Raw genomic sequence first — 115,343 nt, 5'->3', positions numbered from 1 at the left:
CAGGTTGCTGCCGGCGCCGACGGTGATGGCAGCGGTATCGGCGCGGACTGACACGCCGTAGAAGGCGCTCGAGTTCTCGGCCAGGGTGGCGTTGCCGATCACGGACGCCGTGGGCGCGACGAAGGCGGAGTCATGGACGGCCGGAGTGGTACCGGCGAATGCGTAGAGGGGAGCCATGCCTCCAGCCTAGGACACGCCCCACGCCCCGTTGAGCTATCAGTTCTGGTTGCCATGGGCGCGGTTTAACCACCACAAGTGATAGCTCAACGGGAAAAGGAGGGTCAGGCGGGGGAGCGGAGCACCGTGAAGCCCTCGCCGCCCCACTCGCTCTCGCCACGCCACTCGCCCTCGCCGCGCGGGTCGGCCGAGGTGTGCGGGTCGCCTGAGCTGCGCGGTTCGGGTGCGGGGAGTACGACGGCGATCGGCGCGCCCGGTTCCGCCACCCGCCCGAGTTCGCGGACGACGTCGTCCCACTGTTCCGCAGGCAGGCCCGCCAGGGCGTCCACCGCCCACACTGAGGCAAACGCGGCATCGGCGAACGGCAGGGAGACCGGTCCGGCCACGGAGGCTTCCAGCCCGTGGGATCGGGCGATGTGGATGTTCTCCTCGGACTGGTCGACACCGGTGAAATGGATGCCGGACTGCACAAAGTGCAGCCCGTCGGCGCCCGGGCCGCAATCCAGGCCCAGCACGCCGTGCCGGCCCTCGTTCTTCAACAGCGCCACAAACGATTCGAGCCGGTCCCTGCGGGAGGATTCCATAGCTCCAGTTAATGACCGCTTCTAGTTAAAGACAACCGTCCGGTTGCCGTCGAGCAGGACGCGGTGCTCGGCATGCCACTGCACGGCCTGGGCGAGGGTCCGGCCCTCCACGTCGCGGCCCATCTGGACGAACTGCTCCGCGGTGCGCCGGTGGTCCACGCGGATGACTTCCTGCTCGATGATGGGCCCCTCATCCAGGGCCGCCGTGACGTAGTGCGCCGTGGCGCCGATGAGCTTCACGCCGCGGGCATGCGCCTGGTGGTAGGGCTTGGCACCCTTGAAGGAGGGCAGGAACGAGTGGTGGATGTTGATGGCCTTGCCCGTCAGTTCGGTGCAGAGCTCGTCCGAGATGATCTGCATGTACCGGGCCAGGACTGTGAGCTCGATGTCGTGTTCCTTCATCAGGACCCGGAGGGCGTCCTCGGCCTGGATCTTGGTGTCCGGGGTGACCGGGATGTGGTGGAACGGGATGCCGTAGAACTCCGCCAAACCCTCGAGGTCGCGGTGGTTGGACACGATGGCCGGAATGTCGATCGGCAGGGTTCCGGAGCGCTGCAGGAACAGCAAGTCGTTGAGGCAGTGGGCGGACGTGCTGGCCATCAGCAGGGTGCGGACCCTCCGCCCGGCCGGGTTGAGGCTCCACTGCATCCCGAAGGCCTGCGCCACAGGTTCCAGCGCCGCCTGCAGCTCCGCCTGGGCCGCCGCCGTCGTCGCCTCGACCCGCATGAAAAAGGTGCCCGTGCCCTGGCTCCCGTACTGCTGGGAATCTGTAATATTGCAGCCCGCCACCAGGAGGGCCCCGGCGACGGCGTGCACGATGCCAGGCCGGTCAGGGCAGGAAAGAGTCAGGATGTAGGAGGCAGTCAGGTTCTCATCAGTCACGAGGAACAGCCTACCTGCGCTTCAAGGGCAGTTTTGAAAGGGTTTTGGTAGTGTTAACCCGTCGCAACTGGCGTTGGATGGCTAACCATCAGGGAGCGGCACTCACGAAGACCACGGATCGTACGCCTGGGCCGAGGGTCATGTCTTACCGGTCGGCAGCATCACCGCTGCCGCACCGTTGCTGGTGCCCGCACGGGGTGCCGGCCGCCGCTGTCGCGGCCCGCTGTTAAGGGGCCCGTAATCAAGGGGCGGCGCAACGGGCCAGCCGGTAGCCTGACCAATAGCCGTACCCGTTGCCAACCAGGAGTTCCTCGTGACTACTACCACCGCCACCTCAGCCGCCGTGAGCAACCAGCCGCTGGCCGAACTCGACCCTGAAATCGCCGCCGTCCTTGCCCAGGAACTTGGCCGCCAGCGCGGCACCCTGGAAATGATCGCTTCCGAGAACTTCGCCCCGCGCGCCGTGATGGAAGCCCAGGGCTCCGTCCTGACCAACAAGTACGCCGAGGGCTACCCGGGACGCCGCTACTACGGCGGGTGTGAATACGTCGACGTCGCGGAGCAGCTCGCGATCGACCGCGTCAAGGACCTCTTCGGCGCCGAATACGCCAACGTGCAGCCGCACTCCGGTGCGCAGGCCAACGCCGCCGCGCTCGCCGCCATGATCACTCCCGGCGACAAAATCCTGGGCCTGTCCCTGGCCCACGGCGGGCACCTCACCCACGGCATGAAGCTGAACTTCTCCGGGAAGCTCTACAACGTCGCCGCCTACCAGGTCGAGGAAGATGACTTCCGCATCGACATGGACAAGCTGCGTGAGCAGGCCATCGCCGAAAAGCCCCAGGTCATCATCGCCGGCTGGTCCGCCTACCCGCGGCACCTCGATTTCGCGGCCTTCCGTTCGATCGCCGACGAGGTCGGCGCCCTGCTCTGGACCGACATGGCGCACTTTGCCGGCCTCGTCGCCGCCGGACTGCACCCGAGCCCGGTGCCGTACTCCGACGTCGTGACCTCCACCGTGCACAAGACGCTGTCCGGTCCGCGCTCCGGCGTGATCCTGGCGAAGCAGGAGTGGGCCAAGAAGCTTAACTCCGCCGTGTTCCCCGGCCAGCAGGGCGGCCCGCTCATGCACGTGATCGCGGCGAAGGCCGTGGCCTTCAAGATCGCCGGCACCGAGGAATTCAAGGAGCGCCAGGAAAGCGTGCTCGAAGGCGCCAAGATCATCGCCGAGCGCCTCGGCCAGGCCGACGTCGCCGGCGCGGGCGTCTCGGTCCTGACCGGCGGCACCGACGTGCACCTGGTCCTGGTGGACTTGCGCAACTCCCAGCTGGACGGCCAGCAGGCCGAGGACCTCCTGCACTCGATCGGCATCACCGTCAACCGCAACGCGGTGCCGTTCGACCCCCGCCCGCCGATGGTCACCTCCGGCCTGCGCATCGGCACACCTGCCCTGGCCACCCGCGGCTTCGGCGCCGAGGAATTCACCGAGGTGGCGGACATCATCGCCACGGCGCTGAAGTCCGGAGCTGCCACGGAGATCGAACCCCTGCAGGCCCGCGTGGACAAGCTCGCCGCCGATTTCCCGCTGTACCCGCAGCACGAGCAGTGGTAGGCCATGACTTCTTCGCACACCGCAAAAACGGCTGAAACTGCACGGATCCTTGACGGCAAGGCCACCGCCGCCGCCATCAAGGCCGAGCTGACCGAGCGCGTGGCCGTGCTCAAGGCCCAGGGCATCACGCCCGGGCTGGGCACCATCCTGGTGGGCTCCGATCCCGGGAGCACCTGGTACGTCGGCGGCAAACACAAGGACTGCGCCGAGGTGGGCATTACCTCCATCCGCCGCGACCTGCCGGAAGAGACCAGCCAGGACGAACTCCTGGCCGTGGTCCGCGAGCTCAACGAGAACCCGGAATGCACCGGCTACATCGTCCAGCTGCCCCTGCCCAAACACATCGACCAGGACGTCATCCTGGAGGCCATGGATCCCGAGAAGGACGCCGATGGCCTGCACCCGATGAACCTGGGCCGGCTCGTGGCCAACGTCAGCGGACCCATGAAATCCCCGCTGCCGTGCACGCCCAAGGGCTGCGTGGAGCTGCTGACCCGGCACGGGATCGACCTGAACGGCAAACGCGTCCTCGTGGTGGGCCGCGGCGTCACCATCGGCCGTCCCGTGGGTCTGCTGCTGACCCGCAAGGACGTCAATGCCACGGTCATCCTGGCCCACACCGGAACGGTGGACCTGCCGGCAGAACTGCGGCAGGCTGACGTCGTGATTGCCGCCGCCGGGCAGCCGCACATGATCAAGGCCGCGGACCTCAAGCCCGGGGCGATCGTGCTCGACGTCGGTGTCAGCCGGGTCGATGACGGCAGCGGCAAGGCAGTGGTCACCGGCGACGTGGACCCCGCTGCGGCCGACGTCGCCGCCTGGCTCTCGCCGAACCCCGGGGGAGTGGGGCCCATGACCCGCGCCATGCTGCTCGCCAACGTGGTGGAAACCGCGGAACGCCAATGGGCAGAGAAAAACCGCTGAGCAGAGGAACGCCGCCCGGGCCCGCCTAAGGCTCCTGCGGTGGTTGGGCCGGCTTTCGGCGGGCCCAACCACCGCAGGATTCCGCACGTTCTAACGCCAGCCGGCATAACGGAACGGATACGTCAGGAGTTTTTACGAAAAGACTCTTTCATAGTTTGCGGGGATCCACTACCGTAGTGCGGGTGTCCGAACTTGCCTCTAAAGAATCACGCGCGAGCAGCCCCTCCGACGCCGCTCTCCCATACGTCATCACCGCCGAGAACCTGACCAAACGTTACGGCGACGTCACCGCCGTCGACGGCATCTCCTTCCGCGTTCCCGCCGGGGAAGCGTTCGGCCTGCTGGGCCCCAACGGCGCCGGCAAGTCCACCACGATGAAGATGATCGGCGGGGTCTCGCAACGCACCTCCGGCAGCCTGAATATCATGGGCCTGGACCCCGAACAGCACGGGCCGGAGGTCCGCGCCCACCTGGGCGTCGTGCCGCAGCAGGACAACCTGGACGAGGAACTGAAAGTCCGGGACAACCTGCTGGTCTACGGCCGCTATTTCGGCCTGCCCATGAGCTACCTCAAGCCCAAGGCCGATGAGCTGCTGGAATTCGCCCAGCTCACCGACAAGGCCAACTCCAAGGTCGATGCCCTCTCCGGCGGCATGAAGCGGCGCCTGACAATCGCCCGCTCGCTCATCAACGAGCCCCGGATCCTGCTGCTGGACGAGCCGACGACCGGCCTTGACCCGCAGGCCCGGCACATCCTCTGGGACCGGCTGTTCCGGCTCAAGGAACAGGGCGTCACCCTGATCCTCACCACGCACTACATGGACGAGGCCGAGCAGCTGTGCGACCGGCTGATTGTGGTGGACAAGGGCAGGATCATGGCCGAGGGATCGCCGGCCAGCCTGATCCGCGAATACTCCACCCGCGAGGTCCTGGAACTGCGCTTCGGCTCGGAACGCAACGCGAGCGTCGGCGCGGAGCTCGGCGGCATCGGCGAACGCGTGGAAACCCTGCCGGACCGGGTGCTCATCTACGCCCACGACGGCGAGGCCGCCCTGGAGCAGGTCACCGCCCGCGGCCTGCGTCCGGTCACCTCACTGGTCCGCCGCTCCTCACTCGAAGACGTCTTCCTGCGCCTGACCGGCAGGAGCCTCGTTGACTAAGAAAGAGCAGCTGACTAAGCCAATTCAGGCAGCGGGAACGACGGCGGGCGCCGCGGCGGCGGGGACGGCCCTGCGCGCGCACTCGCCGGAAGTCTCGGCCGCCCGTGCCCGCCGCTGGGGCGCGTTCTACTACGCCGAACAGGTCCTGCGGGTCATGAAGGGCTACGGCTGGACCATCGTGATGTACGGGGTGGGACAGCCGGTGGCCTACCTGTTCGCGATGGGCGTTGGCCTGGCCACCCTGGTCGAGGCCAACGGCGCCGGCGTCTTCGGCGGGGTCAGCTATCTGACGTTCATCGCGCCGGCCCTGCTGATCTCGGCCGCCGTCATGACGGCTGCCAACGAGTTCACCTTCCCCGTGATGGACGGCTTCAAGTGGCGGCGCGTCTACTACGGCCCGCACGCCTCGCCGCTGACTCCCGAGCAGATCGCCGGCGGCCAGATCATCGCCGTGACGGTGCGCTTCCTGCTGCAGTCGGCCATCTACTTCGCCGTCGTCGCGCTCTTCGGCGCCTCGCCCGGCGCCTGGGGCTGGGTGTCGATCCTCATCGCCACCCTCGCCGGCCTGTCCTTCGGCCTGCCGCTCATGGCCTACGCGGCCACCATCCAGCACGACAAGGGCCAGTTCGCCATGGTCATGCGGTTCATCGTCATGCCGTTGTTCCTGTTCTCCGGCACGTTCTTCCCGCTGGACACGCTCCCGCTCGCAGTCCGCTGGATCGGCTGGATCTCACCGATCTGGCACGGAACCGAGCTTGGCCGCGTGGTCAGCTACGGGTACGAGGAAGAGCCGTGGCTCACCGTCGTCCACGTCCTCTTCCTGCTGGGCCTGGCGGCTGCCGGCTGGATCCTGACCAAACGCCAGTTCGCCAAAAGGATGGCCTCATGAGCGTCCTGACCGGAAGTTTCAACACAGGGGACCACAGCGTCACCGAAGCCGCGCGCCGCCGCCGCTTCGGGCCCATCTACTCCCGCAACGTCCGCGCCGTCGTTGCCCGCGGGCTCATGGCCACCAAGAGCAGCAACTGGATGGTCATGGTCTCCGGGTTCTTCGAACCCGTGTTGTACCTGATCTCCATGGGCGTGGGCCTGGGCGCCATTGTCGGGTCGGTCCAGGGCCCGGGCGGGCAGGAAATCAGCTACGCCGCGTACATCGCGCCGGCGCTGCTGGCCGTGTCCGCCATGAACGGCGCCGTCTACGACTCCACGTGGAACGTCTTTTTCAAGATGAACTTCGCCAAGCTGTACCAGGGCATGCTCTACACCTCGCTGGGGCCGCTGGATGTCGCCATGGGCGAAATCTTCCTCGCCCTGCTGCGCGGGGCCATGTACGCGACCGGCTTCACGGCCGTCATGGGCCTGATGGGCCTCATCACCACGCCGTGGGCCATCCTGATGATCCCGGCCTCGGTACTGATCGCCTTCGGCTTCGCGAGCTTCGGCATGGGGATCACGAGCTACATGAAGACGTTCCAGCAAATGGACTGGATCAACTTCGTCATGCTGCCCATGTTCCTCTTCAGTGCCACGTTCTACCCGCTCAGCGTCTACCCGCAGTCCATCCAGTGGCTGATCCAGGCCATGCCGCTGTGGCACGGCGTGGAACTGCTGCGCCAGATCAGCGTGGGGGTGTTCACCCCGGCCACCGCCGTGCACATCGGCTACTACCTCGTCATGATTGCTCTCGGCGTCCTGCTCACCACGAGCCGGCTGCGCAAACTGTTCCTCAAGTAGCCGTCCTTCCAAAAAGGAGACCCCATGATCGGAAAATGGCAGGCCCTCGTCATCGACTGCGAGGACCCGGACAAGCTCGCCGGCTTTTACGAGGAGCTGCTGGGGATGATCCGGGTGCAGGAGGACGAGGAATGGATTTCGATCGGCGACGCCGCCGACCGTCCCGCCGTCGCCTTCCAGCGGGTGGAACGGCTGGTCCGCCCGCGGTGGCCCGACGCCGAGCACCCGCAGCAGATGCACGTGGACGTGCTCGTCGGGGACCTCGACGCCGCCGAAGCCGAGGTGCTCAGGCTCGGCGCTACCAGCCTCGACGCCGGTACGGAAACCTTCCGGGTCTACACGGACCCCAGCGGCCACCCGTTCTGCCTGGTCCTGACCTAAACGCCGGTCCTGACCTAAACGCTGGTCCTGACCTAAACGCTGGTCCTGACCCAGGCCGGGCGCGGGGGCGGCGTTCGCCCGGGGTGGAAGCGGAACGGGCGGCCGGCCCCGTTTGCGATAATGGGCTCATGCAATCTCTGGGTAGCTCCTCGTCCACGTCCAACGACACAACGGCCCGCGGCCGGTTTTCCATGTTCCGCATCAGCGGGCCGGGGCTGCTGGTCTTCATCATCGCGTTCGTGGTGGCCGTGATCTTCGCGGCCAACCAGAACGACGTCGTGGGCTGGATCGTGGCGATCATCGCCGGCTTCTGGCTGGCGCTGGCCTCCTTCGTCGTGTTCAGCATCCAGAAGGCCGCCAAGAAGGCCGGGGCCAGGCTGACCGAGGCCCAGAACGCGTTCAACGCCGCAGCGGGCCGGCCGCCGGCTGCGGGCAGCGCGGACCACGGCGGAACCCGCGTGGTGAGCGAAAGCCGCGCAGCGGACAGCGTCCGCGACATGAAGCTGGACCACTCCTTCAAGATCGTCCAGGTCCAGGTCCGGGTGGTCGAGCAGGAGCGGGCGAAGGGCGAGGCGGCGGACCGCGACACGATCAGCCGCGCCCTGGAGACCATCGAGATCACCGCCACCAACGCGCGGGACATGATCAAATCCCCGGGCGGCGATGACGCTCCCGTCAGCGGAACCATCATCGACTAGAGTGGATCGGGTGAGCTCGGCATTGAAGAAGGACCACCTTCGCATCGCGTCAGTCAACGTCAACGGCCTCCGTGCCGCCTACAAGAAGGGCATGGCGGAGTGGCTTGAGCCGCGCGAGGTGGACATCCTGTGCCTCCAGGAGGTCCGCGCGCCGGACGCGATCGTCGAGGAACTGCTCGGCGAGGGCTGGTACATTCTCCACGCCGAGGCCGAGGCCAAGGGCCGGGCCGGCGTTGCCATTGCCTCCCGGGAAGAGCCCCTGGCCACCCGGGTGGGGATCGGCGATGACTTCTTCGCCACGGCCGGACGCTGGGTCGAGGCGGACTACATCGTGCGGGACGCGGACGGGCAGGCTTCACAGCTGACCGTCGTGAGCGCCTACGTGCACTCGGGCGAGGCCGGCACACCCAAGCAGGACGACAAATTCCGTTTCCTCGACGTCATGATCCAGCGGCTGCCCGAACTCGCCAAGCACAGTGACCACGCGCTGGTGGTGGGCGACCTCAACGTCGGCCACACGGAGCTGGACATCAGGAACTGGAAGGGCAACGTCAAACGTGCCGGTTTCCTGCCGGAAGAGCGGGCCTATTTTGACCGCTTCTTCGGCGAGGAAATCGGCTGGAAGGATGTTCACAGGGGCCTGGCGGGTAACGTCGACGGCCCCTACACTTGGTGGTCGCAACGGGGCCAGGCCTTCGACAACGACACCGGCTGGCGCATCGATTACCACATGGCCACGCCCGCTCTCGCTGCTGCCGCAGTGTCAGCCGTTGTTGACCGGGCAGCGTCCTGGGACACACGCTTCTCCGACCACGCCCCGCTGGTAGTGGACTACCGGCTCTAGTCTTAAGGCTTCCACGAATGACCACCACTTCAACTGCGACCACTGTGGCCCAGGCCGGCGTCGCCCCCGACGCTCAGACTGCCACCGCGAAGGACGCCTCTGCGGCCACCGCGGCCCGGCACCGCATCCTCTCCGGCATGCAGCCCTCCGCCGACTCCCTGCACCTTGGCAACTACCTCGGCGCCCTCGTGAACTGGGTCCGGATGCAGGACGAGTACGACGCCGTCTTCTTCATCCCGGACCTGCACGCGATCACCGTTCCGCAGGATCCTGCCGAGCTGGCGCACCGCACCCGGGTCACCGCCGCGCAGTACATTGCCGGCGGCGTCGACGTCGACAAGTGCACGCTCTTCGTCCAGTCCCAGGTGCCCGAGCACGCCCAGCTGGCGTGGGTCCTGAACTGCATCACTGGCTTCGGCGAGGCGTCCCGGATGACCCAGTTCAAGGACAAGGCGCACAAACAGGGTTCCGACCACGCCAGCGTCGGGCTGTTCACCTACCCCATCCTGCAGGCAGCCGACATCCTGCTGTACCAGCCGCACGGTGTCCCCGTCGGCGAGGACCAGCGCCAGCACGTGGAACTCAGCCGTGACCTGGCCCAGCGGTTCAACTCCCGCTTCGGCGACACGTTCACAGTGCCGCAGCCCTTCATCCAGAAGGAATCCGCGAAGATCTACGATCTGCAGCACCCCACCGCCAAGATGTCCAAGTCTGCGGAGTCGCCGGCAGGGCTGATCAACCTGCTGGACGAGCCCAAGGTCACGGCCAAGCGGATCAAGTCCGCCGTGACCGACACGGAGACCGAGATCCGGTTCGACCGGGAGGCGAAGCCGGGCGTGTCCAACCTGCTGACCATCTACTCCTCGATCACCGGGCAAAGCGTCGACGCCCTCGTCACCGCCTATGAGGGAAAGATGTACGGCCACCTGAAGGCGGACCTCGCCGAGGTGGTCACGGAGCACCTGACCCCGATCCGGAACCGGGCCAAGGAGCTGCTGGACGATCCCGCGGAGCTGGACCGGCTGCTGGGCCTCGGCGCGGACAAGGCCCGGGAGATTGCCTCGGTGACCCTGCGCGACGTCTACGCCAAGGTGGGTTTCCTGCCCTATGCCGGCGCCCAGGGAGTCCGCTAGGTCAATGTCCTCCGTCAGCAAAGTCACCGCGAAAGCCGCCACGTCGAACGGACAGCGCAGCGAAGGCATCAGCATCGGTGTGATCCTGAGATTCCCGGCGGACATCGCTGAGGAGCTCCAGCGCTGGCGGGCATCCTTCGGGGACCCCATGGCCGCCGTCGTCCCGGCCCACATCACGCTGGTCACCACCACCATGACGAAGGACTGGGCCGCGACCCAGCGCCATGTCCGGGACGTGGCACGGCGGCAGCAGCCCTTCACTGTGACCATCGCAGGGACCGGGTCTTTCCGGCCGGTGTCCCCGGTGGTCTTCCTGAACGTAGAGGACGGCTTCGGGGACTGCGTGAACCTGCACCGCCAGCTGCAGTCCGGCCCCCTGGAGCGGGAACTGCCGTTCGGCTACCACCCGCACGTCACCGTGGCCCACGATGTCGCCCCGGAAAGCCTCGACGAGGCCGAAACGGTCCTGAAGGATTACAGGGCCACGTTTCCTGTGGCTAGCATGGGACTTTACGAGCACGATGACAACGGCATCTGGCAGCTACGGGAAGAGCTTGATTTTGGGACCAAACCTGACCACGACAGAGGCCCGGACGGCACCGCAGGCGCCCGATAAGCCGCCGCTCCCCACCGATCTGGCCGGGCTGAAACTGGAAGTCATCCGCAAGAGGGTCGAATGGGGCCGGACCCGGCGCTCCGGCGGCGGCATGGTCGCGTCCCTGATCGCGATGATGAACTGGCTCTTGGCCCGGCTGAACATGCTGCTGCCCCTGCGCGCATACTCGCACTACCTGCGTCAGCGTGGCCCGCTGTTGAGTGCCGGCATCGGCTTCCGGATGTTTTTCTCCATCACGGGCCTGTTGGCCACTGGCTTGTCCTTGGCCGGCCTCGTGCTCAGCGACCACCCGGCCCTGCTGGACCAGGTCATCAGGAGTGTTGCCGCCGCCGCGCCGGGCCTGTTGCAGGTCGACGGCAGCGAGGGGCTGGTTGACCCCTATGCGCTGCTGAACCCCACCAGCCTGGGTTGGGCCGCCGGGATCGCCGCCGTGGTGACGGTGTTCACGTCCCTGGGCTGGATCAGCGGCATCCGCGACGGTATGCGGAGCATGATGCAGCTCGGCCCTTTGGTCATGAATCCGATCCTGCAGATACTCAAGGACGTCGGCACGCTGCTGCTGATGGGGCTGGCCCTGATAGTCAGCTCCGCCGCCTCGCTGATCTTCGGCACGGCCGCCGGATGGGTTACCGGGCAGCTGGGCCTCGAACCGATAGTTGCCGGGCCGCTGACGACCTCCGTCACGATCCTCGTCCCGCTGCTGCTCGGCTGGGGCACCGCCGTGATCATGTACCGGGTGGCCGCCGGGCTGAAGCCGGCCCGGCGCTCCCTGCTGGAAGGGACCACTCTCGCCGCGGTGGGCACCACCATCCTGCAGATCTTCAGCACCCAGCTGCTGGCCAGCGCGGGCAAGAACCCCATTCTGGCGCCCTTCGCCATCATCATCGGCCTGCTGATCTGGTTCAACCTGGTCAGCCAGGTCTACGTGATCTGCGCCGCGTGGGTGGCGATCCGGGAAGAGGACCTCAAGGCCGGGCCCGCCGCCGCGACCACCGGCTGGGGTGCCCGGCGCGTCCAGCCGGGTAAAACCCCGGTAGAGCCGCGGGTCCGCCGCAGGCCGCTGGCCGCCGCGTTCAGGCGTCGAGGTACTGGGCGGCCCACGCCGAAATAATCTTCGCCGCACGGGCCGCCTGGCCTTTGCCGGTCAGGAGATGGTCGCTGCCCTCCAGCGAGACGAAGCTGCGCGGGTGGCGTGCCGTCTGGAAGATGGTGCTGGCGTTTTCGATCCCGACCGTATTGTCGGTGGGGGAGTGCAGCACCATGAGCGGCTTGTGCAGCTGCCGGATGCAGTCCGTCAGGTCCGCGTTCTCGAGGTCCTCGACGAAGTGCCGGCGGATCTCCACCCGCTTGCCGCCGAGGTCCACCTCGGCGCTTCCCTCGCTCAGGATCCGGTCCAGGGCCGCGTCAAAGACGTGGGCCACGTGCTTGGGGGAGAAGGGGGCACCCACGGTGGCCACGGCCCTAAGCTCCGGGATCTGCCGCGCGGCGGACAGGACGGCCGCGCCGCCAAACGAGTGGCCCACCAGCAGGGAAACCCGGCGGTCTGAGTCCCGCATGAATTCGGCGGCCTTGACGGTGTCGGCCACCTTGTGGCTGAAGGACCCCTCCGACCACATTCCCGCCGACTCTCCGAGCCCCACGTTGTCGAACCGGAGCATGCCCACGCCGTTGTCCGCCAGGGCCTTGCACATCCGCGACGCCGAGGGGCTGTCCTTGCCCAGGGTGAAGCCGTGCGAGAACACACCCCAGCCCTTGACAGGGCCCTCCGGCAGGTCCAGCACGCCGGAGAGCCGCTCGCCGGTGGAACCCAGGAACGAGACTTTTTCTGAGTGGGACAAAGTGTCCCCTTTCGTGTGAGGGCGAATCATTGAGGGCGGAAACGACGGCGGCGCCCCCACCCGGAAGGTGAGAGGCGCCGTCGTCGGTAACTACTGAAGGTGAAGCCGGTAATGCGGGCCGGTGGAACCGGTCCTTAGACCTTGCGGGACAGGATGGCCTGCTTGACCTCAGCGATTGCCTGCGTGACCTGGATGCCGCGGGGGCATGCTTCGGTGCAGTTGAAGGTGGTGCGGCAGCGCCACACGCCTTCCTTGTCGTTGAGGATCTCCAGGCGCATGTCGCCGGCGTCATCACGGGAATCGAAGATGAAGCGGTGCGCGTTGACGATCGCCGCCGGGCCGAAGTACTGCCCGTCGGTCCAGAACACCGGGCAGGACGAGGTGCACGCGGCGCACAGGATGCACTTGGTGGTGTCGTCGAACCGTTCGCGGTCCTCGGCCGACTGCAGGCGTTCCTTGGTGGGCTCGTGGCCACGGTTGATCAGGAACGGCATGACTTCGCGGAAGGACTGGAAGAACGGCTCCATGTCCACGATCAGGTCCTTCTCCACCGGCAGGCCCTTGATGGGCTCGACCGTGATGGGTTTGGACGTGTCCAGGTCCTTCAGCAGGGTCTTGCAGGCGAGGCGGTTGCGGCCGTTGATGCGCATGGCATCGGAGCCGCAGACGCCGTGGGCGCAGGACCGGCGGAAGGAGACGCTGCCGTCCATCTCCCACTTGATCTTGTGCAGGGCGTCCAGGACACGGTCGGTGCCGTACATGGTGACCTTGAAGTCATCCCACGTGGCGTCCTCGGAGACCTCGGGGTTGTAGCGGCGCACGCGCAGCGTGACGTCGAAGGACGGGATTTCCCCGCCCCCGCCGACGCCGGCGGGCAGTTCGATCTTGGATGCTGGCTCAGCGAGTTCAGCGCTCATCTTAGTACTTCCTCACCATCGGCTCGTAGCGCGTAAAGACCACCGGTTTGGTGGCAAGCCGGATGCCGGCAATCGACTCGGCGGAACCGTCCGCCGGGGCGTGGTCATCCTTGTACGCCATGGAGTGCTTCATGAATTTTTCGTCGTCGCGCTCGGGGAAGTCCTCGCGGAAGTGGCCGCCGCGGGATTCCTCGCGGTGCAGGGCCGCCACGGTCATGACCTTGGCGAGCTCGAGCAGGAAGCCCAGCTCCACGGCCTCGAGCAGGTCCAGGTTGAAGCGCTTGCCCTTGTCCTGGACGCTGATGCGCTGGTACCGCTCCTCGAAGGAGGCAATGTCCTTCAGGACCTGGTTCAGCGTGTCGGCGGTGCGGAACACCTGCATGTTGGCGTCCATGGTGTCCTGCAGTTCCTTGCGGATCGCAGCGACCTTCTCGGTGCCGTCAGAGGTGCGGACGTGCTCCAGCAGGTTCAGCGTGTAGGCCTCCGGGTCAACGGGGAGCTCCACGAAGTCGGCGGTTTTGGCATACTCGGCGGCGGCGATACCGGCGCGCTTGCCGAACACGTTGATGTCCAGCAGCGAGTTGGTGCCCAGACGGTTGGAGCCGTGGACGGAGACGCAGGCGACCTCGCCGGCGGCGTAGAGGCCCGGGACCACCGTGTCGTTGTCCTGGAGGACCTCGGCGCTGATGTTCGTGGGGATGCCGCCCATGGCGTAGTGGGCCGTCGGGAACACCGGAACCGGCTCCGTGTACGGCTCCACACCCAGGTAGGTGCGGGCGAACTCGGTGATGTCCGGCAGCTTGGCATCGATGTGTGCAGGCTCAAGGTGCGTCAGGTCCAGGAGGACGTAGTCCTTGTTCGGGCCGCAGCCTCGTCCCTCACGGACTTCGTTGGCCATGGAGCGGGCCACGATGTCGCGCGGGGCGAGGTCCTTGATGGTGGGCGCGTAGCGCTCCATGAAGCGTTCACCCTCGGAGTTGCGCAGGATCGCGCCTTCGCCGCGGGCGGCCTCGGAGAGCAGGATGCCCAGGCCGGCCAGACCTGTCGGGTGGAACTGGAAGAATTCCATGTCCTCCAGGGGGATGCCCCGGCGGAACGCGATGCCCATGCCGTCACCGGTCAGGGTGTGGGCGTTGGAGGTGGTCTTGAAGACCTTGCCGGCGCCGCCGGAGGCGAACACCACGGACTTGGCCTGGAAGACGTGCAGCTCGCCGGAGGCGAGGTCGTAGGACACGACGCCGGCCACGCGCTTCTGCTTGTACGGCGTGCCGTCCTCGCGGACAGCGTCCTCTTCGACGGTCAGCAGGTCCAGGACGTAGTACTCGTTGTAGAACTCGACGTTGTGCTTGACGCAGTTCTGGTACAGGGTCTGCAGGATCATGTGGCCGGTGCGGTCGGCGGCGTAGCAGGCGCGGCGGACCGGTGCCTTGCCGTGATCGCGGGTGTGGCCACCGAAGCGGCGCTGGTCAATGCGGCCCTCGGGCGTGCGGTTGAACGGCAGGCCCATCTTTTCCAGGTCCAGGACGGCGTCGATCGCTTCCTTCGCCATGACCTCGGCGGCGTCCTGGTCAACCAGGTAGTCGCCGCCCTTGATGGTGTCGAAGGTGTGCCACTCCCAGTTGTCTTCCTCGACGTTGGCCAGGGCTGCACACATGCCGCCCTGCGCCGCGCCGGTGTGGGACCGCGTGGGGTAGAGCTTGGTCAGTACTGCTGTTCGGGCGCGCTGACCTGATTCGATCGCCGCGCGCATTCCGGCGCCACCGGCACCGACGATCACGACGTCGTACTTATGGACCTGCATACCAGACGCTCTTTCTCTCAAAATTCGCTATAAACCACCGGCAGGCCGCGCCTGCCCGGTGAAGTCTCGTGCAATCTGCGCCTGCGTTCGGCAGGCAAGATCAGTTGCCGTGACGGACCGCGGATTCCTGCCCGGACGGGCTGCTGTCCGCGGCGGTTCCGCCGCTACGGCTGAGTCGTATCGGCTGCGCCCTAAGGCGCGGGGCAGAAACCGCCGGGAAGCTGGACGCCGTTGGCCACGGGGCACGGATTGAACGTGAAGATGACCAGGGTGCCCAGGATGATGATGACCGTGGTGGCCGCATAGAGCACAATCTTCAGCCAAAGGCGCGTTGCGTCCTTCTCGGCGTAGTCATTGATGATCGTGCGGACGCCGTTGGTGCCGTGCAGCATGGCGAGCCACAGCATGGCCAGGTCCCAGAACTGCCAGAACGGGTCGGCCCACTTGCCGGCCACAAAGCCGAAGTCGATCGCGTGGATGCCCTCGCCGACCAGCAGGTTCACCGTCAGGTGGCCGAAGATCAGCACCACCAGCACGACGCCGGAGAGGCGCATGAAGAGCCAGGCGAGCATCTCGAAGTTGCCCTTGGAACCGCCAGTGCGGCGGTACTTGGGCTGGATCTTTCCACTGCGTGGACTCTGAATGGTTGCAGTCATGGCTTAGTGACCTCCAAGGGCGAGGGACAGGTGGCGGATGGAGAAGCCGACCATGACGACGACCCAGAGGCCCAGGACCGTCCAGAGCATCTGACGCTGGTACTTGGCACCCTTCTTCCAGAAGTCGACGGCGATGATCCGCAGGCCGTTGAAGGCGTGGAACACGATCGCCGCGACAAGGCCCGTTTCACCCAGGGCCATGAGGGGGTTCTTGTAGGCACCAATCACTGCGGTGTAGGCCTCGGGGGACACACGCACCAATGAGGTGTCCAGCACGTGGACCAACAAGAAGAAGAAAATCACTACACCGGTAATGCGGTGTCCAACCCAGGACCACATGCCTTCACGGCCGCGGTACAAGGTGCCAGCTGGTTTTGTCGGCACTGAATAAACCTCCCTGCAACACAGCGGCGCTGGCATGGGATCCACGCGGGGGGAACGCCTGCTGCGAGAGCACTCGTAAGCTCAAGCCTAAATCTAGGCTTCGCTCACAGCTTATTCAATTTGGGAACTCCTTGTTGACAGGCCCCGGCGCGGTTTTGCGTTTGTTTTGAGACGAACGCCACATTTGGCCGTGGTCGCAGGCGCCGGCAGGGCCTGATCCCGGCCCAATTCGGACCGAATTGGCCGCCGTCGGCTAAAGTAGCCGTGATGACTACAGACAAAGTGACAAGCCAGGATTCACCGCTGGACCGTTTTATTGCGGTTATTCCGGCGGGCGGGGTGGGGACCCGCCTCTGGCCCCTGTCACGGGCAGCGGCCCCGAAATTCCTTCACGACCTCACCGGTTCGGGCAGTACTCTGCTGCGCGCGACCTATGACCGCCTCCAGCCCGTCGCCGGCAAGCACGTGCTGGTGGTGACCGGCTCCGCCCACAGGGCAGCCGTCTGCCGCCAGCTGCCTGAGGTCCTGGAAGCCGACTTGGTCCTGGAGAGCGAACCCAAGGACTCCGGTGCTGCGATCGGCCTCGCCGCGGCCATCCTGCACGAGCGGGACCCGGACATCATCATGGGCTCGTTCGCCGCGGACCAGGTCATCAGCCCGGACGACCTCTTCCAGGACGCCGTCCGTGAAGCCGTCTACACCGCGGCCGCGGGGAAGATCGTCACCATCGGCATCAAGCCGACCCATCCCTCCACCGGATTCGGCTATATCCGTTCCGGCGCGAACCTCCACATCCCGGACGCGCCCAGTGCGCAGTCCGTGGTGGAGTTCGTGGAGAAGCCCAGCGAGGAAGTGGCCCAGGAGTACGTCGACAGCGGCGAATATGTCTGGAACGCGGGCATGTTCGTGGCCCCGGTCTCGCTGATGCTCAAGCACCTCGAAGCCAACCAGCCCGAGCTCTTCGCCGGACTCCAGGAGATCGCCAAGGCCTGGGACACTCCGGAGCGCGACGCCGTCACTGCCCGGGTGTGGCCCACGCTGCCCAAGATCGCCATTGACTACGCCGTCGCCGAGCCCGCCGCCGCCGCCGGCGACGTCGCCGTGGTGCCCGGAACGTTCCTCTGGGACGACGTCGGGGACTTCGCCTCCGTGGGCCGGCTCAACAGCGCCAAGGAAGTCGACGAGGTCACGGTCCTGGGCGAGGGCGCACGCGTCTTCACCGAGAACGCGAGCGGCGTGGTGGTCTCCGATACCAAGCGGGTGATCGCCCTGATCGGCATCAAGGACGTCGTGATCGTTGACACCCCGGACGCCCTGCTGGTCACCACCAAGGAACACTCGCAGCGGGTCAAGCAGGCCGTGGATGCCATCAAGGCCAAGGGCGACACCGACGTCCTGTAGGCGGAGGGGAGCGGATCACGGCCTGTGCAATGTTCAGCAATCCGTAACGCGCCGTACCCGATGCCGCTATTCTTTGGCCGCTCGATAGAGTTATTCCGTGCGCAACTATTCGACTGAAGCTGAGCCCACGACTCTCGTGGGGCCGTGGCTGGAGCCCCTCCTGCCGGAGCTGATCGCTTTCCGCCGCGACCTCCATGCGCATCCGGAACTTTCGTTCAAGGAGTTCCGCACCACCGATAAGCTGGCGAAACGGCTCGAGGAAGCCGGGCTCAAGCCGCGCCGCCTCGAGGGCACTGGCCTGACGGTCGACGTCGGGCAGGGTCCCATCGCCACCGCACTGCGCGGGGATATCGATGCCCTGCCGATCATCGAGGAAACTGGCCTTGAGTTCGCCTCGAAGAACCACGGCGTGACCCATGCCTGCGGCCACGACGTCCACACTGCCACCATGCTTGGGATCGCGCTGGTCCTGCAGCGCATGCACGAGGCGTCCCCGCTGAGCGGGACCGTCCGGATCATCTTCCAGCCGGCCGAGGAAACCATGCCCGGCGGCGCCACCTCGTGCATCGAACAGGGTGTCCTGGAAGGCGTGCCGCGCATCCTGGCGCTGCACTGCGACCCCCGGATCGAGATCGGCAAGATCGGCACCCGGATCGGGGCGATCACCTCCGCCTCGGACACCATCAAGATTGAACTCTCCGGCCGCGGCGGCCACACCTCGCGCCCGCACCTGACCGAGGAGCTGGTTTTCGCCTTGGCGCAGATCGCGGTCAACGTTCCCGCAGTGCTCTCGCGCCGCGTCGATGTCCGCAGCGGCGTGTCCGTGGTCTGGGGGCAGATTTCCGCGGGCTCGGCCCCGAACGCCATCCCGGGCAGCGGCTACATGGCCGGCACCATGCGCTGCCTGGACCGCGACGCCTGGCACGACGCCGGCGAGCTGCTCGACGACATCATCCGGCAGGTCGCCGAGCCGTACGGCGTCGATGTCCACCTGGAACACACCCGCGGCGTGCCGCCGGTGGTCAACTCCGAGCACGAGACCGCGCTGATCGAGGCCGCGGCCCGCGCCGAAATCGGCGAGGGCGCCGTGGTCCTGACCCCGCAGTCCATGGGCGGGGAAGACTTTGCCTGGTTCCTGGCCGACACCCCCGGCGCCATGATGCGCCTCGGCACGAAGACGCCAGGCGGGGAAGAATACGACCTTCACCGCGGCGACTACATCGTCGATGAGCGGGCGCTGGGCCTGGGCATCCAGGTGCTCACGGCGGCGGCCCTGCGCACCATCCGCGACCTGTAAGCCGTTCCGCCCGGGCTTCTACACCGGGCCCGCCCTGCTGCACCCGGCCAGGACCGCCGCACGGAGTTTCCCCACCTATTCCGGCACGACGCCGGGACACGCCGGCGGTGCGGGCCGACACGCCGTCGGCACCCGTCAAACGTGGGGAAACTCGGCGGCAGCGACGGGGAATCGTGCCGCGGCGGCCCCTTCTACGTCGATGCCGGTTCCTGCTCCGCAATTCAGTTGTGCACAACTGAATTGCACGCAACTAAATTGTGCGGTACGGTGGAGTCATGACCACGTCAGAAGAGGCCCGCACGGACGGCCCGGAAGCGCTCCGCCTGAACCGGCAGGTGTGTTTTGCGATGTACTCTGCCTCACGTGCCGCCACGGCCGCCTACCGGCCCATGCTCGAGGAGCTCGGCCTGACCTACCCGCAGTACCTCGCCATGCTGGTGCTCTGGGAAGCGGAGCCGCGCAGCGTGCGTGAACTGGGGGAGGAGCTGGGCCTGGACTCCGGCACGCTCTCGCCGCTGCTCAAGCGGCTCGAAGCGCTCGGACTCGTCCAGCGCCGCCGCTCCGCCGAGGACGAGCGCCGCGTGGAGATCTTCCTGACCGGCGCCGGCGCCGCCCTGAGCGCCAAGGCCAGCGGCATCCCGCAGCGCCTGGCGGACGCCGCCGGGCTCACCGCCGCGGAACTGGACCAGCTCCGCGACACCCTGGGCCGGCTGACGAACGCGCTCCACGCCTCCCACTAAGCCCTTCCCTTAAGCCCTTCCCCCTCCACCACCCTTCCCAGGCCCCCACGGCCGACGTCGAAATCGCGGGAGGCGTGCCAGCTCGCCGGAAGTTTACGGCGACTCCGCAGGCTTCCGGCGAGTTCCCCGCTGAACCCCTTCTTCCCGCCGACAGAACGGAATCACCATGAAGACCCTTTACACAGCAGAGGCCCTGGCCTCAGGCGAAGGCCGCGACGGCACCGCCATCAGCAAGGACGGCAAGCTGAGCGTCACCCTTGCCAGCCCGGTCGAACTCGGCGGTGACGGCGCGGGCACCAACCCCGAACAGCTCTTTGCCGCCGGTTACGCCGCGTGCTTCCACTCCGCCCTGCGCCTGGTGGGACGCAAGGAGCGCGCCGACCTGACGGACTCCGCCGTCGCCGCCAAGATCCACTTCGGCGCTCTCGAGGACGGTGCCGGCTACGGTCTGGCCGCCGAACTTGAGATCGCCCTGCCCGCCGTGGACCGGGACACGGCCGAGGCCCTCGTGGCCAAGGCCCACCAGATCTGCCCGTACTCCAACGCCACCCGCGGCAACATCACTGTCGACATCACCATCCTGGAGGTAGCCGCATGAGCAACAACACCGAAACTCTCACCCTTCCCGCCACCACCCGCGAGATCCAGCTGGCGTCCCGCCCCCACGGCCGCCCCGTCCCGGCGAACTTCCGCCTCGCCGAGTCGGCGCTGCCCGAACTGCAGGACGGCCAGGTCCTGGTCCGCAACCTGTTCATCTCGGTGGACCCGTACATGCGCGGACGCATGAACGACGTCAAGTCCTACTCCGCGCCGTTTGCGCTGGATACCGCCCTCGACGGCGGCGCCGTCGGCGAAGTGATCGCGTCCCGGGCCGAAGGCCGCGCTGTGGGCGACACGGTGGTGCACGGCCTCGGCTGGCGCGAATACGCCGTCGTCGATGCCGCGGCCACCACGGTGGCGCGCACCGATCTGGCCCCCGCGTCAGCATTCCTCGGCGCCCTCGGCATGACCGGGCTGACCGCCTACGCGGGACTGCTGAAGGTCGCGGAATTCAAGCCCGGCGACGCCGTGTTCGTCTCCGGCGCCGCCGGCGCGGTCGGCTCGCTCGTCGGGCAGATCGCCAAGGCCATGGGCGCGTCCCGGGTGATCGGCAGCGCCGGCTCGCCGGAAAAGGTGGCACGCCTGCTCGAACTCGGCTTCGATGCCGCGTTCAACTACCACGACGGCCCCGTGGCGGAACAGCTCGCCGCGGCCGCGGGTGAGCGCGGGATCGACGTCTACTTCGACAACGTCGGCGGCGAGCACCTCGAAGCCGCGCTGTCCGCCCTCACGGTCGGTGGCCGGGTGGCCATGTGCGGGGCCATCGCCCAGTACAACGCGACCGAACCGACGCCGGCACCGCGGAACCTCATGCTGGCGATCGGCAAACAACTGACGCTCAAGGGCTTCCTGGTGGGCGGCTACTGGCAGCACATGGCCGAGTTCGTCGAGACCATGTCCGGCTGGCTGGCCGACGGAACGGTCCGTTACGACGAGACGGTGGTGGACGGGCTGGAGAACGCCCCGCAGGCCTTCATGGACCTGCTCGACGGCGCCAATACCGGCAAGATGCTCGTGCGGCTGTAGCCGGACACCCGGCAATCGCCGTGCCGCCACATACGCCTCCGGCGCCGGTTCCTGCGGGGACCGGCGCCGGAGGCGTCTGTGGTCGCGGCGGGCACCGGCTACCTCTAGGTAACAAGTTCTCAACAATCTGGGCATTCGCCGGGACGTGTGTTATCGGGACGTGGCGCAGGCCACTACAGTAGCTTGCATAAGTGCGCCTCGGCGCAGTGCTGCGAAATCCATCAGTGACAACAGAGATCAGCGGAACACCGCAGACAGACACTCATTGAACTTCCGTCGTAGCGCCTACTCTTTCTTCCTGGAGGAAAATTGAAGAACTCTCTGCGTGCCACCTTTAAGCGCGGATCAATGGCCGGCGTTGCCACCGCGGGCGCGGCTGCACTCCTGCTGACCGGCTGCGGAGCTGCCCCGGAGGCCAGCACCGCCACCAACACCGCCAGCAACTACACGGGCTGCATCGTGTCCGACTCGGGTGGATTCGATGACCAGTCGTTCAACCAGTCGTCCTACGAGGGACTGCAGAAGGCCAAGAAGGATCTCGGCATCGAGATGAACCAGGCCGAGTCCAAGACCAACAACGACTTCGAACCGAACCTGCGCGCCATGGTCTCCGCCGGCTGCAACCTGACCATCACGGTCGGCTTCCTGCTCGGCGACGCCACCAAGTCCCAGGCCACCGCGAACCCGGACAAGCACTTCGCCATCATCGACTTCGGCTATGACACCCCGGTCGCCAACGTCAAGCCGATCATCTACGACACCGCCCAGGCAGCATTCCTGGCCGGCTACCTCGCAGCCGGCACCACCAAGACCGGGACGGTCGCCACGTTCGGCGGCATCAAGATCCCCACGGTCACCATCTTCATGGACGGTTTCGCCGACGGTGTGAAGTACTACAACGAGAAGAAGGGCAAGGACGTCAAGCTTCTCGGCTGGGACAAGGCCAAGCAGGACGGCTCCTTCACCGGTGACTTCGAAAAGCAGGACAAGGGCAAGCAGTTCACCCAGAACTTCCTGGACCAGGGCGCAGACATCGTCATGCCCGTCGCCGGTCCGGTCGGCAAGGGTGCCGGCGCGGCCCTGCAGGAAGCCAAGGCAGCAGGCAAGGACGTCAAGCTCATCTGGGTTGACTCCGACGGCTACCTCACGGCACCGGATTACAAGGACATCATGCTCTCCTCCGTCATGAAGCAGATGGGCGAGGCCGTCGAGACGGTCGTCAAGCAGGACAAGGACGGCCAGTTCACCAACAAGCCGTACGTTGGCACCCTCGCGAACGACGGCGTCCAGCTTGCCCCGTTCCACGACATGGATTCCCAGGTTTCGGCCGAACTGAAGTCCGACCTGGACCAGATCAAGAAGGACATCGCCGACGGCAAGCTGAAGGTTGAATCCGCAGCCAGCCCGAAAGCCTAACTTCCTCCGCTAAGCGCCACGGCCCGTCCGGTCACCACCGCACGGGCTGTGGCGCTTTTCGTTGCGGCCCTTAGTGCCTCAGATCCCAGGCACTAAGCTGGTGCTGCAGCGCCCCTACGCGTCCGGACCAAGCCGTCCGGACACCTCGAGATTGGTCAGAGTTTTGAAACTTGAACTCAAGGGCATTACCAAACGCTTCGGCTCCCTGGTAGCGAACGATCACATCGATGTGGTTGTTGAACCCGGGCAGATCCACTGTCTGCTCGGTGAGAACGGCGCTGGCAAGTCCACGCTGATGAACGTCCTCTACGGACTGTACGAGCCCACAGAGGGCGAAATCCTAATCGACGACAAACCGGTCACGTTCCGCGGCCCCGGCGACGCCATGGCGGCCGGCATCGGCATGGTGCACCAGCACTTCATGCTGGTCCCCGTCTTCACCGTCGCGGAGAACGTTGCCCTGGGAGCGGAGACCACCAAGACCGGCGGATTCCTGGACCTGGATGACACCCGCCGGAAAATCCGGGAGATCTCGGACCGGTACGGTTTCGACGTCGACCCCGACGCGCTGATCGAAGACCTCCCCGTGGGCGTGCAGCAGCGCGTGGAGATCATCAAGGCACTCGTCCGCGACGCCAAGGTGCTCATCCTCGATGAGCCCACGGCCGTGCTGACCCCGCAGGACACCGATGAACTGCTGGACATCATGCGCCAGCTCAAGAGCCACGGCACCTCGATCGTCTTCATTTCCCACAAGCTGCGTGAGGTGAAGGCCGTTTCGGACACCATCACCGTCATCCGGCGCGGCAAGGTAGTGGGCTCGGCCGATCCCGGCGCCTCGACCACCGAGCTGGCTTCCATGATGGTGGGCCGGGCCGTGAGCCTGACCCTGGACAAGGCTCCCGCGAATCCGCAGGAGACCACCTTCGAGGTCAAGGACCTCACGGTCATCGCCCCCAACGGCCAGCACGTGGTGGACGGGATCAGCTTCGGAATCGCCCGCGGCGAGATCCTCGCCGTCGCCGGCGTCCAGGGCAACGGCCAAACCGAGCTGACCGAAGCCATCCTCGGCCTGCACGAGCGGGTCCACGGCTCGATCACCCTCGACGGCGAAGAACTCGTGGGCCGCAGCGTCAAGGAGGTCCTCAACGCCGGCGTCGGGTTCGTCCCGGAGGACCGCTCCCTCGACGGGCTGATTGGCACGTTCTCCATCGCCGAGAACCTGATCCTGGACCGCTACGACCAGGCGCCGTTCGCCAAGGGCATCAGCATGAGCCCGGCCAAGGTCCTGGAGAACGCCAAGACCCGGATCGAGGAATTCGACGTCCGCACCCCGTCCGGCTCACTGGCAGCCGGCACCCTGTCCGGCGGCAACCAGCAGAAGGTCGTCATGGCCCGGGAGCTCTCCCGGCCGCTGCGGCTCTTCATCGCCTCCCAGCCCACCCGCGGCGTGGACGTGGGCTCCATCGAGTTCCTGCACAAGCGGATCGTCGCGGAGCGGGACCACGGCACGCCCGTCATGATCGTCTCCACCGAACTGGACGAGGTGATTGAACTCGCCGACCGGATCGCCGTGCTGTACAAGGGCCGGCTGGTCGGGATCGTCCCGGCCGGCACCGGTCGTGACGTCCTGGGCCTGATGATGGCCGGCGTTTCCCCGGACGAGGCCCAGACCGACGCAGCAGGCAGGCACTCGGCCCGATCCCTTTCTGAAAACCCGGCCGCGAACGCAGCAGAAAACCCGGCCGGCACCCCGGCCGAAAACCCCGCAACGAAGCCGGCCATGAACCCGGCCCCCGCCGCCCCGTCCGTGCAGGAGCCCGGCTCCGGCGCCGTAGGAGACCCCCATGAGTGAGAACACCGAGCCGCGGTCCGCGGCCGCACCGGACCCGGACCGGCTTCCGGCATCGCAGGCCACCGACGTGGAGCCTGAACCGCTCGAGGACGATGCAGACTTCGTCACCTCGCTGGACACCGCGGGCGGCGCCCACCAGCCATCGGCCGTTCCGGTCTCGACCCAGAGCGGAGCTCTTCCGGGTGCCCCGGAAGAGGAGTCGCTGCTGCGCAAGATCTTCACCGGCAACGGCATCGTGACCATCCTGGCGGTGCTGCTCGCACTGATCCTCGGCGGCCTGCTCATCGCCATGACGGACAAGGTTGTCGGCACCACGGCGGGCTATCTCTTTGCCCGGCCCAGTGACTTCCTCATCGCCGTCTGGTCCGCCGCCACCGATTCGTACGTCGCCCTCTTCCAGGGCGCGGTCTTCAACCCCCGCGGGAACGGCGTGGCCGGACAGTTCGCCCCCCTCATGGAGACGCTGACCATCGCCACCCCGCTGATCACCGCCGGCCTCGGCGTCGCCCTGGCCTTCCGCGCGGGCCTGTTCAACATCGGTGCGCAGGGCCAGATCATCATGGCCGGCATCCTCGCCTCATGGGTCGGCTTCGCGCTGCACCTGCCGCTGGGGATACACCTGCTGCTGGTCCTGGTGGCCGGCGTCATCGGCGGCGCCGTCTGGGGCGGCATCGTCGGCGTGCTCAAAGCCCGGACCGGCGCCCACGAGGTCATCGTGACCATCATGTTCAACTACATCGCACTCTATTTCCTGCGCTACCTGCTCGACACTGACTTGTTCCAGCGTCCGGGGGCGGACACGCCGATATCGCCCATCGTGGACCCCAGCGCCGCGTACCCGCTGATCTTCGGCAGCCAGTACCGGCTGCACCTGGGATTCCTGCTGGCCATCGCGGCCACCGTGTTTGTTTCGTGGCTGCTGAACCGCTCCACGCTCGGTTTCGAATTCCGTGCCGTCGGGGCCAACCCCAAGGCAGCCCTGACCGCCGGCATCAACGTCTCCCGGGCCACCATCCTGGTGATGACCATTGCCGGTGGCCTGGCCGGCCTGGCCGGCGTGGCACAGGTGGCGGGCACCGAAAAGGTCCTGACCGACGGTGTCGCGGCAACCTACGGCTTTGACGCGATCACGGTCGCGCTGCTGGGACGGTCCTCGCCATGGGGCACCTTCGCCGCCGGCCTGCTGTTCGGGGCCTTCCGCGCAGGCGCTGTCCAGATGCAGATCCAGACCGGAACTCCGATCGACATCGTGCTCGTGGTCCAGTCACTCATCGTCCTGTTCATCGCGGCGCCGCCGCTGGTCCGGGCGATCTTCGGACTCAACCCGCGCAAGAAGAAGGCCGCGACCGCCGGCAAAACCAAGCAGGCCGCAACCACCGGAGGTGCCGCATGAGCACAACAGCAACCTCGCCCGTTGAAGGAAAACCCCAGCCGGAGAAGAACCACAGGCCGACGGTGTCCGCCAAGCCCGTGACTTGGAAGTTGCCGGTCACGCTTGCGGTGCTGGCCACCGTAGCGTTCATCTTCTTCGGACTGCTGGGCCCGCAGGCGAACGCCAAGTTCGGCGTTTCATCCAGCGGAGACTTCTTCCAGCTCCCGGCGATCGAAGTACCCGCATTCCTGTCCGGCATGGTGCTCTCCCTGATCCTGCTGGGCCTCGCGGGCTACGCCCTGGTCCTGAAGGCGAGAGCGAACCGGCGGCCCCCGCGCTGGGTGCCGGCCGTGTTCACCGTCGTGTTCGTGGTCGCCTTCCTGATCTGGGTGGTGGGCGGCGCCCGGACCCCCAGTATTTCGCTGGCCGGCCTCATCGCCGGATCCGTGACCCTCGCCGTGCCGATCGTCTTCGGCTCCCTCTCAGGTGTGCTGTGCGAACGCGCCGGCGTCGTCAACATCGCCATCGAAGGCCAGCTCCTGGGCGGTGCCTTCACGGCCGCGCTCGTCGCCAGCCTGACGCACAACCCCTACCTGGGCCTGCTTGCGGCGGCCGTGGCGGGCGCCCTTGTGTCGGTGGTGCTGGCAGTGTTCAGCATCAAGTACGTGGTCAACCAGATCATCGTCGGCGTCGTGCTCAACGTCCTGGTCTCCGGGCTCACCGGCTTCCTGTTCACCACCGTGATGCAGTCCGATCCGGAGAAGTACAACTCGCCCGCCGAGCTGCCCATCATCGATATCCCGGTCCTGTCCAGCATCCCCGTGATCGGGCCCATCCTCTTCAAGCAGTCCGTGGTGGGCTACCTGATGTACGTGGCAGTCATCGTGATCTGGGTCGCACTGTTCAAGACGAAGTGGGGCCTGCGCGTCCGTGCCGTGGGCGAGCACCCGCAGGCGGCCGACACCCTGGGCATCAAGGTCAACGCGACCCGCTTCTGGAACGTCACGCTCGGCGGCGCCGTCGCCGGGATCGGCGGATCGTTCTTCACCCTCGTGGCGATCGACAGCTTCACCAAGGAAATCTCCGGCGGGCGCGGCTTCATTGCCCTCGCCGCCATGATCCTGGGCCGCTGGAACCCGATCGGGGCGTTCTTCGCCGCGCTGCTGTTCGGCTTCGCCGACAACCTGCAGAGCATCGTGACGATCATCGGCACCCCGGTGCCGAGCCAGTTCATGGCCATGCTGCCGTACGTGGTGACCGTGTTTGCCGTGGCCGGGCTCGTCGGCCGCTCCCGGCCGCCGGCCGCTGACGGCATACCGTACATCAAGGGCTGAGAATGGACAGCATCGACGTCGACTGGGCTGCACTCGAAGCCGCGGCAGTGTCCGCCATGAAGAACGCCTATGCGCCGTATTCGAAGTTTCCGGTGGGGGCCGCGGCCCTCACCGGAGACGGGCGGATCGTCAGCGGCTGCAATGTCGAAAACGCCAGCTACGGGCTGACCCTGTGCGCCGAGTGCGCCCTGGTGGGCAACCTGCAGATGACCGGCGGGGGATTGCTGCGCGCCTTCTACTGCGTCGATTCCGGCGGGAATGTCCTCATGCCGTGCGGGCGCTGCCGCCAGCTGCTCTACGAATTCCGGGCTCCGGACATGGAGCTCATGACCACGCAGGGAATCAAGACCATGGACCAGGTCCTTCCCGATGCCTTTGGCCCCCAACACCTGGAGGAACCCCGGTGACACAAACGACACAGAACCCCAACAACAGTGAAGCGTTCGACGCCGTCGACATCATCCGCATCAAGCGGGACAAGGGTGTGCTCAGCCCGGCCCAGATCGACTGGACAATCGACGCGTACACCCGCGGCGCCATCGCCGACGAACAGATGGCCGCCCTGAACATGGCCATCCTGCTCAACGGCATGGACCGGGCCGAGATCTCCCGCTGGACGGCGGCCATGATCGCCTCCGGCGAGCGGATGGACTTCTCCAGCCTGCGGCGGCCCGACGGCGGCGTGAAGGCGACGTCGGACAAGCACTCCACCGGCGGCGTCGGGGACAAGATCACCCTGCCGCTGGCTCCGCTTGTAGCGGTGTTTGGCGTGGCAGTGCCGCAGCTCTCGGGCCGCGGCCTCGGCCACACCGGCGGCACCCTGGACAAGCTCGAGGCCATCCCGGGCTGGCGTGCGGCCCTCAGCAATGAGGAAATGATGGCCCAGCTCCAGGACGTCGGCGCGGTCATTTGCGCGGCCGGCGCCGGGCTGGCCCCGGCGGACAAGAAGCTCTACGCGCTCCGCGATGTCACCGGGACAGTGGAGGCCATCCCGCTGATCGCCTCCTCGATCATGAGCAAGAAGATCGCCGAAGGCACCGGCTCGCTGGTGCTCGACGTCAAGGTGGGCAGCGGCGCGTTCATGAAGGACGAGGCCCGCGCCCGCGAACTGGCCGAAACCATGGTGGCCCTGGGCAAGGACGCCGGCGTCAACACGGTGGCCCTGCTCACCAACATGAACACGCCGCTGGGCCTGACCGCGGGCAACGCGATCGAGGTCGAGGAATCCGTGGAGGTCCTCGCCGGCGGAGGCCCGGACGACGTCGTCGAACTCACCGTCCGGCTCGCGGAGGAAATGCTGGCGTGCGCCGGCATCCGCGACGCCGATCCCCGGGCAGCACTCCGGGACGGCCGGGCCATGGACGTCTGGAACCGGATGATCGAGGCCCAGGGCGGAGACCCGCGCGCCAAGCTCCCGGTCGCCAAGGAATCCGAGGTCATCTACGCCCCGGCCGACGGTGTCCTGGTGGAGCTCGACGCGATGGCCGTCGGCGTCGCTGCCTGGCGGCTCGGTGCCGGGCGCGCCCGCAAGGAGGACCAGGTCCAGGCCGGTGCCGGGGTGCGGATGCACGCCAAGCCCGGCGCCACAGTCAAGGCAGGCGAACCGCTCATGACCCTGCTCACGGACACACCGGAGAAGTTCGAGCGTGCCAAGGAAGCGCTCGAACACGCCGCAGTGATCGCCCCCGAGGGCTCCCGGCCCGCCCAGAAGCTCATCATCGACCGCATCGCCTAAGCCCGTTGCCCTATCCCTTACGGTGCCCAAACCCTGGGGATAACAGCCGTACGGGAGAGGGCAGCGGCGGCCGGAGCCGGCGTTACACTGACTCCACAGCAGTACCCGTCAAGCGCAGGCCCGGCCCCGGCCGAGCCTGCGCTTGGATAGATCTGGCCCCGCCGCGCGTTAGGAAGCTGTGCAGGCAATCAATGACTTCATCCTCGCCGCCGCAGGGCAACCCTGGGTCCTCGTCCTGGTTTTCGCCTGCTGCGTGATCGACGGGTTCTTCCCCCCGATTCCGAGCGAATCGGTGGTGGTGGGCCTGGCTGCAGTCGCCGCCACTGCGGGCGTCCCCAACCCTCTGCTCCTGGTCGCAACGGCTGCCGCAGGGGCCCTGGTGGGCGACAACATGGCTTACCTGATCGGCCGCGGGACCGGAATCCGGCGCTGGGCGTGGCAGCGCGGCCCGCGCATGCAGGCGGCCTTCCGCTGGGCCGGCCGGGAACTGCGGAAACGGCCTGCCTCACTGATCCTTGTGGCGCGCTTCGTCCCGATCGGGCGGGTGGCCGTAAACCTGACCGCCGGCGCCACGCACTACCCGTGGCGCAGATTCGTCAGTCTGACGGTGCTCTCGGCGCTGCTGTGGGCCAGCTACTCGGTGGGGATCGGACTGACTGTTGGTCCGTGGTTTGAGGAAAACCACGTGCTGGGCGCGGCCATTGCCATCGTCTGCGCGATCGTCCTGGGCGTCGTCCTGGACCGTGTGATCAGCAGGGTGCGCGGCCGCGCACCGGAGGAACCGACGCATTCCGTGCCGCCCGCCGAGTCCTAGGCGGATTGGGCCCGCCCATGGGACACTTAGGAGCGATTTGGGTCACGTTTGTTGGCCGCACGTCGTGCAAAGTTTCGTCCATGGTTCTACCCACTGTCATCGCGAGTACGATACGGCTTAGTTGTCCGTTCCCAGTCATCAAGGAGCACCACCTGCATGGAGTTCATTAACGAGGCCGTGCTCCATGCCGCTGGCCAGTGGTGGATCTACCCCCTCCTGCTGGTTTTCTTCTTCGTGGACGGCTTCGCGATGGTGGTCCCCAGCGAGACCCTGATCGTTGCCCTGGCGGCGTACTCCGTGCACAGCGGCCAGCCCAACCTGTGGATCCTGGGCCTCACCGCCCTCGTGGGAGCCATGGCCGGCGACAACATGGCCTACATGCTGGGCCGCAAGATTGGCCTCGAGCGGTTCCGCTGGATGCGCAAACCGAAGGTCCAAAAGGTGTTCGGCTGGGCCCACTACGAACTTGAAAAGCGCGGCGCCGTCCTGATCTTCACCGCCCGGTACATTCCGTGGGGCCGTGTCGCCGTCAACTACGTGGCAGGCACGACGGCGTTTCCGCACCGCCGGTTCTTCTTCCTTGACGGCTTTGCCTGCCTGACGTGGGTGGCCTACTCAATCGGCATCGGCGTCCTGGCCAGTTCCTTCCCGTGGCTGCACCACAACCCGTTGCTCAGCGCGGGCATCGCGGTGGTATTCGCCATTGTGCTCGGTGTCCTCATCGACCATCTCCTGCGCTGGTGGCACAAGCGCCTGGGCCGCCACGACACCAGTCCGGTCCCGTCCGAGACCGAATACGTCAACGAACCCGCCTCCGGTGAGCGTGCTTCCGAGCTGCACGGCACGATGCTGGCCGGTCCGTCCGCTGAGTCCGGAGCGTCCGGAAAGTAGCTTCCGGCGCCCGGCGACCCTATGGTTGGAACGTGACTGAGACTATTCCTGACGCTGCCCCTGACCTCGACTTCGACCTGAAGGGCCTTCCCAAGGTTTCCCTTCACGACCACCTGGACGGCGGACTCCGGCCGGCCACCATCATTGAACTTGCTGAGGCCGTCGGCCACACGCTGCCGTCCACGGACCCCGTTGCACTGGGGGAGTGGTTCCGGGAATCCGCCGACTCCGGCTCCCTGGTCCGCTACCTGGAGACTTTCGACCACACCATCGCCGTGATGCAGACCAAGGAGGGCCTGTTCCGCGTCGCGAAGGAATTCGTCGAAGACCTGGCCGACGACGGCGTCGTGTACGGCGAGGTGCGCTGGGCGCCCGAACAGCACCTGCAGAAGGGCCTGAGCCTGGACGACGTGGTCGAAGCCGTGCAGGCCGGCCTCGAAGCTGGAGTGGACGCCGTGGCAGAGACCGGCCGCGATATCCAGGTGGGCCAGCTCATCACCGCCATGCGCCACGCCGACCGCGGCCAGGAGATCGCCGAACTGGCCGTCCGCCACCGCAACAACGGTGCCGTCGGCTTCGACATCGCCGGCGCCGAGGACGGCTTCCTGCCGTCCCGCTTCAAGGACGCCTTCACCTACCTGGCCCAGCACAACTTCCCGGCCACCGTCCACGCCGGCGAAGCCGCCGGCCTGGAAAGCATCCAGTCGGCCCTCGTCGACGGCCGGGCCCTGCGCCTGGGCCACGGCGTCCGGATCGCCGAGGACGTCACGATCGAATTCGAAGAGGACGAAGAGGCCGCCGACGCCGAAGGCTTCGACGACTCCGTCAACGACACCATCGGCATGGTGACCCTGGGCGAGCTCGCCAGCTGGGTGCGGGACCGTGGCATCGCCCTGGAGATCTGCCCCTCCTCCAACCTGCAGACCGGCGCCATTGCCGGCTTCGGTGAGGGCATCGAAAGCCACCCGCTGGACATGCTCTACCAGCTCGGCTTCAACGTCACCATCAACACCGACAACCGGCTCATGAGCGGCGTGACGCTGACCGACGAGTTCGAACTCCTGGTTGAGACGTTCGACTACGACCTCGATGACCTGCTGGAGCTGACGCTGAACGCGGCCGAGGCCGCCTTCCTGCCGCTCGAGGAGAAGGAAGCCCTGGTCGAATACATCAACGAGGCCTACTCCGATCTTGGCTAACGAGGACACATCACCCGTCCAGGGGCTCGCTGGGCCCACAGCGGCAGGGGTCCCCGGCCGAGCTTGCGAGGTCGGGGAGCTGCTGGGGATGATAGCGGCCCTGCGCGAGCATTGCCCCTGGATGGGTGCCCTCACCCACGAGTCCCTCGTGGAGTACCTCCTGGAGGAGGCCTATGAAGTGGCCGAGACCATCGAGACCGGCGCCGGCGACGCGGAACTGCAGTCTGAACTGGGGGACGTCCTGTTGCAGGTGGTGCTCCACGCCCGGCTCGCCGAGGAACGCGGCGCCTTTGACCTGGGCGATGTCGCCCGGGGCCTGAAGGCCAAGATGATCCGGCGCAACCCGCACGTGTTCCGGCCCGACGGCTCGCTGCAGGATTCCTTCCCGGCAACGGTGGAGGAGATCGTCCTGAAATGGGACGCCGTCAAGAAGGCCGAGAGGCCCGAACGCGGCCACATCTTCGACGGGGTTCCCGCCGCGCTGCCGGCCCTCGCGCGGGCCCAAAAGCTCCTGGACCGCGCCGAACGCGCGGGTATGGCAGCGGCCACCGGCCAAACCGCCGGCCAAACCGCCGGCGAAACCGCCGTCGGAACCGCCGTCGACCTCCCGGCCGCCGAGGAGGAACTCGGCGACCTGCTGTTCGGGATCGTGGCCGCTGCCCGGGCCGGCGGGCTCGACGCCGAACGCGCCCTCCGCGGCGCCCTGCGCCGGTTCCAGGACAGCACCGGCTCCCGGCCATCGGCACAATAGCGCTGGCAGACTAGAGTCGGCACGGTAGCGGCACCATCATGACGTCCGGGGTTTGGATAGGTTTCCGTAACTTATCCCGCTCTCGACTACGCTAGTAGCGACGACGACGTCGGCTTTTCCGCTTGATGTACAGCCAGAGTCCAAGCAGTCAGATTCCCTGCAGATCGCTTCACCCAAAGGAGCATATCCATGGCGCTTATCGATGCCATCCACGCCCGCGAAATCCTCGATTCCCGTGGCAACCCGACCGTAGAAGTTGAAGTCCTGCTCTCGGACGGCCAGATCGGCCGCGCAGCAGTTCCCTCCGGCGCTTCCACCGGCGAGCACGAGGCCGTTGAACTTCGCGACGGCGACAAGGGCCGCTACCTCGGCAAGGGCGTCCAGAAGGCCGTCGACGCGGTCATCGACCAGATCGCCCCGGCCCTGACCGGCTTCGACGCGACCGACCAGCGCAGCATCGACCAGGCCATGATCGACCTGGACGGCACCCCCAACAAGGGCAAGCTCGGCGCCAACGCCATCCTGGGCGTGTCCCTGGCCGTGGCCAACGCCGCCGCCGCCTCCGCTGACCTGCCGCTGTACAAGTACCTGGGCGGGCCCAACGCGCACGTCCTGCCCGTGCCCCTGATGAACATCCTCAACGGCGGCTCACACGCCGACTCCGACGTGGACATCCAGGAATTCATGATCGTCCCGATCGGCGCCGAGACCTTCTCCGAAGGCCTGCGCTGGGGCGTCGAGGTCTACCACAACCTCAAGTCCGTCCTGCAGGCCAAGGGCCTGTCCACCGGCCTGGGTGACGAGGGCGGCTTCGCGCCGAACCTGCCGTCCAACCGTGCCGCCCTGGACCTGATCCAGGAAGCCATCAAGAACGCCGGCTACACCCCGGGCAAGGACATCGCCCTGGCCCTGGACGTCGCCTCCTCCGAGTTCTTCAAGGACGGCGCGTACCAGTTCGAGGGCAAGGCACTTTCCGCCACCGAGATGAGCGCCTACTACGCCGAGCTCGTGGCCGACTACCCGCTCGTGTCCATCGAGGACCCGCTGGATGAGAACGACTGGGAAGGCTGGAAGACCCTCACCGACACCATCGGCGACAAGGTCCAGCTCGTGGGCGATGACCTCTTCGTCACGAACCCGGCCATCCTGCAGCGCGGCATTGACACCAAGACCGCGAACTCGCTGCTCGTCAAGGTCAACCAGATCGGTTCCCTGACCGAGACCCTGGACGCCGTTTCCCTGGCCCAGCGTGCCGGCTACACCACCATCACCTCACACCGCTCCGGCGAAACCGAGGACACCACCATTGCTGACATCTCCGTTGCCACCAACGCGGGACAGATCAAGACCGGTGCCCCGGCACGCTCCGAGCGCGTGGCCAAGTACAACCAGCTGCTGCGCATCGAAGAGGAACTCGACGACGCCGCACGGTACGCCGGCCGCAGCGCGTTCCCGCGTTTCAAGGGCTAGTTAGCCGCGAAAACCGGTAACCGGTGGCTATGGTTGAAAGACCATGGCCACCGGTTCTTTTTTGGTCCGTTTTTGAAGGAGTGACATGGCAACCCGACGCCCCAATGTTCCCCGGGCTACGCCTGCCGCCAAGGCTGCTGCAGCCAAGCCTGCGGCCACGGGTCTGGGGGCAGCAGCCGACGGCGGCGAGGTGATCCAGGCGGACTTTGGCGGCGCCCGCAGCGGCGCGGCGGCGCCGGCCGGCGCTGCGCCTGCCCCGCCACGGGTGTCAGCTCACACAGGCAAGCCGGCCCCGGGCAGCACCGGCGCCGGATCTGCGGCCAGAGCCCGTCCCGCCACAGCCCCGGCAGGAGCACCGGCAAAGCCCGAGACCCGCCCGGCGGCCGGGAAGGCCGGCGCCAAGTCCGGCGGCAAGTCCGGCGCCAAGGCCGGCGGCAAGGCCGGCGGCAAGACCCAGAACCGGACCGCCGCAGGGGGTCCGGACGAATCCCTGGACCCCGTGCCCGCCAAGGCGTTCTCGGGCCGGCTGCTGGCCCTGGGCGTCGTCATGATTGCCATCACCATCCTGCTGGCCCCCACGGTCAAGATCTTCCTGGACAAACGCGCCGAAATCGCGGCGCTGCAGGCCGATATTGCGGCCAAGCAGACGAAGCAGGAGGACCTCAAACGCCAGGTGTCGCGGTGGCAGGATCCCAACTATGTGAAACAGCAGGCCCGCGACCGCATTAACATGGTTATGCCCGGAGAGACGGGCTACTGGGTATTCGGCAGCGATCTTCCTGCCGCGCAGTCCGGTGGCGCGGCGGGTGCAGCATCAGCACAAGACCCGGCCAACCTGCCCTGGGTGGACGCCCTCTGGGAGTCCATCAGGCGATCGGCAACAGACTAGAAGCGGCGCCCGCCGCCGGGATTGTCCCGCGGACAATCCGGAACAGGGCAGGAAGGTGCCACTCCCGTGGACGAGAACCGAGTGGACCAGAACCGAGCAGCCGAGAACAACGACGGGGCCAAGGCCCCGGCACCACGGCACAGGGCAGACGCCCCGGAGGGCTCCCGCCAGCCGTCGCCGCACGATCTCGAGGTCCTCAGCCGCCAGTTGGGCCGGCCCGTGCGCGACGTCGTCGAAATCCCGGCACGCTGCGTCTGCGGAAACCCGCTCGTTGCCGCCACTTCGCCGCGGCTCAGCAACGGTACGCCGTTCCCCACCACGTTTTACCTCACCCACCCGGTGATCACGTCGGCGGTATCGCGGCTGGAGGCCGCCGGGCTGATGAACGAAATGAACGACCGGCTCGCTGCCGACGCCGGCCTCGCGGCCCGGTACCGGTCCGCCCACGAGGCATATCTGGCCTCCCGTGCCGAGATCGGCGCGCGCTCCGGCATCGGGGCCGTTCCCGAAATTGACGGCGTCTCCGCCGGCGGAATGCCGACCCGCGTCAAATGCCTGCACGTCCTCGTGGGGCATTCGCTGGCGGCCGGCCCGGGCGTGAACCCGCTGGGCGATGAATCGATCGCGGCCATCGCCGAATGGTGGACCGTGGAGCGCTGTTACTGCGAAGGCGCCTGGGACACCGGCGGGGAGGCCCCGTCCCGGGACCTCAGCCGCCATGGCCCCCAAGGCCTGCCGGAGATCGTGGGCCGGCCCGCACCGGTCCGCAAGTCCCGCGTCGACGCCGCCGCCGCCGGTGCTGCTGAGACGGCCGGTACCACCGGCACGGGGGAGTCCAAGTGACCCGGGTCGCGGCCGTAGACTGCGGCACCAACTCCATCCGCCTGCTGATCGCAGATGTGAGCGCAGGCGGCGCAACAGGGCCGGCCACGCCGCGGCTGACCGACATCGTGCGGGAAATGCGCGTGGTCCGGCTGGGCCAGGGCGTGGACTCCACAGGTGAACTGGCCCAGGAAGCGCTTGAGCGGACCTTCGCCGCGACCCGGGACTACGCTGCCCTCATCCGCGAGCACGGCGCCGAAAAAGTGCGCTTCGTGGCCACCTCCGCCACCCGCGATGCCCGCAACCGCCAGGTTTTCGTCGACGGCATCCGCGACATCCTCGGCGTCGAACCCGAGGTGATCACCGGCGACGAGGAAGCCGCGCTGTCCTTCGCCGGCGCCAGCAGTGTCCTGCCCTCCCGCGGGCAGGACCCCGTGCTGGTGGTGGACCTCGGCGGCGGCAGCACGGAGTTCGTGCTGGGCAACGCCGACGGCGTCATCGCGGCCCGCTCGGTCGACGTCGGCTGCGTCCGGATGACCGAACGGCACCTGCGCAGCGATCCGCCCACAGCGGATCAGATCGCAGCGGCAGAGGCCGACGTCGACGCCGCCATCAGCGAGGCGGCACAAACCGTTCCGCTGGAACGCGCCACCGCCGTCGTCGGCGTGGCCGGCTCCGTCACCACCATCACGGCGCACGCGCTGCGCCTGCCGGAGTACTCACCGGCCGCGATCCACGGCACCGAACTGGACCTGGACGCGGTCCGGAAAGCCTGCACCGAGCTGCTCGAAATGACCCGGGAGGAGCGGGCCGCGCTGCCTTACATGCACCCCGGGCGGGTGGACGTGATCGGCGCCGGTGGACTGGTCTGGCGGCGGGTCCTGCAGCGCCTGGCCGAGGTCACCGGCGGGCGCATCACCACGGCCGTGAGCAGCGAACACGATATTCTTGACGGAATTGCCCTCAGCATCCGATGATCCCGCCCCAGCAGCCGTGCCCCAGCGCGCGCCCGTGCCGCTGGTGCATCCGCCGATAGGACCTGAATGACCAGAGCAACAGCCCGGCGCCGCCGGACCGCCTCCGCGTTGATGGCCTTGGCCCTCGCCGGCGGAGCGTCCACGGCGGCGCTGACCCTGGCCGCACCCGCCCACGCCGACTCCTGGCGGGACAAGGAATACTGGCTCGCCGAGTCCGGCATCATCAAAGCCTGGGACGTTTCCAAGGGAGCCGGGGTCAAGGTCGCCGTGATTGACAGCGGCGTGGACGGCCGGCATCCGGATTTGGGCGGCGTGCTCGCTGGCGGCGCGGACATTTCCGGCGCCGGCAAGGCCAACGGCCAGGAGAGTATCGGCGCCAAACCCGAACACGGCACGCTCGTGGCCACCATGCTGGCCGGACGGGGGCACCAAGCGCCCGAAGCGACCGCCAAACCGAGCGCCAGCGCAACTGGCCCTGCCGCCGGCCCGGCCGCTGGACCTGACGGGGTTGTCGGCGTCGCCCCGGAAGCGCAGCTGCTGTCCGTCTCCACCTGGCTCGGTTCCGCCAACCCGGGCGGCAAGAGCGACCAGGACCAGATCCCGGAGGCAGTGCGCTGGGCCGTGGACAACGGCGCCCGCGTCATCAACATCTCCCTCGGCAGCACGTCGCCGGAATGGCCGCAGAGCTGGGACGCGGCATTCCTCTACGCCGAACAGAAGGACGTCGTGATCGTCGCCGCCGCGGGCAACCGGGTGGGCGGCAACGTCCAGGTCGGCGCCCCGGCCACCATCCCCGGCGTCCTGACGGTTGCAGGCCTGGACCGCACGGGCGCGGCCAGCATCGACTCCTCCTCCCAAGGCATCAGCATCGGCGTCGCAGCTCCCGCCGAGGACCTGGTTGGCGGCCTGCCCGGCGGCGGCTACGCCGACTGGGCCGGCACCTCCGGAGCCACGCCCATCGTGTCCGGCGTCGCGGCCCTGATTCGCTCCAAATGGCCCGAAATGTCCGCCAGCCAGGTCATCAACCGGATCGTCACCACGGCCAAGGACGCCGGGGCGCCAGGGAAGGATCCGCTCTACGGCTTCGGCGTGCTGAACGCCGAGGCCGCACTCAAGGCCGATGTCCCGGAAACCAAAGTCAATCCGCTGGGGTCCATTTCGGACTGGATCCGGGTCCACCGGCGCGGAAACCTCGCCACGACTGCCTCTGCCGCGGAGCCCGCGCCCTCCAGCGCTGCCCCCACCCTGCCCGAAGCGACCGTGCCCGTCGCGGAGAAGCCGTCCCAGCTGGACAGTGCCGTGCCGGCCGCGGTGGTCCTGGGCTTCGGAGCCCTGCTCGTGGGAATCGTTGTGGCCGCCGCGTTCCAGCTGCGGGCCGCCATGCGCACGCCGCCGAAGGACGGCCCGGACGGGCCGGGCGGGACCGGCAAGGCCGAACCCGAGGCCGTCAATCCGGTGGACTCCAGCAAGCCGTCATAGTTAGTGAAGGTTTTCACAAACTACTGTATTCTTGAGATATGGCATCCTCCCTTCAGCTCCAGGACCGTCCCCGGGTACTCGTCGTCGGCGGCGGGTACGTCGGCCTGTATGTAGCCCTCAAACTTCAGAAAAAGATCGCGAATGCCGGTGGCATCGTCACCCTCGTGGATCCGCTGCCCTATATGACCTACCAGCCCTTCCTGCCGGAAGTTGCCGGCGGCAACATCGAGGCGCGCCACGCAGTCGTCTCGCACCGCCAGCACCTGAAGCAGACGGAACTCATCCAGGGCCGCGTCACCTCGATCGACCACGCCAACCGCACGGCAGTGGTCGCACCCTCCGACGGTGGACACACCTTCGAGATTCCGTACTTCGACGTCGTGCTTGCCGCCGGCGCCATCACCCGCACGTTCCCGATCAAGGGCCTCGCGGACAAGGGCATCGGCCTGAAGACCATCGAAGAGGCCGTCGCCCTGCGCAACAAGGTTCTCGAGCGGATCGAGACCGGTTCCCTCATGACGGACCCCGTTGAGCGCGCCCGCGCCCTGACGTTCGTCGTCGTCGGCGGCGGCTTCGCCGGCATCGAGTGCATCACCGAAATGGAAGACCTGGCCCGCGCCGCGGTCAAGAACAACCCGCGCATCAAGCAGGAGGAAGTCCGCTTCGTCCTGGTCGAGGCGATGGGCCGCATCATGCCCGAGGTCACGGCATCGCAGGCCGAATGGGTCGTCGAGCACCTCCGCAGCCGCGGCATCGAGGTCCTGCTGAACACCTCCCTCGACAACGCCGAGGGTTCCCTGAAGCTCATCAACCTCCCGGACAAGAGCCCGGCCCAGGAATTCGAGACCGACACCCTGGTCTGGACTGCCGGTGTGCAGGCCAACCCGATGGTCCGCTCCACCGACTTCCCGCTCGAGCCGCGCGGCCGCGTCCGCGTCCTGGCCGATCTGCGCATCGCAGGCGACGAGGGCATCATCGAGAACGCCTGGGCCGCCGGCGACGTCGCTGCCGTCCCCGACCTCACGGGCAGCGGCCTGCCGGACGGCACGTGCGTGCCGAACGCGCAGCACGCGCTGCGCCAGGCCAAGCGCCTCGCCAAGAACCTGTGGGCCTCCCGCTGGGACAAGCCGCTCAAGGATTACAAGCACAAGAACCTGGGCGCCGTCGCTGGCTTCGGCGAATGGAAGGGCGTGGCGAACATCAACCTGCTTGGCCGCATCGGCCTCAAGGGCCCGCTGGCCTGGCTGGCACACCGTGGCTACCACGGCATGGCCATCCCCACCGTGGAGCGCAAGATCCGCGTGATCTCCGGCTGGATCTGGGCCTTCTTCCTGGGCCGCGACACCACGCAGCTGATGGATCTGGACAACCCGCGCGGCGCCTTCGTGGCCGCAGCGACGCCGGCCCCGAAGCCTGCCGCTGCTCCCGTTGCCGGCACGCCTGCGGATGCTGCCAAGAACGACGCCGCGAAGAGTGGCACTGCCAAGAACGACACTGCCAAGAACGACACCAAGGAAGCTGTTCCGGCCGACTCCAAGTAGCCTGATCCGAGCCTTCGACGGCGGCTGTTCCCCCCCAGGGGGAGCGGCCGCCGTTTTCGTGGCGGGCAGCCGCCCCAGGACGCCGGGAGCGGGCAGGAGCGCGGGACCCCCGCCTAGACTGGCTCCATGACAGCTGAAAAGGACCTGCACGCCCTCCTGGCCACCATGCACCCCGAACTGCGCGAGGGCGAATACGTCTACGCCCTGTGGCCGCACGGCAAGCCCCTGGCCGGGGCCATTGCGGCCGCCGTCCGTGAGGCGGAAGGGCTGACCGTCGTGCTGCCGCGGAACGAAGCGGACAGCCTGGGGCTCTCCTACGACTTCGTCGCGGCCTGGATCACGCTCCAGGTGCACTCTTCGCTTGAGGCGATCGGCCTCACGGCAGCCGTCAGCGCGGCCCTGACCGAGGCGAAGATCAGCTGCAACGTCCTTGCCGGCTTCCACCATGACCATCTGCTGGTGCCGGTGGCGGACACCGAACGGGCGCTGGAGGTACTGCACGAGCTCGTCGCGGCCAACGGGGTGCACAAACCGGCACCGGAACTCGTGCTGCGCAGCGAGGAACCGGCGGACCGTCCAGCCATCCTCGCCCTCACCGCCGCCGCGTTTGCCATCTCGCCCGCCACCGGAGAGCACGTCGACGGCGAACCCGAGGAAGTGAAGCTGCTGGCGCGGTTGTTCGAGTGCCAGGAATACCTGCCGGCGTTCAGCATCGTGGCCGAACTCGACGGTGAAATCGTGGGGCATGTGATCAGCACCCGCGGGTGGGTGGACGGTCTGGAGCTGCTCGGCCTCGGGCCGATCGGGGTGGTGCCGCGGCTGCAGCGCCACGGCATCGGCACCGCGCTCATGAACGAGACCGTGGCGCGGGCCAACACCGCGGGGGAGCGGGGGATAGCCCTGCTGGGCAGCCCCGAGTACTACTCCCGCTTCGGCTTTGTTCCGTCCACCTCGCTCGGGGTGGCGCCGCCGGAGGCAGGCTGGGCCGCGCACTTCCAGTTGCTGCCGCTCGCCGTCTGGCCCGGCGGCGTGAGCGGCACCTTCCGCTACGCGGGGCCATTCGCGGACTGATCCGCCCGGCGACGGGATACCATTGACCGGGCGCCCCAGTAGCCCAATTGGCAGAGGCAGCGGACTTAAAATCCGCGTGTTGTGGGTTCGAGTCCCACCTGGGGCACTGAGTTGCGCGCCGCCCTGCGGCGCCCGACAGCCGGGCCCTGACCCCCGGCGTTCCCAGGCCCCTCGCACGGGCTTGTCCCACGCACGTGCTTGCCCTCGGGGTCGCCTGACCCGGGCAGCCGTTCCGGGCCGTCGCCCCCGACAAAACAGCCGCCGCAAACCGTCCAGATTTCCTCTATGCAACGAGTGTTATAAGGATGTGACCGTAGTCACTTATTTTCACGTCGAAATTGCACTAGCTTGAAGTGGAATCAGGAACACCTGATCTTTCGCGTCAAAGGCCGTTCGCACCTTTAGATCGAGGAGCTTGTACATGACTTCACTCCCCCGGGTTGCGCCCCGCGTCGCTAAGCTCACCGTGCTTAGCCTCGGCGTCGCCCTTTTGGCTACGGCTTGTGGCGGTTCACCCGCCCCGAGTTCGTCGGGATCCAGCTCAGCCGCGGCCGCGGGAATCGCGTGCCCGGCACCCAGCGCCACCGGTGGCGGTACCAGCGCCGCCGGCGAAACGGGCACTGTGCCCGCCTCGGCCACCACCACCCCCACGCCCCTGAAGATCGGCTCGCTCCTGCCGACGACGGGTTCGCTGGCCTTCCTCGGCCCGCCCGAAATTGCAGGTGTCAACCTCGGCATCAAGGAGGTCAACGATGCCGGCGGCGTCCTGGGCAAGCCGGTGGAGGTCATCCACCGTGACTCCGGCGACACCAAGACCGACATCGCCACCCAGTCCACCACGGCACTGCTCGGACAGGGCGTCAGCGCAATCGTCGGCGCCGCCTCCTCGGGTGTCTCCAAGACCGTGATCAACCAGATCACCGGTGCCGGCGTCGTCCAGTTCTCCCCGGCCAACACCTCCCCGGACTTCACGGCGTGGGATGACAAGGGCCTCTACTGGCGCACCGCGCCCTCGGACGTGCTCCAGGGCAAGGTCCTCGGCAACTACATGGCCACCTGTGGCGCCCAGACGGTCGGCATGATCGTCCTGAACGACGCCTACGGAACCGGCCTTGCTAAGAACGTTCAGGCAGCTTTCGAGGCGGCCGGCGGCAAGGTTGTGGCCCAGGAGCTGTTCAATGAAGGCGATTCCCAGTTCAGCAGCCAGGTGGACAAGGTTCTGGCCGCCAAGCCGGATGCCATTGCCCTGATCACCTTCGACCAGGCCAAGAGCATCGTTCCGCTGATGACGGGCAAGGGCGTCAAGCCGACCCAGATCTTCATGGTGGACGGCAACATGTCCGATTACAGCAAGGACTTCCAGGCAGGAACCCTGAAGGGCGCCCAGGGCACCATCCCGGGCACCTTCGCCAAGGAGGACTTCAAGAAGAAGCTCCTGGCGATTGACCCGGCGCTGAAGGACTACAGCTACTCCGGCGAGTCCTACGACGCAGTGAACCTGATCGCACTGGCGGCTGAGGAAGCCAAGAGCACCAAGGGCACTGATATCGCGGCGCACCTGAAGGACGTCTCTGAGGGTGGGGAGAAGTGCAACACCTTCCCGAGCTGCGTCACCCTGCTTCGCAACGGTAAGGACATCGACTACGACGGCCAGTCCGGCCCCGTAACGTTCTCCGACGCCGGCGACCCGACGGAAGCCTACATTGGCATCTACGAGTACCAGGATGACAACACCTACAAGCCGGTCAAGGAAGAATTCGGCAAGCTGTAAGCCGCTTCCCCTCGACTAACAAAAGACCCCCGTCCAGTCCGGACGGGGGTCTTTTGTGTGCGGGGGAGCGGGGGCGGAGCGTCAGGACCGCGGAACCGGACGCGGTTGCGGAACCGGATTTGCGCTGCGGATTCGGACAGGGGCGGCGCGGATCCGAGGTGCGCCGGTCCGGAGCCGGTGCGGAAACAAGACATGAGGACGCCGGGAGGGGCCGGCGTCGTGGTGTCGACATCCGAGGTGCCTTGGCAGCCAGGAGGTGCGGGGAAGGGCTGCCGTGGCCGTGCGGCGGCTGCGGAACCGGATTTGCGCTGCGGATTCGGACGAGGGCGGCGCGGATCCGAGGTGCGCCGGTCCGAAACCGCCGCGAAAACGTGGCTCAACCGAAGGGCGACGGAGGCCGAGCAAGTGGCTGCGGGGGCGGCCGGAGGCGACTGGAGATGCCGTCGGCCCACGGAATGTTGTAGCCCGCCGCCGGGCGCGCAGAAGGGCCGCCACCGGCTGGTGACGGCCCCTGTGGGGATACTGCCCGAAGCGCTATTCGACAGTGTCTGCGAGCGTCCCCAGGTAGAGCTGGATGACCTTGGGATCCTTCATGAGCTCCCGGCCAGTACCGGTGTACGCGTCCTTGCCCTGGTCCAGCACGTAGGCGCGGTCGCAGATCTGCAGGCAGCGGCGCGCGTTTTGTTCCACCATGATGACGGAGACGCCGGCCCGGTTGATCTCGTGGACCCGGAGGAAGGTCTCATCCTGCTTGACAGGGGAGAGGCCCGCGGAGGGCTCATCGAGCAGCAGAACGGCCGGGTCCATCATGAGGGCCCGTCCCATGGCGACCATCTGGCGTTCGCCGCCGGAGAGCGAGCCGGCACGCTGGGCGCGCCGTTTGGCGAGCTCCGGGAACAGTTCGGAGACAAAGTCGAACCGTTTGGCGAAGTCCTTGGGCCGCTGGAACATGCCCATCTGCATGTTTTCCTCGATGGTCAGGGCGGCGAACACGTTGTTGTTCTGCGGAACGAAGCCGACGCCCTTGCTGACCAGCTTGTTGGCCTTGAGCCCGGTGATGTCCTGCCCGCGGACCACCACCGAGCCGGAGTGGACCTTGACCAGGCCAAACATGGCCTTCAGCAGCGTGGACTTGCCGGCGCCGTTGGGGCCGATGATGCCGATCAGCTCACCCTTGCGGGCTTCGATGCTGCAGCCGTTGAGGATATTGACGCCTGGGATGTAACCAGCCACCAGATCGGTGACCTTCACGACCGAGTCGCCATCGAAGGCGGGCTGGGCGGCCGGTGCCGCGCTGGTGGCGCTCATTCTTTGTCCTTCTCTGTGCGGTTTGGCTCTTCGGCGCGGTTCGGCTCTCCGGCGCTGCGGCGGCCGCGCGTCGTCCCGTTCGCCGCCTCCTCCGCCTCGGTGGCGAGGACGTCGGCGGAGATGATGCCGGCGTTTTCAGTGCCGACAATCGATTCCTCGTCGGCGACCAGCTCCGCGGCCAGTTCCTTGATGCCCTCGGCGTCGCCGAGATCCACGTCGTGGTGGGCGCCGAGATAGGCGTCGATCACAGCGGGGTTCTTCATGACTTCGGCGGGAGGCCCTTCGGCCACGATCTTGCCCTCTGCCATCACCACCACCCAGTCGGCGATGTGGCGGACCATGTTCATGTCGTGCTCGACGAACAAAACCGTCATGCCTTCGGCCTTGAGGTTCTTGATGTGGTCCAGCAGCGACTGCGTCAGCGCCGGGTTGACGCCGGCCATCGGCTCGTCGAGCATGACCAGCTTGGGCCGCACCATGAGGGAGCGGGCCATTTCCAGCAGCTTCCGCTGCCCGCCGGACAGCGACGCCGCGTAGTCGTCCCTCTTGGCGTCCAGTTTGAACTTCTCCAGCAGCACGTTGGCTTCCTGGGTGATCTTCTTTTCCTGGCCGCCCCAGATGCCCTTGAACAAAGCCTTGGACAGCCGTTCCCCGGACTGGCTGGAGGCGCCGAGGCGCATGTTCTCCATGACGGTGAGCTTGCCCATGACCTTGGTGAGCTGGAACGTGCGCACCATCCCCATCCGGGCAACCTTGTACGAGGAGACGCCGGCGATGTTGTTGCCCTCGAACTGCCAGGTACCCGAGTTCGGGGTATCGAATCCCGTCAGCAGGTTGAACAAGGTGGTCTTGCCGGCGCCGTTGGGGCCGATCAGCGCGGTGATCTTGTGCCGCGGGATCTCGAGGTACTGGACGTCGACGGCGTTGATGCCGCCGAAGGTGCGGGTGACGTTTTCTGCCACCACGATCGGATCACGCTTCTTGCAACCGGGCGCGATCTCGCCGGCGGCGATCGGACGGTTGTCCGTCATATAGTCGATCTCTTCCGACGTGCGGGGTTCGTCCCGTGACTCTTCGCTTGGAATGCTCATGCGAATGCCAGCTCCTTCTTATTGCCGAGAACGCCCTGGGGCCTGAAGATCATCAGCAGCATGAGCGCCACGCCGACCAGGATGTAACGCAGCTGCCCGGCCTGGACCGTGTTCAGCCACGTGATGGTGCCGGACTCGATCAGGCCGTAGAGGATGCCCTGGGTGAGCGAGAGCACCACCCAGAAGATCATCGCGCCGACCACCGGGCCGAGCACAGTGCCGAGCCCGCCGAGCAGCAGGCAGGTGTAGAGGAAGAACGTCAATTCCGTGCCGTAGTTGGCCGGCTGCACCGCGCCGCGGGGAATCGTGAAGATCATGCCTGCCAGGGCACCGAGCGCGCCGCCGATGATCAGGGACTGCATCTTGTAGGCGTACACGTTCTTGCCGAGCGAGCGGACGGCGTTCTCGTCCTCGCGGATGCCCTTGAGTACCCGGCCCCAGGGGCTGCGCATCAGCAGCCAGACCAGGGTGCAGAAGAGGGCCACGACTGCCCAGGCGACCACCCGGATAAAGAAGTCGCGGTTGTTCATGCCAACGTAGGTCCCCGGCGGGAAAGGGTTCATGGCGTAGAAATCGCCCTCAAAGGCGGCCAGGCCGTTGGCCGAGCCGGTGACGGCGGTCAGCTGGTTGGTCGTGACGATGTAGCGCACGATTTCGGCCGCCGCGATGGTCACGATGGCCAGGTAGTCCGCCCGCAGCCGCAGCGTCGGGATGCCCAGCAGCAGGGCGAAGATGGCGGAGGCGACGACGGCGATGAGCAGCCCGACGAAGAACGGCACATGGAACGTCAGGGTGGAGATGGCGAAGCCGTAGGCCCCCACTGCCATGAAGCCTGCCTGGCCGAAGTTGAGCAGGCCGGTGTAGCCGAAGTGAACCGCGAGGCCGAGGGTGGCCAGGGCGTAGGCAGCTGTCGTCGGGCTGAAAAGTTCGCCGGCGGCGCTGGAAAATATGAATCCGAAGTCCATGGCTGTCTCCTAACCCACGCGCTCTTTGCGGCCCAGAATGCCCTGAGGGCGGAACAAGAGGACAACAATCATGATGAACAACGCTCCCACGTATTTGAGGTCGGCTGCGAGGCCGAACACGGTGGTCAGCTCAACGAAGATGCCGACGATGATGGAACCGACCAGGGCGCCCCAGACTGTGCCGAGGCCGCCGAGGGTGACGCTGGCGAAGATGAGCAGCAGGATCTGCGAGCCCATGTCGAAGGTGACGCCGGGACGGTAGTAGGCCCAGAGGATGCCGCCGAGGGCGGCGAGCATGCCGCCGACCACCCAGACGATCCGGATGACGGAGTCGACGTCGATGCCGGAGGCCGCGGCCAGCGCCGGGTTGTCGGCCACAGCACGGGTGGCCTTGCCGAGGCGGGTCTTGAGCAGGACGATCCCGAGGGCGGCGATCACGACGGCGCTGACGAGGAGGGACAAGAGGTTGTTGGGGGAGATGGAGATCGGGCCGATCAGGATTTCCACGCTCTGGGCGAACGGCAGTTGCTGGGTGGCGCCGCCGAAGTAGAACTGGATGATGTAGCGCACGGACAGGGCGAGGCCGATGCTGACGATCATCATCGGAACAAGTCCGGTTCCGCGGCGCCGCAGGGGTTTCCACAGGCCCGCGTCCTGGACGTAGCCGAACAATCCGCCGCCGATGACGGCCAGGATGACGGCCAGCCAGAACGGCAGGTGCATCTGGTTGAAGGCGAACACCAGCACCGCGCCGAGGGTGACCATTTCACCGTGGGCGAAGTTGGTCAGGCCGGTGGTGCCGAAGATCAGGGACAGGCCCACGGACGCGAGGGCGAGCAACAGGCCGAAGCTCAGGCCTGCCACCAGCCGGTTGAGCAGGTTTTGCATGAAATTCTGCTGCTCCACGACAATGCCCTTGCCAAACGTGAAGATCACCGAGAGGTTTGAGGTCTGGCTGAAGGTGACGTTGCGGGGGTTCTCCTGGCCCTCGGCCAGTTTGATGCCCTGCGGAAGCGTGGACTCATCGAGTTTGACCTCGTAGGTTCCCTGGGTGGGGACGCCGATGGTCCAGGCGCCGTTGGCTCCCGATTTGGTGGTTCCCGTGAAATCGCCGCTCGTGGCGGTGATGGTCACCCCGGGGATCGGTGCGCGGTCGTCGCCGCGCAGGAAGCCGCTGATGCTGTTCGTGAACTGGGTGGCCGACGGGGATGGTGTCGGCGAGGGGGTCGTGGCGCTGGACGCCGGGGCCACGATGAGCAGTAGCGCAGCCGTGGCTGCAAATACTGACCCCACAGCCCTCAATAGTCTGCCGCGCCGTCTCTGCGACAGGCCGCTCGTTGTGCTTCTCAAATTGAAAACCTCCACATGGGGGTGCTGTGGGTTGCGCCTTTGCAACCGTTGCGAACGGTCAGGGGACGAGCGTCTGGCATTACGATCATGTGTTGTGATGTCCGTCACCCTGTGTGGCCTATGCTACAGCCCGGGGGACCCAAAGAATGCCGCCGCGAGCAGGGAGAACGTCGCGATCGGGTAACAACCGTGTAGCGCCGCCGACACCTTGCTGTAGCCCAGCTAAAGAAAACTTTTGTTGATTCCGAGTATGCCTAAACAGTGGCCTGCCCGGTCCCCAATTCGCCGGGCCACTCGGGGCTGGCGCGGGCGGCCGGGCACGTCCGCTCCGGCCCGCGTCACCGCCACCCCCAAGCTTTTCCCAAGCCCGCCGGCGTTATGGTGCGAAGAGCGCCAGAACCCGAGTCCGTTCGTTCCGGAATCCGGCCGGCGCCGAAGGCAGGGGCCGATCGTGGAGGGCCGACTGATGAACCGGGTGGTCAAGCTGTGCCTCGCGGGTTCGCTTGTACTGGCGATCCTGGGCCTCCCGGCGCTCAGCCTGGGCCCCGAACCCGCTGGGGCGCAGGCCTGCGTTCCCTCCACGGAGGCACTCAGGGACCCCTATCCGGGGATCCAGGCGGCGGCGTCCAGCTTCGAGGCAGGCACCCTGGACGGGTTCGGCATTTCCGCGGCCGGGACGGGGAACGCCTCGGTGTCCACCGGGCTCTCGCACTCCGGGAACTGTGCCGCCCTCCTGCACACCACCGCGGCGCCGGGCTCCATCGCCAGGCTGACGGTGGGCCTGACCCCCGGGACCACGGAGGCATATGCGGACGGCTGGTTCAACATCGCCGCCGAAGGAATGGCGGGAAACAATGTTCCCTACTTCCGGTTCTTTGCCGGCGGAGTCCGCGTCCTGGATGTTTTCCGGCAGAACATCTCCCATGAGCTCGTGCTCCGTACCTCGTCACCCGCAGGGTTCGCCTACACCACCTTGCGGCGGGACGTCCCGACTGACTCCTGGCACCGGCTCGTCATGCACGTGGTCCCCAACGGCCCCGGGACCAACGTCCAAGTCTGGTGGGACGGGCGTTCGGTCTACGCCGGCACTGTCAGTATTTCCGCCACGACGCTCGACACGCTCCAGCTTGGCTCCGAACACGATCAGCAAATGGCCGACATCTATATCGACGACGTCATTGTCAACAGCGGCACGGGAACGCCGGCGCCGGTTCCCGGCCCCCTCCCGGAGCCGAAGGGGGACCCGTCGCAGCGGTTCGACGATTTCCACGGTGACGGACAGTCCGGCCTGCTCGCGGCCGGCACCGTCACGAGCCGCACTGTCGCGAGCCGCACTCTCGCGAGCCGCGCCGGGAGGCCGGCGTCCGCGGACATGCTCGGCCTGAAAAACCCGCTGACCTAGATCACGGTTCGGTTGCGGCGGTCCCCGTGGGGAACTATCCCTCCCTGTCAGCCGTGGGAATTGGTAGCGTGACTATATAAAACCCTGTTTCGTCTAGTCCGCAACGCACTAGTCCGCATCGCACCGGAACATCACCCACCCCCTTATTTTGGAGGACACCCGCAATGGCACATGGCGGAAACCCGATCTTCAGCGGAAAGAATTTCCGCGAAGCCACCCAGGCACCGCCTGCCCCGCAGGCCCCATACGGTCAGAACCCGTATGGCCAGACCGCTTACGGCCAGGCCCCGGGCCAGGGCGGGTGGAAATCGGCCCAGCAGGGCATGACCCAGGAACAGCTCCAGGACCTGTACAACCGCCCGGCGGCCGGGCCGGCTGACATTGGACGGATGACGTACGACGACGTCATCGTCAAGACCGCCGGGTGCCTCGGCATCCTGGTAGTCGGCGCCGCAGTGGCGCTCGCCGTCCCGCAGGGCACTGGATCCATGCTGATGATCCTCGGAGCCCTCGGCGGCTTCGCCCTCGCAATGGTCAACACCTTCAAGAAGCAGCCGTCGCCCGGACTGATCCTGGCCTACGCCCTGCTCGAAGGATTCTTCCTCGGCGGCCTGACCCGCATCCTCGACAACCTGTTCCCGGGAGTCGGCATCCAGGCCGTCGTCGGGACGCTGTCCGTCTTCGCCGTGACGCTGGTGCTATTCAAGAGCGGCAAGGTCCGGGCGACGCCCAAGCTCATGCGGTTCTTCATGATCGCCCTGATCGGCTATGCGGTGTTCGCGCTCATCAACCTCTTCATGATGATGACCGGGGCCGTGACCACGCCGTTCGGACTGAGCACCAGCGTGGAGATCATGGGCATCCCGCTCGGCGTCTTCATCGGCTTCCTGGCGATCGGCCTGGCCGCCTTCTCCCTGATCATGGACTTCACGTCCATCGAGGCGGCCATCAACGCCGGCGCCCCGCAGCGCTTCTCCTGGACCGCTGCCTTCGGCCTCACGGTCACGCTGGTCTGGCTCTACGTCGAGATCATCCGACTCCTGGCCATCCTCCGCGGTGACGACTGACCGGCGTCGTTCCTGAAATACCCCTGATTTCCCGAGAGGAGCCCCGCCCAACGGCGGGGCTCCTCTCGCGTATGCGGCAGCTGGTGGCTGCTGGTGCGGCTCAGCTGCAACGCCTCAGCTGAGCCGCTCCAACACAACCGCCATGCCCTGGCCGCCGCCGACGCACAGCGTGGCCAGGCCGAGGGAGGCGTCGCGGGCGCGGAGCCCGTTGAGCAGCGTGGTGGTCATGCGTGCGCCGGTCATCCCGAAGGGGTGGCCGAGCGCGATGGCGCCGCCGTGGACATTGAGCTTCTCCGGATCGATGCCGAGCTCCCGGGCGCTGGCCACCACCTGGACCGCGAAGGCCTCATTGAGCTCCACCAGGTCGATGTTCCCGATGCCCAGCCCAGCGATCGCGAGTGCCCGGCGGGTCGCCTCCACCGGCCCCATGCCCATCAACTCCGGGGACAGCGCGCTGACACCGGTGGAGACGATCCGGGCAAGCGGCTCGAGGCCCAGTTCGCGGGCGCGCGAGTCACTCATGACCACGACGGCGGCGGCCCCGTCATTGAGCGGGCACGCGTTCCCGGCCGTCACAGTGCCGCTACTGCGGAAGACGGGCTGCAGGGCACCGACCGCCTCTGCTGTCACCCCGGCACGCGGTGAATCGTCGCGGTCCACCACCGAGCCGTCGGCACGGGTGTAGGGCGTGATTTCGCGGGCGTAGAACCCGGAGGCGATGGCTGCCTCGGCCCGGTTCTGGCTGAGCACCGCCCAGTCGTCCTGCTCGGCGCGGGTGATGCCGTAGCTTGTGGCGACGTTCTCCGCCGTCTGGCCCATGGCGATGTACACGTCCGGCATCCGGCCGCCCAGCCGCGGGTCGGTCCACGGCGTGTTGGCGGCCGCGCGGGCCTCGGTGCGTTTCCGGGCCGCCTCGAAGCGCGGATTGTGCGTGCTGGCGTCGGTCTCGCCGGCGCCGGCCCAGTCCCGGTAGCGCGACACTGCCTCCACCCCGGCGGCCACGAACGCCTGGCCTTCGCCGGCCTTGATGGCGTGGAAGGCCATCCGGAGCGTCTGCAGGCTGGAGGCACAAAAACGGTTGATGGTGGCGGCCGGAACGTTGTCCAGCCCGGCCAGGATGCTGACCACCCGGGCCATGTTGGAGCCGGCCTCACCGCTTGGCTCGGCGCACCCCAGATAGATGTCGTCCAGGCCGCGGCCTGGCCCGGCGGCGGCGTCGAACGCAGGAATCCCGGCGAGGGCCGCTGTGATCATGGCCGCGGCGAGATCGTCGGGACGTTCGTCTTTCAGGGACCCTTTGAAGGCGCGGCCGATCGGGCTCCGGGCGGTAGAAACGATGACAGCTTCTGGCATGCGCCCAGACTACGCCCCGCCTAGGCCAGGCGCATGGCTCCGGCCGCGGGGCTGACGCTGAAGATCTCCGGCGCGGCATACCCAGCCCGGGCAAAGGCACGTTCGACGGCGGAGCGAACCTGCTGCGCCGATCCCGCCGGGGTCAGAGCGATCGCGGAGCCGCCGAAGCCGCCGCCAGTCATGCGGGCGCCGACCGCGCCAGCCGACCGCGCCGTGTCCACGGCAAGGTCCAGCTCCGCGCAGGAGATCTCGAAGTCATCGCGCATCGAGGCATGGGACGCGTCGAGCAGGGGGCCGATGGCGGCCGGGCCCCTGGTGTCCAGCAGCTCCACCGTCTGCAGCACGCGCTGGTTCTCGGTGACCACATGCCGTAGCCGGCGGAAGGTCTCCTGGTCCAGAAGCCCGCTGGCCTCCTCGAGGTCCTCGAACCCGACGTCGCGCAACGCCCGCACGCCAAGGACCTCGGCGGCAAGTTCGCACGATTCCCGGCGGGCCGCATAGCCGCCGTCGGCGTGGGAATGGGAAACCCGGGTGTCGATGACCAGCAGCACCAGTCCGGCGGCGTCGGCGTCGAACGGCACCAGCCGGACACTCTGGTCCCGGCAGTCGAGGAAGACGGCGTGGCCGGCCGTGGCCCGGAGCGAGGCGGACTGGTCCATGATGCCGGTGGGCGCGCCGACGAAGTCATTCTCCGCCCGCTGGGTGGCCAGGACCATGTCCTGCACGGAGAGGCCGGCGTCCATGAGCCCGTTCAGCGCCGAAATCACGGCGCATTCGATGGCGTGGGAGGACGACAGGCCCGCCCCTCGCGGAACCTCGGAATCCAGGAGCAGGTCCACGCCGGGAACCTGGAGGCCCCGCTGCTGCAGGGCCCAGATGACCCCGAGCGGGTATTTTGTCCAGCCCCTGGCGCTGGCGCGGGCCAGCGAGCCGGTCTCCGCGGTGGTCAGCCCCTGGTTGCCGAACGTGGAGAGCATCCGCACGGTGGAATCCGGCCGGACCCGGACGGCAACCCGGGCCGCCCGGTCGATGGCGAACGGCAGGACGAAGCCCTCGTTGTAATCGGTGTGCTCGCCGATGAGGTTGACCCGTCCCGGTGCCTGCCACACGCCGTCGGGCCGGGCGCCGAAGACTGTCTCAAACCGGGCGGCGAGCCCGCGGCTGTCCAGGGGTGGATTCAAGGCCTGGCTCCTGCGCTGCTGGAAGTCATGGGTCCAAGGTATACGGGTTCGCGGGGTTGTTTGTGTGGTGCGGGCTGTACGGTGGTCACCATGGATCTCTCGGCGACACCCCCGGCATCCGGCACAGTATCCGCCGCCAATGACACGATGCGCAGGTACGCGTCCGGCCGGCAGTACGAGCTCCGGCGCGGCGACGCCCTGGCAGTCGTCACCGAACTCGCCGCCGGCCTGCGGCTCTACAGCCGCGGAGACACCGCCCTGACGGAAACCTACGGGGATGCCGACATTGCGCCCGGCGCCACCGGAATCACGCTGGCACCGTGGGCCAACCGGGTGGAGGACGGGGTCTGGCACCTCAACGGCAAGAAGCTGCAGCTGGACATCACCGAGGTCTCCCGCAATAACGCCAGCCACGGTCTGCTGCGGAACTCCTCCTACGATCTCGTGGACGAGGACGAGTTCTCCGTAACCCTGGAGGCGGCAGTCTTTCCGCAGCACGGCTACCCGTTTCTTCTGCGGCACCGGGTCCGCTATGAACTGGCCGAGGACCTGGGCCTGGTGGTGCGCCAAACCCTGATCAACGATTCCCAGTACCGCGCGCCGTTCGTGCTTGGTGCGCACCCGTACCTGCGGCTGGGCGACGTGCCCAGCGAGGACCTCACCGTGAGCGTCGACGCCCGGACCAGGCTGGTCGCCGACGACCGCCTCATCCCGCGCAGCAGTGAACCGGTCAGCGGCGACTTCGATCTGCGCGGCGGCCGGCCGGTAGGGACACTTGACCTCGATTCGGCCTACACGGACCTGGAGTTCGACGGCGGCGTCGCCCGGCACACGCTGCGCTCACCCGACGGGCGGACGGTGAGCCTGTGGCAGGACGCGAGCTGCGGGTACGTCCATGTCTTCGTGACGACGGAATTTCCGGGCCGGTCGAAGGCGGTCGCGATCGAGCCGATGACCGGTCCCGCCAACGCGTTCAACAGCGGCGAGGGACTGCGCTGGCTTGCGCCGGGGGAGCAGTTCTCCATGACCTGGGGCATCTCGGCCTCGCTGACGGCCGCTGCAGGCTGACCCGGCGGCCTGACCCCAGGAACGGCCCCCGGGCCGGTGCCTCGGCCGTCGACCGGTGTCTGGGCCGTCGCCCGGTGCTGATTGCTGGTTGCTGGTTTCCTATTGAACGTCGCCTACGGAATCATGGGGCTATGACGCCAGCTGAGGACGCCGCACCTGCCACAAGCCCCTCCTATTCCGCGGCTGGGACCGGCGCACGTGCCGGGGCCCGGGTATGGACCGACCGGGAGATCGACCAGGATATTCCCTACGGCGTGCGGATCGCCGCCGCCTGGGCGTGGCGCGGCGGGCTGATCCTGCTCGTGATCGGGTTGCTGGTCTGGCTGCTCAGCCACGTCAGCTTCCTCATCATCCCCGTCATGGTGGCCGCCCTCCTCTCGGGGCTCCTCAGCCCCGCAGTGCGCTGGATGGCCAACCGGCGCGTGCCCAAGGGGCTCGCCGTCGCCATCACTGTGCTCGGCTTCATCGGCCTCATCGTCGGTGCCCTGACCCTGGTCGGGCGCCAGCTCATGCAGGGCTTCGGCGAGCTGTGGTCCCAGGCGCTCGCGGGCGTGCAGCAGGTACAGACCTGGCTGTCGGAAGGCCCGCTGCACCTGACGGCCGCCCAGATCGACAAGTACATCGAGGACGCCACCGCTGCCCTGCAGAACAACAGCAGCAGCATCCTCAGCGGGGCTCTGACGTTCGGGAGCACCGCCGGGCACTTCGCCGCCGGCCTGGTCCTGGCGCTGTTCATCCTGATCTTCTTCCTGCTCGAAGGCGACAGAATCTGGGCCTTCCTGGTCAGGCTCATGCCCCGGAAGGCGCGCCGGGCCACGGACGGCGCGGGCCGCCGCGGCTGGACATCCATGGTCAGCTACGCACGCATCCAAATGTTCGTCGCCTTCGTGGACGCCGTGGGAATCGGCGTCGGCGCCGCCATCATCGGCGTGCCGCTCGCGCTGCCGCTGGGCGTGCTGGTCTTCCTCGGTTCGTTCATCCCGGTGGTCGGCGCGCTGTTCACCGGCGCGATCGCCGTGCTGCTGGCGCTGGTCGCCAACGGGCCCGTCAACGCCCTCATCATGCTGGCGATCGTGCTCGGCGTCCAGCAGCTCGAAAGCCACATCCTGCAGCCCCTCGTCATGGGCAAGGCCGTCTCCCTCCACCCCGTCGCCGTGATCCTGTCCGTCGCGGCCGGCTCCTACCTCGCCGGGATCCCCGGCGCATTGTTCTCCGTTCCGATCCTTGCCGTAGCAAACTCGTCGATTCGCTACATTGCGGGCAGAACGTGGGAACATGATGAAGTGTTGGCAACCGCGGGAGCCGGGGGCGGTCATGCCCCCGAACCCGGCGCAGACACCACCTTCACAGACGTCCACCTGCCGGGCGCAAACCCCGGCGGCGAGGGCGCCGCACCCAACAGCGGTGCTCCGGGCAGCGATGCCGGACGGGGCACCGACGCCTGATCCAAAGAAGGAGAACAGTTCGTGAATACCCTTGAGAGCCTGCCCGTCACGCTGGACGATGTCCTGGAGGCGCAGAAGCTGCTCGACGGGATTATTACGCGGACGCCCGTGGAATCATCGCGGGCCCTCGGCAGCACGGTCGGCGGCGAGGTCTTCCTCAAGTGCGAAAACCTGCAGCGCGCCGGCTCCTTCAAGGTCCGCGGTGCCTACGTGCGGATGGCCAAGCTCTCCGACGCCGAAAAGAAGCGCGGCGTCGTGGCGGCCTCTGCCGGAAACCACGCCCAGGGCGTGGCTGTCGCAGCCAAGAGCCTGGGCATCAAGGCCCGGATCTACATGCCGCTCGGCGTCGCACTGCCCAAGCTCGCCGCCACCCGCAGCCACGGCGCCGAGGTGGTGCTGCATGGCCACAACGTGGACGAGGCGCTGGCGGAAGCCAAGCGCTACGCCGATGAAAGCGGCGCCGTCTTTGTCCACCCCTTCGATGACGTCGACGTCGTCGCCGGCCAGGGGACGGTCGGGCTGGAGATCCTCGAACAGGTCCCCGACGTCGACACCATCCTGATGGGTGTCGGCGGCGGCGGACTCCTCGCGGGCGTTGCCGTCGCGGTGAAGGCGCGCGCCAAAGAACTCGGCCGCGAGATCCGCATCATCGGCGTCCAGGCTGAAAACGCCGCCGCCTACCCACCCTCGCTCGCCGCCGACGCCCTCGTCCCGCTCAAGAAGGTCTCCACCATGGCCGACGGCATCGCCGTGGGCCGGCCGGGCCAGCTGCCGTTCAGCATCATCCGCGAGCTCGTCGACGACGTCGTCACCGTCAGCGAAGACGCCCTGGCCCGGGCGCTGATCTTCCTGCTGGAGCGCGCCAAGATGGTGGTCGAACCTGCCGGGGCCGTCGGCGTCGCGGCGCTCATGGAAGGCAAGATCGAAAACCCCGGAACCGTTGCGGTGGTCCTCTCGGGCGGCAACATCGACCCCATGCTGATGCTCAAGGTCATCCAGCGCGGCCTCTCCGCCGCCGGCCGGTACATGACCGTGCGGATGATGCTGGACGACCGTCCGGGCTCGCTGGCCACGATTGCCCGCATCATCGCCGAGAACGACGCCAACGTCACGGGCCTGGACCACACCCGGGTGGGCGGCTCCATCAGCATGGGCGACGTCTCCATCACCGTCAACCTGGAAACCAAGGGCCACGAGCACTGCAGCCAGGTCCTGGCGGCGCTGCGCGCCGAGGGTTTCCAGCCGATCGTGGTGCACTAGGGGCCATGGTGACGGACGCGTTTGGGGGCGGGGAGCCGCGGGAAGGGGAGAGCACCGCGGTGCGGGCCCGCCGGGGACTGCTGGTGGTCGGCTCCTTCGTGGTGCTGCTCTACCTGATCGAGATCCTCAACACCGCACTGTTCCACTCCCTGAACCGCACTTTCGGGCTGCGGCCGCGCAGCCTGGACGGGATCCTGGACATCCTGACCTTTCCGCTGCTGCACTCCAGCCTGGCCCACCTGATGTCCAACACGCTCCCGTTGATCATCTTCGGCTTCCTCGTGTTCCTCTCCGGGCGCCGGGTGTTCATCACCGCACTGGCCGCCAGCTGGCTGGCATCCGGGCTCGTGGTGTGGCTCATCGGCGGCGCCAGCGTCACTGTTGGCGCCTCCGGGCTGGTGTTCGGGCTCTTCGCGTTCCTCCTGGTCCGCGGCTTCATCAACCGGAACTGGTGGCAGATCGCCCTGTCCGTGGTGTTGTTCATGGCCTACGGCGGCATCCTGTTCGGAATCCTGCCCACCGTGGCCAGTTTCGTCTCGTGGCAGGCCCATCTGGGCGGGGCTATTGGCGGTATCACAGCCGCGCTGCTGCTGAGCACCAGGCGCCCCGGTGCGCTGCCAGCGGGACGCTGAGTACCCGGAAAGAGGACACCTCCCCAGGACTCCGGCCAAACCGGCCGGCCCCAACAGCCCCCCGCCAACGGGCGGAAAAAACGACGCCGGCCTCCCCTTGAAGGAGAGACCGGCGTCGCTGTTATGTCGCTGGTGTCAGCCGGCGTACGGCTTGGCGGAGATGATCTCCACCGTGATGTCCTTGCCGTTCGGGGCGGTGTAGCTGAGCTTGTCGCCCTCCTTGTGGCCGACGATGGCCGCGCCGAGGGGGGACTTCTCGCTGAAGACATCCAGGTCCGAGTCGCCGGCAATTTCACGGGAGCCGAGCAGGAAGCTCTCCTCGTCGCCGGCAATCCTGGCCACGACGATCATGCCGGGCTCCACGATGCCGTCGTCGGCCGGGGCCTCCCCGACGTGGGCGTCCCGGAGGAGGGCCGTGAGCTGGCGGATGCGGGCCTCGATCTTGCCCTGCTCCTCCTTGGCAGCGTGGTAGCCACCGTTCTCCTTGAGGTCGCCCTCCTGGCGCGCCGCTTCGATCTTCTGGACGATTTCTGCCCGGCCGGGGCCGGAAAGGTTGTCCAGCTCTGCCTTCAGGCGGTCAAAAGCTTCCTGGGTAAGCCAAGCCGCAGTTGCGCTGTTGGTGGTAGACACGGACTTCTCCTTTGGGTGGTCATACAAGCAAAGACCCCGCCACGGTGGCCACTTTTATGACGCAGTAACCAGCTCAGCGGGGGAAAGGTATTGATCCATTGTAGTCAATCCTGTGGATAAACCAAAGAGGACTGCGGCGTGGATCACACGGTGTCCCAAGCAGCCTCGGACGGCATCACTGCGTGCGCGGCCCGGCACTTGCCGCGGGCTGTGGTCCCGTTATTGTCCGGCGTCGGGAATCCAGCAGCTGTCCACGACGGCGGAGACCGCCTGGGATTCCGTGCGCAGCTGGGTGCGGTGGGCTGTGGTGCGTCCGCCGTCCGTGCCGGCATCGGCCGCGTTCGGCCCGATGTCCACAACCTTCCAGCCAACAATCGCGAACTTCGAGTCCATGGCCTTCACAGCGCATTTCGCCTCCGCTGCCGGGTCCTTCGTGACCTGGAAGTCGATTTCCGTGACCGTGGCGTCGGGGGTGCTGTAGCCGACATCCTTGTAGCTGACACCGCCGATGGCCGCCGACGTCGAGACCCAGGCCAGAAAGGCAATGCCCACGGCGAGGGCGGCGATCAGGATGTTGCGTTTGACCTTGCGGGACAGCGCGCGCTTTTGGCCGCCGTAACGATTGGATAGGCTGTTAGGTGCCGGCGCGGCAGGCTGGTCCTCGGAAGTCACCAGTCCAGTTTAGTGTGGATCGGACCGGGATATTTCCGGCTGGCCGCACAGACCAAGACGCACACCAACAGACGCACCCCAACAGGGCAGCACAGCAGAAAGAGGAGCCGTCCCACGATGACAGCATCCCCCAGCCCGTCAGCACCGCTTCGTCTGCTGGCGGTCCATGCTCATCCCGACGACGAATCCAGCAAGGGTGCCGCCACGATGGCGATGTATGCTGCCGCCGGCGTGGACGTCCTGGTGGCCACGTGCACGGACGGCTCCCGCGGCGACATCCAGAACCCCGCGATGGAGGGGCAACCGCACCCCAAACGCGACATGGCCGGGGCACGCCGGCTGGAGATGGACGCCGCCGCGAACGTCCTCGGCATCCGGCAGCGCTGGCTCGGCTTCGTCGATTCCGGGCTGCCCGAGGGCGACCCCCTGCCGGCCCTGCCGCCCGGGTGCTTCGCCCTGCAGCCGCTGGAGCGGGCGGCCGCACCGCTGGTCCGGCTGGTCCGGGACTTCAAGCCCCACGTGATCCTCAGCTATGACGAGAACGGCGGTTACCCGCACCCGGACCACATCATGGCGCACCGGGTGGCCGTCGAGGCCTTCGCGGCGGCCGGCGATCCCGCCCGGTATCCGGACGCCGGGGAACCCTGGGTGCCCAGCAAGCTCTACTACGACCGCGCCTTCAGCCCGGACCGTTTCCGTGCCCTCCACTCCGCGCTGGAGGAGGCCGGCCTGCAGTCCCCGTATGCCGAGCGGCTCGCTGCGTGGCTGGAAGCGGACGCCGAGGGGCATACCCCGCCGCCGCCGACACACGCCACCACAACCCAGGTCGAGTGCGGCGATTTCTTCGAAGCCCGCGACGACGCACTCCGCTCACACCGGACCCAGGTGGACCCGGAAGGATTCTTCTTCGCGGTCTCCTCGGCCATGCAGCGCAAGGTCTGGCCGTGGGAGGACTACTCCCTGATCGAATCCCGGATCCCCGTGGATCTGCCGGAAACGGACCTCTTCGCCGGGCTAAGATAGAGACGAAATGGCTCTTCTATCCAGTGTAGAAAAGATGTTGTAGACAAAGCACTGTAGAAAAGTCACCGCAGAAAAGACACCCAGTTCCACAGAAGGTTTCCCACCGTGCATTCCTTGCTCATCGCCCTCGCAACAACCCCGGCGCCGACCCCTACGCCGTCGCTGCGCCCGGGCCTGTCCGAGGACCAGGTCACCCCGGGTCTGCTGGGCTTCCTGCTGACAGCCTTCATCGTGGTGCTGACCGCGCTGCTGATCGTGGACATGGTGCGGCGTATCCGCCGGGTCCGCTACCGTGCCCAGGTGGAGGAAGAGCGTGCGGCCGCCGAGGACGCATCCCAGGAACCAGGGGCCCCGGGCGGCGTATTCCCTGCCGACGGCGCTGCCTTCCGCGCTGACGGCACGGCCTTCCCCGCCGACGGCGGGGTTAACCGGCCGGAAGTCAACGGCGATGCGGGACCCGGAACCCGCTGACCGCGGATTCCCCAACCCACCGTCCGGGGCCTCGAATGCCCTGGCGGCGGAACCCTCTGCGTACCTGCGCCAGCACGCCGGCAATCCCGTGCACTGGCAGCCGTTCGGTGACGCGGCCTTCGCCGCCGCTGCCGCCCGGGACGTGCCGGTGTTCCTCTCAATCGGCTACGCGGCCTGCCACTGGTGCCACGTCATGGCCCATGAATCCTTCGAGGACCAGGACACCGCCGACTACCTGAACGCCCACTTTGTCTCCATCAAGGTGGACCGGGAAGAGCGCCCCGACGTCGATGCTGTTTACATGACAGCGACGCAGGCGATCAGCGGCGAGGGCGGCTGGCCGATGTCCGTCTTCCTCCTGCCCGATGGCCGCGCCTTCCATGCCGGCACCTATTTCCCACCCCGGCCCATGCCGGGCCGTCCGTCCTTCCGGCAGGTCGTTGAAGCCGTGAGCGAGGCCTGGACGGAACGCCGCGGCGCCGTCGAGGCCAACGCGGCCACCCTGGCGCGCGGCATCGCCGCCTCCCAGCCGGCAGCCGCCCTGCGCCTCGACGGGCCGGCCGAACCCCTGGACGCGGCGCTCCTTGGCGAAGCCGTCACCGCCCTCTCCGGCGCCGAGGACCGGGACCACGGCGGCTTCGGCGGCGCACCGAAGTTCCCGCCCGCGGCCGTGCTCGAATTCCTGATCCGTCACGCCGCAGTGCCCTCGGACAGCATGCCGCCGGCAGCCGCTCCGGACACCGCGGGCCTGGAGACCGCGACGGCGGCCCGGGACATGGCCGGTCGGTGCCTGGCAGCAATGTCCCGCTCGGCGTTGTTCGACCAGCTCGACGGCGGCTTCGCGCGCTATTCGGTGACGGGAGACTGGTCCGTTCCGCACTTCGAGAAAATGCTCTACGACAACGCCCAGTTGCTGCGCGTCTATGTCCATTGGGTCCGGCTGGGCGGCACGCCGGAGTACCCGGCGGCCGAGGCCGCCGGGATTGCCGGGCTTACCGCCGACTGGCTCCTGGCCCGCCTCGGGCTGGCACCTGCGACGGGCCCGGCGCCAGCCCCTGCGGCGGGCCCTGCGACGGGACCGGACACCGGGGTCGTGGCCCTGGCGTCGTCGCTGGACGCCGACACGGTCGTCGACGGCGTGCACGCCGAGGGGGCCAGCTACCTGTGGACTCCCGGCGGCCTTGAGTCGCTCCTGGGCCCGGCCGACGGCGCCGCCGTGGCGGCCCTCATGAACGTCCGAATGCCCGGAAGCGTGAGCGCTGACGGTTCGCCGCTGCATCCGGGCCTGGAGATGTCCGCCGGGGACGCCGCGCTGTGGCAGCGGGTGCGCCCGCTGCTGGCGCAGGCGCGCAGGAACCGGCCCCAGCCCGGCCGGGATGACAAGGTGGTGGCGGGCTGGAACGGGCTGGCAGTCGCCGCCCTCGCCGACGCCGGCGCCGTCCTTGCACGCCCGGAGCTTGTGGCCGCGGCGGAGCGGATCGCGGACTATCTTGAGCGCGTGCACTGGCGGCCCGCGGCGGATGGCCCCGGCAGGCTTCTGCGCGTCTCCCATGACGGAGTGGCGGGCGGAATCGGCGGTTTGCTGGAGGACTACGCCTTCTGCGCCGAGGGGCTGTTCGCGCTCTATGCGGTTACCGGGCACGCCCGCTGGTATGGGCTGGCCGAGGCCATTCTGGACGCCGCCTGTAGGCGGTTCGCGGCCGACGGCGGCCTGAGGGACGCTGCGGGGGAGTCCGTGCAGGTCACGGCCGCCCAGGGCGGCCGTGAGGGCCTGGAACCGTTCGACGGCGCCACCCCCAGCGGCGCCGCCGCGCTGGCCGGTGCCCTGCTGACCCACTCGGCCTTCTCCGGCTCGTCCGAACACCGCACCCTGGCGGCCAGCATCCTCGCCCTGTTGCTTCCTCCGCTTGCCGGCCAGGCACCCCGCGCCGCCGGCTGGCTGCTCGCGACCGCCCAGGCCGCCCTCGCCGGTCCCATCGAGGCCGCCGTCGCCGGACCGGACACCCCGGAACGGGCCGTGCTGCACCGGGAGCTGCTGCTCTCGGCGAGCCCCGGGCTGGTGGTCGCGGTCCAGGACGACGGCGCCGCCCGGCCAGTACCGCTGCTGCAGGGCCGCGGCGCGGGCCCGGACGGCGCCCCGCAGGTGTTCCTGTGCCGCGGCATGGTCTGCGGCCTCCCCTCGACTTCCGTCGAAGAAATGCGCGGGCAGCTGGCTAGGATGTCCTCATGAGTGGTCAGGACGGCTTTGAGCTGGTGGTGTTCGATTGCGACGGTGTGCTGGTCGATTCCGAGGTGATCGCCATCCGGGTGGACCAGCGAGTGCTGGCCGATCTCGGCTGGGACCTGGAACTCGATGACATCGTGGAACGGTTCGTCGGAAAATCCGAGGCGCACTTTGTGGCCGCCGTGGAACAGCAGCTCGGGGTCCGGCTGGCCGACGGCTGGGACCGCGACTACGGTCGCTGGTACCAGGAGGCGTTTGAACGTGACCTCGAGGCCGTTGATGGCATCGAGGACGCCCTGGACCGGCTGTCCCTGCCGCACTGTGTCGCCTCCAGCGGCAGCCACGAAAAGATGCGCCGGACCCTGGGCAAGACCGGGCTGCTGCGCCGCTTCCAGGGCCGCATCTACAGCGCCACAGAGGTGGCCAACGGCAAACCCGCGCCGGACCTGTTCCTCCACGCCGCGGCGAGCCTGGGCACCGCTCCCGGGCGGTGCGCCGTCGTCGAGGACAGCGCCTACGGCGTCCAGGCCGCCCGGGCGGCGGGAATGCACGTCTTCGCGTATGCCGGCGGTGTCACCCCCGGCTTCCCGATTGGCCGGTCCCGGAACCACCGTCTTTTCAGACATGCGGCTGCTGCCCGAGCTCATTGCGGCAGGGCATCCCGGCTGAGCCGAGGGCCAGCTCCTGACGCCGGAATTCCCCACGATTGAAGCCGGCGCCCGGCGTGTCGGGCCGAACTGCCGGCGAGTCCCGGCGGCGCAGTTTCAAAGGTGGGGAGAATCAGCGCAGCCGGCGTCAGCCCAGGACCGCGATGGCAATGGCGATGTAGTGCGCGGCGAAGGCAAAGACCGTCAGCGCATGGAACAGTTCATGAAAGCCGAAGTGTTCGTAGCTGAAATTCGGCTTCTTCAGCGCATAGAACACGGCTCCCGTGATGTACAGGACCCCGCCGACGCAGATCAGCACCGCCGAGGCAGCGTTGGCGGCGAAAAAGTCCGGCAGATAGAACAGCGAGCCGCAGCCGAGTGCGATATAGATCGGCACATAGAGCCACCGCGGGGCATTGGTCCACAGCAGGCGGAACAGCACACCGAGGATGGCCCCGGACCAGATCACCCAGAGCAGCACTTCGGCTTGCTGCCGGTCCAGCAGGGCCCAGGCGAGCGGCGTGTAGCTTCCGGCGATCACCAGCATGATGTTCGTGTGATCCAGCCGCTTCAGGACGATCTTCACACGCGGTGACCAGTTCCCGCGGTGATAGACGGCACTGACGCCGAACAGCAGGACCCCGGTAACGGCATAGACGGCGCAGGCCACCTTCAGGTCCGGCGGCGCCAGGATCACCAGCACCAGCCCGGCGGCCAGTGCCAGCGGGGCGGTGACGGTGTGGATCCAGCCCCGCCATTTGGGCTTGATCATCAGCAGTTCAGCCAGGCGCACCGCGGCGTCGTCCACCGGGGTTGCCCGCTTCGCCGGAGGCTCCGGCCGGGGCTCCGGACTGTTGCTTTCCATGCCGTAATAGTAACCTACGCCCTAGTAAGTTACCGGTGAGTAACAAGCGGTCCGGGGCTGTCCTGTGACGGAGCTGCACCCGGCACGGCCCTCCGGCAGGTAGCCTAGGATGTGCACTGAACAAGTACCTCAAGGAAGCCAGGTGAATCTCCGGATGGAAATGCCCGGATTCCTCTACGGCTTTTACGAGCGCAAGCTCCAGCGCTCCCTCGATCCTGAACGGATCCCGCGCCACGTCGGCGTCATGGTCGACGGCAACCGTCGCTGGGCCCGCCAGTTCAACGCCCCCACGAGCCAGGGCCATCAGGCCGGCGCGGACAAGATCCACGAATTCCTCGGCTGGTGCCAGGAGCTGGGCATCAAGGTGGTCACCTTGTACATGCTCTCCACGGACAACATGAACCGCTCCGGCGAGGAACTCGACCTCCTGATGGGCATCATCGCCAACACCCTGGACCGGCTGGACGAGGACGCCAACATCTCGGTTCACGCCATGGGCGCCCCCGAGCTGCTGCCGGACTACCTCGCCGAGCGGCTGAACAACCTGACGGCGCGCACGCCCGCGCAGGAGAGGCTGCACGTCAACGTCGCCGTCGGCTACGGCGGACGGCGGGAGATCGTCGACGCCGTCCGGGAACTGCTGCACGACGCCGTCGCCCGGGGAGCGGACATTGGACAATTGGCCGATGAACTCACCGTGGATGACATCTCGCGCTTCCTCTACACCCGGGGCCAGCCGGATCCGGACCTGGTGATCCGGACCTCCGGGGAGCAGCGGCTGTCCGGATTCCTCATGTGGCAGAGCGCGTACAGTGAGTTCTACTTCTGCGAGGCCTTGTGGCCGGCGTTCCGCAAGGTGGATTTCCTGCGTGCCCTGCGCGACTACGCCGGCAGGCAGCGCCGCTTCGGCGCCTGAGCGGTTCACGCGGAGTTCACAAGACGGCAACAAGAATCGCCGAAAAATTATCGGACAAACCGGCCCCCGGAGACGTACGTTAATCCCATCGGCAGGCAATTCGCCGGCCGATCGGGGAGGCCAGTACATGGAGCGGATTTTCGCACCGGGTGTATGGGAGGCCGCGTCCGGCCTCCAGGCCGAGCCGCCTCACCAATAACAATTCCGGGCATTGCCCCGGGGCTGGAGTCGATGTGGCTATTTCTGAGCAACTGCCCGACGTCATTTCCGATCAGGGACAGAAAGCTACCTCTCGCGCCAAGCGAGCCACCTCAAAGACCGGTGCAGCGGATTCCGCGGCGGCCGGTCTTGCTGTTTCCGGGGAAGGAACAGGGAGCCGGGGCACGGCCCGCAGTTTCGTGATCGATACGTCCGTCCTGCTCTCCGATCCGCGGGCCCTCCTGCGCTTCGCCGAGCACGAGGTCATCCTGCCGATCGTTGTCATCACCGAGCTCGAAGGAAAGCGCCACGACCCGGAGCTGGGTTACTTTGCGCGCAAGGCCCTCCGGCTGCTCGATGACCTGCGGCTCGAGCACGGCGGCCTGGACCGTCCCATCCCGCTGGGCCCCGACGGCGGCACGCTCATGGTGGAGCTGAACCATATCTCCGCCGAGGTGCTGCCCGCCGGGTTCCGCGGGGTGGACAACGACAGCCGCATCCTCGCGGTGGCGAAGAACATGGCCAACGAGGGCCGCGACGTGACGGTGGTGTCAAAGGACCTGCCGATGCGCGTCAAGGCCTCGGCCATGGGGCTGCTGGCCGACGAGTACCGCAATGAACTCGTCAAGGACTCCGGCTGGACCGGCGTCGCCGAGCTCGACGCGGGCGAGGACGAGGTTGCCACCTTGTACGGGCACGAGCCGGTATTCATCCCGGCGGCGGCCGAGATGCCGACCAACACCGGGCTGGTCCTGCTGTCCAGCCGCGGCTCGGCCCTCGGACGGGTAGGGGCGGACAAACAGGTCAGGCTCGTGAAGGGCGACCGCGACGTCTTCGGACTCCACGGCCGCTCGGCCGAGCAACGGTTGGCGATCGACCTCCTGATGGACCCGTCGGTCGGCATCGTGTCCCTCGGCGGCCGGGCCGGCACGGGCAAGTCCGCACTGGCCCTGTGCGCCGGTCTCGAAGCCGTCCTGGAGCGCCGGGAGCACCGCAAGGTGATCGTCTTCCGCCCCCTGTACGCGGTGGGCGGCCAGGAACTCGGCTACCTGCCCGGGTCCGAAGCGGAAAAGATGAACCCGTGGGCGCAGGCGGTCTTTGACACCCTGGGCGCGCTGGTCAGCCAGGAAGTGGTGGAGGAAGTGATGGACCGGGGCATGCTTGAGGTCATGCCGCTGACGCACATCCGCGGACGCTCCCTGCACGACGCATTCGTGATCGTCGACGAGGCGCAGTCCCTGGAGAAGAATGTGCTGCTGACAGTGATGAGCCGGATCGGCCAGAACTCCAAGATCGTCCTGACGCACGACGTCGCCCAGCGGGACAACCTGCGGGTGGGACGGCACGACGGCGTGGCGGCCGTCGTCGAGACCCTGAAGGGACACCCGCTGTTCGGCCACATCACCCTCACCCGCTCGGAGCGCTCGCCGATCGCAGCCCTCGTGACGGAGCTGCTGGAGGGGGCGGAGATCTAGCCTCCCGAGGTTGGGGGCCGTGGTCCGGTTCGCCGGACCACGGCCCTTCGCCGTTGTCGGGAAACCGTGGTTGGGTTCGCCGTTGTCGGGAAACCGTGGTTGGGTTCGCCGGGCAGCGGCGTCCCGCCGTCGCTTAGACACCTCCCGTCGCTGCGCTGCGGTCGCTGGGCGACCTTCGCTTCGCTTTGGTCGGCGATGCGCTCCTTAGCGGGACACCGCTGCCCCGATGGTGAGACGCCCACCAGCCGGGTCGCCGTCTTTCGTAGAGGAGCGCATCGCGGCGCATCGGATCCCCGGAGGTCGCCCAGCGACCGCAGCGGGTCCCATGCGTCGTGTCTAAGCGACGGCGAAAGGTGGCGGTCCGGCGAACCCAACCACGGCACCCGCAACCACCGCAACCCAGCGACGGGAAGCGACAGGAGGCGTCTGAGCGACGGCGGGCGCCGCGGCCCCGTTTGGGGGCCGTTGCTGCTACTGGTGGATGCCCAGGAATTTGGCCGTGGGTTCGTGGCCTTTTACATCGAGCTGCCAGTCGGGGCGTTTGAAGGTGGCGGGGGTGAGTCGGACGTTTTGGACCCCCTGGGCCTTGCCGCCCCAGGCGGCGCGGGTGACGCCGTTGAGCTCGTAGCCGAGGGAGCGTGAGACGCCCAGGGACTGCTGGTTCCAGGCGGCGGCCTCGGATTCCGCCACTTCGGCGCCGAGCCAGTCGAAGGCGTAGAGGGCGACGGCGGCCCGCATTTCCTTGCCGAGGCCGCGGCCGTGCACGCTTTGCCGCAGCCAGGAGCCAGTGGTGACCGTCTTCAGCGTGGCGAAGTCTTTGGCCTCGACGTCCTGGCATCCGACGAATTCGTCCTCGTGCCAGATGCCGAGCAGGAGGGTCCAGTCCTGCGGTGTCATGTTCCCGCGGCACCGCCAGTACCACTGCGCCATGTTCGGGCCGAGCTCCTCAGCGGGGGATTCGGCCCAGGGCCTGCTGAAGGGGCTGCGGCCCGGCTCGTGCACGCCGCTCAGGGCGGCTGAGACCGCGGCCGGAATGTCCGCGTCGCGGATGGGGCGCAGCTGAAGACGCGGCGTGGTCAGGCTCAAGCCGAAAGGGGGCCAGGAGTCGGCGGGTTCAGTCATCGCAGGAAGCCTAGCGGTGCCGGCGGGCGGATGCGAGTCACGGCCGGGCTATTCCGCGGGGACGTCCCAGCTGATGTGGCGCCGGACGTCCGTGAGGTTCATCGATTCGGCCAGGAACAGGTCATCGAGCATGTATTCGTCGACGCCCAGGATGCGGAGCCAGTGCCCGTAACCGTCCTGCTCTGAGCCGGCCCCGGGCGCGTCCAGCCAGCGGCTCGCAACGCAGACGCCCGTGCCGGAGTCAATCCTCAGCAGCGTGCGTCCCGGACGGCATAGCGGGGCTCCGGGATCGGCGGGACGGTAGGAGAGGTTCGGGCTGACCGTCGATTCCAGGGCCGGCCGGCCCTCGTGGTCTACCTCCGTGATGGGGCCAAGCTCGACGGCGTTGGAGTTTGGGAACTCCAACGGGACGGGGGCGTTCCCCGCAAGCTCCACCGGGTCCAGGACGGCGGCGAACCTGCCGTTGCCGAACGACGGCTCGCCATAAGCTGCCTCCGGGCGGCGGCGCACCAGCCCGTCGTCGTCGTACACCGGCGTAACCAACTGCGGGGGCAGGAGCCAGGTCTTCCTCGTGGAGCTGATATAGAAGCCGCCGCGGGAATCATTGATGCCGGTGGTGCTGCCGATGACCAGTCCGTCGGCAGTCTCCAGCCGCAAGGCACCGGGCCGGCGCAGCCACCCCCTGACGAGGTCGCCGGGGGAGGGGGCGGCCGGGGAAACCGCGGAAACCGTGAGCGGCCGGTCCAGGTACTCGAACCTCAGCGACTGCCACTTCCAGGGCGATGACCGGCACAGGTTCCGGAAGGCCGCGGCCTTCTCCGCCGGGCCGCGGGGCGCGTCCGGCCCGCGCCGGTTCGTGCTGTCCCATGCGGCCATATCCACAGTTTACGCGCGGGGACCGCCGGGCCGGACGAATATCAAGTAGCATCCGAGGGTGATCGAACGACTCGGCACCCTGGGCGCCGCCAACCCGCTGGCTTTCTGGCTTGCCCTGGCTGCGTGCGCGTATTTCTTCGTGATGGCCGTTCGGCTCACGGTCATTGACGTCCGGCACCACCTGCTCCCGGACAGGATCGTCTTTCCCTCCTATGGGATCGCCGGAGTCCTTCTGCTGGGCGCGGCGGCCAGCCAGTTGCTTCCCGGCGGGCAGGACGTGGCCGGCATAGCCGACGCCGGGGCATTCGGCATTCCGGGGCTCCGTGTCCTGGCCGGCGGGGCAGCCCTCTGGCTTTTCTACTTTCTCCTGCACGCGGTATATCCGCCGGGAATGGGATTCGGCGACGTGAAACTCGCGGGCGTCCTGGGAATGTACCTGGGATTCCTGGGCTGGGGGCACGTCATGGCGGGGACCTTTGCGGCGTTCGTCCTCGGCGGGCTGTGGAGTCTCGGATTGCTCGCCGCACGGCGCGGGACGCTGCAGTCGGCCATTCCCTTCGGGCCCTTCATGCTGGCCGGCACGGCCGCCGCCATGCTGCTGCCGGCCGCCGGATAGGCCGACTGCACGGCCATCCCGGCCTGCCGGAGCCGACCGGCCGGCACGCGGCAGGGGCGCCGCACCCCCAAAGGTTGCGGCGCCCCTGCTGGCACTCACCGGCTGCTGCCGGGCCGTCTCCGGACCGTCAGTTTCCGGACCCTCAGCCGCGCAGGCGGGTGAGCTCGTCTTCGTGGCCGGACCCACCGGTGTTGCCGTGGGCTGAAAGCCCTTCCGGCCCCGTGGACTCCGCGGCGTCGGCGGCGTGGCGGGCTGCCGCCCGTTCCGCCTCGAGCCGCTCGGCTTCCTCGCCGCCGACTGCTTCGCCGCGGGCCACCATGCCGGCGGTGTCCGACAAGGGGATCTGCTTGAGGGTCAGGGCCAGAATCAGGGCGATGACCAGGAAGGGCAGCAGGTACCAGAAGACGGGGGCCAGCGAGTCCGCGTAGGCGTTGACAATCGCGTCCTTGAGCTGCGCCGGGAGCTGGCTGAGGACCTGGGGGTCCATCGTCCGGGTGGACTGCGACGCCTGCTCAGCAGACGCCCCGGCGCCGGTAAAGGCATTGGTCAGGGACTCGGAGAGCCGGGTGGTGAAGATGGAGCCGAACACCGCCACGCCCAGGGATGCGCCCACCTCGCGGAAGTAGTTGTTGGTGCTCGTGGCCGTGCCGATCTGGTCCGCCGGCACCGAGTTCTGGACCACCAGGACAATCACCTGCATGATCGAGCCCAGGCCGGCGCCGAAGACGAACAGCTGCACGCAGATGACCCAGATGGGCGTGGCGGTCGTGAGTGTGGTCAACCACAGCATTGCCGCGATGGTCAGGGTGGCCCCGAGGATCGGGAACATCTTGTACTTGCCGGTCTTGGAAATGCGGATGCCGGAGAAGATGGCCATGCCCATGAGTCCCACCATCATGGGCAGCATCAGCAGGCCGGATTCGGCGGCGGAGGTCCCGGAGGACATCTGCAGGAAGGTCGGGACGAAGGCGATAGCCGCGAACATGCCCAGCCCGAGGGTGAAGCCGATGGCGGTGGAGTTCACGAAGATGCGGTTCTTGAACAGGCTCAACGGAATGATGGGGTCCTCCGCCCGGCGCTCCACCAGGATGAAGGCCGTAGCGGCGAGCACCAGCCCGGCGCCGAACGCCCACGTCAGCGGGGAATCCCAGCCTTCGTCCTTCTTGCCGCCGAAGTCGGTGAAGAAAATCAGGCACGTCGTGGCCGCGGAGAGCAGCAGCACGCCCAGGATGTCGATCCGCTTCTCGGCCTTCTTGTTCGGCAGCGTCAGGGTGAACCAGGCGATGGTGAACGCGGCGATGCCGATCGGGATGTTGATGTAGAAGGCCCATTCCCAGGTCAGGTGGTCCACGAAGAAACCGCCCAGCAGCGGTCCGGCGACGGCGGAGAGGCCGAAGATTGCGCCCAGCGGGCCCATGTACTTGCCGCGCTCCTTGGCCGGAACGATGTCGGCGATGATGGCCTGGGACAGGATCATCAGGCCGCCGCCGCTGAGGCCCTGGATGGCGCGGAAGACCACGAAGCCCCAGAAGTCGGTGGCGAGGGCGCACCCGACAGAGGCGAGGGTGAAGAGCCCGATGGCGATGAGGAACAGGTTCCGGCGGCCCAAGATGTCGCCGAACTTTCCATAGATGGGCATGACGATGGTGGTGGCGAGCAGGTAGGCAGTGGTAATCCAGGCCTGGTGTTCCACGCCGCCGAGCTTGCCGACGATCGTCGGCATGGCGGTGGAGACGATGGTCTGGTCAAGGCTGGAGAGCAGCATGCCCGCGATGAGGGCGGAGAAGATGATCCAGATGCGTTTCTGGGTCAGCAGCAGCGGCTCGGCTGCTGGCTTGGTGCTGACGGCGGCGCTCATTGCGCTCCTTCGGAAGGGTTGGGCTGGACTGTATTTGACTCGACTCCGTCGAAGTGGACTGTGTCGAACTGGGACATGGTGAACGGCAGGGAGAAGAGCGTGCGGGCTGCTGCAATGTTTTCCAGCAGCAAGTCCTTGTAGGGGCGGGCGTTGCCCTCGGAGAAGTAGTCGGCGCTGGTTTTCCTGGCGACGTTTCCGAGGAGGGCCACGGCCATGCGGACTACGGGATGATCGGCAGGTACGCCTTCCCTGGCCGCTAGCAGCCGGGCGAAGTCGGCCTCACGTTCCTCGGTTGCGCCGATGATCTTCAGCATCAGCTGGGGCTCCTTCTTGATCACCCCGATCAGCTGGCGGGTCTCTTCCTCGGAGCCGCTCATCCGCTCCGACAGATCAAGGGACAGGCGCACGAGGTCGGCGAGGAGTGAGGCCGAGATTTCCCCGGCGGGCGAACCCGCGCCGCCCGCCATGAACCGGGCCACCACCTCTTCCGGAAAGTCGTCGTCGACGTGGCCCAGGATCGCATCTTCCTTGGCAGGGAAGTAGTTGAAGAAGGTCCGGCGGGAGATGCCCGCGCGCTCGCAGACTTCCTCCACGGTGTAGCCGCTGAGGCCGCGTTCGGCGGTCAGGGAACGCGCGACGGCGGTGATCGCCGCCCGTGTTGCGGCCCGCTTGCGCTCGCGGAGGCCGCCTGAGGTAATTGCACTGTTTCCCATGAAGTGTATTTTTGCACTAAATTATAAATAGTGCAAAAGAAACTTTGGGCTGTTTGGGCTGTTTGGGTTGTTTGGGCTGTTGCCGGCAATAATGTCGCTGCCCGGCCGTAGCCTGCTCCTGTCCAGCCATACCGCTGGCAACAGGTGGCCCGCGACGAGGCAGAAGCTCCGTCGGGGGCCGGAAATGGGGAAGCATGACAGATTCAGCCCTGACGCACGTGTACGTCCTCCTGGACCGTTCCGGGTCGATGAGCGCCATCGCCGATGACACTGTGGGCGGGTTTGCGGCGTTCATCCGCGAACAGCGGGCAGTGGCGGGCCGGTGCCGGCTGTCGCTGGCGCAGTTCGATGACACCTACGAGCGCGTCTACGCCTCGGTGGACATCCAGGACGTGCCGGCCCTGGACCTGCAGCCGCGGGGCAGCACCGCCCTGCACGACGCCATGGTCAGGCTGATCGGCGAAGCGGGTGCGGAACTGGCGGCCCTTCCGGAGGATGAGCGCCCCGGCACTGTGCTGGTGGCCGTGCTGACGGACGGCCACGAGAACTCCTCGCGCGAGGCCACGGGCGAGCTGGTCAAGGCCCTGGTCCAGCGGCAGCAGAGCCAGTGGGGCTGGCAGTTCACGTATTTGGGCGCCAACCAGGACGCCGTATTGACCGCCGGCGGCCTCGGCATCCGCGCCGAAGACGCCCTGACCTATGCCGCCGGGAACGTCGATGCTGCCTTCTCCGTCCAGTCCGCCAAGACGCGGCGGTTGCGGGAGGCACGGATCGGCGGTGCCAGCATGGCGGATGCCGCGGCCGCGGCGGCGTACACGGCGCAGGAGCGGGAGGCCGCCGGCGGGGAACCGCCCAGGGTCTAAGTTCTGACCTCCGGTGCAGACATGCCGACGGCCGGCACCCTTCCAGGAAGGATGCCGGCCGTCGGGGTTTGTACTCTTCGGGGGCGGCGCCGCCCGGAGCCGTCAGGCCTTGTGCGGCGGGCGCGTCATGGACATGACGTCCAGGGCGGTGTCCAGCTGCTCTTCGGTCAGTTCGCCGCGCTCGAGGAAGCCCATGGAGACGACCGTCTCACGGATGGTCAGGCCCTCGGCCACGGCCTTTTTGGCGATCTTGGCGGCGTTCTCGTAGCCGATGAACTTGTTCAGCGGGGTCACAATCGACGGCGAGGCCTCGGCGAGGAAGCGGGCGCGCTCGACGTTGGCGGTGATGCCGTCGATCATCTTGTCGGCCATGACGCGGCTGGTGTTGGCCAGCAGGCGCACGGATTCAAGGAGGTTGGCGGCCATGACCGGGATGCCGACGTTGAGTTCGAAGGCGCCGTTGGTGCCGGACCACGCGATGGCGGTGTCGTTGCCGATCACCTGGGCGCAGACCATGATGGAGGCTTCGCAGATGACGGGGTTGACCTTGCCCGGCATGATCGACGAGCCCGGCTGCAGGTCCGGGATGGCGATTTCGCCGAGGCCGGTGTTGGGGCCGGAGCCCATCCAGCGCAGGTCATTGTTGATCTTCATGAAGGAAATCGCGATGTTGCGCAGCTGGCTGGACGCTTCGATGAGGCCGTCCCGGTTGGCCTGGGCCTCGAAGTGGTCGCGGGCCTCGGTCAGGGGCAGTCCGGTGTCGGCCGCCAGCAGTTCGATCACGCGCTCCGGGAATCCGGCCGGCGTGTTGATGCCGGTGCCCACGGCGGTGCCGCCAAGCGGGACCTCGGCGACGCGGGGGAGGGCGGCGTTGATGCGCTCGATGCCGTAGCGGACCTGCGCTGCGTAGCCGCCGAACTCCTGGCCCAGCGTGACGGGGGTGGCGTCCATGAGGTGCGTGCGGCCGGACTTCACGACGTCCTTGAATTCGGTGGCCTTGCGCTCCAGCGACTCCGCCAGGTAGCCGAGGGCCGGGATCAGATCGTTGATCAGGGCGGACGTGGCGGCGACGTGGACGGACGTGGGGAAGACGTCATTGGAGGACTGCGAGGCGTTGACGTGGTCGTTCGGGTGCACAACCTTGTCGCTTCCGGCAGACGTGAGGGCACGCGTGGCGAGCTCGGCGATGACCTCGTTGGTGTTCATGTTCGAGGACGTGCCGGAGCCGGTCTGGAAGACGTCAATCGGGAAGTCGCCGTCGTACTTGCCGGCCGCAACCTGGTCGGCTGCGTCGGCAATCGCCTGGGCGAGCTCGCCGTCGAGCACCCCCAGTTCTGCGTTTGCCTGGGCGGCGGCCTTCTTCACCCGTGCCAGGGCTTCGATGTGGGCGCGCTCCAAGGTCTTGCCGGAGATGGGGAAGTTCTCGACTGCCCGCTGCGTCTGTGCGCGGTACAGGGCGTTCACGGGAACGCGGACTTCGCCCATCGTGTCGTGTTCAATGCGGAACTCTTCGGTGTTCAACTCATCTGTGGAAGTCATGGGGCTAGCTTATTGGGAGTAGGAGTCCCACCGAAAACCGTGAGCAGGCTGCGACGGCCGGGCGCCGGGGTTTACAGCCTGCCGATGCTGGAAACGAGATCGGCCCGGCCGTCAGCCAGGCTGTAGGCGAGGCCGATCACGGCGGTGCGGCCGCTGTCGACTGCGCCCGAAATCACCCGGGAACTGTCCACCAGCCGCTGCGAGGTCTGCTTGACGTTCTCGACCACCATGTCGTTGACGTCGGTCTGATTGTTACGCAGCGAGGTCAACACGGACGGGGTGATCCGCTCCACCAGGCTGCGGATGAAACCGACCGGCATCTGGCCGGTTTCCACGGCGTTCTTGGTTGCAGTGACAGCACCACAACTGTCGTGCCCCAGGACGACGATCAGAGGGACGTCCAGTTCGCTGACGCTGTATTCCAGCGAGCCAAGCACGGCGTCGTCGATCACCTGGCCGGCGGTGCGGACCACAAAGGCGTCCCCGAGGCCGAGGTCGAAGATGATTTCGGCGGCAAGCCTGGAGTCGGCGCAACCGAAGATCACCGCGAAGGGGTGCTGGTTTTCAACCAGCGACGAGCGTCGCGACGCGTCCTGGTTGGGGTGTGAGGACGTGCCGGCGACAAAACGCTTGTTGCCTTCACGGAGACGCTGCCAGGCGAGTGCGGGAGTCAGATAAGTAGCCACGTGGCCACTTTACGGTGAAGGGCTGGCCGAAGGTGAAACTGTTGCGCCTGGCGTGCTGGACGATGCCCCGGCGGGCAGATTGCTTTCGAGCGACTTCACCACGGCGGTGGCCAGGGCGGAGAACTCCTCCAGCGTCGCGGATCCGGAGAGGATGACGGTGGTGCCGCGATCAGTCAGCACCATGGATTTCTCGCCCTTGCCGGTGTCGCGCAGTTCCCAGTCGCGGCCGCCGGCATTGCGGGTGCCGGTCACGGGAGCGTTCTTGGTCTGCTGCAGGAGCCAGGTGGGGTTGGCCGTGCGGGTCTGCACGAGGGCGATGAAGGATTCCTTGGGCGTCAGGTAGCCGACTTCCCAGGCGGGGACGCCGCTGCCGGCGCCGGACTCCCAACGGGCGTAGTTGGCGCGGAATGTGTCGCCGGTATCGGCCGCCACGGGTGTGAATCCCGCCACACCCGCCGCGTTCTGCGCGGTGGCGCTGACGTTGACGTTGGGCCGGTAACCGTCGGTCTTCGGAGACGGGTTCATGAGGACGATCGGCAGGAACGCGGCGATGCTCACCACCAGGGCGATGATCATGCCCATCACGGAGGCGTTGGCGCGTTTGGCCGCCGCGGCGGCGATGACGGGCTTCACGGGCTGTCCGGAAGGGGGCGGGTCTGCCGCGGGGGCGCTGCCAGCCGGCGAACCGGGGGCGGCGGGGGAAGCGTCCTGCAATTCACTCACCCCTCTATAGTCGCGCATGTCCGGGCCGATCTCACATTCGCGGCGCAGCGGCCCCTCCGACGGTGAAGTGCGTCACGCGCCGGTCATCCCATGACCTTCCGGGTCCGCCCCGACTATGATCAATATCAGACGAATCACCGCGACGGATCGATCCTGGCCGTACGGGTTCAACGACCGCCACTCGAAGAAGAGGTTCACGTGACACCAGCGCCCATGTCCCAGAAGTACTCCACGCTTTCCCCGTCGCTCGCCGTCGGGATCGATGAGCCTGACCGCAACCTCGCGCTGGAACTTGTCCGCGTCACGGAAGCCGCGGCCATCGCCGGCGGCCACTGGGTGGGTTTCGGCGACAAGAACAAGGCCGACGGCGCCGCCGTGGACGCCATGCGCTCCTTCCTGCAGACCGTGCACTTCAACGGCGTCGTTGTCATCGGTGAGGGCGAGAAGGACGAAGCCCCGATGTTGTTCAACGGCGAGCACGTCGGTGACGGCACCGGCCCCGAGTGCGACGTCGCCGTCGACCCCATCGACGGAACCCGGCTGACCGCCCTTGGCATCAACAATGCCCTGGCCGTCCTGGCCGTCGCCGAACGCGGCTCCATGTTCGATCCCTCCGCCGTGTTCTACATGGAAAAGCTCGTCACCGGCCCGGAAGCGGCCGACATGGTGGACCTGCGTCTGCCGGTCAAGCAGAACCTGCACCTGATCGCCAAGGCCAAGGGCGTCAAGGTCAACCAGCTCAACGTCATGATCCTGGACCGCGACCGGCACCGCCCCCTCGTGGAGGAAATCCGCGAAGCCGGCGCCCGCACGAAGTTCATCATGGACGGCGACGTCGCGGGGGCCATCGCCGCTGCGCGTGCCGGCACCGGAGTCGACGCCCTCATGGGCATCGGCGGAACCCCGGAAGGCATCGTCGCGGCCTGCGCCATCAAGTCCCTCGGCGGCGTCATCCAGGGCCGCTTGTGGCCCACGAGCGACGAAGAGAAGCAGAAGGCGATCGACGCCGGCCACGATCTGGAGCGCGTGCTCTCGACCAACGACCTCGTCTCCAGCGACAACTGCTACTTCGCGGCCACCGGCATCACCGACGGCGACCTCCTCAAGGGCGTCCGCTACTCCAAGGACAAGGTCCTCACCCAGTCCATCGTGATGCGCTCCAAGTCCGGCACGATCCGCTTTGTCGACGGCGAACACCAGGCCAGCAAGTGGGAAGGCTACGCCCGCAGGAGCTAGCACCTGAACGGCAACACTGAACTGCACGATAGAGCGCAGCGAATCCCGGGCCGCCTCCGCGGTCCGGGATTCGTCGTCTTAAACCAGGTGCATGATGACGTGTCTATTGCGGTGCGGCGGCCGGGGCCCGTGGGATTAGATAGGGTGGAGCCATGACGTGGCTCGTAACTGGCGGTGCAGGATATATCGGTTCTCATGTGGTTTCCGCTTTGCGCGGTGCCCGGATTCAGCCGGTGGTGATTGACTCCCTCTCCAGCGGGCACCGTGAGTTCGTGCCGGCCGATGTGCCGTTCATCCATGGCAGCATCCTCGACGCCGACCTCGTGGCCCGTACGCTGCGGGAGCACGCGGTGACCGGGGTGATCCACCTGGCCGGTTTCAAGTACGCGGGGGTTTCCGTCCAGGAGCCGCTGCTGACTTATGAACAGAACGTCACGGGCACCGCGCAACTGCTCAAGGCCATGGAGCTCACCGGCGTCGACAAACTGGTGTTCTCCTCGTCCGCGGCCACCTACGGCACGCCCACCGGCGACATCGTCACCGAAGCGACGCCCACCAACCCGGAATCGCCCTACGGCGAGAGCAAACTCATCGGCGAGTGGCTGATCCGTGACCAGGGCAGGGCCCGGGGCCTGAGCCACACCTCGCTGCGGTATTTCAACGTGGTCGGCTCAGGTGCGCCCGAGCTTTACGACACCAGCCCCCACAACCTTTTCCCGATCGTGCTGCGGGCGCTCACGGCCGGTAAGACGCCGCGCATCAACGGCATCGACTACAACACGCCGGACGGAACTTGCGTGCGCGACTACGTGCACGTGGCGGACCTGGCCACCTCGCATGTGGCCGCCGCCCAGGCGCTCGAGGCGGACAAGCCGCTGGAGCGGGTGTACAACCTCGGATCCGGGGACGGGCTGTCCGTGCGCCAGATCATGACGGCGATGGCCGACGTCACGGGGATCGATTTCGAACCCGAAATCGGTCCGCGGCGGGCAGGGGATCCGGACCGGATCGTGGCCGACGGCACGCTGGCCGCCCGCGATCTCGACTGGAAGATGCGGCACTCCGTGGAGCAGATGGTGGCCAGCGCCTACGACGCCCAGCGGCACGCCATTACGGCCAACTAACGCCCCCACCAACACCGGCCACCGGGAAACAGCGGCCCGGCTGGCCGGGGCGACCCGGTGGCCGGTGCCGCCTGCTGGGCCCTTAGCGGTTTGCGAGGGCCCGGGACCGGGCGCGCAGCTTCTTCGCGAGCTGGGCGCCTTTGCGGGCCAGCTGGTAGCTGCCGTAGCGCACCTTCCGGACCGGCAGGTCCCACGTTCCGGGATACGCGATCCCGCGGCCCCCGAACGACTTCTTGAACGCCGTGAACCCGGCCCATTTGTGGTCGGGCTGGTCCTCCGGCGCCACGCCCCAGAGATCCACGTGCTTGAGGCCCTTCGCCTGGGCGTCCGCGATCAAGGTGACAAGCAGGGGGATGCCCGCGCTGAGTTTGCGGTGGGTGTCGTCCAGGGCGGCGTGCGCGTAGGTCCGGGTGTCGGCCGAGTCGTAGGCCAGGGCTGCGGCGATGGGGTGGCCGTCGAGCTCCGCGATGAACAGCGTCGCCGCGCCGGCCGGCATCAGCGAGCGGGCCACCTGGGTCAGGTATTCGTCGCTTTGCGGCTTGAAGCCGTTGCGGGCGGCCGTCATGTGCAAGAACTCCAGAAGGACGGCGATCTCTGCCGGATCCTGGCTGGAGCGGAAGCTCACGCCCTTCTTGTGGATGTTGCGGAACAGGTTCCGGTTCGCCGGCTTCATATCCGCCAGGACGTCCTTGAAATCCCGGTCGAGGTCCACAATCCAGCTGAGCTCGGGCTGCTGGCTGGCCGGGGCCGGCTGCAGGCCGCGGCTGCGGAGTACCGAGTCGGCTTCGGCTGCGGTGAATCCTGCGGTGACCGGCTCAACCCGGACAAACACGGCCCCGCTGGTCCGGGCGAGGTCCGTCAGGGCCGCCAGTGCGGCGTCGAACGCTGCCAGTGACTCGGCGACCGGGCCGTACGGGGAGTACAGCAGTTTGCCGGCCGGATTGGATTCCTCCACCGCAAGGAAGCGCCACCCGGGCCCGGACTGTTCGTGGACGGTGCGTCCCAGCGAACGCTGGAACTGTGCCCACTGGGGGCTCTGCAGGAAATAATCCATGGTGTCAGGCTTCCAATGCGGTGGTGACGGCAAATGCCAGGGCGGGGCCGGTGGCGCCGGAGACGGCGTGGACATTGACCGGTGCCTCGGCGGCGGGCAGGAAGGCACTGGCGCCCCTTTCCAGCCGGAGCTCGCCCTTGGGGGAGTCGAGGCGGACGGAGCCGTGGGTGACAATGACGACGGCGGCACCGGACTGCGCCAGCGGGACGGGCTCCGCGCCGGGCGCCACAACAATTCGCTGCAGCTGGAATTCCCGGAACGGCGGCCGGAAGAGTTCCTGGCCCAGCATGGTGGTCTCGGCGGGGAGCATGGGCACCTCGACGGCCTCGAACGCCACGGTCTTCAGCAGTTCCGGCACGTCGACGAATTTCGGCGTGAGCCCGCCGCGGAGCACGTTGTCCGAGGACGCCATGACCTCGATGCCGAGGCCGTGCAGGTAGGCATGGACATTGCCGGCCGGGAGGTACACGGCCTCACCGGGGGCGAGGGAAATCCGGTTCAGCAGCAGGGAAATCAGCACTCCCGGATCTCCGGGGTACCGGCCGTTCAGGCTCACCGCGGTGGACAGTTCCGCCTCGTGCCCGGCCATCGGGGCACCGGAGACGAGAGCCGCAACGATCGTCGCCGTCGCCTCGGCGACGTCCCCGCCGCCGGAGATGAGGCGTTCGAAGGCGGAGCGCAGGGCCGCGGGTTCGTCCGGCTGCGCCAGGTCCTCGAGCAGTTGCGGGACCAGCGGCGGCAGCTCCAGCCCGGCGAGCTCGAAGCACGCCGCCAGATGCTGGAAGACCGCACGGGATTCCGCGGCCGGCCGGAACCCGCAGAGGGCCTCGAACGGAGTCAGCGCGAAGATCATTTCGGGCTTGTGGTTATCGTCCTTGTAGTTGCGCTCCGTCGCGGCAGGGTCGACGCCGGCGGCTTCCTCGCGCGCGAAGCCCTCCCGGGCCTGGGCGAGCGTCGGGTGCACCTGCAGGGACAAGGGCGCCTCGGCCGCGAGGATTTTGAGCAGGAACGGCAGGCGCGGACCGAAAGCGGCCACGCTCGCGCTGCCCAGGCAATGTTCCGGATCCCCGGCGATCAGGGCGTCCAGCGGCAGCCGTCCGCCGTCGTGCGTTGCGGGTGCGTGCCGGCCGGCACCGCCGGGCGCCGGCGTCAGCGCGACGGACGGGGAGCCCGGGTGGGCGCCGATCCAAAGCTCCGCTTCAGGACCGCCGGAAGCCGGCCTGCCCAGCAGCCCGGCGATGGCCGTCGGGGAGCCCCAGGCGTAGGGCCGGAGGACGTTCTCAAGTTCGTACATGGCCTGGTCCCTGTCTGATCAATGAAATGTCTCGTCAAAGAAATGTGGTCGCACTGCTGCGGTCAAGGCTGCTGCCGGGGTTAGAGCGGCGCGCACTGTCCGTTGGTGGCGACGAGGTCGCGGATGGACTGTTCGTCGCCGTTGCGCTTGAACTGGTTCAGCATCTCTTCGGTGATCTGCTCGCCGTCCGGCGTGGTGGTCACGGGGGTGAAGTCCGACGGTGCGGGCGGGGGATCGGTGGCCGGGACGGGGCCGGCGGCCGAGACCGGCCCGGCGGCCGTTCCGGGCTGCAGGACCGCATCGTCAGTTGCGGCTGCGGCACCGGCGGACGGGCTGGCCAGCAGTTTGGCCACCCGCGCGTGGATGACGTCGAAGTCCGGGGACGTGGAGAAGGCGGCGTCGAAGTCCGGCGGACCGATGGTCAGGCGGCTGACATCCTGCCCCTTGGCCTTCATGGCCAGGTCCACGAAACTGCCGAGCTGGCCGGAGGAGATGTTCGACTCGACCACCTTGGTGCCAGCCTTGGCGATGTCCTCAAACTTGGCCAGCAGTTTTGCCGGGTCGAGCTGCTTCAGCATCGCCTGCTGCACGCACTGCTGGCGCTGGATGCGGGCATAGTCGTCCACGAATTCCCGGGACCGGCCGTACCAGAGGGCGTGGAAGCCGTCGAGCGTCTGGTCTCCGGCCGGAATCCAACCGTCCGGCATGCCGTGGATGCCGTTGGCCTCATCCACCATCGGCCCGCTGATGGGGACCCAGCCGCCGGCCTTGATCCGGATGCCGCCCATGGCGTCGATGAGCTTGGAAAAACCGTCCATGTCCACGAGCACGTAGGCCTGGACCTTGATGCCCAGCGTTCCGGACACCGCTTCGAGGGTGGCCTGCGCCCCGGGGTCGGCCACCCCGGGATAGAGGTCCTGGTGCTGGTTGGTGACCTCGGTGTTGATCGCGTTGATCAGGCATTCGTCGCCGCAGTTGTAGCCATCCGGGTACACCTGGCGCATCGGCGACTCCGCGCTGAACTGGGCGTTCTGGAGGTTGCGGGGCACGGAGATGATCGCCGTGCTGCCGGTCTTGGCATCGACGCTGATCACCGAGAGGCTGTCCGGGCGGCGGCCCGTGCGGTCCGCTCCGGCGTCGCCGCCCATCATCAGGAAGTTGTACCGGCCATCGGACGGCTCAAGGGTGGGGCCGGAGCCGGAGAAGATGCTGCCGATGGCGTTGCGGCTGATATTGAGCAGATAGGCCGCGTAGCCCAGGGATCCGCTGCTGAGGATCATGGCCAGCACGAGCGCCAGCACCACCGCGGGACGGATCCTGGGGGCGAGCGTCCCGGGCCGGATCAGCCGCAAGGTGTTCAGGAACAGGGCGGCCCAGCCGATGGCCAGGCAGGCGAGGCCGAGCACCAGCAGGAGCGAGGGCACCGTGCCGGTGAGGAGGTTGATCAGCGTGGAGCGGGACACGAGCAGGAGCAGCACGGCCAGCAGGGCCAGCGCCCAGACCGTGAAGGTCACGCGCAGCGCGGCCCGTCCAAGCCGGCGGCTGCCCGCGACGGTTTGGGCGCTGCCGGGAACCAGCAGCGTCATGAGGATCAGGACGAACGCCCGCTTGGTGAGCACCGGGGACGGGGCGCCGGAGGGGTGCCGGACCGGGTCGCCCAGTGCCCGCCCGGACTGCTCAGGGCGGTGTGTGGGGGCGTAGCTGCTGCTCATGCCGGGATTCCTAATGGCTGCCTTAATTGCCGCTACGCGGGGTGACGTTTCCGGCGGCGAACACTTCGCTGACCTTGTGCCGGAGGTTCGCGCCCTTCCGGGTTGCGACGTCGTTCAGCTCCTGGGCGAACTCCAGGAGGTCCGCCCGGAGCTGGACTGCCAGTTCGTCCGTGCCCGAGGCCAGCATGCGCACGGCCAGGAGGCCGGCGTTGCGCGCGCCGCCGATCGAGACGGTGGCGACCGGAACGCCTGCCGGCATCTGCACGATGGACAGCAGGGAATCCATGCCGTCCAGGGTCTTCAACGGCACGGGGACGCCGATCACCGGCAGGGGAGTGACCGAGGCCAGCATGCCGGGAAGATGCGCGGCGCCGCCGGCGCCGGCAATGATCAGGCGAAGACCGCGCTCGTGGGCCGTCTGGCCGTAGCGGATCATCTCCGTGGGCATCCGGTGGGCCGAGACGACGTCGGCCTCGAACGGGATTCCAAACTCGGCGAGGGCTTCGGCGGCGGCTTCCATGACCGGCCAGTCCGAATCCGAGCCCATCACGAGGCCCACGAGCGGGGTGCCCGCGCGGGCGCCGGCGAGGGGGTTTCCCGCTTTGTTGGCTTCGGGGCTGGCTGCGGTGCTCATGCGGTCTCCTCGGAGGTTGCCGGCATTGCGCCGGTGTGGGCCCGGCCGTTCCGGATGATGTCGGCCACGGTGGTGGCCCGCTGCCGCACGGAGTCGACGTCGGCGGCTGAGGTCCCGACCAGGTTGACGTGGCCGATCTTCCGGCCGGGCCGGACGGCCTTGCCGTAGCAGTGCACCTTCGCGGCCGGCTCGCTCGCGAGGGCGGCGGGGAAGGCGGAATAGAGGTCCTGGTTGGCGCCGCCGAGGAAGTTCTTCATTACCACGACGGGCCCCAGCAGGTCAGTGGCGCCCAGCGGCAGATTCAGGATGGCCCGCAGGTGCTGCTCGAACTGGCTGGTCACCGAGCCGTCCTGGGTCCAGTGCCCGGTATTGTGCGGGCGCATGGCGAGTTCATTGATCAGGAACCCGGCGCCCACGCCGGGGGTCTCGAAGAGTTCGACGGCCATGACACCGGTCACGCCGAGTTCGCCGGCGATCCGGACCGCGGCGTTTTCCGCGGCTGCGGCAACATCGACGGAGATGTCCAGGGCCGGGGCAATGACTTCATCGCACACCCCGTCCACCTGGATGGTGTGCACCACCGGCCAGGCCCGTGTTTCACCGTCAGGCGTCCTCGCGACCATGGCCGAGAGCTCCCGGCTGAATTCCACCTTGGCTTCGGCCAGCAGGGGGGACATGGCCTCGAACCAGTCGGCGGAGGCTGCCGCGTCCTCGGCCGAGGACACGATGCGCACGCCCTTGCCGTCGTAGCCGCCGCGGGGCATTTTCAACACCACCGGCCAGCCGGTCTGCTCGCCGAAGGCGACGAGGTCCGCGACATTGGCGACGGAGGCCCACGTGGGGTTCGGAAGCTCGAGCCGGTCGATCGCGGCGCGCATCACCAGCTTGTCCTGGGCGTTGACCAGGGCATCCGGGCCGGGATGGACGTTCACGCCGGCACCGATCAAGGACCGCAGGTGCGCCGTGGGGACGTGTTCGTGGTCGAAGGTCAGGACGTCGAGGCCGCGGGAGAACTCGAGCAGATGCTCCAGGTCCTTGTAGTCGCCAACCGGGGCGTTAGCCACGGCAGAGACTGCGGAGACGTCCTCGCCTTCGGCGAGAACACGGAGCTCAAAGCCCAGGGCGGTCGCGGCAGGGGCCATCATGCGGGCAAGCTGGCCGCCGCCAACAACACCGATTACAGGAAAAGTCACAAGTCCCAGCCTACCGAAAACCTCACGGGAACCCGGCTTTTGGGGATTGGCAAGCGCGGGAACGGTGCCGGGACGGGGGTTTCGCACCCGCCCGCCCGGCGCCCGCCGCCGGGTCCGCAGGGAGCCGTCTGAGCGGCCGCTGCGGGCGGACTCCCGGGAAACGGCGCTAAAATGGGCGTTTGGCCCAATGGCCGACAGTTCCAGAAGGCCACGGAGGGTCATGATTACTACACTTAACGAGCGCATGCGCGGGCTTGCCTCGCTGTTCTGGCGCGAAGTGGCCAAGTTCGGTGCCGTCGGCGGCATCGCGTTCGTCATCGACAACGGACTGACGTTTTACCTGATGCACGGTCCCATGACCGACAGTGAGGCCAAGGCCCGCTTCTTCGGGGCCAGCGTGGCGACGGTCTTTTCCTGGGTTGCGAACCGTTTTTGGACGTTCCGGCACCGCCGGCAGGCCAACGTGCTGCGCGAGTTCGTGATGTTCCTCATCATCAACGGGATCGGCATCGGCATCTCCACCGGCCTGACCGCCGTCGCGAAGTACGGCATGGGAGTCACCGACAAGAACATGCTCTTCCTCGCCGGGGTGGTCGGCATCCTGGTCGCGACCGTGGTCCGGTTCTTTGCCTACCGCTTCCTGGTGTTCAACCAGGAACTCGACGCAGAGCCCGAGTTCTCGCACGACCACGAGATCATCGAACGGCACCCGCACTCCCAGCCGGTTGCCACGGCAGCAGTCAGGGAACCCGTCAACGATCCGGAACTGCCAGGCCCGCCGGCCTAAGGAACCGCCGTCCCGGGGAATCAGCGGCTGGGGATCGGTGCCCGGGAATCAGTGCCGGGGATTCAGCGCGTGGGGATCAGTTCCCGCTGATGCGCTCGGCGTCCCGCAGTTTGCCGGTCACCTCTACCTCGGGGTGCACCAGGACCACGGAACCGTCGGCCTTCCAGGTTCCCAATGACTGCGCAAGGACGGTTTCGAGGCCGTCGGCCGCCGGAACGAGCAGCCGCAGCCCGGGGCCCTGGGCCGCGGCAAAGCCGTCCAGGAGCGCCCCGTGCGCATGGACTGCGCCGTCGGAGGTCCGGACGGCGAGACGTCCCGCCTCCGGATCCACGTGGGGCATGAAAATGTCGCCGTGGGAGCGGACCTCGGCGGCGTAGTCGAGGACGCCGCTGGGCAGTTCACCCGTCCACCGCATGGCCAGTGCCGGCAAAGACACGGCCAGGACGGCGTCGAACCCGCCCGCGGCAGCGCCCGGACCCGGGTCCGCGGTGGCAAGCAGGTCAGCCTCCGCGTCGTCGAAGACCACTTCCATGCCAAGCTGCCAGGCCGCGAGGGCCAGGATCACCGACTTCCAGTGCGCGGGCAGGTCCAGGCGCAGCCGCATGCCCGGTTCGGCGTCGAGTTCGTCCTGCAGCAGGTTGGAAGTCTTCGCGACCCAGTTGTCCAGCACGCGGCCAGAGAGTTCAACCCGTTCCGAATCGGGGCCGTACCAGGTCAGCCGGGGCGCCGTGGCCTGGCCGGACCGCAGCGCTGTCATCAGGTCGATTGCCGGAATGCTCATGCCCTCATCTTGCCACGGCTGTTGTCGCGGCCGATCAGTCCCCGGCTCCGTGACGTCCGTCACCCCGGCGGCCCCGGCGTTCGGCGGGGTCCGCGCAGGGCGCGGGAAAATTTCCCGAAAATTCAATGAAAAGCCCCAAAAGTGCTCAGTACCCTGATTATTCCGCGGGTTCTCGCGGGAGAGGAGAAAAAATTCCGGGCGTGGCGTGCCTCCACTTTGTGTATCAAGTTGATTATTATCTCCGCCGTGGCTTGACTCCCGGATACTTACACGCGTGTAATTAGTTATCTAAAGCCACTGCACAAAAACCGGCACTCAACCGAGTGTCCAAGGGGGTCTTGCAGTGGCTGCAAATCAGGAGGGGGACGCCATGGGGCTAGCAGAGCGTATCCATGAAGATGCCGTAGTTGCCGGCCAGGCCACGGCGAAATACCGGTCACGCGGCGTGCCGACTGACTGGTACGTAGATCCGGCGGATCCGGACGCAGCTGACCGCTATAACGAACACACCAAGGATTCCCTGCAGGAGGCCGCCACGGCCTTCCTCGCAGCGCACGACGAGCTCCTGTCCGGCCCGGATCATGACACCGATCCCCTCGACCCGCCGATGGAGCTCCATTCGCCCGGTTCCGGTACCGCCGGGCAGCCGGTCTGGATCGGCCTGCCGTCCCGGCAGGAATTCGACGACGAGGGCGAGCTCGGCTGGCAGACCGATGCCCTGTGCGCCCAGACTGATCCCGAAGCCTTCTTCCCCGAAAAGGGCGGCTCCACCCGCGACGCCAAGAAAGTCTGCGGCGCCTGCAACGTGCGTTCCCAGTGCCTCGAGTACGCCTTGTCCAACGACGAGCGCTTCGGGATCTGGGGAGGCCTCTCCGAGCGCGAGCGGCGCCGGCTTAGGAAGCGAGCAGTCTAATTCTTCAAGAAGTACGAGTCACCGCCGTCGTGGTCTCCCACGACGGCGGTGATTTTCTCCCCAGGACCCTTGCGGCGCTGGCGGCCCAAACACGGCCCGCCGACGCCGTGATCGGTGTCGACACCGGATCCCGCGACCACTCCGCCGCCCTCCTTGAACAGGAACTGGGCAAGGCCAACGTCACTGTCTTCGACCAGCCCAGGTCCGGCATGGGTGGAGCCGTCATGGCCGGGCTCAAGGCCCTCGCGCCGTGGCCTGCGGAGGGCTCCGCCGCCACGGCGCTGGGCACCGACTGGATCTGGCTGCTGCACGACGACGCCGCACCGGCACCCGAGGCCCTGGCCGAACTCCTCCGTGCGGTCGAGCGGGCGCCGTCGGTCACGGTGGCAGGCTGCAAGCAGCTGGACTGGCATGCCGAGCGGCGGCTGATCGACGTCGGGCTCTCCACGAGCCGCTGGGCCGAGCGGCTGACGCTGATCGACGCCGACGAGCTCGACCAGGGCCAGTACGACGGCCGCAGCGATACCTTTGCGGTCAATTCCGCCGGCATGCTGGTCCGCCGCGACATCTGGGAGGAGCTCCGGGGCTTCGATCCGGCCCTGCCCGGCAGCGGCGACGACGTCGACTTCTGCTGGCGCAACCGTCTCGCCGGGCACCGCGTGGTGGTGGTCCCCAGCGCCCGAATGTTCCATGTCTCGCACCGTCCCCACGCCCTTGGCAACGCGACGGCCGCACGCAAGGCGCAGGTGCACCTGCGGCTCAAGCACGCGGCCGGCTGGAAAGTCCCGCTGCACGCGGCCGGCGCCCTCCTGGGCAGCCTCTTCAAACTCGTCCTGAGCATTGCGGTCAAGGACCCGGGGCACGGGTTCTCCCAACTGCTGGCGACCTTTGCCGCGCTGGGCCGCCCGGCGGCGGTGGTCCGCGGACGCCGCAATGCCGCGCGCACCCGCCGGATCCGGCGCTCCGTCATGAAAGGACTGCAGACGCCGCGCCGTGAGGTCTGGGCGCACCGGCGCTCCCTGATTGAGGCGCTCGGCGCCGACGACTTCGGCAGCGAGTTGACAGGTCCCGGTCCGCTGGCCGAGCAGCCCACCGGGAACACCGGCAATGCTGACGATTTCGCCGCCATCGCCACCCCGGACCGCGGCTGGGTGGGCAGCGGTGCGGTGCTGGCCATCCTCCTGACCCTGGCGGTCTCCCTGACAGGGCTGCTTAGCCTGTTCCGGGCTCCGGCCGTCTCCGGCGGCGCGCTGATCCCCGTCTCATTGCGCCTCTCCGAAATCTGGAACCATGCCTCGACCTGGTGGATCAGTCTGGGCGCGGGCCTGCCGGGCCACGGCGACCCCTTTGGCTACCTGCTGTGGGTGCTCGGTGTGCTCGGTGCCGGCGATGCCAACGGCGGCGTGGGCTGGTTGTTGATCCTCGCCATGCCGCTGTCTGCGCTGGGCGCGTGGTTCGCTGCCGGCGCCCTGACTGCCCGCCGGAGGCTGCGCCTTTCGGCCGCCCTGCTGTGGGCCGCGGCGCCGGCACTCCAGGTGTCCGTGAACCAGGGCCGGCTCGGCGCCTTGGTCGCGCACGTCATGATCCCGGTGGTCGTCCTGGCGCTGCTCCGGGCGACCGGCACGGCCGCGGGCCGCGGCATCCATGCCGTCCCGGCCCCGGGGCAGGGACGGCTCATCCCCACGCCGGCCGCCCGTCCCGGTGTCAACGGGACGCCGTCGTGGACGGCTGCGGCCGCCGCGGGGCTCGCCCTGGCCGTAGTCACCGCCGCGGCGCCCTCGCTGCTGCTGCCGTCCATGGCCGTCGTGGCCCTCTGCGGCGTGCTGTTGGGCCGGCGCGGCCGCACGGTGTGGTGGGCGCTCCTGCCCAGCCTGTCACTGTTCCTGCCCTTCGCCTTCTCGGTCCTGGACCGGCCGCGGGCGCTCCTGGCCGACCCGGGCCTGCCGCTCGGTTTTGACGCCGCCCCACTGTGGCAACAGGCCCTGGGGCAGCCACTGAACTTCGACGCCGGCGCCGGACTCACCGGGCTCAGCGCCTTCGGCGGGTCCGCCGCAGGTTCCGCCGGGCCGGCCGGTCTGCCGTGGGCACTGCTGCTGGCCTTGCTGTTGGGGCTGCCGGTACTGCTGCTGGCCCTGGCCGCACTCTTCATGCCGCGCCGGCTTGTGCTGGCCGGACGCACCCGGACGGCACGGGGTCTGTGGGCCGTGGCCGTCCTGATGCTGGCCGGCGGCTGGCTCGCCGGGCATGTCGCCTCCGGCGCCAGCGCCGAGGTCCTGGTCACGCCGTTCCCCGGCCCCGCCGTCTCGGCTGCCGCGTTCGCGTTCCTGGGCGCTGCCCTGATCGGAGCCGAAGGGCTCCTGGACGCCGCCGACCGGACCGCCGGTACCGGGCTGGCACGGAAGGTCCTGATCCGCGGCACGGCCGCGGCATCCATGGTCCTGCTGCTGGCTGCGCCCCTGGCCGGGTTCACCGTGTGGACCGCACAAAACCTGCTGCAGCCAACGTCGCAGACACCGACACAGGCAGCGGCAGCCACCGCGGGACCCTCCGGTCTCGGGACCCCGAGACTCGTCCAGCCTGCCCAAGCCCGCACGCTGCCCGCAACGGCGGTTGATCGCGGCGAGGGCCCGGAACAGTCCAGGACGCTCCTGATTGCCAGCAACGAGGACGGAAGCTTCGACGCAACACTCATGCGCGGCGCCGGGACCACCCTGGACGCACTCTCAACGATCGCCGCCGCCCGCGGCATCATGGGAGCGCCGGGCCAGGAGACGGTCCGCGACGACGACGCCGTCGCCGGATCGCTCCGGAACGTCGTGGCCACCATCGTCGCCGGCGAAGGCGTGGATCCGCGGGAGGACCTCGAGCGGCTCGGCGTCGGCTTTGTCGTGCTCCGGGTTGCCGATTCAGCCTCCGAATTGACGGCCAGCCGCATGGACGCAGTCCCCGGACTTGTCGCCGTCGGCCAGACGGGGACGGGCTGGCTCTGGCGGGTCAGCCCGCAGGACCGGCCCGGCATCGCGGACTCCGACGTCGCGCACCGGGTCCGGGTAGTGGACGGCAGCGGCGCCGCCATCGGACTGCTCCCGTCCGAAGAAGTCTCGGCGGCCGGCACAGTCCCGGCCGGCCCCGAGGGCCGCCTTGTGGTGCTCGCCGAGCGGGCCGATCCGGGCTGGAGCGCCTGGCTTGACGGGCGCCGCCTGACCTCAACGACGTCGGGATGGTCGCAGGCCTTCACACTGCCGGCCCAGGGCGGCCAGTTAAGCATCCGTTACGAAGCGCCGTGGGCCGTCCTGATCGGAATTGCGCAGGCCGTGATGATCGGGCTGACCGTCCTCCTCGCCGTGCCCATGCCTGCCCGCCGGTCCAACACCGGCCTGTCCAGGGACGAAGCCTCCCTGCGTAAGGAACATCAGCATGTCTAAGGGCGACAACGAAAAAGAAACCGAAACGGAAGCTGAAACGGGTCCGTCGCCGCGGAAGCGGCGGCTGCCGCGGGCCGGAGTGATCGGCGGCATCCTCTCCGCGGTGGCCCTCGTTGCCGCGGGCGGCGGCCTGGTATCGGCGGCGTCGCTGACGCCCCAGAACCCCGCCAGCAGGCAGCTCGAGGCCCCCGTCGCCGCGGTTCCGGCCGGCAGCAGCGTCGGGGTCTGCCCGGGCCCGGCCCGGCTGCTTGAGGGCACCCCCGTGGGCACCGACCCCCAGTTCAGTCCGGAATCCGCCACCGCGAAGACAGCCGTCAGCGCCGCCGTGCTCGGCTCAAGCGCCGGCATCATCCCCGGCAGCCGGCTCGCCCCGCTTAAAGGTGCCCCCCTCGCCGACATCGCGCCGGGCGCCGCGCCCACAGCTTCCGCGCCCCCGGCTTCCGCGGCTGCGGCCCGCACGCCCGTGCTGGTCGCCGGCGTCGTGCCCCAGCGCGAGGTGGACAACATCAGCGTCCTCAGCGCCGATGCCCAGAACAACCACCAGGCAGCTGCCGGCGCCGTCCTGAGCTACACGGCAGAGGACGGGGACCTCCAGGGTTCCGCGGCTGCCGCGTGCCAGCAGCCCGGCAACGATCTCTGGCTGGTCGGCGCCAACACTGCGCTCGGCCGGTCGGCAGTCCTGAACCTGACCAATGCCTCCAGCACGCCGGCGACGGTGAGCCTGGACCTCTTTGGCTCCGAGGGCCCGATCCAGGCTCCCGGAAGCCGCGGCCTGCTGGTGGCGCCCGGCAGCACCCGCTCCATCATCCTGGCCGGGCTCGCGCCGGGACAGGAACGGCTCGGCGTGCGGGTCCGCAGCACCGGCGGCCCGGTGGCTGCCGTGATCCAGCAAAGCGTGCTCCGCGGCCTCACACCCGGCGGCGTCGACTTCATCACCCCCGGCACCGCCCCGTCCGTCAGCCAGGTGGCCGCCGGCCTCGACATCCAGGATCCCGCGGCGCTGGCCGCGCTCAAGGCAAAGCCCGGCTTCGCCGACGCCGGACCGGCCCTCGAAGTCGCCGTGCCGGGGGCCACCGACGCCGTGGTCGAGATCAAGCTGTATGGTCCCGACGGCCAGAAGGCGCTGCCCGGGGGAGGCGTGGTGACGGCGAAGGCCGGCGCGGTCACGGAAGTTTCCCTGGCCGGGGTCCCGGCCGGGACCTACACCGTGGCGGCGAGCTCGGATGTCTCGTTCGCGGCCACTGCCCGGCTCACGCGGGGACTGCAGGCCGGGGACGCGGCGGACATCGCGTTTTCCGCCGCCTCGGCCCGGCTGGGCAGCCAGCACATCGTTGCGGTTCCGCGCACGGGCGACCGGCAGCTCGTTCTCGGTGCCCCCGCCGGCCGGGCGACCGTGACCTACACGCCAATTACTGCGGACGGCAAGATCCGGACCGCGGGCACCGCCGACATTGCCGGCGGAACCACCGTTTCCATCAAGATCCCCGCTGACGTGGGCGACTCGCCGCTCGTGGGGTATGTGGTGTCCGCCGCCGGGGATCCGGCGTACGGGGCACTTGTTCTGGCGCAGGACGGGCGGCAGGACATTTCCGCGGTGGCGCTGGCGCCGGAAGCGGCAGGACAACGGCAGGTCCCCGTCACGCTGGGCTACTAGGCCCGGGGGCAGGCCGGAAGCAGGCTCGGGCTAGTACCGGCGGCGGTAGACGGGGTCGAGGGACTCCGGCGGTACGCCGAGCATCTCGGCCGTGTATTCCACGACGACGTCGTGCACGAGGTCCTGGAGTTCGTCCCGGGTTCCGCACACCTGCTCCACCACCCGGCGGTACAGCGTGATGACCGGTCCGTCCTCGGCCGTGGCAGCAGTGAAAGCGCCCATCGGCGCGGGCGTGCGGTCCGCCACGAGCTGCTCCAGGCCCGGGGGGATCTCGTCAACGGCGAAGCGGACGCCGTCGAGCGGCTTGCCCCAGATGTCGTGCAGCCGCTGGGCCGAGTCCAGGACGAAGTCATCGAAGCGGTCGGAGCGGGTCCGGTAGCCGGGCAGGGTGGGGAGTATGAGCTCGCCGCGAAGGCCCCGGCCGTGCCGGTTCCTGCGGCGCTGCCGGAAGGTCTTTCCCTGGACGGCGGCAGGCGACCCGGCCAGAGGCGCGCCGGCGGGGCCGGAACCGGCGCCTGTGCGTCCGGCGTCGGGGTCAGCCAACCGGACCGTGAAACCCGAATCGTGGTGCGATGACTGCATATCTTGACTCTAAACCCGCGCAATGAAATACGCGATACAGCCCCGACGGCGATCCGCCGCCGCGCCGCCGCGGCTCCGCCGCCGCTCCGCCGCGGCGCCGCCGCGGCACAACGACAGACGTTTCAATGCGCAGCCCCCGGCCCGAGGGGGAGTAGTCTGTGATGTCGTGGGTGCAATTCGTATTTGTTCTAGGTCTGCCTGCCGCAATTCTGCGGTGGCCACTTTGACGTACGTCTACGCCGACTCCACGGCCGTTCTGGGCCCGCTGGCGACGTACGCCGAACCGCACTGCTACGACTTGTGCGAACAGCACGCCGATTCGCTGACCGTGCCGCGCGGCTGGGAAGTCATGAGGCTGGCGATGCCCGCAACCCCGGCCGGCCCCGGCCCCGACGACCTCCTGGCCCTTGCCAACGCGGTCCGCGAAGCGGCCTCCCGTCCGGCTGCGGGGGAAACGGCGAAGGGGCAGCGCACGCTGCACCCGGCGCTGGAGGCACCGGCCCCGGCCGAGGGCGTCCGGCGCGGACATCTGCGCGTCCTGCGCGAACCTTCCTAAGGCGTCAACTGGCGGTAGGGTGGAAACTGCAAAAAGCCGTCAGCCACTTAGCCACCGGCGCCCTGTTGCGGCGCCCATCAGGGAGCGTTCACCATGCCCAAGCTCAGTTCCGAACTGTTGTCTGTCCTGCGATGCCCCGTCACCGGCTCCGGCCTGGTGCAGGAAGGCGACGAGCTCGTCACCGTCACGGCAGATGGCGCCGGGAACGAGCTGCGGTACAAAATCGAGGACGGCATCCCGCTGCTGCTGCCGCCGGAACTGCTGCCCGCCGCCGCGGCGGCCCCCGCTGATCAGCACGACGCCGCCCCGCGCCACGCCGCGGAATAGCCGCCCCAAAACGCCGCCGGGCACCCATCGGGGAGGCCCGCGGCACCGAATGACTGCTTAGATCCTGCTCCAATCCAGAATCGCCCAGCTCCAGACACGCGATGCCACCGGCCACAACAAAGGACTCAGATGACTTTCGATTACAAGATTGCGGACATTTCCCTGGCCGAGGCGGGCCGCCACCAGATCCGCCTCGCCGAGCACGAGATGCCCGGACTCATGTCCCTGCGCGAGGAGTTCGGCGCCAGCCAGCCGCTCAAGGGCGCCCGGATCGCCGGATCCCTGCACATGACCGTCCAGACCGCGGTGCTGATCGAGACCCTTACCGCCCTCGGCGCCGAAGTCCGCTGGGCGTCCTGCAACATCTTCTCCACCCAGGACGAAGCCGCCGCCGCAGTGGTGGTCGGCAACGGCACCGTCGAGGACCCCCAGGGCGTCCCCGTCTTCGCCTGGAAGGGCGAGACGCTGGAGGAATACTGGTGGACCGCCCAGCAGATCCTCACGTGGCCGGGCGCCGACGCCAACCCTGAGCTGGGCCCGAACATGATCCTGGACGACGGCGGCGACGCCACCATGCTGGTGCACAAGGGTGTCGAGTTCGAGGCCGCCGGCGCTGTCCCCGCCGCCGCCGAGGACGAGTCCGAGGAAGGCCGGGTGTTCCTCGACGTGCTGCGCGCATCCCTCGAGTCCGACCCGCAGAAATGGACCCGCATCGGCGCCCTCCTGCTCGGCGTCACCGAGGAGACCACCACGGGCGTGCACCGCCTCTACCAGCTGGCGGAGCAGGGCAAGCTGCTCTTCCCGGCGATCAACGTCAACGACTCTGTCACCAAGAGCAAGTTCGACAACAAGTACGGCATCCGCCACTCCCTGCCGGACGGCATCAACCGCGCCACCGATGTCCTGATGGGCGGCAAGGTCGCCGTCGTCTGCGGTTACGGCGACGTCGGCAAGGGCGCAGCGGAGGCCTTCCGCGGCCAGGGGTCGCGCGTGATCGTCACGGAGATCGACCCGATCTGCGCGCTCCAGGCGGCCATGGACGGCTACCAGGTCGCCAAGCTGGAATCCGTCCTCAGCGAAGGCCACATCTTCATCACCACCACGGGCAACAAAGACGTCATCATGGCCAAGCACATGGCCGAGATGCGTGACAAGGCCATCGTGGGCAACATCGGGCACTTCGACAATGAGATCGACATGGCCGGGCTGGCGCGGGTCCCCGGCATCAAGAAGGTCGAGATCAAGCCCCAGGTGCACGAGTGGGTCTTCGAAGCTGACCCGGCCACGGGTAAGGGCGGCCGCTCCATCATCGTCCTGTCCGAAGGCCGCCTGCTGAACCTCGGCAACGCCACCGGACACCCCTCGTTCGTCATGAGCAACTCCTTCGCCAACCAGACGATCGCCCAGATTGAACTGTTCACGAAGGCCGGCCAGCCCGAGGGCGAGCGGGAATACGAGAACCAGGTGTACGTCCTGCCCAAGATCCTGGACGAAAAGGTCGCCCGCCTGCACCTGGGTGCCCTCGATGTGGAGCTGACCGAGCTGTCCAAGGAACAGGCGGAGTACCTGGACGTCGACGTGGCCGGACCGTACAAGCCCGGTCACTACCGCTACTAGGAACCCTCCCAAAGGGCCCCGGACGAAGGTCCGGGGCCCTTTGTTGTGACCGTTTTGGGGGCACTTTTGTAACCGGATCGTGGTCGAATCGGGCCGGGGTTCCAAGGTAATTCGCTTATGCTGGCAGGATGACGTGTGGAAACGCCCGGGTCCTGTGATGGCCCTGAAAACCTGGAGTACCGGCCGAAAGATCGCCCTGCTGGGGGTGCTCTGTGCCCTGGCAGCCGGCGGCGGAGCCTTCGCCGCGGCGGCTCCGGGGCTGGCCCAGTCCGGGATTTCCTCCGAGGCCGGGTCCCCGTCCCGGACGACGCCGGGACTCGCCGTCCCGGTGGTCGCCCCCGCAGAATTGGCCGTCTCGCCCGCCGACGGCGCCAAGCAGGTCAACCCTGCGGCGCCGGTTTCCCTCAAGGTCACGAACGGCCGGATTGACCGCGTGGCCCTGACGAGCGATGACGGCGACACCGTTGACGGTACCTTGGGCACGGACGGGTCCGCCTGGACGTCCTCCGGCAACCTGACATTCAACACGCGGTATAACTTCACGTACTCCGTGGTGGACGACGCCGGACGCGAGACCCACAGCACGCGCGCGTTCACCACCGTCTCGACCGCCAACGAGGCCGACGCCGCCATATACCCCTTGGACGGGATGAAGGTGGGTGTGGCCCAGCCCCTGCAGATCACTTTCAGCGAGCCGGTCCTGAACCGGACCGCCGTCGAAAAGGCCATCAAGATCACCTCCACGTCCGGCCAGGTGGGTGATTTCCACTGGTTCAACAACAACACCGTCCGGTACCGGCCGGAGGCCTTCTGGGCCGCGAACAGCACCATCACCATGGACATGAAGCTGTTCGGCGTCGAGCTCGGCAACGGGCAGGTCGGCAACTTCAACAAGACGGTAACGGTCCACATCGGGGACAAGAAGGTGGCCGTCGCCGACGCCAAGGCCCATACGTTCTCGGTCAGCATCAACGACAAGCCGGCCGGACACTGGCCGGCGACCATGGGCGACACCCGGTTCCCGTCGGCACGGGGCTTCCTCGTGTTTATGGAGAAGCACCGTGTGGAGCACATGGATGCCTCCACGATTGGGCTCAAACCGGGGGATCCGGCCTACTACGGCCAGCTGGACGTCAACTACGCCACGCGCCTGACGCCCAGCGGGGAATTCATCCACCAGGCCACGGAGTCCGCGATGCCCTACATCGGCAAGACGAACCTCTCCCACGGCTGTATCGGCCTGGGCCCGGACGGCGCGAAGTGGGTGTTCGACAATATGACCACCGGCGACGTCGTCCAGGTGGTGAACACCGAGGGGGAGTACGCCAACTTCGATGACGGCTTCGGGGACTGGAACATCCCTTGGGCCCAATACGCCAACTGACGGGGTGGCACCTCGCTGAGCCCAATCCTCTGACGGTAGGCTCAGAGCCAGATAAGTTGCGCAGCCGGGCGCAGGCCGGGCAGCGCAGAAGCCTACGGAAGCGAAGCTCCACGTGACTGACAAGAGTCCCACCCCTCCCGACCGGCCGGATCCGCACCTGGATCCGTCGGACGACACCGACGAACCGGCGTTCGACTGGATGAAGCCGGCCGCCGCCGGCAAGCCCACGGCGGGCACGGCAGCCGGCAAGGCAGGATCGGCCGCAGCCGCCGGCAAGGCAGGGCCGGCCGCAGCCGCCGGCAAGACAGGATCAGCCGCAGCAGCGGGATCAGCAGAGGGCACGGCAGCGCCGTCGGCAACGCCCACCGCCAGCCAGCCGGAGAGCCGCGCCGACCGCAAGGCGGCCGAGGCCGCCGCCACGGGGCCGTCGGATACTTCCCCGTCGGACGTGGCCACGTCGCATGCTGCCACGTCGAATGACGAGGCGCGCGGGGCAGGAGCCGGCGCATCAGCCGGTGCCCGTCTGGACCCCGCCCCCGAGGACGAAGTCGAACGCCGCAACGCCGAACGCCGTAATGCCGAACGCGAGCAGGCGGCCAAGGCCAAGCCCGTCCTCCCGCGGGTGCTTCAGGTGCTGCTCGCCGTGTTCTACCCGGTCATCCTGCTGGTGCTCGCCGTCCGCGCCGTGACCAGCCCCCTGTTCCTCTGGGTGGAATACAACCGTCCGGGCTTCCCCGGTGACGGCTACGGCTTCAGCACCGATGACCGCATGACGTACGGTTCCTACGCGGTGGACTACCTCAGCAACTGGTCGGGCCCCCGCTACCTCGGCGATCTTGTGGACCAAAGCGGGGAGCGGTTGTTCAAGGACGGCGAAGTCAGCCACATGGCCGACGTCAAGGCCGTGATCCTGTCCACTTTCGGCGCCGGTACCCTGCTGATCCTGCTGGGCCTGGTGGCCGTGATCTACCTCAAGCGGCGCCATAACGGGGGAGTCCGCCGCGGCCTGTTCGCCGGCTCGATCGTCACCCTTGCGCTCATCATCGGCCTCGGGACCCTCGCGGTACTCGGCTGGGAGCAGTTCTTCACCGATTTCCACCGTATTTTCTTCGCCAACGGGACCTGGACATTTACGCTTCAGGACACCCTGATCCGGCTCTTCCCGGGCCAGTTCTGGATGGACGCCGGGATCGTCATCGGAAGCCTCGTGCTGCTCGCTTCCTTGGTCACCCTCGTCCTGACCTGGCCCACGCGCCGGCGCCGCGGCCTCGGCAAGAAGGCCGCCGCCACGTCCAAGGGCACCGATACTGATGCCGGCGCCGGCGCCACCGCCGAGGCTGCGCCCGCGGCGGACGGCACGGCAGGCAGCGACGCAGAGGGCCCGGCGCGCACCCGGCACACCGTCTGACGACGGGGCGGTTGCCCGGGGTCAGCCGTAGATGCGGTTGATGTGCTGTTCGTAGTCCCGCACGACGGCGGCCCGCTTGAGTTTGAGCGAGGGGGTCAGGTGCCCTGATTCCACGGTGAAGTCGGCGTCCAGGATGACGAAGCTGCGGATGGACTCGGCCTTGGAGACCGTGAGGTTCGCGGCATTGATGGCTTCCTGGATCGCGGCCCGGACCGTCTGGTCCGTGGCGGCTTCGGCCGGCGCCATGACGGGCACCTTCCGGGCGGCGCACCAGTTGCGCAGTCCTTCCGGGTCCAGGTTCACCAGTGCCGAGACGAAGGGCCGGCCGTCGCCAACGACCACGGCCTGTCCGACCAGCTGGTGCTCCCGGATCTTCTCCTCGAGCGGGCCCGGGGCGACATTCTTGCCGCCGGCTGTGACCAGCAGGTCCTTCTTCCGGCCCGTGATGGTCAGGAATCCGTCCTCGTCGAGGGAGCCGAGGTCGCCGGTCCGGAAGAAACCGTCCACGAAGGCCTCAGCGTTGGCGGCCTCGTTGGCGTGGTAGCCCTTGAAGACGCCGATGCCCTTGACCAGGATCTCGCCGTCGTCGGCCACCCGGACCGTGGTGCCCGGCACCGGGATGCCGACGGTGCCCACCTTGGTCCGCGCCGGGGTGTTGGCTGTGCAGGGCGCCGTGGTTTCGGTCAGGCCGTAGCCTTCCAGGACGGGGATGCCCACGCCGCGGAAAAAATGGGCGTCGTTGGAGCTCAGCGGGCTCGCGCCGGAGACCGTGTACCGCAGCTGGCCGCCGAAGGCCTGCCGGAGCCTGGGATACAGGATTCGGTCGAAGACTGCGTGCCGGGCACGCAGCAGGAGCCCCGGGCCCGTGCCGTTGCCCCGGGAGGCGGCGTCGAGGGCCTTGGAGTAGTCGATCGCGGCCGCCGCTGCGGCTGTGAAGATCCGTTCCTTGCCGGCGGCGTCCGCCTTCTGCGCGGCTCCGGCGTAGACCTTTTCGAAGATCCGGGGGACCACCAGCAGAAAGGTGGGTTTGAAGCTGTCCAGGTCGTCCAGGAGCTCTTTGGCACTGGCGGTGTGGCCGAGGGTGGATCCGGAGCTCAGGCAGACCACCTGTACCGCCCGGGCCAGGACGTGCGCCAGGGGCAGGAACATCAGCGTCCGGGAACGCGGCTGCATGAGGAGCTCGGGCAGGAACAGGACGATGTTCTTGGCCACGAGGGCAAAGTTGGCGTGGGTGATCTCGCAGCCCTTGGGCTTGCCGGTGGTGCCCGAGGTGTAGACCAGGGACGCGACATCCGCCAGGGACGCCGCGGTCCGGTGGCGTTCCAGCTCGGCGTCGGTCACCCCGGTGCCGGCCGCGGCCATGCTTGCCAGGTTCGGTGCGGCGCCGTCGTGCTCCATCCGCACGACGGCAACAAGCCGGTCACCGAGGACGGTGGAGGCGTCCAGGACGCCCTGGACGAGGGCGGCCCTGGCGTGGTCCTCGACGAACACCCGCCGGGCCCCCGAATCATGGAGAATCCACTCGACCTGGGCCGCGGAGGAGGTCTCGTAGATCGGGACGGTGACGCCGCCGGCGAACCAGATGGCGAAGTCCACCACCGTCCACTCGTACCGGGTGGCGGACATGACCGCGACGGTTTCGCCCGGCGTGAGTCCGCCGGCGATCAGGCCCTTGGCAAGGGCAGTGACCTGCTCCAGGAAGTGCTGGACGGAGACGTCGGTCCAGCCGGCGGGGCCTTTGCGGGAGTAGAGGGCGTGCACGGGATCCTTCGCGTGCTGCTCCAGGAGCAGGTCAGTCACGTTGCTCTCCGGGTCCAGCTCCACGAGCAGTCCGGTGCTTGCTTCTCTCACAGCCGAGTCTCCATTTCCTGGTCCGCCCGGAGTTCGGCGGACATTCCCCTGCAATCCTGCCCTAGATCCAGGACGGCATCCACATCCGGATGCGCCAGTCCTGGTACGGGATCACCTCGGCCGTCCAGACCGGGTAGAAGAACGCGGACACCAGCACGGCCGCCACCACGAACAGCGCCACCAGGTAGAACCCGGACCGCCGGCGCCAGAGGGGGTCGGCGCGCTGGCCGAGCACCAGCCCCAGGCAATAGACGAGCGCCAGCACCAGGAACGGTTCAAAGGACACGGCGTAGAAGAAGAAGGTGGTGCGCTCCGGGTACATGAACCAGGGGAGATATCCTGCGGCCACTCCGGCCAGGACTGCGCCGGCGCGCCAGTCGCGGCGGCCCGCCCACCAGAACAGCAGGACACCCAGGCTCACGGCCGCGCTCCACCAGATCAACGGGTTGCCGACGGAGAGGATGGCGGTGGTGCAGTTGGTCAGCTCGCAGCCCGGGGTGCCCTGCCCGGGGGATTCGTAGAAGAAGGACGTGGGCCGGCCCATGACCAGCCAGCTCCAGGCGCTGGCCTCGTAGGGGTGGTCGGCACTGAGGCCCTGGTGGAACTTATAGGCCTCCAGGTGGTAATGCGCCAGGGACCGTACGGCGTTCGGCAGCCAGCCCCACTCGGCCGAGGGATTGGCGTCGGCCCAGTGCCTGAAGTAGGCGTCCGTGGAACGGAACCACCCGGTCCAGGTGGCGCCGTAGACCAGGGCGGCCACCGGAACGATGCTCAGGAAGGCCGGGACGCCGTCCTTGAGGATGCCGCCGCTGATCCAGGCATGCACGCCGGCTATGCGCCGCGCACTGAGGTCCCAGAAGACGGTCAGCAGGCCGAATCCGGCCAGAAAGAACAGGGCGGACCATTTCGTGCCGACCGCCAGGCCCAGGCAGACGCCCGCCGCGAGGCGCCACCACCGGATGCCGAGCCAGGGCCCGGAGGTGAGCTGCAGCGCGGAGGGCCGCCCCGTGGCGGAGGCCGCGGCCTGCCGGCCGAGCCGGGCAGCGAGCCGCCTCCGGCCGTCGTCGCGGTCCATCAGCAGGGCCCCGAACGCGGCGAGGATCCAGAACATCAGGAAGATGTCCAGCAGCGAGGTCCGGGACATGACCAGGTGGTGGCCGTCCACGGCAAGCAGGATGCCGGCCGCGGCACCCAGGGTGAGCGAGCGGAAGAGCTTTTGCGCGATCAGGGCCAGCAGGAGGATGGACAGTGTCCCCGTCAGGGCCGCACCGAACCGCCAGCCGAAGGGGTTGTCCGCCCCGAAAAGCCACATGCCCGCGGCGATCATCCACTTGCCGACCGGCGGGTGGACGACGTACTCCGGCGTGTTCAGCAGCACGCCGGGGTTGCCGGCGATGAAGGAGTCGTTCGCCCGGTCCGGCCAGCTGCGCTCGTATCCGCTGACCAGGAAGGAGTACGCGTCTTTGACGTAGTACGTTTCGTCAAAGACCAGGTTGCGCGGCGTGTCCAGCCGGACGAACCGCAGGACGCCGCCCAGCGCGGCCGTCAGGACGGGAATGAGCCAGTACCAGAGCCGAAGCGACGCCGGGTAGTCCCGCCAGCTCTGAAGGCCGCCGATCAGGCGTTCCCTGAGGGCCTCCGGGGTGTTGGCCTCGGCGGGGCGGCCGATCCAGCGGTGCCCTTCAAGGTTGCGGCCGGCGCTGAAGCGGCTCCGGTCCTTGCCGGCTGCCCGGCCGTCGGGACGGCTGGGACCTGTTGCCGGCGATGCATCGGGGCCAGTCTCGGGCTGCCGCGTGGGGGTCTGGGTCACGTTGCCCATGCTACCTTTCGCAGCTGTGCTCGCAGGCCCCCGCCCCGGCGGCAGTAGGCTGGTCCTGTGGACCACGAACCCAGCCCTTCCCCCCTTCCTCCCCTCGATCCTCCCTTCGACGGCGATGCCGCCGCCGCCGTTCCCGCCCCTGATTCCGCGTCTGTTTCCGCCGCTGTTTCCGCCAGTGTTCTCGCCCCTGGCGGGCCCGGCAGGATCGTTCTCGCCGCGACGCCGATCGGCAATGCGGGCGATGCCTCGGCGCGGCTCGTGGAGTTGCTCGCGACGGCGGACATCGTCGCCGCGGAGGACACCCGGAGGCTGCACCGCCTTGTGCAGAACCTCGGCGTCACCGTGGCCGGCCGGATCATCAGCTATCACGAGCACAATGAGGCAGCCAAGACGGCTGACCTGCTGGAGCAGGTCCGGTCCGGCAAGACCCTTGTGATGGTGACCGACGCCGGCATGCCCTCTGTCTCTGATCCGGGGTTCCGGCTGGTTGAAGGCGCCGTGGCGGCCGGCCTCACCGTCACCGCGGCCCCGGGACCCTCCGCCGTGCTGACCGCCCTGGCCCTGTCGGGCCTGCCGACGGACCGCTTCTGCTTCGAGGGTTTCCTGCCCCGCAAGGCCGGTGAACGCTCCTCGCGGCTGGCCGATCTCGACACCGAGCGGCGCACCATGGTGTTCTTCGAGGCGCCGCACCGGCTGGAGCCCATGCTGAGGGCCCTGCGTGAGAGCTTTGGCGCCGACCGCCGGGCCGCCGTCTGCCGCGAACTCACCAAGACCTATGAAGAGGTCATCCGCGGCACCCTGCGCGAACTGCTTGAATGGGCCGAGTCCAGCGAGGTACGCGGCGAAATCGCCGTGGTGGTGGGCGGCGCCCCGGAACGCGAACCCGGCCGCCCCGAGGATCATGTGGCCGCCGTCAACGGGCTGATAGCCCAGGGCATCCGGCTGAAGGAGGCTGTCGCCGCAGTGGCCGATGACGCGAAGGTCAGCAAGCGCGAACTCTATGCCGCGGTCCTCGCCGCGCGCTGAGCCAGGTGGTGGGTGCCGGGCGGCGGGTTCCGGCGCGCTGCTTGCCTCGGGGGCTGGCCGGAACCGGGCTCCACGCGCACGCAGAACGGTTGTGCAGCTGCACAGCATAGTCTGGATACAGTAGTGCGCGCATGCATAGACTTGCCAGTGAGCGCGGCAGTAGCGTGGCAGTAATCCAGACGCCCGTGCCTGCCTGTGGGAACGAGCGCCTACAACGAAAACTCATTCAAAAAACTTGTGCCCACACTAGTTCAACCGAATTGCTGACGAGGGAGTCATTGTGACTGTAACTGCCCAGCCTATTGTTTCCGCGGACCGGGAGAGCGCCCTGCTGGCGTCCGTTCCGACGGGTCTGCTGATCAACGGCGAATGGCGTCCGGCCGTGTCCGGGAAGACCTTCGACGTCGAGGATCCCGCGACCGGGAAGGTCCTGCTCAGCATTGCCGACGCCGGTCCCGAAGACGGCAAGGCGGCCCTGGACGCGGCCGCTGCCGCGCAGGAGTCCTGGGCCAAGGTCCCGGCCCGGGAACGCGGCGAGATCCTGCGCCGCGCCTTCGAGCTGGTAACTGAACGGGCCGAGGACTTCGCGCTCCTGATGACCCTGGAGATGGGCAAACCGCTGGCCGAGGCCCGCGGCGAGGTCACCTACGGCGCCGAGTTCCTGCGCTGGTTCTCGGAAGAGGCCGTCCGCGCGTTCGGCCGCTACTCGGTTTCCCCGGACGGCAAGTCCCGGCTGCTGGTGACCAAGAAGCCCGTGGGCCCGTGCCTTTTGATCACGCCGTGGAACTTCCCGCTGGCGATGGCCACCCGCAAGATCGCCCCCGCGGTCGCGGCCGGCTGCACGATGGTGCTCAAGTCCGCGAACCTGACCCCGCTGACCTCCCAGCTGTTCGCGGCCGTGATGGTCGAGGCCGGCCTGCCCGCCGGTGTCCTGAACGTCATCCCGACCTCCACGGCCGGCGCCACCACGGGCCCGCTGATCAAGGATCAGCGCTTGCGCAAGCTGTCCTTCACCGGTTCCACCGAGGTTGGCCGCCGGCTGCTCGCGGACGCGTCCGAGACGGTGCTGCGGACCTCGATGGAACTCGGCGGGAACGCCCCGTTCGTCGTCTTCGGGGACGCCGACATCGACGCCGCCGTCGCCGGGGCGATGCTGGCGAAGCTGCGGAACATGGGCGAGGCCTGCACCGCGGCGAACCGGTTCATCGTGCACGAGTCCGTCGCGGCCGAGTTCGCGGAGAAGTTCGCCGCGAAGATGGCGGATATGACCACCGCCCGCGGCACCGAGGCCGAGTCCAAGGTTGGCCCGCTGATCGATGCCAAGAGCCGGGACAAGGTCCACGAACTCGTCACCGACGCCGTGAACTCCGGTGCTGTCGCCGTGACCGGCGGCTCCGCCGTCGAAGGCCCGGGCTACTTCTACAAGCCCACGATCCTCACCGGCGTGAGCGAGGGCAGCCGGATCCTGTCCGAGGAAATCTTCGGACCCGTCGCCCCGATCATCACCTTTGACACCGAGGACGAGGCCGTCCGGCTCGCGAACAACACCGAGTACGGGCTGGTGGCCTATGTCTTCACCCGGGACCTGAACCGGGGCATCCGGATGGGCGAACGGCTCGAGACCGGCATGCTGGGCCTCAACGCCGGCGTGGTCTCCAACGCTGCCGCCCCGTTCGGCGGCGTCAAGCAGTCCGGTCTGGGCCGTGAAGGCGGCCTCGAGGGCATCGAGGAATACCTCTACACGCAGTACATCGGCATCGCCGACCCCTACGCCGGCTAGCCACGCCAGCTACCCGCGGCGCACCCGGCGGACGGAGTTGCGGATCTTTCCCCAGGATCCCGCGAACCCCCGCCGGGTGCGTCGTGCTGTCCGGGAGTATTGTGCTGTCCGGGAGAGGAATCCGCGGGGCAGCCGGAGGGCCCGTCGCCAGCCGGACATGACCGACGGCGGGAGCCAGGCCGCGCGCAGCCGGACCAGGAAGCCGGCGTTGGCGCGCAGCGAGGCCTGCACCAGGGCGATCCTGGCCGCGGCGGAGTCGGCCGGATCCGCGGAGCCTGCGGTCCGCGCCGGACCGGCCACGCCGCCCGGGCGGCCGTACTGCTCACGTTCGAAGTCCTCGGTCAGGGCCGCCGCGGCCCGCTGGCCGGGCCCGTCCGCACCGCTGGGTTCCCCCAAAACCGTCGAGGCGCGCAACCGCTCGGAGAAATTCCGCGGCGTTTCGCTCGCTCCGGGCGCCACCCCGTAGTCCGTGGCCAGATCCCGCAGTTCCGCCCAGGCCGGCAGCGCCGTCCCGGCCGTGACGCCGGGATAGCCGCGGGACGCCGTCCTTAGCCTGCGGCGCCGCACGCCGCTGCGCACCAGCCGCGGGGAGGCCACCAGCAGCGCCAGCAGCAGCACCGCGGCAACGCTGTACAGCGCCTGTGCCGCCTGCGCGCCGCTGGGCGCCGGCGTGCCCGCTCCGGGAAGCGGGACCGTGCCGGGGGCCGGGAACGGTGCCTGGGTGGAACCGTCACCGGGGGTCAGGGCGTCGTTGCGGTCGTTGGTGCTGGCACCGCTGCGTGCGGCGGCATCCGTGGCGTACGCCGGAACGACGCCGCGGGACGGTGTCGGCTCAAACGCGACCCAGCCGATGCCCTGGAAATAGAGCTCCGGCCAGGCGTGGGCGTCCCGGGCATCGACCTCGAACTCCGGAAGCGGGCCCTGGCCCGAGACCGCCACCGTGGCCCCCGTGGGGCGCCCCGGCGCGTAGCCCACGGCGATCCTGCTCGGAATGCCCTCCAGCCTGGCCATCACGGCCATGGCGGAGGCGAAATGAATGCAGTAGCCGCTCTTCTGGGTCAGGAAGTCCGCCAGCACGGACAGGCCGTTGCCGTCGTAGCCGCCCTGCACGGGGGACTGCAGCGAGTAGCTGAACTCGGCGGAGCGCAGATACCTCTGGATGGCCATGGCCCGCGAATACGGCGAGTTGGCACCCGCCGTCACGGTTTTAGCCGTGCTGCGCACAACCTCCGGAACATTCGACGGTTCCCGGAGGAACAGTTCGGGGACACCGGTCACCGGCCCGGAAGCGCCCGCCAGCAGCGCTGCCGTGAGCTGCGGAGTGACGGACGAGACCACATATTGCTGGTCGCGGGAATTTGTGTCCACACCCTTGATGCTCAGCGTGGCGGGGTCCCAGCTCCAGCGCCCTGAGAGTCCGTTGACAGCTTCCGGCGCATACGGTGCGGGCAGGTACGGGCTCGTGTACTGGCCGGTGTTGACGGCCGTAATTACGCGGAGCTCGGCCGGGGCGGTTTCATGCCCGGCCTCGAGCCGGCCGGTTCCCGGCTGCCGGCTCGACTCCCGGTCATCGGGTGACCAGGAATCGCCGTCAAAGGTGTCCACGGTTACCGAGCGCAGGTACGGCGTCGTCGGCGCGTTCGTGGCGAAGGTGATCCGGCCCTCGCCGGAGGGGCTGCGCAGGCTGTTGCCCAGGCTGATCATCGGATTGAGGCCGGTGGCGCCGCCGAACGGGTTCAGCCGCGAGCCCTGCGGGAACGTGCCCTGGTCGAAACCCGGGATGACCAGCTGCAGCACCAGCGTGAGGGTCAGCGCCGCGACGGCCGTGACCGTGCCGCGCCGGAGCTGCCCGGGGTTGCGGGCGGTGTCGGCCAGGGTGCGGGTATCCGGCGTGTACCAATGGCTGCAGCCGAGGATCAACAGGTACCCGACTACGGCGCCCAAGAACCCCAGCACTCCCACGCTTTGCGGCTTGACCATGGCCGGCACCACGAGGATTGCCAGGATCCCGAGCCCGCTCGTGGCCGGCAGCGCCAGCGGGAACGCCAGGGCATCGATGAGGATCACGAGCACCCCGAGGACCGCGCAGATCAGCATGACGATTCCGGCGTTGGGGGCCACTGGGGTGCTCTCGGCCAGAACCGTTTCGCTGGCCCGCCGGAGGAACTTTCCCAGGTAGTTCATGGTCTCCGGGGAGGGGATGAACCCGGCAATGCTGTGCTGCCGGAAGAAGATGAAGGTCACGGCCACGATCAGCGCCACCAGGCCGCCGGCGGTCACCAGCCAGGGCCGGGCACGCAGGGACCGGAGCACCGCGAGGGAGAACGCAACGGAGAGCACGGTACTGAACACCGGGGAGTACCAGGCCCAGCCACGCAGGACGCCGTTGAATCCGAGGGCCGCGCCCGCGACGGCTACCGCGACGGCGGTCGCCATCACCCAGGGCCGGGCGCCGGGTCCGTCCGGCCGGGACGCCGCACCGGGGGAGAGGGCCGTCGGTTCTTCTCCGCCGGCCGTGCCGGTGCCTTGGCTGCGTTGCGGGGCGAGCGTCATGGCCGGCCCCCCACGCCGCGGCGGACGTCGGCCCCGGCGGACATCCCCGGGTCTGCCTGGTCGAAGGCTGCCCAGGCGTCAGGCAGCGAGCTCTGGGCGGACACCGCCAGGGCCCGCCATCCGCCCAGCCGCAGCGCCTCCAGCACCTCGGGCACGTCGCCGGAGTCCTGTGCCCGGTCCGTGACCAGCAGCGCGAAGGCGTTCGCGCCGAACCCGGCGGCCGGGGACAGCGCCCGGGCCTCGGCCGGGGTCAGGCTGCCCAGGACCGCCAGGACAGGTCCGCGCAGCCGGTGGGCGGAAAGTTTGTCCATCAGGGTGTCGTCGAAGGCGTGCGGGGCATTACCGGTGCCCGCACCGGCCCCGGAGCGGAATCCCCCCGGCGCGGAAGATCCGGTGCTGGTTCCCGCCGCGGCCTTCTGCGGGCGGGGCCCCGTGCGGTCACGGTGCGGGTGGTTGTGGTGGTGGGTGTGGTGCGGGCCGGAAAGCTCGATGGCAGCCAGGCTTTCGGCGATGGACTGCAGCCCGGCCGTTCCGGTGTATTCCTCGGCTTCCGGGTCGGGAGCGGACGGCGAATGCCGGAAGGCCGGCTCGCCCGCGCTGTCCAGGAACCGCAGCGAGTAGTTGCGTTCCGCGAGGTGCGCCCCGATCGACATCGCCGCCGTGACAGCCCACTCGAAGGCATCAGAGGTCAGCAGGTCGTGGCCGTCCCCCTCCCCGCCGCCCGGGTGGCCGCCGGAGGAATGGGCACTGTGGCCGAACACCCCGTGGGGGTAGGCGGAGAGCCGCTGGTCCAGGATGATGGTCGCCTCGGGGGTCGTGACGGATTCCTCCTGCCGCACCATGAGGGACCCGTGGCGGGCGGTCGCGGCCCAGTGCACCCGGCGCAGCGGATCCCCGTGGCGGTATTCGCGGGTCATGACGTCGTCGTCGCTGGGATTGGCCCGGGCCCGCGTGGGTGTGACACCGTCGTGTCCGCGGGCACCGGCGAGCCCCGTCTCCGGCAGCTCGATGGCGGCGGGCGTGACGGTGAGGAGGTCGCCGTCGTCAATCGCGTGGCGGTGGAAGGAGAGCCCGAAGGGATCGCTGAATTCCGCCGTGACGGGCCCGATCAGGAACTGGCCGCGCCTGGCCGAGCGGAGGTGGTACTCATAGCGGCTGGTGCCGCCGGCTGCCGCACGGGCCGGGAACCGGAAGACGGGCGATTCGCCGAACCGGGCCGGCAAGTGTTCCTCCATGACCGCGTGGCCTGTGCCCGCCCCGGTCCGCGCGACGGCCAGCCGCACCGTGGCACGGGCGGAGGTTTCAACCGGCGACGGGCTGAATTCGCGGTAGACCCGGAACCTCGGCTTCAGGACCCGGGTTCCGGCCAGGGCGAGCGCCGGCAGCACCAGCAACAGGACGGCCAGGGCCAGCAGGTCCCGGCGCCCCATGATCTGCGCGGCCAGCAGCGACACCGCACCCGCGCCGAGCAGGCCCCAGCCGCGGCTGCTGAAGAAGTGCCCGGGGAACCGATCCCTTAACGCCACGGCGGAGCCATTCCCTAGCGCGGATTGGGCAGGTTGGGCGGCGGCGCGGCTGCCATGGCCGAGGCCTTCTTCCGGCCAGGGCGGCCGGTTCCGTTGGGTGAGGCCGTCACGTCCGGGGTGACGGGTATCTTGGCGATGATGGCCCGGATGACGCTTTGCGGCGTCTCACCCGCGCTGGCCGCCTTGCGGTCGAGGATGATCCGGTGGGCGAGCACCGCTTCGGCGACGCTGACGACGTCGTCCGGCAGCACAAAGTCCCGGCCCTCCAGCGCGGCGGTGGCCTTCGCCGCACGCAGGAGCTGCAGCATGGACCGCGGGCTGGCGCCGAGCCGGAGAAGCCCGCTTTCCCGCGTGGCCCGGCCCAGGGCCACGGTGTACTCCTTGATCGACCGGGACACGTACACCTGCTGCACCGTGGCAATCATGGCGGCCACTTCCGCCGCGGTGACCACTGCCGTCACACGCGCCAGCGGAGAGGAGGCCTGGTGGGTTTCGAGCATCTCCATCTCGGACTCACGGTCCGGGTAGCCCATGGAAATCCGGGCCATGAAGCGGTCCCGCTGCGCTTCCGGCAGCGGATACGTGCCCTCCATCTCAATGGGGTTCTGCGTCGCCACCACCATGAAGGGCTCATCCAGCCGGTAGGACGTGCCGTCCACCGTGACCTGGTGCTCCTCCATGCACTCCAGCAGGGCTGACTGGGTCTTGGCCGAGGCGCGGTTGATTTCGTCCCCGATGACGATGTTGGCGAACACCGCGCCGTGCCGGAACTCGAAGGTCCGGGTCGCCTGGTTGTAGATGGACACGCCCGTGACGTCGGACGGGAGCAGGTCCGGGGTGAACTGGATCCGGCTGACGGAACAGTCGATGGTGCGGCCCAGCGTCTTCGCCAGGAGCGTCTTGCCCACCCCTGGGACGTCTTCGAGGAGCAGGTGGCCCTGGGCGAGGAGGACCGTGAGCGCCAGTTTGGCCGCTTCGGCCTTGCCGTCGATGACCGTATTGATCGCCGTCAGGATCCGGGTGCTGGCTGAGTGGAAGGCGTCGGCTTCCATGGCCGGCAGTTCATGCCGCGGGGGCCGGTGTCCGGCTGCGTTTGGATCCAAGGAAGCGCGGCCCGGGAGGCTCTGTCCTTGGGGGAGGATGTCGTCTACGGAAGTGCGGTGGTAATCCATCGGCAGCCTTTCAGCCCTGGTGGGTCCCGGATCTGACCGCCCGCGGCGGCCGGGCCCCGCAGTGGCATTCACCTGTTTCCTAACGGGGAAATTACAGAGTATTAACAGACTACTAACACAACTGCCGGCCCTGACAGAGAGTTCCGGGGAAATCTGGCCTCCGGTTAGGCTGGATGAATGCTCAGTCCCCTCACTCCCGTCCCCTTCCGGTTGCCTGGACACGACGGTACCGGACGCAGCGGGTATCCGCCCGCACCTGAACCGCTTCCCGTGCCGGTCATGGACAACCACACGCATTTGGATTTTCCCGACGCGGAGCCTGAGGTGGGCATCAAGGACGCCCTCGATGCCGCCGCCGCCGTGGGCGTGCAAGGCGCCGTGCAGGTGGGCTGCGACCTCGAATCGTCCCGGTTTACGGTCAACGCGGTCGACCTCGATTCACGGCTCCTGGGCGCTGTTGCCCTCCACCCCAACGACGCCCCCGGCTACGCCCGGCGCGGCGGCCTGGAGGAGGCCCTGGCCGAGATCGAGGAGCTCGCCGCCCATCCGAGGATCCGGGCGATCGGGGAGACCGGCCTGGACTTCTTCCGGACCGAGGGCGAGGGCCTGGTCCACCAGCGCTATTCGTTCCGCCGCCATATCGACATCGCCAAACGGCTCGGACTGACGCTGCAAATCCACGACCGCGACGCCCACGACGACGTCGTCCAGGTCCTGCGCGAAGAGGGGGCCCCGGAGCGGGTGGTCTTCCACTGTTTCTCCGGCGGCGAGGCGCTCGCCCGGACCTGCAACGCGGAGGGCTGGTACATGTCCTTTGCCGGAACAGTGACATTCAAGAACGCGACGGACCTGCGGGAAGCGCTGGCTATCGCTGAGCCGAGCCGGATCCTGGTCGAGACCGACGCGCCCTTCCTCACCCCGCACCCGCATCGCGGCCGGCCGAACGCGAGCTACATGGTTCCGTACACGGTGCGGGCCATGGCCGATGTGACTGGGTCGGAGCTTTCCGGGCTGTGTGCGCAGATCGCCGCAAATACGGTGCTGGCGTACGGATCCTGGGACTGAACCGCCCTCATCCAGCCTCCCGGTGTAGATACGGGGTATGCACAAATTCTTGGTTCCTTTATAACGCTTCGATTACAGTGGTCAACTATTAGCCGGGGTCGGGGAAGGCCTACGGATAATTTCACTCCAGCAGGGCGTGCATTGTGGCCAACGAACCACATGCGCGCTCTCGTTTTGGGTGAGGCAGTGCACGCATGTTCCGTGACGCTCCGGACGCTGTCCGGAGCCGCCGTTGGCGCGCTCGCGGGGGATGGCCACGTGCACTTTTCCCCGTGCCCGGAAGGTCCAAGAGATTCGGGCAATTGTGGTCAAGTTCTTCACATCGGACGGCAAGTTCAGCTTCGTCAAGGTTGGCACGCAGCTCGTGGTGCTGGTGGCACTGGTGCTGGGCCTCGTGGCCTTCGTAGGCAATAACAAGACGATCACACTCAACGTGGATGGCAAAGTCAGCTCCGTCCAGACCTTCGGCGGAACCGTCGGGGAAGTCGTCAAGAGCGCCAAGGTTGAACTGCAGCCATCTGACAGGGTGTCGCCTTCGGCGGACGCCCACGTGCAGGACGGGTCAGTCATCAACGTCAACCTCGCCAAGGCCGTCAAGGTCAGCCTGGACGGCGCCGAACGGACCATCTCCACCACCGCACCCACCGTCGAAGGTCTCGTGACCGAACTCGGCGTGGCCAGCGCCTCGCAGGTCTCCGTGCCCAAGGACGCCCAGCTCGCCGTCTCCGGCTCCTTCGTGTCCATCTCGACGCCTAAAAAGGTGAGCCTCGTTGCGGACGGCAAGGCGGCAGCGACCACCACGACGGCGGCCACAGTCGCCAAAGTGCTCGAGGACGCCGGGCTTTCGCTCGGGGCCAGCGACCGCGTCTCCCAGCCCGGGAACGCCCCGGTGGTCAATGACATGGTGATTAAGGTCTCCCGCGTCGACGTCAGCAAGACGGCCAACACCACCGAGCCCGTCGCCTTCGAAACGCTCACCACCGAGAGTGCGGACATGTTCAAGGGTGAGAAGAAGGTCACCCAGGCCGGCGTCGCCGGCACCACCAGCAAGAACTTCAAGCTGGTCCTCGTGGATGGCCGCGAAGCCTCCCGGACCCTGGTGTCCGAGACCGTCAGCGTCCAGCCCGTCACCGAAAAGGTCACTGTCGGCACCAAGGAAAAGCCCAAGCCCGCCGCCAACACCGGTGCGGCCGCCCCCGCCATGATGAACCAGGGCATGTGGGACAAGATCGCCCAGTGCGAATCCGGCGGCAACTGGTCCACCAACACCGGCAACGGCTACTACGGAGGCCTGCAGTTCGACGTCGGCACCTGGCTCAGCTCGGGCGGCGGCGCCTACGCCCCGAACGCCGCGGCCGCCACCAAGGCCCAGCAGATCGCCGTCGCCAACCGGGTCTACGCCCAGCGCGGACTGCAGCCCTGGGGTTGCGGCTGGGCCGCCTCCAGCTAGCAGGCCAGGCCGGCGGCTGACTGCCCGCCACTGAACGCCCGACTCCCGCGGCTGCCGACCACAGCCAGGGGAGAGCACAGGCCGGGTCCGGATTCCCTCCGGACCCGGCCTGCGGCGTACCGGCGCCGGGATAGGATACCTAGGTGACTGAACCGAGCCCCTCCGCCCCCGAAAGCCTGCCCGGAGCGGCGCCCGCACCGCTGATGGGTGCCTCCGATATCCGCCGGCTGGCAGAGGAAATCAGCGTGCGGCCCACGAAGACCCTCGGGCAGAACTTCGTGATCGACGGCAACACCATCCGGCGGATCGTGAACGCCGCCGACATCCGGGCCGATGAGACCGTCCTGGAAGTCGGCCCCGGACTCGGGTCACTGACCCTTGGCCTGCTGGACGCCGCCCGCAGCGTGGTCGCCGTCGAAATCGATCCGGTCCTTGCCGGGCGCCTGCCGGCCACTGTCGCCGCGTGGCGACCGCACGCCGTCGGGAACTTCCACCTCGTGCTGGCCGACGCCATGCGGGTCACCAAACTTCCCGTCGAGCCGACCGCCCTCGTCGCGAATCTTCCCTACAACGTGGCCGTTCCCGTGGTGCTGCACCTCCTGCAGCACTTCCCGAGCCTGCAGCACGGCCTGGTCATGGTCCAGGATGAAGTCGCCGACCGGCTCGCGGCCGGGCCCGGCTCCAAGACCTACGGCGTTCCATCCGTCAAAGCCGCTTGGTACAGCAGCATGCGCAAGGCCGGCGTGATCGGCATGAACGTCTTCTGGCCAGCGCCCAAGATCCATTCCGGACTCGTCGCCTTCACGCGCCGGGAGCCCCCGGTTACGACCGCCACCAGGGAGCAGGTCTTCGCCGTGATCGACGCCGCCTTCGCGCAGCGCCGCAAGACGCTCCGGGCCGCGCTGGCCGGCTGGGCCGGCAGTGCCGCCGAGGCCGAACGCTGCCTGCGGGCCGCCGGCGTCGACCCCACAGCACGCGGCGAAGTGATCGACATCGCGGCGTTCGCCAGAATCGCCGAAGCCCACGGACAAGCGGACTCCTGAGCTCCTTGTGAGCCCTGCATGGGCGCCTCCGGGGGCGGTTGCGTGCTTGGAGCCCGGGCCGCGATGCCATAGCGTGGAGCCATGAACGCAGTGAGAGGGCGCTTTGCCGCGAGGACCGTCCGGGTGAAAGCTCCAGGCAAGGTTAACGTCTCACTGGACGTCGGACCGCTGCGGCCGGACGGCTACCACTCCGTGGCCAGCGTCTACCTGGCTGTCTCGCTCTACGAAGAAATTGCCGCCACCAGCACCGATACCGGCGAGATCACCGTCAGCATCAGTGATGCGAGCACCGTGGACCTCGACGGGGTGGACATTCCGCTCGATCACCGCAACCTGGCCTACAAAGCCGCCGCCATCATGGCCGACGTCTCGGAACACTCCACGGGTGTCCACCTGGAGATCACCAAACGGGTGCCCGTGGCTGGCGGCATGGGCGGCGGATCGGCCGACGCCGCCGCCACCCTGCTGGCCTGCGACGCGTTGTGGAACAGCGGACTGTCCCGCGATGAGCTGGCCCACCTGGCCGCCGAGCTCGGCGCCGATGTTCCCTTCGCGCTGCTGGGCGGCACCGCCGTCGGACTGGGCCTGGGCGATGACCTCTCGCCGGCCCTGGTCAAGGCCCAGACGGACTGGGTCCTGGTCAGCGCGGACTTCGGCCTGCCCACCCCTGAGGTCTACCGCACCCTGGACCGCCTGCGCGCGGCCGAGGGCCTGGCGGTGGACGAACCCGACGCCGTGGATCCCGGCGTGCTCACGGCTCTGCGCAGCGGCGATGCCGACGCCCTGAGCCGCGTGCTGGTCAACGACCTCCAGCGCGCCTCGATCGAACTGGCCCCGGGCCTGCGCGAGACCCTGGGCCGCGGCGAGGCCTGCGGCGCGATCGCAGGCATCGTCTCCGGCTCCGGACCCACCGTCGCGTTCCTCGCGCACAGCCCCGCCGCGGCCGCCGGGCTCGCCGAAGAGCTGCGGCACCACAGCCTCGACGCCATGGCGGTGCACGGGCCGGTGCACGGGGCCCGCATCATCTCCGATACGCTCCTTTAGGAGCTTTTGACGCATCGCATCCGATGACTTCACAGCTTCACTTCACCGATACACCTAAGAAAGCAGTTCCCAGTGGCACACCTGCTCGGCGGCGAGAACCTCACGGTCTCGTATGCAACCCGTACCGTCCTCGATGGCATTACCCTCGGCCTTGAAGAGGGCGACCGGATCGGCATGGTGGGCCGCAACGGTGACGGCAAGTCAACCCTGATGCGGTTGCTGGCCATGCGCTCCACCCCGGACTCCGGCCGGGTTACCAAGCGCAGCGAGGTAAACATCGGCTACCTGGACCAGAGCGACGTGCTCGACGGCGACCTCACCGTCGGCGCCGCGATCGTGGGGGACCAGGCCGACTACGAGTGGGCCCGCAATCCCCAGATCCGCGAAGTCATGGGCGGGCTGGTGTCCGACGTCGACTGGCACGCCAACGTCCACGCGCTCTCCGGCGGGCAGAAGCGGCGTGTGGCGCTGGCCAAGCTGCTGATCGAGGACCACGACGTCATCATGCTCGACGAGCCCACCAACCACCTCGACGTCGAAGGCGTCGCGTGGCTGTCCCGGCACCTGAAGACCCGCTGGCGGGCCAACCAGGGCGCCTTCCTCGTGGTCACCCACGACCGCTGGTTCCTCGACGAAGTCTGCACCAAGACCTGGGAAATCCACGACGGCATCATGGACCCGTTCGACGGCGGCTATGCCGCCTACGTCCTGGCCCGCGCCGAGCGCGACCGCTCCGCTTCCGTGATGGAAAGCAAGCGCCAGCAGCTCGTGAAGAAGGAACTCGCCTGGCTCCGGCGCGGTGCCCCGGCCCGCACCGCCAAGCCCAAGTTCCGGATCGAGGCAGCCAACGCCCTGATCGCGGACGTCCCCGAGCCGCGCGACTCGACGGCGCTGAGCAAGATGGCCACCGCCCGGCTGGGCAAGGATGTCCTGGACCTCGAGCACGTCTCGCTGGACTTCCTCGGCGGCGAGCCCGGGCAGAAGCTCTTCGACAACATCACGCTGCGCCTCGCCCCCGGGGAGCGGCTGGGCCTCGTGGGCGTCAACGGCGCCGGCAAGACCACCCTGCTCAAACTCCTCAACGGTGAGATCCAGCCCAGCTCCGGGAAGGTCAAGCGCGGCAAGACGGTGGTCACCGCGGTCCTGACCCAGGAGGTCAAGGAACTCGACGACGTCTCGGACCTGCGCGTGATCGAAGTGATCGAGCGGGAAAAGCGCTCCTTCAACGTCGGCGGCAAGGAATTCACCGCCGGCCAGCTCGTGGAGCAGCTGGGCTTCACCAACGAGAAGCAGTGGACCCCGGTCAAGGACCTCTCCGGTGGCGAACGCCGGCGGCTGCAGCTCCTGCGCCTGCTCGTGGGGGAGCCGAACGTGCTGATGCTTGACGAGCCGACCAACGACCTCGACACCGACACCCTCGCCGCCGTCGAAGATGTGCTCGACGGCTGGCCGGGCACGCTCGTCGTCGTCAGCCACGACCGCTACCTGCTCGAGCGCGTCACGGACCACCAGATGGCGCTCCTTGGCGATGGCAAGATCCAGGCCCTGCCGCGCGGCGTGGACCAGTACCTCGAACTGCGGGAAGGGGCCCTGGCCGGCTCCACCATCACCGGCGGCGGCAACCCCGTCACCTCCGCCGGCGGGGGATCCGCTCCCGCCGCCAGCGGCCCTTCCGAGGCCGAAAAGCGCGACGCCCGCAAGGCCAAGAACCGGATCGACCGCCAGCTGGGCAAACTCAAGCAGCAGGAAGACAAGATCCACGCCCAGATGACCGCCGGGGCGGGGGACGCCAGCAAGTTCGACCAGCTCGCCGGGCTTAACGCGAAACTCCAGGAACTGGCCGGGGAACGCGAAGCCCTTGAACTCGAATGGCTCGAGGCCCTGGAAGTGCTGGGGGAGTAGCCTCCTGCCCTCCCCGGGACATGCCCAGCGTGAGCACCCACCGCTGGACATGTCCCTCGCAGCCCTCAAAACCCACGGGACATGTCCCTCGCCGCGGACCAGCACCGGACATGTCCCTTGTAGGGCTCAAATCCCGCCGGGCATGTCCCACGGCGCGGACCAGCATTGGACATGTCCCTTGGAGGGCTCAAATCCCGCCGGGCATGTCCCTCGCCGCGGACCAGCATTGGACATGTCCCTTGGAGGGCTCAAATCCCGCCGGGCATGTCCCTCGCCGCGGGCCAGGGATGGGCATATTGGCGTTATGCCCATTGTCCGGGACCAACACTGGGCATATCCCGCATAGGGACCGAGGTCTCTGCGCACGCCCGGGAAGGCACGTCCCGCGGAGTGCGTGAAT

General features: G+C 68.0%; 102 protein-coding genes and 1 tRNA gene (1 of these 103 running past the window's edge). 67 read left to right on the top strand and 36 right to left on the bottom strand.

Translation table 11 applies throughout. The annotated features are described in order from the left end of the window. The 3 genes from AC1DNG_RS11055 to purU all read right to left on the bottom strand — a co-directional run. Positions 1-177: the beginning of a gamma carbonic anhydrase family protein gene (locus AC1DNG_RS11055; RefSeq protein ID WP_223914204.1), read on the bottom strand. It extends 345 nt beyond the left edge of the window; the window shows 177 of its 522 coding nt (coding positions 1-177); it begins with the start codon at positions 175-177; the stop codon falls past the left edge of the window. Positions 178-281: 104 nt separating this feature from the next. Beyond that, complete coding sequence (locus tag AC1DNG_RS11050; protein WP_476856603.1) at positions 282-761, bottom strand: methyltransferase domain-containing protein; 480 nt, start codon at positions 759-761, stop codon at positions 282-284. Positions 762-782: 21 nt separating this feature from the next. Beyond that, the gene (gene purU / locus AC1DNG_RS11045; RefSeq protein WP_476856602.1) at positions 783-1,643 is read right to left on the bottom strand and encodes a formyltetrahydrofolate deformylase; all 861 of its coding nucleotides are present in this window, start codon (positions 1,641-1,643) and stop codon (positions 783-785) included. A 313-nt stretch (positions 1,644-1,956) separates the two neighbouring features. Between purU and glyA the strand changes: the two genes are divergently transcribed. The 11 genes from glyA to AC1DNG_RS10990 all read left to right on the top strand — a co-directional run bounded on the left by glyA (position 1,957) and on the right by AC1DNG_RS10990 (position 11,856). Next, entirely contained in the window at positions 1,957-3,255 is a 1,299-nt protein-coding gene (gene glyA / locus AC1DNG_RS11040; RefSeq protein ID WP_476887331.1) for a serine hydroxymethyltransferase, read from the top strand. Between the two features lie 3 nt (positions 3,256-3,258). After that, positions 3,259-4,179, top strand: a complete 921-nt coding sequence (locus tag AC1DNG_RS11035; RefSeq protein ID WP_476856601.1) for a bifunctional methylenetetrahydrofolate dehydrogenase/methenyltetrahydrofolate cyclohydrolase — start codon at positions 3,259-3,261, stop codon at positions 4,177-4,179. 182 nt (positions 4,180-4,361) lie between these two features. After that, the gene (locus tag AC1DNG_RS11030; RefSeq protein WP_043436284.1) at positions 4,362-5,339 is read left to right on the top strand and encodes an ABC transporter ATP-binding protein; all 978 of its coding nucleotides are present in this window, start codon (positions 4,362-4,364) and stop codon (positions 5,337-5,339) included. A 10-nt stretch (positions 5,340-5,349) separates the two neighbouring features. Beyond that, a complete protein-coding gene (locus AC1DNG_RS11025; RefSeq protein ID WP_476856646.1) occupies positions 5,350-6,228 on the top strand; it encodes an ABC transporter permease in 879 nt (292 codons plus the stop codon). Next, positions 6,225-7,073 carry an ABC transporter permease gene (locus tag AC1DNG_RS11020; protein WP_079553256.1) on the top strand — a complete coding sequence of 283 codons (849 nt, stop codon included), beginning with the start codon at positions 6,225-6,227 and terminating at the stop codon, positions 7,071-7,073. Before AC1DNG_RS11025 ends, AC1DNG_RS11020 begins: the two co-directional genes overlap by 4 nt. 24 nt (positions 7,074-7,097) lie before the next feature. Beyond that, positions 7,098-7,454 (top strand): VOC family protein, encoded by a 357-nt coding sequence (locus tag AC1DNG_RS11015; protein WP_476887330.1) that lies wholly within the window; start codon positions 7,098-7,100, stop codon positions 7,452-7,454. A 128-nt stretch (positions 7,455-7,582) separates the two neighbouring features. Further along, positions 7,583-8,152: a hypothetical protein gene (locus AC1DNG_RS11010; protein WP_476849122.1), complete on the top strand. Its 570-nt coding sequence runs from the start codon at positions 7,583-7,585 to the stop codon at positions 8,150-8,152. A gap of 10 nt (positions 8,153-8,162) precedes the next feature. Continuing rightward, entirely contained in the window at positions 8,163-8,996 is an 834-nt protein-coding gene (locus AC1DNG_RS11005) for an exodeoxyribonuclease III (protein WP_476887329.1), read from the top strand. Between the two features lie 17 nt (positions 8,997-9,013). Next, a complete protein-coding gene (gene trpS / locus AC1DNG_RS11000) occupies positions 9,014-10,129 on the top strand; it encodes a tryptophan--tRNA ligase (RefSeq protein WP_476859166.1) in 1,116 nt (371 codons plus the stop codon). 4 nt (positions 10,130-10,133) lie between these two features. Beyond that, positions 10,134-10,745 carry a 2'-5' RNA ligase family protein gene (locus AC1DNG_RS10995; RefSeq protein ID WP_476859165.1) on the top strand — a complete coding sequence of 204 codons (612 nt, stop codon included), beginning with the start codon at positions 10,134-10,136 and terminating at the stop codon, positions 10,743-10,745. Further along, positions 10,690-11,856 (top strand): YihY/virulence factor BrkB family protein, encoded by a 1,167-nt coding sequence (locus AC1DNG_RS10990; RefSeq protein WP_476887355.1) that lies wholly within the window; start codon positions 10,690-10,692, stop codon positions 11,854-11,856. The genes AC1DNG_RS10995 and AC1DNG_RS10990 overlap by 56 nt, the downstream gene beginning before the upstream one ends. Here AC1DNG_RS10990 and AC1DNG_RS10985 read toward each other — a convergent pair. From AC1DNG_RS10985 to sdhC, 5 genes are all read right to left on the bottom strand, one after another. After that, on the bottom strand, positions 11,819-12,583 hold the full coding sequence (locus AC1DNG_RS10985; protein ID WP_476887328.1) for an alpha/beta hydrolase family protein: 765 nt from the start codon (positions 12,581-12,583) through the stop codon (positions 11,819-11,821). The two genes, AC1DNG_RS10990 and AC1DNG_RS10985, sit on opposite strands and share 38 nt — an antisense overlap. A 134-nt stretch (positions 12,584-12,717) precedes the next feature. Then, complete coding sequence (locus AC1DNG_RS10980; RefSeq protein ID WP_026537821.1) at positions 12,718-13,500, bottom strand: succinate dehydrogenase iron-sulfur subunit; 783 nt, start codon at positions 13,498-13,500, stop codon at positions 12,718-12,720. A 1-nt stretch (position 13,501) separates the two neighbouring features. Continuing rightward, on the bottom strand, positions 13,502-15,301 hold the full coding sequence (sdhA, locus tag AC1DNG_RS10975) for a succinate dehydrogenase flavoprotein subunit (RefSeq protein ID WP_476849119.1): 1,800 nt from the start codon (positions 15,299-15,301) through the stop codon (positions 13,502-13,504). A 191-nt stretch (positions 15,302-15,492) separates the two neighbouring features. Further along, on the bottom strand, positions 15,493-15,957 hold the full coding sequence (locus AC1DNG_RS10970) for a succinate dehydrogenase hydrophobic membrane anchor subunit (RefSeq protein WP_476849118.1): 465 nt from the start codon (positions 15,955-15,957) through the stop codon (positions 15,493-15,495). A 3-nt stretch (positions 15,958-15,960) separates the two neighbouring features. Further along, positions 15,961-16,341 carry a succinate dehydrogenase, cytochrome b556 subunit gene (gene sdhC, locus AC1DNG_RS10965; protein ID WP_079553238.1) on the bottom strand — a complete coding sequence of 127 codons (381 nt, stop codon included), beginning with the start codon at positions 16,339-16,341 and terminating at the stop codon, positions 15,961-15,963. A 267-nt stretch (positions 16,342-16,608) separates the two neighbouring features. On the opposite strand from sdhC, the gene AC1DNG_RS10960 reads away from it, so the two are divergent. The 24 genes from AC1DNG_RS10960 (at position 16,609) to AC1DNG_RS10845 (ending at position 42,792) form a co-directional block, all read left to right on the top strand. Continuing rightward, a complete protein-coding gene (locus tag AC1DNG_RS10960) occupies positions 16,609-17,742 on the top strand; it encodes a mannose-1-phosphate guanylyltransferase (protein ID WP_026537818.1) in 1,134 nt (377 codons plus the stop codon). Between the two features lie 97 nt (positions 17,743-17,839). Beyond that, on the top strand, positions 17,840-19,039 hold the full coding sequence (locus AC1DNG_RS10955) for an amidohydrolase (protein WP_476849117.1): 1,200 nt from the start codon (positions 17,840-17,842) through the stop codon (positions 19,037-19,039). 275 nt (positions 19,040-19,314) lie between these two features. Next, positions 19,315-19,779, top strand: a complete 465-nt coding sequence (locus AC1DNG_RS10950) for a MarR family winged helix-turn-helix transcriptional regulator (RefSeq protein ID WP_476856598.1) — start codon at positions 19,315-19,317, stop codon at positions 19,777-19,779. A 166-nt stretch (positions 19,780-19,945) separates the two neighbouring features. Next, the gene (locus AC1DNG_RS10945) at positions 19,946-20,377 is read left to right on the top strand and encodes an organic hydroperoxide resistance protein (protein ID WP_028277343.1); all 432 of its coding nucleotides are present in this window, start codon (positions 19,946-19,948) and stop codon (positions 20,375-20,377) included. After that, positions 20,374-21,405, top strand: a complete 1,032-nt coding sequence (locus AC1DNG_RS10940; RefSeq protein WP_476856597.1) for an NADP-dependent oxidoreductase — start codon at positions 20,374-20,376, stop codon at positions 21,403-21,405. The genes AC1DNG_RS10945 and AC1DNG_RS10940 overlap by 4 nt, the downstream gene beginning before the upstream one ends. A gap of 309 nt (positions 21,406-21,714) precedes the next feature. Beyond that, positions 21,715-22,821: a BMP family lipoprotein gene (locus tag AC1DNG_RS10935; RefSeq protein ID WP_476856596.1), complete on the top strand. Its 1,107-nt coding sequence runs from the start codon at positions 21,715-21,717 to the stop codon at positions 22,819-22,821. A gap of 163 nt (positions 22,822-22,984) precedes the next feature. Further along, positions 22,985-24,676, top strand: coding sequence for an ABC transporter ATP-binding protein (locus AC1DNG_RS10930; RefSeq protein WP_476856595.1), 1,692 nt, complete (start codon positions 22,985-22,987; stop codon positions 24,674-24,676). After that, complete coding sequence (locus AC1DNG_RS10925; protein ID WP_476849112.1) at positions 24,669-26,069, top strand: ABC transporter permease; 1,401 nt, start codon at positions 24,669-24,671, stop codon at positions 26,067-26,069. The genes AC1DNG_RS10930 and AC1DNG_RS10925 overlap by 8 nt, the downstream gene beginning before the upstream one ends. Next, complete coding sequence (locus AC1DNG_RS10920) at positions 26,066-27,382, top strand: ABC transporter permease (RefSeq protein ID WP_223914190.1); 1,317 nt, start codon at positions 26,066-26,068, stop codon at positions 27,380-27,382. The genes AC1DNG_RS10925 and AC1DNG_RS10920 overlap by 4 nt, the downstream gene beginning before the upstream one ends. 2 nt (positions 27,383-27,384) lie before the next feature. Next, on the top strand, positions 27,385-27,789 hold the full coding sequence (locus AC1DNG_RS10915) for a cytidine deaminase (RefSeq protein WP_476856594.1): 405 nt from the start codon (positions 27,385-27,387) through the stop codon (positions 27,787-27,789). Then, the gene (locus AC1DNG_RS10910; protein WP_476856593.1) at positions 27,786-29,117 is read left to right on the top strand and encodes a thymidine phosphorylase; all 1,332 of its coding nucleotides are present in this window, start codon (positions 27,786-27,788) and stop codon (positions 29,115-29,117) included. The genes AC1DNG_RS10915 and AC1DNG_RS10910 overlap by 4 nt, the downstream gene beginning before the upstream one ends. 178 nt (positions 29,118-29,295) lie before the next feature. Then, positions 29,296-29,931, top strand: a complete 636-nt coding sequence (locus AC1DNG_RS10905; RefSeq protein ID WP_476856592.1) for a DedA family protein — start codon at positions 29,296-29,298, stop codon at positions 29,929-29,931. Between the two features lie 156 nt (positions 29,932-30,087). Then, positions 30,088-30,822: a DedA family protein gene (locus AC1DNG_RS10900; RefSeq protein WP_476856591.1), complete on the top strand. Its 735-nt coding sequence runs from the start codon at positions 30,088-30,090 to the stop codon at positions 30,820-30,822. Positions 30,823-30,854: 32 nt separating this feature from the next. Beyond that, complete coding sequence (locus AC1DNG_RS10895; RefSeq protein WP_243180079.1) at positions 30,855-32,021, top strand: adenosine deaminase; 1,167 nt, start codon at positions 30,855-30,857, stop codon at positions 32,019-32,021. 121 nt (positions 32,022-32,142) lie between these two features. Continuing rightward, on the top strand, positions 32,143-32,772 hold the full coding sequence (locus AC1DNG_RS10890) for a MazG nucleotide pyrophosphohydrolase domain-containing protein (protein ID WP_476856645.1): 630 nt from the start codon (positions 32,143-32,145) through the stop codon (positions 32,770-32,772). A gap of 189 nt (positions 32,773-32,961) precedes the next feature. Further along, positions 32,962-34,242 carry a phosphopyruvate hydratase gene (gene eno / locus AC1DNG_RS10885; protein WP_018774732.1) on the top strand — a complete coding sequence of 427 codons (1,281 nt, stop codon included), beginning with the start codon at positions 32,962-32,964 and terminating at the stop codon, positions 34,240-34,242. Positions 34,243-34,327: 85 nt separating this feature from the next. After that, complete coding sequence (locus AC1DNG_RS10880) at positions 34,328-35,131, top strand: FtsB family cell division protein (protein ID WP_476856590.1); 804 nt, start codon at positions 34,328-34,330, stop codon at positions 35,129-35,131. Positions 35,132-35,197: 66 nt separating this feature from the next. After that, positions 35,198-35,974 carry a DUF501 domain-containing protein gene (locus AC1DNG_RS10875; protein WP_476856589.1) on the top strand — a complete coding sequence of 259 codons (777 nt, stop codon included), beginning with the start codon at positions 35,198-35,200 and terminating at the stop codon, positions 35,972-35,974. After that, positions 35,971-36,930 (top strand): Ppx/GppA phosphatase family protein, encoded by a 960-nt coding sequence (locus tag AC1DNG_RS10870; RefSeq protein ID WP_476887327.1) that lies wholly within the window; start codon positions 35,971-35,973, stop codon positions 36,928-36,930. Before AC1DNG_RS10875 ends, AC1DNG_RS10870 begins: the two co-directional genes overlap by 4 nt. A gap of 66 nt (positions 36,931-36,996) precedes the next feature. Then, positions 36,997-38,409 (top strand): S8 family serine peptidase, encoded by a 1,413-nt coding sequence (locus AC1DNG_RS10865; protein WP_476887326.1) that lies wholly within the window; start codon positions 36,997-36,999, stop codon positions 38,407-38,409. Between the two features lie 38 nt (positions 38,410-38,447). Beyond that, positions 38,448-39,950: an NAD(P)/FAD-dependent oxidoreductase gene (locus tag AC1DNG_RS10860; RefSeq protein WP_476856586.1), complete on the top strand. Its 1,503-nt coding sequence runs from the start codon at positions 38,448-38,450 to the stop codon at positions 39,948-39,950. 126 nt (positions 39,951-40,076) lie between these two features. Then, positions 40,077-41,021, top strand: a complete 945-nt coding sequence (locus tag AC1DNG_RS10855) for an N-acetyltransferase (protein ID WP_476887325.1) — start codon at positions 40,077-40,079, stop codon at positions 41,019-41,021. A gap of 32 nt (positions 41,022-41,053) precedes the next feature. Then, a tRNA-Leu gene (locus tag AC1DNG_RS10850) sits at positions 41,054-41,127 on the top strand. Between the two features lie 315 nt (positions 41,128-41,442). After that, positions 41,443-42,792, top strand: coding sequence for an ABC transporter substrate-binding protein (locus AC1DNG_RS10845; RefSeq protein WP_476849104.1), 1,350 nt, complete (start codon positions 41,443-41,445; stop codon positions 42,790-42,792). Between the two features lie 534 nt (positions 42,793-43,326). On the opposite strand, the gene AC1DNG_RS10840 is transcribed toward AC1DNG_RS10845, so the two are convergent. From AC1DNG_RS10840 to AC1DNG_RS10825, 4 genes are read right to left on the bottom strand one after another with little or no spacing between them, the layout of a single operon-like run. Continuing rightward, the gene (locus AC1DNG_RS10840; RefSeq protein ID WP_230009341.1) at positions 43,327-44,100 is read right to left on the bottom strand and encodes an ABC transporter ATP-binding protein; all 774 of its coding nucleotides are present in this window, start codon (positions 44,098-44,100) and stop codon (positions 43,327-43,329) included. Then, positions 44,097-45,191, bottom strand: a complete 1,095-nt coding sequence (locus AC1DNG_RS10835; RefSeq protein WP_476856584.1) for an ABC transporter ATP-binding protein — start codon at positions 45,189-45,191, stop codon at positions 44,097-44,099. Before AC1DNG_RS10835 ends, AC1DNG_RS10840 begins: the two co-directional genes overlap by 4 nt. After that, complete coding sequence (locus tag AC1DNG_RS10830; RefSeq protein ID WP_223914177.1) at positions 45,188-46,156, bottom strand: branched-chain amino acid ABC transporter permease; 969 nt, start codon at positions 46,154-46,156, stop codon at positions 45,188-45,190. The genes AC1DNG_RS10835 and AC1DNG_RS10830 overlap by 4 nt, the downstream gene beginning before the upstream one ends. 9 nt (positions 46,157-46,165) lie before the next feature. Next, positions 46,166-47,449 carry a branched-chain amino acid ABC transporter permease gene (locus AC1DNG_RS10825; protein ID WP_476856583.1) on the bottom strand — a complete coding sequence of 428 codons (1,284 nt, stop codon included), beginning with the start codon at positions 47,447-47,449 and terminating at the stop codon, positions 46,166-46,168. Between the two features lie 508 nt (positions 47,450-47,957). Between AC1DNG_RS10825 and AC1DNG_RS10820 the strand changes: the two genes are divergently transcribed. Together AC1DNG_RS10820 and AC1DNG_RS10815 are read left to right on the top strand one after the other, a co-directional pair. Then, on the top strand, positions 47,958-48,908 hold the full coding sequence (locus AC1DNG_RS10820; RefSeq protein ID WP_476856582.1) for a hypothetical protein: 951 nt from the start codon (positions 47,958-47,960) through the stop codon (positions 48,906-48,908). 164 nt (positions 48,909-49,072) lie between these two features. Beyond that, positions 49,073-49,975 (top strand): Bax inhibitor-1/YccA family protein, encoded by a 903-nt coding sequence (locus AC1DNG_RS10815; protein ID WP_476856581.1) that lies wholly within the window; start codon positions 49,073-49,075, stop codon positions 49,973-49,975. A gap of 114 nt (positions 49,976-50,089) precedes the next feature. On the opposite strand, the gene AC1DNG_RS10810 is transcribed toward AC1DNG_RS10815, so the two are convergent. Both AC1DNG_RS10810 and galK read right to left on the bottom strand, forming a co-directional pair. Further along, complete coding sequence (locus tag AC1DNG_RS10810; RefSeq protein ID WP_476856580.1) at positions 50,090-51,328, bottom strand: acetyl-CoA C-acetyltransferase; 1,239 nt, start codon at positions 51,326-51,328, stop codon at positions 50,090-50,092. A gap of 20 nt (positions 51,329-51,348) precedes the next feature. Beyond that, positions 51,349-52,509, bottom strand: a complete 1,161-nt coding sequence (galK, locus tag AC1DNG_RS10805) for a galactokinase (protein ID WP_476856579.1) — start codon at positions 52,507-52,509, stop codon at positions 51,349-51,351. A gap of 90 nt (positions 52,510-52,599) precedes the next feature. Here galK and AC1DNG_RS10800 point away from each other — a divergent pair, with 90 nt between their 5' ends. From AC1DNG_RS10800 to AC1DNG_RS10785, 4 genes are all read left to right on the top strand, one after another. Further along, entirely contained in the window at positions 52,600-53,577 is a 978-nt protein-coding gene (locus AC1DNG_RS10800) for an aldose 1-epimerase family protein (RefSeq protein ID WP_476856578.1), read from the top strand. Between the two features lie 131 nt (positions 53,578-53,708). Then, a complete protein-coding gene (locus AC1DNG_RS10795) occupies positions 53,709-55,022 on the top strand; it encodes an AI-2E family transporter (RefSeq protein WP_476856577.1) in 1,314 nt (437 codons plus the stop codon). 21 nt (positions 55,023-55,043) lie between these two features. Then, positions 55,044-56,282 carry a threonine ammonia-lyase gene (ilvA, locus tag AC1DNG_RS10790; RefSeq protein ID WP_028277367.1) on the top strand — a complete coding sequence of 413 codons (1,239 nt, stop codon included), beginning with the start codon at positions 55,044-55,046 and terminating at the stop codon, positions 56,280-56,282. Between the two features lie 5 nt (positions 56,283-56,287). After that, entirely contained in the window at positions 56,288-56,914 is a 627-nt protein-coding gene (locus AC1DNG_RS10785) for a rhomboid family intramembrane serine protease (protein ID WP_476849094.1), read from the top strand. Between the two features lie 135 nt (positions 56,915-57,049). On the opposite strand, the gene greA is transcribed toward AC1DNG_RS10785, so the two are convergent. Together greA and AC1DNG_RS10775 are read right to left on the bottom strand one after the other, a co-directional pair. After that, on the bottom strand, positions 57,050-57,544 hold the full coding sequence (gene greA / locus AC1DNG_RS10780; protein WP_028277369.1) for a transcription elongation factor GreA: 495 nt from the start codon (positions 57,542-57,544) through the stop codon (positions 57,050-57,052). A gap of 219 nt (positions 57,545-57,763) precedes the next feature. Next, entirely contained in the window at positions 57,764-58,216 is a 453-nt protein-coding gene (locus AC1DNG_RS10775) for a DUF4307 domain-containing protein (protein WP_476849093.1), read from the bottom strand. A 117-nt stretch (positions 58,217-58,333) separates the two neighbouring features. On the opposite strand from AC1DNG_RS10775, the gene mca reads away from it, so the two are divergent. From mca to AC1DNG_RS10755, 4 genes are all read left to right on the top strand, one after another. Beyond that, on the top strand, positions 58,334-59,239 hold the full coding sequence (mca, locus tag AC1DNG_RS10770) for a mycothiol conjugate amidase Mca (protein WP_230008780.1): 906 nt from the start codon (positions 58,334-58,336) through the stop codon (positions 59,237-59,239). Between the two features lie 105 nt (positions 59,240-59,344). After that, positions 59,345-59,710 carry a hypothetical protein gene (locus AC1DNG_RS10765; protein WP_476856576.1) on the top strand — a complete coding sequence of 122 codons (366 nt, stop codon included), beginning with the start codon at positions 59,345-59,347 and terminating at the stop codon, positions 59,708-59,710. Further along, complete coding sequence (locus AC1DNG_RS10760; protein WP_476887324.1) at positions 59,688-61,940, top strand: thioredoxin domain-containing protein; 2,253 nt, start codon at positions 59,688-59,690, stop codon at positions 61,938-61,940. The genes AC1DNG_RS10765 and AC1DNG_RS10760 overlap by 23 nt, the downstream gene beginning before the upstream one ends. Next, entirely contained in the window at positions 61,937-62,644 is a 708-nt protein-coding gene (locus tag AC1DNG_RS10755) for an HAD family hydrolase (protein WP_476887323.1), read from the top strand. Before AC1DNG_RS10760 ends, AC1DNG_RS10755 begins: the two co-directional genes overlap by 4 nt. Positions 62,645-62,729: 85 nt before the next feature. Here the strand turns inward: AC1DNG_RS10755 and trhA are convergent, their stop codons facing one another. Continuing rightward, positions 62,730-63,446 (bottom strand): PAQR family membrane homeostasis protein TrhA, encoded by a 717-nt coding sequence (gene trhA, locus AC1DNG_RS10750; RefSeq protein ID WP_230009209.1) that lies wholly within the window; start codon positions 63,444-63,446, stop codon positions 62,730-62,732. Positions 63,447-63,600: 154 nt separating this feature from the next. Here trhA and AC1DNG_RS10745 point away from each other — a divergent pair, with 154 nt between their 5' ends. Continuing rightward, positions 63,601-64,362, top strand: coding sequence for an isoprenyl transferase (locus AC1DNG_RS10745; RefSeq protein WP_043436292.1), 762 nt, complete (start codon positions 63,601-63,603; stop codon positions 64,360-64,362). 233 nt (positions 64,363-64,595) lie between these two features. Beyond that, a complete protein-coding gene (locus tag AC1DNG_RS10740; RefSeq protein WP_028277376.1) occupies positions 64,596-66,035 on the top strand; it encodes a PhoH family protein in 1,440 nt (479 codons plus the stop codon). A 471-nt stretch (positions 66,036-66,506) separates the two neighbouring features. On the opposite strand, the gene AC1DNG_RS10735 is transcribed toward AC1DNG_RS10740, so the two are convergent. Continuing rightward, a complete protein-coding gene (locus AC1DNG_RS10735) occupies positions 66,507-67,157 on the bottom strand; it encodes a GNAT family N-acetyltransferase (RefSeq protein ID WP_476887322.1) in 651 nt (216 codons plus the stop codon). Between the two features lie 48 nt (positions 67,158-67,205). Further along, on the bottom strand, positions 67,206-68,033 hold the full coding sequence (locus tag AC1DNG_RS10730) for a hypothetical protein (RefSeq protein ID WP_476849089.1): 828 nt from the start codon (positions 68,031-68,033) through the stop codon (positions 67,206-67,208). Positions 68,034-68,091: 58 nt separating this feature from the next. Between AC1DNG_RS10730 and AC1DNG_RS10725 the strand changes: the two genes are divergently transcribed. Further along, on the top strand, positions 68,092-68,649 hold the full coding sequence (locus AC1DNG_RS10725) for a prepilin peptidase (RefSeq protein ID WP_476856571.1): 558 nt from the start codon (positions 68,092-68,094) through the stop codon (positions 68,647-68,649). Positions 68,650-68,791: 142 nt separating this feature from the next. On the opposite strand, the gene AC1DNG_RS10720 is transcribed toward AC1DNG_RS10725, so the two are convergent. Both AC1DNG_RS10720 and AC1DNG_RS10715 read right to left on the bottom strand, forming a co-directional pair. After that, entirely contained in the window at positions 68,792-70,507 is a 1,716-nt protein-coding gene (locus AC1DNG_RS10720) for an MDR family MFS transporter (protein WP_476887321.1), read from the bottom strand. Next, entirely contained in the window at positions 70,504-71,220 is a 717-nt protein-coding gene (locus AC1DNG_RS10715; protein WP_476856569.1) for a TetR/AcrR family transcriptional regulator, read from the bottom strand. Before AC1DNG_RS10715 ends, AC1DNG_RS10720 begins: the two co-directional genes overlap by 4 nt. 194 nt (positions 71,221-71,414) lie before the next feature. Between AC1DNG_RS10715 and AC1DNG_RS10710 the strand changes: the two genes are divergently transcribed. Beyond that, the gene (locus tag AC1DNG_RS10710; protein ID WP_476849085.1) at positions 71,415-72,083 is read left to right on the top strand and encodes a VWA domain-containing protein; all 669 of its coding nucleotides are present in this window, start codon (positions 71,415-71,417) and stop codon (positions 72,081-72,083) included. 102 nt (positions 72,084-72,185) lie between these two features. Here the strand turns inward: AC1DNG_RS10710 and AC1DNG_RS10705 are convergent, their stop codons facing one another. The 3 genes from AC1DNG_RS10705 to AC1DNG_RS10695 all read right to left on the bottom strand — a co-directional run bounded on the left by AC1DNG_RS10705 (position 72,186) and on the right by AC1DNG_RS10695 (position 75,031). After that, positions 72,186-73,622: a class II fumarate hydratase gene (locus AC1DNG_RS10705; protein WP_079553135.1), complete on the bottom strand. Its 1,437-nt coding sequence runs from the start codon at positions 73,620-73,622 to the stop codon at positions 72,186-72,188. A gap of 71 nt (positions 73,623-73,693) precedes the next feature. Beyond that, positions 73,694-74,308: a carbonic anhydrase gene (locus AC1DNG_RS10700; protein ID WP_028277382.1), complete on the bottom strand. Its 615-nt coding sequence runs from the start codon at positions 74,306-74,308 to the stop codon at positions 73,694-73,696. A 9-nt stretch (positions 74,309-74,317) separates the two neighbouring features. Beyond that, positions 74,318-75,031, bottom strand: a complete 714-nt coding sequence (locus tag AC1DNG_RS10695) for a DUF4245 domain-containing protein (RefSeq protein ID WP_476856568.1) — start codon at positions 75,029-75,031, stop codon at positions 74,318-74,320. Between the two features lie 213 nt (positions 75,032-75,244). On the opposite strand from AC1DNG_RS10695, the gene glpX reads away from it, so the two are divergent. Both glpX and galE read left to right on the top strand, forming a co-directional pair. Then, positions 75,245-76,267, top strand: a complete 1,023-nt coding sequence (glpX, locus tag AC1DNG_RS10690; RefSeq protein ID WP_028277383.1) for a class II fructose-bisphosphatase — start codon at positions 75,245-75,247, stop codon at positions 76,265-76,267. Positions 76,268-76,419: 152 nt separating this feature from the next. Then, on the top strand, positions 76,420-77,391 hold the full coding sequence (gene galE, locus AC1DNG_RS10685; protein WP_476856567.1) for a UDP-glucose 4-epimerase GalE: 972 nt from the start codon (positions 76,420-76,422) through the stop codon (positions 77,389-77,391). A gap of 82 nt (positions 77,392-77,473) precedes the next feature. Here the strand turns inward: galE and AC1DNG_RS10680 are convergent, their stop codons facing one another. From AC1DNG_RS10680 to AC1DNG_RS10660, 5 genes are all read right to left on the bottom strand, one after another. After that, a complete protein-coding gene (locus AC1DNG_RS10680; protein ID WP_476856566.1) occupies positions 77,474-78,445 on the bottom strand; it encodes a lipid II:glycine glycyltransferase FemX in 972 nt (323 codons plus the stop codon). A gap of 4 nt (positions 78,446-78,449) precedes the next feature. Beyond that, complete coding sequence (gene manA / locus AC1DNG_RS10675) at positions 78,450-79,739, bottom strand: mannose-6-phosphate isomerase, class I (RefSeq protein ID WP_476856565.1); 1,290 nt, start codon at positions 79,737-79,739, stop codon at positions 78,450-78,452. An 80-nt stretch (positions 79,740-79,819) separates the two neighbouring features. Next, positions 79,820-81,451 (bottom strand): LCP family protein, encoded by a 1,632-nt coding sequence (locus tag AC1DNG_RS10670; RefSeq protein ID WP_476856564.1) that lies wholly within the window; start codon positions 81,449-81,451, stop codon positions 79,820-79,822. Between the two features lie 22 nt (positions 81,452-81,473). Continuing rightward, entirely contained in the window at positions 81,474-82,085 is a 612-nt protein-coding gene (purE, locus tag AC1DNG_RS10665) for a 5-(carboxyamino)imidazole ribonucleotide mutase (protein WP_476856563.1), read from the bottom strand. Then, a complete protein-coding gene (locus AC1DNG_RS10660) occupies positions 82,082-83,230 on the bottom strand; it encodes a 5-(carboxyamino)imidazole ribonucleotide synthase (RefSeq protein WP_476856644.1) in 1,149 nt (382 codons plus the stop codon). Before AC1DNG_RS10660 ends, purE begins: the two co-directional genes overlap by 4 nt. A 268-nt stretch (positions 83,231-83,498) precedes the next feature. On the opposite strand from AC1DNG_RS10660, the gene AC1DNG_RS10655 reads away from it, so the two are divergent. Continuing rightward, positions 83,499-84,065 (top strand): GtrA family protein, encoded by a 567-nt coding sequence (locus tag AC1DNG_RS10655; RefSeq protein WP_223914153.1) that lies wholly within the window; start codon positions 83,499-83,501, stop codon positions 84,063-84,065. A 76-nt stretch (positions 84,066-84,141) separates the two neighbouring features. On the opposite strand, the gene AC1DNG_RS10650 is transcribed toward AC1DNG_RS10655, so the two are convergent. Beyond that, positions 84,142-84,846 (bottom strand): TIGR03089 family protein, encoded by a 705-nt coding sequence (locus AC1DNG_RS10650; RefSeq protein ID WP_476849079.1) that lies wholly within the window; start codon positions 84,844-84,846, stop codon positions 84,142-84,144. Positions 84,847-85,216: 370 nt separating this feature from the next. Between AC1DNG_RS10650 and AC1DNG_RS10645 the strand changes: the two genes are divergently transcribed. From AC1DNG_RS10645 to AC1DNG_RS10635, 3 genes are read left to right on the top strand one after another with little or no spacing between them, the layout of a single operon-like run. Next, a complete protein-coding gene (locus tag AC1DNG_RS10645) occupies positions 85,217-85,759 on the top strand; it encodes a WhiB family transcriptional regulator (RefSeq protein ID WP_230008885.1) in 543 nt (180 codons plus the stop codon). Between the two features lie 29 nt (positions 85,760-85,788). Next, entirely contained in the window at positions 85,789-89,184 is a 3,396-nt protein-coding gene (locus AC1DNG_RS10640; protein ID WP_476856562.1) for a glycosyltransferase family 2 protein, read from the top strand. Then, positions 89,177-90,838, top strand: a complete 1,662-nt coding sequence (locus AC1DNG_RS10635; protein ID WP_476856561.1) for a DUF5719 family protein — start codon at positions 89,177-89,179, stop codon at positions 90,836-90,838. The genes AC1DNG_RS10640 and AC1DNG_RS10635 overlap by 8 nt, the downstream gene beginning before the upstream one ends. Before the next feature lie 30 nt (positions 90,839-90,868). On the opposite strand, the gene AC1DNG_RS10630 is transcribed toward AC1DNG_RS10635, so the two are convergent. After that, a complete protein-coding gene (locus AC1DNG_RS10630) occupies positions 90,869-91,420 on the bottom strand; it encodes a metallopeptidase family protein (protein WP_028277395.1) in 552 nt (183 codons plus the stop codon). 166 nt (positions 91,421-91,586) lie between these two features. On the opposite strand from AC1DNG_RS10630, the gene AC1DNG_RS10625 reads away from it, so the two are divergent. The 5 genes from AC1DNG_RS10625 to AC1DNG_RS10605 all read left to right on the top strand — a co-directional run bounded on the left by AC1DNG_RS10625 (position 91,587) and on the right by AC1DNG_RS10605 (position 96,712). Beyond that, complete coding sequence (locus AC1DNG_RS10625; protein WP_476856560.1) at positions 91,587-91,976, top strand: DUF3499 domain-containing protein; 390 nt, start codon at positions 91,587-91,589, stop codon at positions 91,974-91,976. A 93-nt stretch (positions 91,977-92,069) separates the two neighbouring features. Beyond that, on the top strand, positions 92,070-92,303 hold the full coding sequence (locus AC1DNG_RS10620) for a hypothetical protein (RefSeq protein WP_476887320.1): 234 nt from the start codon (positions 92,070-92,072) through the stop codon (positions 92,301-92,303). A 129-nt stretch (positions 92,304-92,432) separates the two neighbouring features. Beyond that, positions 92,433-93,920, top strand: coding sequence for an adenosylhomocysteinase (gene ahcY, locus AC1DNG_RS10615; RefSeq protein ID WP_476856559.1), 1,488 nt, complete (start codon positions 92,433-92,435; stop codon positions 93,918-93,920). Between the two features lie 157 nt (positions 93,921-94,077). Further along, complete coding sequence (locus tag AC1DNG_RS10610; RefSeq protein WP_476856558.1) at positions 94,078-95,304, top strand: L,D-transpeptidase; 1,227 nt, start codon at positions 94,078-94,080, stop codon at positions 95,302-95,304. A 112-nt stretch (positions 95,305-95,416) separates the two neighbouring features. Then, positions 95,417-96,712, top strand: coding sequence for a TIGR01906 family membrane protein (locus AC1DNG_RS10605; RefSeq protein ID WP_476856557.1), 1,296 nt, complete (start codon positions 95,417-95,419; stop codon positions 96,710-96,712). Between the two features lie 21 nt (positions 96,713-96,733). Here AC1DNG_RS10605 and AC1DNG_RS10600 read toward each other — a convergent pair whose 3' ends face one another. Together AC1DNG_RS10600 and AC1DNG_RS10595 are read right to left on the bottom strand one after the other, a co-directional pair. After that, complete coding sequence (locus tag AC1DNG_RS10600) at positions 96,734-98,563, bottom strand: AMP-dependent synthetase/ligase (RefSeq protein ID WP_476856556.1); 1,830 nt, start codon at positions 98,561-98,563, stop codon at positions 96,734-96,736. A gap of 61 nt (positions 98,564-98,624) precedes the next feature. Then, positions 98,625-100,382, bottom strand: coding sequence for a dolichyl-phosphate-mannose--protein mannosyltransferase (locus tag AC1DNG_RS10595; protein WP_476856555.1), 1,758 nt, complete (start codon positions 100,380-100,382; stop codon positions 98,625-98,627). Positions 100,383-100,439: 57 nt separating this feature from the next. Between AC1DNG_RS10595 and rsmI the strand changes: the two genes are divergently transcribed. After that, entirely contained in the window at positions 100,440-101,408 is a 969-nt protein-coding gene (gene rsmI, locus AC1DNG_RS10590; RefSeq protein ID WP_476856554.1) for a 16S rRNA (cytidine(1402)-2'-O)-methyltransferase, read from the top strand. A 280-nt stretch (positions 101,409-101,688) separates the two neighbouring features. Beyond that, positions 101,689-103,188, top strand: a complete 1,500-nt coding sequence (locus tag AC1DNG_RS10585) for an NAD-dependent succinate-semialdehyde dehydrogenase (RefSeq protein ID WP_223914141.1) — start codon at positions 101,689-101,691, stop codon at positions 103,186-103,188. 9 nt (positions 103,189-103,197) lie between these two features. On the opposite strand, the gene AC1DNG_RS10580 is transcribed toward AC1DNG_RS10585, so the two are convergent. From AC1DNG_RS10580 to AC1DNG_RS10570, 3 genes are read right to left on the bottom strand one after another with little or no spacing between them, the layout of a single operon-like run. Next, positions 103,198-105,741: a transglutaminase TgpA family protein gene (locus AC1DNG_RS10580; protein ID WP_476856553.1), complete on the bottom strand. Its 2,544-nt coding sequence runs from the start codon at positions 105,739-105,741 to the stop codon at positions 103,198-103,200. Beyond that, the gene (locus AC1DNG_RS10575; protein ID WP_476849068.1) at positions 105,738-107,267 is read right to left on the bottom strand and encodes a DUF58 domain-containing protein; all 1,530 of its coding nucleotides are present in this window, start codon (positions 107,265-107,267) and stop codon (positions 105,738-105,740) included. The genes AC1DNG_RS10580 and AC1DNG_RS10575 overlap by 4 nt, the downstream gene beginning before the upstream one ends. Before the next feature lie 14 nt (positions 107,268-107,281). Continuing rightward, positions 107,282-108,439: an AAA family ATPase gene (locus AC1DNG_RS10570; protein WP_476849067.1), complete on the bottom strand. Its 1,158-nt coding sequence runs from the start codon at positions 108,437-108,439 to the stop codon at positions 107,282-107,284. Between the two features lie 177 nt (positions 108,440-108,616). On the opposite strand from AC1DNG_RS10570, the gene AC1DNG_RS10565 reads away from it, so the two are divergent. The 5 genes from AC1DNG_RS10565 (at position 108,617) to AC1DNG_RS10545 (ending at position 114,943) form a co-directional block, all read left to right on the top strand. After that, positions 108,617-109,504, top strand: a complete 888-nt coding sequence (locus tag AC1DNG_RS10565; protein WP_476856552.1) for a TatD family hydrolase — start codon at positions 108,617-108,619, stop codon at positions 109,502-109,504. A 304-nt stretch (positions 109,505-109,808) separates the two neighbouring features. Then, on the top strand, positions 109,809-110,954 hold the full coding sequence (locus tag AC1DNG_RS10560; protein WP_476849065.1) for a ubiquitin-like domain-containing protein: 1,146 nt from the start codon (positions 109,809-109,811) through the stop codon (positions 110,952-110,954). A gap of 203 nt (positions 110,955-111,157) precedes the next feature. Beyond that, on the top strand, positions 111,158-111,997 hold the full coding sequence (gene rsmA / locus AC1DNG_RS10555) for a 16S rRNA (adenine(1518)-N(6)/adenine(1519)-N(6))-dimethyltransferase RsmA (RefSeq protein ID WP_476856643.1): 840 nt from the start codon (positions 111,158-111,160) through the stop codon (positions 111,995-111,997). Positions 111,998-112,078: 81 nt separating this feature from the next. Beyond that, entirely contained in the window at positions 112,079-113,041 is a 963-nt protein-coding gene (locus AC1DNG_RS10550) for a 4-(cytidine 5'-diphospho)-2-C-methyl-D-erythritol kinase (protein ID WP_028276492.1), read from the top strand. Between the two features lie 72 nt (positions 113,042-113,113). Continuing rightward, positions 113,114-114,943 carry an ABC-F family ATP-binding cassette domain-containing protein gene (locus tag AC1DNG_RS10545; protein ID WP_476887319.1) on the top strand — a complete coding sequence of 610 codons (1,830 nt, stop codon included), beginning with the start codon at positions 113,114-113,116 and terminating at the stop codon, positions 114,941-114,943. Positions 114,944-115,343 lie beyond the last annotated feature (400 nt).

The sequence above is a fragment of the Arthrobacter sp. 01T425 genome (assembly GCF_056398725.1).
This window is presented reverse-complemented; position numbering and strand designations above follow the sequence as displayed.

Bases quoted from the DNA above. Each gene is read 5' to 3' on its own strand.
- AC1DNG_RS11050 (WP_476856603.1), bottom strand. From the start codon at position 761: ATGGAATCCTCCCGCAGGGACCGGCTCGAATCGTTTGTGGCGCTGTTG.
- AC1DNG_RS11035 (WP_476856601.1), top strand. From the start codon at position 3,259: ATGACTTCTTCGCACACCGCAAAAACGGCTGAAACTGCACGGATCCTT.
- AC1DNG_RS11020 (WP_079553256.1), top strand. From the start codon at position 6,225: ATGAGCGTCCTGACCGGAAGTTTCAACACAGGGGACCACAGCGTCACC.
- AC1DNG_RS11015 (WP_476887330.1), top strand. From the start codon at position 7,098: ATGATCGGAAAATGGCAGGCCCTCGTCATCGACTGCGAGGACCCGGAC.
- AC1DNG_RS11010 (WP_476849122.1), top strand. From the start codon at position 7,583: ATGCAATCTCTGGGTAGCTCCTCGTCCACGTCCAACGACACAACGGCC.
- trpS (WP_476859166.1), top strand. From the start codon at position 9,014: ATGACCACCACTTCAACTGCGACCACTGTGGCCCAGGCCGGCGTCGCC.
- AC1DNG_RS10995 (WP_476859165.1), top strand. From the start codon at position 10,134: ATGTCCTCCGTCAGCAAAGTCACCGCGAAAGCCGCCACGTCGAACGGA.
- AC1DNG_RS10980 (WP_026537821.1), bottom strand. From the start codon at position 13,500: ATGAGCGCTGAACTCGCTGAGCCAGCATCCAAGATCGAACTGCCCGCC.
- sdhA (WP_476849119.1), bottom strand. From the start codon at position 15,301: ATGCAGGTCCATAAGTACGACGTCGTGATCGTCGGTGCCGGTGGCGCC.
- AC1DNG_RS10970 (WP_476849118.1), bottom strand. From the start codon at position 15,957: ATGACTGCAACCATTCAGAGTCCACGCAGTGGAAAGATCCAGCCCAAG.
- AC1DNG_RS10960 (WP_026537818.1), top strand. From the start codon at position 16,609: ATGACTACAGACAAAGTGACAAGCCAGGATTCACCGCTGGACCGTTTT.
- AC1DNG_RS10950 (WP_476856598.1), top strand. From the start codon at position 19,315: ATGACCACGTCAGAAGAGGCCCGCACGGACGGCCCGGAAGCGCTCCGC.
- AC1DNG_RS10945 (WP_028277343.1), top strand. From the start codon at position 19,946: ATGAAGACCCTTTACACAGCAGAGGCCCTGGCCTCAGGCGAAGGCCGC.
- AC1DNG_RS10940 (WP_476856597.1), top strand. From the start codon at position 20,374: ATGAGCAACAACACCGAAACTCTCACCCTTCCCGCCACCACCCGCGAG.
- AC1DNG_RS10925 (WP_476849112.1), top strand. From the start codon at position 24,669: ATGAGTGAGAACACCGAGCCGCGGTCCGCGGCCGCACCGGACCCGGAC.
- AC1DNG_RS10920 (WP_223914190.1), top strand. From the start codon at position 26,066: ATGAGCACAACAGCAACCTCGCCCGTTGAAGGAAAACCCCAGCCGGAG.
- AC1DNG_RS10915 (WP_476856594.1), top strand. From the start codon at position 27,385: ATGGACAGCATCGACGTCGACTGGGCTGCACTCGAAGCCGCGGCAGTG.
- AC1DNG_RS10900 (WP_476856591.1), top strand. From the start codon at position 30,088: ATGGAGTTCATTAACGAGGCCGTGCTCCATGCCGCTGGCCAGTGGTGG.
- AC1DNG_RS10890 (WP_476856645.1), top strand. From the start codon at position 32,143: ATGGGTGCCCTCACCCACGAGTCCCTCGTGGAGTACCTCCTGGAGGAG.
- eno (WP_018774732.1), top strand. From the start codon at position 32,962: ATGGCGCTTATCGATGCCATCCACGCCCGCGAAATCCTCGATTCCCGT.
- AC1DNG_RS10880 (WP_476856590.1), top strand. From the start codon at position 34,328: ATGGCAACCCGACGCCCCAATGTTCCCCGGGCTACGCCTGCCGCCAAG.
- AC1DNG_RS10865 (WP_476887326.1), top strand. From the start codon at position 36,997: ATGACCAGAGCAACAGCCCGGCGCCGCCGGACCGCCTCCGCGTTGATG.
- AC1DNG_RS10860 (WP_476856586.1), top strand. From the start codon at position 38,448: ATGGCATCCTCCCTTCAGCTCCAGGACCGTCCCCGGGTACTCGTCGTC.
- AC1DNG_RS10855 (WP_476887325.1), top strand. From the start codon at position 40,077: ATGACAGCTGAAAAGGACCTGCACGCCCTCCTGGCCACCATGCACCCC.
- AC1DNG_RS10845 (WP_476849104.1), top strand. From the start codon at position 41,443: ATGACTTCACTCCCCCGGGTTGCGCCCCGCGTCGCTAAGCTCACCGTG.
- AC1DNG_RS10840 (WP_230009341.1), bottom strand. From the start codon at position 44,100: ATGAGCGCCACCAGCGCGGCACCGGCCGCCCAGCCCGCCTTCGATGGC.
- AC1DNG_RS10835 (WP_476856584.1), bottom strand. From the start codon at position 45,191: ATGAGCATTCCAAGCGAAGAGTCACGGGACGAACCCCGCACGTCGGAA.
- AC1DNG_RS10830 (WP_223914177.1), bottom strand. From the start codon at position 46,156: ATGGACTTCGGATTCATATTTTCCAGCGCCGCCGGCGAACTTTTCAGC.
- AC1DNG_RS10815 (WP_476856581.1), top strand. From the start codon at position 49,073: ATGGCACATGGCGGAAACCCGATCTTCAGCGGAAAGAATTTCCGCGAA.
- AC1DNG_RS10810 (WP_476856580.1), bottom strand. From the start codon at position 51,328: ATGCCAGAAGCTGTCATCGTTTCTACCGCCCGGAGCCCGATCGGCCGC.
- AC1DNG_RS10800 (WP_476856578.1), top strand. From the start codon at position 52,600: ATGGATCTCTCGGCGACACCCCCGGCATCCGGCACAGTATCCGCCGCC.
- AC1DNG_RS10795 (WP_476856577.1), top strand. From the start codon at position 53,709: ATGACGCCAGCTGAGGACGCCGCACCTGCCACAAGCCCCTCCTATTCC.
- AC1DNG_RS10785 (WP_476849094.1), top strand. From the start codon at position 56,288: ATGGTGACGGACGCGTTTGGGGGCGGGGAGCCGCGGGAAGGGGAGAGC.
- mca (WP_230008780.1), top strand. From the start codon at position 58,334: ATGACAGCATCCCCCAGCCCGTCAGCACCGCTTCGTCTGCTGGCGGTC.
- AC1DNG_RS10760 (WP_476887324.1), top strand. From the start codon at position 59,688: ATGCGGGACCCGGAACCCGCTGACCGCGGATTCCCCAACCCACCGTCC.
- AC1DNG_RS10755 (WP_476887323.1), top strand. From the start codon at position 61,937: ATGAGTGGTCAGGACGGCTTTGAGCTGGTGGTGTTCGATTGCGACGGT.
- trhA (WP_230009209.1), bottom strand. From the start codon at position 63,446: ATGGAAAGCAACAGTCCGGAGCCCCGGCCGGAGCCTCCGGCGAAGCGG.
- AC1DNG_RS10745 (WP_043436292.1), top strand. From the start codon at position 63,601: ATGGAAATGCCCGGATTCCTCTACGGCTTTTACGAGCGCAAGCTCCAG.
- AC1DNG_RS10735 (WP_476887322.1), bottom strand. From the start codon at position 67,157: ATGACTGAACCCGCCGACTCCTGGCCCCCTTTCGGCTTGAGCCTGACC.
- AC1DNG_RS10730 (WP_476849089.1), bottom strand. From the start codon at position 68,033: ATGGCCGCATGGGACAGCACGAACCGGCGCGGGCCGGACGCGCCCCGC.
- AC1DNG_RS10720 (WP_476887321.1), bottom strand. From the start codon at position 70,507: ATGAGCGCCGCCGTCAGCACCAAGCCAGCAGCCGAGCCGCTGCTGCTG.
- AC1DNG_RS10715 (WP_476856569.1), bottom strand. From the start codon at position 71,220: ATGGGAAACAGTGCAATTACCTCAGGCGGCCTCCGCGAGCGCAAGCGG.
- AC1DNG_RS10710 (WP_476849085.1), top strand. From the start codon at position 71,415: ATGACAGATTCAGCCCTGACGCACGTGTACGTCCTCCTGGACCGTTCC.
- AC1DNG_RS10705 (WP_079553135.1), bottom strand. From the start codon at position 73,622: ATGACTTCCACAGATGAGTTGAACACCGAAGAGTTCCGCATTGAACAC.
- glpX (WP_028277383.1), top strand. From the start codon at position 75,245: ATGTCCCAGAAGTACTCCACGCTTTCCCCGTCGCTCGCCGTCGGGATC.
- galE (WP_476856567.1), top strand. From the start codon at position 76,420: ATGACGTGGCTCGTAACTGGCGGTGCAGGATATATCGGTTCTCATGTG.
- AC1DNG_RS10680 (WP_476856566.1), bottom strand. From the start codon at position 78,445: ATGGATTATTTCCTGCAGAGCCCCCAGTGGGCACAGTTCCAGCGTTCG.
- manA (WP_476856565.1), bottom strand. From the start codon at position 79,739: ATGTACGAACTTGAGAACGTCCTCCGGCCCTACGCCTGGGGCTCCCCG.
- AC1DNG_RS10670 (WP_476856564.1), bottom strand. From the start codon at position 81,451: ATGAGCAGCAGCTACGCCCCCACACACCGCCCTGAGCAGTCCGGGCGG.
- purE (WP_476856563.1), bottom strand. From the start codon at position 82,085: ATGAGCACCGCAGCCAGCCCCGAAGCCAACAAAGCGGGAAACCCCCTC.
- AC1DNG_RS10660 (WP_476856644.1), bottom strand. From the start codon at position 83,230: ATGATGGCCCCTGCCGCGACCGCCCTGGGCTTTGAGCTCCGTGTTCTC.
- AC1DNG_RS10655 (WP_223914153.1), top strand. From the start codon at position 83,499: ATGATTACTACACTTAACGAGCGCATGCGCGGGCTTGCCTCGCTGTTC.
- AC1DNG_RS10650 (WP_476849079.1), bottom strand. From the start codon at position 84,846: ATGAGCATTCCGGCAATCGACCTGATGACAGCGCTGCGGTCCGGCCAG.
- AC1DNG_RS10645 (WP_230008885.1), top strand. From the start codon at position 85,217: ATGGGGCTAGCAGAGCGTATCCATGAAGATGCCGTAGTTGCCGGCCAG.
- AC1DNG_RS10635 (WP_476856561.1), top strand. From the start codon at position 89,177: ATGTCTAAGGGCGACAACGAAAAAGAAACCGAAACGGAAGCTGAAACG.
- AC1DNG_RS10630 (WP_028277395.1), bottom strand. From the start codon at position 91,420: ATGCAGTCATCGCACCACGATTCGGGTTTCACGGTCCGGTTGGCTGAC.
- AC1DNG_RS10620 (WP_476887320.1), top strand. From the start codon at position 92,070: ATGCCCAAGCTCAGTTCCGAACTGTTGTCTGTCCTGCGATGCCCCGTC.
- ahcY (WP_476856559.1), top strand. From the start codon at position 92,433: ATGACTTTCGATTACAAGATTGCGGACATTTCCCTGGCCGAGGCGGGC.
- AC1DNG_RS10610 (WP_476856558.1), top strand. From the start codon at position 94,078: ATGGCCCTGAAAACCTGGAGTACCGGCCGAAAGATCGCCCTGCTGGGG.
- AC1DNG_RS10595 (WP_476856555.1), bottom strand. From the start codon at position 100,382: ATGGGCAACGTGACCCAGACCCCCACGCGGCAGCCCGAGACTGGCCCC.
- AC1DNG_RS10580 (WP_476856553.1), bottom strand. From the start codon at position 105,741: ATGACGCTCGCCCCGCAACGCAGCCAAGGCACCGGCACGGCCGGCGGA.
- AC1DNG_RS10570 (WP_476849067.1), bottom strand. From the start codon at position 108,439: ATGGATTACCACCGCACTTCCGTAGACGACATCCTCCCCCAAGGACAG.
- AC1DNG_RS10565 (WP_476856552.1), top strand. From the start codon at position 108,617: ATGCTCAGTCCCCTCACTCCCGTCCCCTTCCGGTTGCCTGGACACGAC.
- rsmA (WP_476856643.1), top strand. From the start codon at position 111,158: ATGGGTGCCTCCGATATCCGCCGGCTGGCAGAGGAAATCAGCGTGCGG.
- AC1DNG_RS10550 (WP_028276492.1), top strand. From the start codon at position 112,079: ATGAACGCAGTGAGAGGGCGCTTTGCCGCGAGGACCGTCCGGGTGAAA.